Genomic DNA, 92786 nt, shown 5'->3' with positions numbered 1-92786 from the left:
CGAGGGCGTCGAGGCGTTGCTCGGCGAGTTGGCGGAGTTGGGTGCGGGGGTGATTGTGGAGGCCTGTGACGTGGGCGATGAGGCCGCTGTCGCGGGCCTGTTCGCCCGCCACGAGATTCGCGCCGTGGTCCACACGGCGGGGGTGCTCGATGACGGTGTGATCGGTTCCCTCACTCCCGAGCGTGTTGTGGCCGTGTTGCGTCCGAAGGCGGATGCGGCGTGGAACCTCCACCGGGCGGCCGAGAACGTCGAGGCGTTTGTTCTGTTCTCATCGGTCGCCGGTACGTTCGGCAGTGCGGGGCAGGCTGCCTACGCGGCGGGCAATGCCTACCTGGACGCGTTGGCGGTCCACCGTCGTTCGCTCGGTCTGGCCGCCGTCTCGCTCGCCTGGGGTCCCTGGTCCGGCGTGGCCGGAATGACCGGCACCCTCACCGACGCCGAACGCGAGCGGATGACCCGCGCCGGCGTGCCGCCGCTCGACCCGGAGCGCGGACTGGCGCTGTTCGACGCGGTCGCCACCGGCGCCGAGCCGGCCGTCCTGCCCGTCCGGCTCGACCTGCTCGCCCTGCGGGACCGGGGTGACGTCCCCGCCCTCCTGCGAGGCCTGGTCCGGACCCCGGCGCGCCGGGCGGCCACGGCCCCCGCCACGATCGACCTGACCCGGCGGCTGTCGGGCCTGGGGGGCGACGAGCGGCGTGCGGCCGTCCTGGACCTGGTGCGCGACCAGATCGCGCTCGTGCTCGGCCACGAGGGCCGGTCGACGGTGGACCCGTCGCGGGCGTTCCAGGACCTCGGCTTCGACTCGCTGACGGCGGTCGAACTGCGCAACCGGCTCAAGTCGGTGACCGGTCTCCAGCTACCGGCCACCCTCGTGTTCGACTACCCGACCGCCCAGGCGCTCGCCGGCTTCCTGCTGGAAGGCCTGTTCGGCGCCGCGGGGACCGTGGAACTCCCGGCGGCCCTGCCCGTCCCGTCCGACGATCCGATCGTGCTCGTCGGGATGGCCTGCCGCTATCCCGGCGGCGTGGCGTCACCGGAGGACCTGTGGCGCCTGGTGGCCGACGGCGTGGACGCGGTGTCGGAGTTCCCGGCCGACCGTGGCTGGGACGCCGAGACCCTCTACAACCCGGACCCGGACCACAGCGGCACGTCCTACACCCGGACGGGCGGATTCCTGCGGGAGGCAGCGGCGTTCGACGCGGCGTTCTTCGGGATGAGTCCGCGCGAGGCGCTGGCGACGGACGCGCAGCAGCGCCTGCTGCTGGAGACCTCGTGGGAGGCCTTCGAGCGCGCCGACATCGACCCGGTGACGCTGCGCGGCAGCCGGACGGGCGTCTTCGCGGGCGTGATGTACGCCGACTACGCGAGCCTGCTCGGCGGTGGTGAGTTCGAGGGCCACCAGGGCAGCGGCAGCGCGGGCAGCGTGGCCTCGGGCCGCGTCTCCTACGCCCTCGGCCTCGAAGGCCCGGCGGTCACGGTCGACACGGCCTGCTCCTCGTCCCTCGTCGCGATGCACCTGGCCGCGCAGGCCCTGCGCAGCGGCGAGTGCACGCTGGCCCTGGCCGGCGGCGTGACGGTGATGTCCACCCCGGCGACGTTCGTCGAGTTCTCCCGGCAGCGCGGCCTCGCCGCGGACGGCCGCAGCAAGGCCTTCGCCGAGGCGGCGGACGGCGTGGGCTGGGGCGAGGGCGTCGGCATGGTGGTGTTGGAACGGCTGTCGGACGCCCGTCGCAACGGGCACCGGGTGCTGGCGGTCCTGCGCGGCAGCGCGGTGAACCAGGACGGTGCGTCGAACGGTCTGACGGCGCCCAACGGCCCGTCCCAGCAGCGGGTGATCCGGCAGGCGCTGGCGAGTGCCGGGCTGTCGACCGCCGACGTCGACGCCGTTGAGGCCCACGGCACCGGGACGACGCTGGGCGACCCGATCGAGGCGCAGGCGCTGCTCGCGACGTACGGGCAGGACCGTGAACTGCCGTTGCTGCTGGGCTCGATCAAGTCGAACATCGGCCACTCCCAAGCGGCGGCCGGCGTGGCCGGCGTGATCAAGATGGTGCTGGCGATGCAGCACGGGCTGCTGCCGCGCACGCTGCACGTGGATGCGCCCTCGTCGCACGTCGACTGGACGGCCGGCGCGGTCGAGCTGCTCACCGAGCGCACCGACTGGCCGGTCACCGACCATCCGCGCCGTGCGGGCGTGTCGTCCTTCGGGATCAGCGGTACCAACGCCCACGTCATCCTTGAGCTGCCCGAGTCGGCGGTGCCGGAGAGCGAGGCCACACCCGGCCTGGTGCCGTGGGTTGTGTCCACCAAGTCCGAGGTGGCACTGGACGCGCAGCTCGCGCGGCTCGCGGATGCCGAGGAACTACCCTCCGCAGACGTGGCGTTCACCTTGGCCGGGCGGTCGGCGCTGCCGCACCGCACGGTGCTCGTGGACGGCGTGGAGGTGGCCCGAGGGGTCGCGGCCGACGGCAGGACGGCGTTCCTGTTCTCCGGTCAGGGCTCGCAACGCCTCGGCATGGGGCGGGAGTTGTACGGCCGCTTCCCGGTGTTCGCTCGGGCCTTCGACGAGGTGTGCGCCGTGCTGGAGCTGCCGGTTCGGGAGGTCGTGTGGGGCGCGGACGAGGAGCTGCTGAACCAGACCGGGTACGCCCAGGCAGGGTTGTTCGCCGTCGAGGTGGCCCTGTACCGGCTCGTCGAATCCCTCGGCGTGCGGCCGGAGTTCGTCGCGGGCCACTCGATCGGGGAGGTCGCGGCGGCGCACGTCGCCGGGGTGTTCAGCCTGGCCGACGCCTGCGCCCTGGTCGCTGCTCGCGGCCGCCTCATGCAGGCGCTGCCGTCCGGCGGCGCGATGCTGGCCGTGCAGGTGACGGAGGGCGAAGTCCTGCCGCTGCTGGGCGACTTCGTGTCGATCGCGGCCGTCAACGGTCCGACCTCCGTCGTCGTCTCGGGCGCGGAGGAGGCCGTCGCGGCGATCGAGGCGCACTTCGCCGACCGGCGGACCACGCGGCTGCGGGTCTCGCACGCGTTCCATTCGCCGCTGATGGATCCGATCCTGGAGGACTTCCGGGAGGTCCTCAACGGGCTGAGCTACAACGCCCCTTCGGTCCCGCTGGTCTCCAACCTCACCGGTGAACTCGGCGACGAGGACCTCTGCACCCCCGACTACTGGGTGCGCCACGTCCGCGAGGCCGTCCGCTTCGCCGACGGCGTCCGCACCCTCCACGAGGCCGGCGTCCGCCGCTTCCTCGAACTCGGCCCCGACGCCGTCCTCACCGCCCTCACCGCGAGCGCGCTGCCCGACGACGCCGACACCGTGGCCACTCCCGCGCTCCGTAAGGACCGCCCCGAGGAGGCGAGCCTCCTCCAAGCCCTCGCGAGCCTGCACGTCCACGGCGCGAAGGTCGAATGGCGGGCGCTGCTCGCCGGAGCGGGCCGGCACCGCGCCGAGCTCCCGACCTACCCGTTCGAGCACCGGGACTACTGGCCGACCGGCCTGCCCGCCGGCCGCGGCGCCGAGTCCGCCGGGCTCAGGAACGCCGAGCACCCGCTGCTCACCGGCTCGCTGGAGCTGGCCGACAGCGACGGCCTCCTGTTCACCGGCCGGATGTCGGCACGGTCCCACCCGTGGGCGGCGGACCACGTCGTCATGGGTTCGGTGCTGGTGCCGGGCACGGCGCTGGTCGAGCTGGCCGTGCGCGCGGGCGACGAGGTCGGCTGCGACATCGTCGAGGAGCTGACGCTCGCGGCGCCGCTGGTCCTTCCGGGGACGGACGCCGTGCAGCTCCAGGTGGCGGTCGGGGCGCCGGACGACGCGGGCCGCCGGCCCGTGACCGTGCACTCCCGGTCCACGGCCGGGGGCCCGCACCCGTGGACCCTGCACGCGAGCGGCGTGCTGGGCACGGGCGCGGCGCCGGCTGCGTTCGACGCCTCGGTGTGGCCGCCGGCCGACGCCGAGCGGGTCGACCTGACCGGTCTCTACGACGGCCTGGCGGAGGCCGGGTTCGGGTACGGCCCGGCGTTCCAGGGACTCCGAGCGGTCTGGCGCCGCGGGGAGGAGCTCTTCGCGGACGTCTGCCTGCCCGAGGGCGTCGAGGGCGGCGCCTACGGCCTCCACCCGGCCCTGTTCGACGCCTGCCTGCACACGCTCGCCGTGGGCGGCGGGCTCGGGGAGGGCGGCGCCGGGGTGCCGTTCGCGTGGGAGGACGTCGCGCTGCACGCCTCGGGGGCGTCCGCGCTACGGGTCCGGCTGGCGCCGTCGGCGTCCGGCGGGCTGGCGCTCGCCGCGGCCGATGCGCAGGGCCGGCCGGTGGCGTCGGTGGGCTCGCTCACCGTCCGGCCGGTCGTCGCCGAGCAGCTCGGGGCTTCCGCCCGCCCGGCCGGCCACGACGCGCTGTTCCGCCTCGGCTGGATCCCGGTGCAGGCGCCCGCCGACGCGGACGTGGCGTTCGTCGCCGTCGAGCCGAACGCGCAGGCGCTGGCCGAGCTCGCCGCACGGTCCGACGTGCCGCCGGTGGTCGTGGCCGAACTCCCCGCCGGCGGAGCCGAGTCGGTGCACGCCCGGGTGGCTTCCGTTCTGGACCTGGTCCAGATGTGGCTCTCGCACGAGGGGTTCGCCGCCTCGCGCCTGGTGTTCGTCACGCGGGGCGCGGTGTCCGGCGCCGACCTCGCCGGCGCCGCGGCCTGGGGCCTGGTGCGCTCGGCGGCGTCGGAGGAGCCGGGCCGGTTCGGCCTGCTCGACCTCGCCACCGCCGAGACCGGGCTGATGCCCGAGGCCCTGACCGTCGACGAGCCGCAACTGCTCATGCGCGACGGAGGGTTGTTCGCCGCCCGCCTCGCACGGGAGGAGCTCGTGATCGGGGCGCCGAGCTGGCCGGACGAGGGCGCGGTGCTGATCACCGGCGGCACCGGCGGCCTGGGCCGCCTGGTGGCCCGGCACCTCGCCGCCGAGCACGGCGTGCGGAGCCTGGTCCTGGTCAGCCGCAGCGGTGCCGCTGCCGACGGTGTGGCCCAGTTGGTCGCCGAACTCGCCGGGCTCGGCGCGGAGACGGCCGTCGAGGCCTGCGACGTGGCCGACGAGGCCGCCGTCACCGGGCTGTTCGCCCGCCACGACGTCCGCGCGGTGGTGCACACCGCGGGTGTCCTGGACGACGGGACGATCGGCTCGCTCACGCCCGAGCGGATCGGCGCCGTCCTGCGCCCGAAGGCGGACGCGGCGTGGAACCTCCACCGGGCCGCCGAAGGTCTCGACCTCACCGCTTTCGTCCTGTTCTCCTCGGCGGCCGGTACGCTCGGCAACCCCGGTCAGGGCAACTACGCCGCCGCCAACGCCTTCCTGGACGCACTCGCCCGCCACCGCCGCTCCCTCGGCCTGCCCGCCGTCTCGCTGGCGTGGGGCCCGTGGACCGGCACCGGCGGCATGACCGGCACCCTCACCGACGCCGAGGCCGAGCGCCTGGCCCGGGCCGGGACACCGCCGCTCACGCCGGAGCTGGGGCTCGCGCTGTTCGACGCGGCCACGGTCGGCGCGGAGCCCGCCGTCCTGCCGCTGCGGCTGGACTCGGCGGTCCTCCGGAAGCGTGGGGAGATCCCGCCGCTCCTGCGCGGCCTGGTGCGCGTGCCGGTGCGGCGCGGCTCGGTCGCGGGCGGTGGGGCGGGCGGCGGCGCCGAGTTCGTACGGCGGCTGTCCGAGCTGTCGGGGGCCGAGCGGCGAGAGGCGCTGCTGGAGGCGGTCCGCCGGCAGGTGGCCGCGGTCCTCGGCCACACCGAGGCGTCCGGGGTGGACCAGCAGCGGGCCTTCCAGGACCTCGGGCTGGACTCGCTGACGGCGGTCGAGCTGCGCAACCGCCTGGGTGGGCTGGTGGGCCTGCGCCTCCCGGCCACCCTGGTCTTCGACCACCCGACGGTGGCTGAGCTGGCGGACCACCTGTTCGAGCGGCTCGGTCTGGAGCCCGAGCCCACCGTGGGCGCGGCCGTGCTGCTGGCCGAACTCGACCGCTTGGAGCAGGCGTTCGGGACGACCGAGGTGGACGGATCGGACGAGCCGCTGTTCGACCAGGTGTCCGCCCGCCTGGAGGTGCTGCGCTCGAAGTGGCTGGCCGCCCGGAGCGCCGCTGCCGCCGACGGACTCTCGGGCACCGGGGCCTTCGACTTCGAGTCGGCCTCGGACGACGAGGTGTTCGACCTCCTGGACAACGAACTGGGCCTGTCCGACTGACGGCCCGACCCGCCACCCGCTTCGCCCCGACCCGCCCAGACCCGCTTCGCCCCGTCCCGCCCCTCCCCGGGTCGCGGGAGCCCGGACCCTGGGCTCCCGCGAGGCCCTGTCCGCGGTCCCGACCATCGGCGCCGGGGCGAGACCCACCCTTTCCGACACCAGTTCTGGACACTCTCCTAGCCTCCCCGGCCGCACAGTTGGCGGCATGGTGCGGCCGAGGGCGCCGCACCACGGGCCGGGAGGCGACGGATGAAGACGATGGTGCTCGGGGACCTGCTCGACGAGGCGGTGCTGATACTTCGGAGCACGGACGCGCGGCAGGAGGCGGAGGAACTTGCCGCCCGGGTGCTCGGAGTGGAGCCGACCGGGCTGGACCCGCGCAGGGACGTCGACGGCAGATCGGTACGGCGGCTGCGGGATCTGGTGGGCAGAAGGGCCGACGGCGTGCCGCTCGGTCACCTGACCGGGCGGGCCGTGTTCGCCGGCCTCGAACTCCTCGTCGGGCCTGGCGTGTTCGTGCCGCGGGTGCACAGCGAGCTGGTGCTGGCGGCCGGCCTGGAGGCCCTCGCGGGCACCGCCGGGCCGACGGTGGTCGACCTGTGCGCCGGCTCCGGCGCGATCGGGCTGGCCCTCGCGCACACCCGGCCGGACGCCCGGGTGCACGCGGTCGAGTTCGACCCGGTCGCCGCGGACTTCGCCCGCCGCAACGCGGCCCGTCGCGCCGCGCTCGGGGACACCGAGATCTCCGTCCACGAGGGCGTGGCGGGCCGGGCGGGCGCGCTGACCGGGCTGGCGGGCGAGGCGGACCTGGTGCTCGCGAACCCGCCGTTCATGCCGGACGCGGCCGACGTGCCGGACGAGTTCGGCCGCTACCAGCCCCGCCAGGCCGTGTTCGGCGGAGCCGACGGCCTGCGGGTCGTCCACCAGGTGGTGGAGGCGGCGGCGGGGCTGCTGCGGCCGGGCGGCACGCTGGTCGTCGAGCACGGCCACCTGCACGGCGCGACGGTTCCGGCGTTGCTACGGGAGTCCGGCTGTTTCACCGAGGTGTCCTGCCGGCCCGACCACGAGGGCTGGCCGCTGTACTCGACGGCCGTCCGTACCGGGGCCGGCGCCCCTTCCTCCTGACCGGCAGACGGCCGGGCCCCCTTCCGCGGATACGGAAGGGGGCCCGGCCGGTCGTGTTCAGCGGGGTGTCAAAGGCCGCCGGAAACCGGCCACCGCGAGCCACGCGCCGACCCCTGCCACCGCCGCGCCGAGCAGCAGCGCCGGAACGGCGGTGGCCGTTCCGGGCAGGCCGAGGGCGAGGGCGCGGGTGGAGTCGATGGCGTACGTGAGCGGGTTGACGTGGGCGACGGCGGCCAGCCAGTCCGGGAGGTCGGCGGTCGGGACGTAGGCGCTGGAGGCGAACATCAGGGGCAGCACGGCGATGATCGCGAGGTTCTGAATGGGCTCGGCGCGGCGCAGCCAGGCCGCCGCCGCGATGAACAGCCAGCCGAGTGCCCAGCTCATGAACAGCGTCAGCCCGATCGAGGCGGCGACCGCGCCGGCCCCGCCGCGCGGGTGGTAGCCGAGTGCGAGGGTGCCGAGCGCCAGGATGATCACGGCCTGGACGGCGGCGCGCACGAGTGTGGTGAGGCTGCGGGCGACGAGCAGGGAGCTCGGCGCGACGGGCAGGCATCGCAGGCGGGCGACGATGCCGTTCTGGAGGTCCTCGACGAGGCCCACCCCGGACTGGACGGCGGACTGCACCGCGTTGTCGACGAGGACGGCGGGCAGGACGAAGTCCAGGTACGTGACGTCCGGCGGGAAGTGCGGTGGGAGTCCCATCCGGCTGAACACCTGGGAGAGCACCACGAGCGTGATGACGGGCTGGAGCAGGCCGAAGAGCAGCACCGCCGGGTCGGTCACGAGCGCGCGCAGCGACCGGCCGGTGAGGATGCGGACCTGGGTGAGCCGCGAACTGCCGTGCCAGGTGGGCGCGGTGGCCACCGGGGTGCGGGGCGGTCGGCCGGCGTCGAGCGTGCTGGTCACCGAGCGGGTCCTTCCGGGCTGTCGGGGCGGTGGGCCAGGGCGAGGTAGACGTCGTCCAGGCCGGGTTCGCCGAACGTGAGCTCGGCGGCCTCTAGCCCGACCCCGTCGAGCGCGCGGACGACGACGGCGATGTCGCGGGTGGCCTCGATGGGGACGACGAGGGCGGCGCCCTCGCGGCCGGTGACCGGGGCGAGCCCGGCACGGCGCAGTGCCTCGGCGGCCCGCTCGGAGTCGTTCCCGGGGTCACTCCCGGCAGGCCCGTCGAGGACTACGGTGACGGTGCGCCGGCCGACCCGGGCCTTGAGCTCGGCGGGGGTGCCGTGGGCGACGACGGCGCCGTCGGAGAGCACGGTGATGGCGTCGGCGAGCCGATCGGCCTCGTCGAGGTACTGGGTGGTGAGCAGGACGGTGGTGCCCTCGGCGACGAGGCCTTCGACGATCTCCCAGAGACCGAGCCGGCTCACCGGGTCGAGCCCGGTGGTCGGCTCGTCGAGGAACACCACCTCGGGCCGGCCGACCAGACTCGCGGCGAGGTCGAGGCGGCGGCGCAGGCCGCCGGAGTAACCGCGGGCGGGCCGGTCGGCCACGTGACCGAGGCCGAACAGGTCGAGGAGGTCGTCGGCGCGGCTCCGGGCGGCGCGGCGCCCGGCGCCCAGCAGCCCGGCGAGCAGGAGGAGGTTGTCGCGCCCGCTGAGCCGCCCGTCGACGGTGGCGTACTGGCCGGTGAGGCCGATCCGGCGGCGGACCTCGGCGGGGCGGTGCCGGACGTCGAACCCGGCGACGCTGGCCCGGCCGGTGGTGGGCGCGAGGGCGGTGGTGAGGACGCCGACGAGGGTGGTCTTGCCGGCGCCGTTGTGGCCGAGCAGGGCGAGCACGGTGCCGCGGGGGACGGCGAGGCTGACCGAGTCGAGCGCGCGGACGGTGCCGAAGGTCATGCCGACGTCGACCGCCTCGATCACGAGGTCGTCGTCGGCCCCGGCGGGCGGGGGCGGGGGCGGGGCGGTGCGGGCAGGCATGGTCTGGTCTCCGTACGGGGGTTCGGCGAGCGTCGAAGGGGGGCGGCCGGTGTCAGTCGACGGCGTCCATCAGGCGGAACAGCTCCTCGTCGGTGGCCGTGTCGAGGTCGGGGCCGGGGCGGGCCGGGCCGGCGGTTGCGGCGCAGCGCCGGGCGAGGTCGCGCAGCCGGGTGGCGGTGGCCGGATCGAGGGCGGTGCCGGTGGCGAGCAGTGCGGCGAGCCGGTCGACCAGGTAGGCGGCGGTGGGCTCCGGCGCGGCCCCCCGGTCGAGGTGGGCGCCGAGGGCGAGGACGACGGCGGCCGGGGACGGGTGGTCGAAGACGAGGGTCGCGGGAAGGGGGGCGCCGCTGGCGGCGGCGATGCGTTCGCGCAGTTCGATCGCGTTGACGGAGTTGACGCCGAGGTCGGAGAACGCGTGGGCGGCGTCGAGGTCGTCGGCGCCGCGCCCGAGGACGGCGGCGGTCTCGGCGAGGACGAGCTGGAGGAGGAGGGCGTCGCGCTCCTCGGGGCTCGCCGCGGCGAACCGCTCGGCGCCGGGGGCCGGCGGTCCGTCGAGGGCCGGCATGACCCCGGGCGTGGAAGCGGCCGGCGCGAGCCAGTACGTCTGCCGCTGGAACGGGTACGTCGGGAGCGGCACGGGCCGGGCGCCGGGCAGGACGGCGTCCCAGTCCACGGGTGCGCCGTGCAGGTGGAGGCGCCCGGCGGCGGCGAGCAGCGCCCGCGTCTCGTCCGCCTGGTCCGCCGAGCCGGTCGCGATGACGGCGGCCGACGGTCCGGCCTCCCCGGCGGCCAGGCACTCGCCGAGCACGGGCGCGAGCGCGGCGGCGGGTCCGAGTTCGAGGTAGGCGTCGACGCGCTCCCCGCGCAGCTGCTCGACGGCGTCCCGGAACCGGACCGGTTCCCGGGCCTGGCGCACCCAGTGGCCGGGGTCGCGGGCCTCGGCGGCGGTCAGCGGGCGGCCGGTGACGCCGGAGACCAGCGGCACGGCGGGCGCGGCGAACGACAGGCCGTCGAGGACTCCGCGGAACTCCGCCAGCATCGGCTCTAGCAGCGGTGAGTGGAACGCGTGCGACACGCGTAGCCTCGTCGTCCGCCGGTCTGCGAAGTGCGCCTCGATCGCCGCGACGGCGTCCTCGGTGCCCGAGACGACGACGGACGACGGCCCGTTCACCGCCGCGAGCGAGACGAACTCGCCCAGCAAAGGCCGCACTTCGTCCTCCTCCGCCCGGACGGCGAGCATCGCGCCCCCGGCCGGGAGGGACTGCATGAGCCGTCCCCGGGCGGCGACCAGCGCGCACGCGTCCGTCAGCGACAGGACCCCGGCCACGTGCGCGGCGGCGATCTCGCCGACCGAGTGCCCGGCCAGCAGGTCGGGCCGTACGCCCCAGGACTCCAGCAGTCGGTGGAGGGCGACCTCGTGGGCGAAGAGCGCGGGCTGCGCGAACTCCGTCCGGTCGAGGAGCGGTTCGGGATGCCCGTGCCCGTCGTCGTCCCACAGGACGGAGCGCAGCGGCCGTGCCAGCAGCGGGTCGAGACCGGCCCACATCTCGTCCAGCGCAGCCGCGAACTCCGGGAAGGCATCGGCGAGTTCACGACCCATCCCGGGCCGCTGGCTGCCCTGCCCGGCGAACACGAAGGCGAGCCGCCCGCCGCGGTCGCGCCGGCCCGCCGCCGGAACAACCGGTGAGGGCTTCCCGGCGGCGAACTGCCGTAGTGCGCTGACGAGTTCGCCCCGCTCGGCGCCGACCAGCAGCGCCCGGTGGCGGTGGACGGCCCTGGTGGTGGCGAGCGCATGGGCGAGATCGGACAGGGCGTACGAGGACCGGGTGGCGACGTGCTCGGCCAGCCGCCCGGCCTGGGCCCGCAGAGCGGGCTCGCTGTGGGCCGAGAGCACCAGCGGCACCGGCCCGCCGGAGGAACCGCCGACAGCCGTGGGCACCGCCGGTGCCTCCTCCAGCACGACGTGCGCGTTGGTCCCGCTGATCCCGAACGACGACACGCCGGCCCGCCGCGCCCGCCCGTCCTCCCGGGGCCACGGCTGCGCCTCGGTCAGCAGCCGGGCTGCGCCGGAGGACCAGTCCACCCGGGTGGTCGGCCCGGTGACGTGCAGGGTCCTCGGCAGGAGGCCGTGCCGCAGCGCCTGCACCGTCTTGATCACCCCGGCCACGCCGGCCGCCGCCTGGGCGTGCCCGATGTTCGACTTGACGGACCCCAGCCACAGCGGCCGGTCCGCCGGGCGCGCGCCGCCGTGGACGGCGAGCAGCGCCAGCGCCTCGATCGGGTCGCCGAGAGGGGTTCCGGTGCCGTGCGCCTCGACGGCGTCGACGTCGCCGGGGGCGAGCCCCGCGTCGGCGAGCGCGCGCCGGATCACCCGCTGCTGCGCGGGGCCGTTGGGCGCGGTGATGCCGTTCGAGGCGCCGTCCTGGTTGACCGCCGAGCCGCGTACGACGGCGAGCACCGGGTGCCCGTTGCGCCGTGCGTCGCTCAGCCGTTCCAGGACGAGCAGGCCCGCGCCCTCGGCCCAGGCGGCGCCGTCGGCGTCGTCCGAGAAGGCCTTGCAGCGGCCGTCGGGGGCGAGGCCGCGCAGCCGGGAGAACTCGACGAACGACCCCGGCGTGGCCATCACCGCGACGCCGCCGGCCAGGGCGAGCGAGGACTCGCCCGAGCGCAGCGAGCGGCAGGCGAGGTGGAGGGCGACGAGCGAGGAGGAACACGCGGTGTCGACGGTGAGCGCCGGGCCCTCCAGCCCGAAGGTGTACGAGATCCGCCCGGCCAGGGCGCTGCCGGCCGTGCCGATCCCGAGCAGTCCCTCCAGCTCGGCCGGGGCGGTGGTGCCGTAGTCGTGGTACATCGCGCCGGTGAAGACGCCGGTGCGGCTGCCGCGCAGCCCGGTCGGGTCGATGCCGGCGTGCTCCAGCGCCTCCCAGGCGGTCTCCAGGAGCAGCCGCTGCTGCGGGTCGGCGGCCAGGGCCTCGCGCGGGGAGAAACCGAAGAAGGCGGCGTCGAACTGCCCTGCGCCGTCCAGGAATCCGCCCCGGCGGACGTAGGACGTCCCGGGGTGCTCGGGGTCGTCGTGGAAGAGGCCTTCGAGGTCCCACCCGCGGTCGGCGGGGAACGCGGAGGCGGCGTGGACGCCGTCGGCGACGAGTGTCCAGAGGTCGTCGGGGGAGGAGACCCCGCCCGGCAGGCGGCAGGCCATCCCGACGATCGCGACCGGCTCGTCGGAGGCGTCGTCCGGGCCCTCGTCCGGTCGGTCCGGCGCCGCGCCCGACAGCAGGGACGCGACGGCGGCCGGGGTGGGGTGGTCGAAGCCGAGGCTCACCGGCAGCGGACGGCCGGTCGCCTCCGCCAGCAGGTTGCGCAGCCGGATGGTGCGCACCGAGTCCAGCCCGTACGCGCGGAACGCCGTGTCGGCGCCGATCGGTTCGTCGTCCGGACCGCGGTCCATGACCTCGGCCGCGCACGAGCGCACGAGGTCCAGCGCGTCGCCGTGGTCGAGTGCGGACGGACCGGGGACGAACGCCTCCTGGGCCACCAGCTCCTCCAGCGACCGCCGGTGCAGCTTCCCGGCCGGGGTGCGCGGGAGGTCGTCGACGGTCACCAGCTCCAGCGGCATCTTGTACTCGGCGACCTCGCGCTCCCGCAGGAAGCCGGTCACGGCCCGCAGACCGATCGCCGGGTCCGCCGCGCGGGTGAGCACCAGGCACGGGATCTCGCCGAGGCGCGCGTCCGCCCGTCCGACCACCGCGAGCGGGCCGATGCCCGGCATCGCCGCCAGGAGCTCCTGGACCTCTGTCGCGTCGAACTTCCGCCCGCCCACGTTGATCAGCTCCGCCGCGCGCCCGTGGAAGCGCAGCAGCCCGTCCTCCCCGAGGCTCGCCCGGTCGCCCGTGCGCAGCCAGCCGTCCGGCGTGATCGCCGCGCGGGTCAGCTCGGGATCCCGGTAGTAGCCGCGGAACATGCTCGGGCTGCGGTACTGGAGGTCGCCGGGCGCGCCCGGGAGCAGCTCGCGCCCGTCCTCGCCGACGATCCGCACCCGCGCCCCACTGGTCGGCCGGCCCACGCTGCGCACCGCGGCCCCGTCCGGGTCGGCCGGTGAGGTGCGGGTGCCGGTGCCCAGTTCGGACATGCCCCACACCACCACCAGCTCGCCGCCGAGCGCCGCCCGCACGTCCGCGGCGAGCGCGGCGGGGATCGCCGCCCCGGCGGTGCGCACCTGGTGCGGCCGGAATCCGGCGGGCCGTCCGTTGCGGGCCAGCGCACCGACGATGTCGTGCAGCTGCGCCGGGACGGCGAAGACCGCGCTGGGTGCGGTGCGCCGGGCCAGCGCGAGGAAGCGCTCGGGATCCCAGCCGCGCAGCAGGACCTGTCGGCAGGCCCGGAACAGCGCGGTGTGCAAGGACTGCAGGCCGAACAGGTGGGTGAGCGGGCAGGCCGTCAGGATCGCGTCGGCGAAGGCCGCGCCGCCTTCCTCGGCGACGGGGGCGGTGTTGGAGAGCAGCCCGTCGTGGCTGTGCAGGCAGATCTTGGGCCGCGCCGAGGTGGTGCCGGAGGAGGGGAGCAGGACCAGCGGCTGGTCCGGTACGACCTCGACCGGGTGCGGCTCCCGGCCCGCGTGGTCGGCCATCGTCCGGGCCAGGGAGCGGACCCCGCGCGGCAGCCCGTCCGGATCCCCCGCGACCAGGACCGCCCGCAGGGACGGTACGGCCGCCGACAGCTCGCGGGCGGTGGCCACCGCCTCGGGCGCGAACACGGCCGCCACCGGGTCCACCCGGCCCAGCAGCGCCCGCACGTCGGCGGCGCCGTACCCGGCGTGCACCGGCAGCATGACCGCGCCGACGGCGGCGACGGCCAGGTGAGCGGTCGGGTACTCCCAGCGGTTCGGCAGCTGGACCGCGACCACCTCACCCGGGCCCACGCCCAGCTCCTGGAGCGCCCGGGCCAGCGACGCCACTTCCGCCCGCCACTGACGCCAGGTCAGCTCGCGATCGCCGTCGACCAGCGCGACGGCGTCGGGGGCGCGCCGTACGGCCGCCGCGAACACCCCGGGCAGGGTGTGACCGCCCAGCGCTCCGGGGGCCCCGGAGGCCGGTTCGATCGTGTAGTCATCGCTGTGGACGGACACCTTCACTCCCGGGGTCGGTGCGGGCTGCGGCTGTCATCCTCGGCCGCAGACCGCCGGGAAAGCCCTAGTGCCTGCCCGGCGGATCTTGCCCTGGAGGCTCTCTGGAGTCGACGCGAGGCGGCGAGGGGAACGGCCGGGCTCTGCTCGGGGAACGCGGTGTCCAGCAGCGCCAGCAGCGGGCGGGCCTTCACCACCGTCTCGTCGAACTCGGCCTCGGGGTCGGAGAGGGCGATGATCGCGCCGCCCACCCCGTAGCGCAGCCGCCCCTCGCTCACCACGGCAGTGCGGATGACGATGTTCAGATCGGCGGCGCCGGTCAGCGAGAGGTAGCCGATCGCGCCCGAGTAGATGCCGCGTGGGCCGCTCTCCAGGCGGTCGATGATCTGCATGGTGCGGATCTTGGGCGTGCCCGTCATCGAGCCGCCGGGGAAGGCCGACCGGATGCCGTCGACCGCGCTGTACCCGGGGTGCAGCCGCGCCCGTACGGTGCTGACCAGCTGGTGGACGGTGGTGTACGTCTCGACGTCGAAGAGCGGGTCGGCGACGACGGATCCGGTCTCGGCGCACCGCCCGAGATCGTGCCGGACGAGGTCGACGACCATGAGGTTCTCGGCCCGGTCCTTCTCGCTGGTCGCCAGGTCGGCGATGAGCAGGGTGTCCTCCTGCGGGGTGGCGCCGCGCGGGCGGGTGCCCTTGATGGGCTTGGACTCCATCGCACCGTCCGGCCCGATCCGCAGGAAGCGCTCGGGGGAGGAGCTGAGCACGGACAGCCCGCCGAAGCCGAGGAAGGCGGCGAACGGTGCCGGGCTGATCCGCCGCAGGGCTCGGTAGGCCTGCCAGGGGTCGAACGCGGCCGGGGCGTCGATCATGTTGGTGAGGCAGACCTCGTAGGTCTCGCCGGCCCCGATCTCGTCCTGGCAGGCGTCGATGAGCTTGAGGTAGGCCTCACGGGGGTGGCGCAGCCGCAGGCCGGCCGACAGGCCGGGCGGGTTGTGGGCCGGCGGGTCGGTGCGCGGTGCCGGGCCGGTGAGCCGGGCGGCGGTGTCCCGCAGCCAGGCCCTGGCGGGCCCCACCCGGCCGTCCTCGGCCAGGGCGAGCAGGTGGGCGGCGCCGGTGCGGTGGTCGAGGACGACCGCCCGGTCTGCGAACACCATGACGGCGTCCGGGTCGGGCGAACGGTGGGCACGGTCGCCGCCGCACTCGGCCTTGAGCTCGTAGCCGAGGCAGCCGACCCAGCCGAGCGCGAAATCGAACGGCAGCTCGGGCACCTCCACGTGCAGCGAGCGGAGGTCCGCGTCGAGCCAGTGCAGGAACTCGTCCTCCAGCACCCGCGTGCCGCCCCCGGCCGTTATCGTGACGGTCCCCCGGGAGACGTCCGCGCTCGCCACCCGGGCGAGCGGGCCGGAGGCGTTGCCCATCGCGGAGACCTGGCCGAGCCGCCCGCCCGGGAGGCTGCTGTCCAGCCAGAACGGATGGCTGCCGATGCGGAAGAGCCGGTCGAAGACGGTTTCGGCGTCCCACCGGGTGTCGATCTTCCGGGTCAGCACGGTCAGTTGCCGGGGGGCCGGGAGCGGGGTGTGGTCGGGCCGGGTGCGGGGCCGCGGTACGCCGGGGGTGCGTCTGCGGCCGTGGCGGTGCGCGTGGTTGAAGCGCTCGGCGAGGTCCCGGAAGTTCGCGAGCAGCTGGTGCCCGGCCTCGGTGCCGATCGACTCGGGGTGGAACTGCACACCCCACAGCGGGAGTTCGCGGTGGCACAGGGCCATCACCACGCCGTCGTCGGTGGCCCAGGCGATCGGTTCCAGTGCGGGGGAGAGGCTGGTGACGGCGAGCGAGTGGTAGCGGACGACCTCCAGCGGATTGGGCAGGTGGCGGAAGAGCCCGGTGCCGGTGTGCCGCACGTCCGAGGTGCGCCCGTGCCGGGGTTCGGGCGCCCGGCCGACGGCGGCGCCGTGGGCGAGGGCGAGACCCTGGTGACCGAGGCAGACGCCGAGGACGGGCAGCCGGCCCTCGCGGGCGATCCCGGCGCAGTGGCCGAAGTCGGAGGGGTTGTGCGGCGTACCGGGGCCGGGGGAGAGGACGACGGTGTCGAAGTCGTCGAGCAGCTCCGGCCGGAAGGACGGGTCGTCGTTGCGGACGACCTCCGGCTCACGCCCGTTGACCTCGGCGAGGTAGTGGAACAGGTTGTAGGTGAACGAGTCGTAGTTGTCGACCAGGAGAGTGCGCATCAGTGGTCCTTGTCCTGCCGGTGCCGCCGGGCGGGGCCGGGAGTCTGCCGGCGGTTGTCAGCGGAGCACGGCGAGTTCGGAGGTGATCTCCCGCAGGACCGCCGCCTGCTGCTCGGCCAGGAAGAAGTGGCCCCCGGGGAGGACCTGCAGCCGGAAGGCGCCGGTGGTGTGGTTCCGCCAGGCCCGGGCCTCGGCGATGGTGGTCCGCGGGTCGGCGTCTCCGGTGAGCGTGGTGACCGGGCAGCCGAGGACGCGCTCCGGCCCGCAGGTGTAGCGCTCGATGGCGCGGTAGTCGGCGCGGATCGCGGGCATCGCCATGCGCAGGATCTCATCGTCACCGAGCAGTCGGGCGCTGGTGCCGTTGAGCAGCTTGAGCTCGGCGATGACCGCCTCGTCGTCCTGGCGGTGCACGTTCTCGGTCCGGGTGGTGGATGGCGCCCGCCGGCCGGAGGCGATGACGGCCCGGGGCGCGTGGGTGCCCTTCTGCTCCAGACGCCAGGCGGTCTCGAAGGCGAGGACGGCGCCCATGCTGTGGCCGAAGAAGACGGTGGGACGGTCGTCCAGGGTGAGCAGCTCGTCGGTGATCCGGTCGGCGAGGGTGTCGAGGTCCTCGATGCAGGGCTCCAGGCGGCGGTCCTGTCGGCCGGGGTACTGCAGGGCGATCAGCTCGGTGTCGTCGGCGAGGGCCGCGGAGACGGGGTGGTAGAAGCTGGCGGAGCCGCCGGCGTGCGGGAAGCACACCAGGCGCACGGGTTGGTCGGCTCCCGGGTGGAAGCGGCGCAGCCAGAGCGTGCTCGACGTGCCGGGACTGGTCATGGGTTCGGTCCTCTTTCGGTGGGGGATTCAGTCCCTCCGGTGGGGGATTCAGTCCCGGTGAACGGTGATGGCGCTCGGTGCGGGCCGGGTCGAAGGCCTGCGGGCAGGCGGAGGCCCGCTCGTCGTGGTCGGCCGCGGCCACCAGCGGGATGATGTCCTCGCCGGCCCGGATCGGTTGGCCGGCGATCTCGACGTCCTCGGTCGTGACCCGCAGGGAGACCAGGTCGGCAACCGAGTGGAAGCGCAGCGTCTCCTCGACGACCCGGTCGTCCCCGATCCACCCTTCAGGGCGTGCCGTAGAACGCGCGGACCCGCGCGATCACGCGGTCCTGGTCGGCGGTCGTCAGGGTGGTGTAGCTGGGGAGGTAGAGGCCGTCGGCGGCGAAACGGGCCGCGTTGAGGCTCGGCCACGTCGGATCGAGGTAGCCGGGCTGGCGGCTCATCGGCTGGAAGAACAGCCGGGTCTCGATGCCCTCGCCGGTCAGGAACTCTCGGAGCTCGGAGCGACGTTCGGCCCGCAGGTCGTACATCCACAGCACGTCCCGGGGCGGCATCAGGGTGATCCCCGGGACGTCCCTGAGGCCCTGGTCGTAGCGCCGCTCGATCTCCTTGCGGGCCGCGAGGAACTCGTCCAGGCGCTCGGTCTGGGCGGCGGCGACGGCGGCCTGCATGGCCGTCATGCGGAAGTTGTAGGCGAGCTTCTTGTGGAGGAAGCTGTGGTCGGCGGTGAAGGCCATGGCCCGTAAGTGGGCCAGCTGGCCGGCCAGGCGGGGGTCGTCGGTGAGGCAGATGCCGCCTTCACCGGCTGTGATGATCTTGTTGGCGAACAGCGAGAAGCAGGCGATGTCGCCGACCGGCCGGATGCCGTGGGCCTCGGAGGAGTCCTCCACGACCCGCAGGTTGTACTGATGGGCGATCTCCATGATCGTCGTCATGTCACACCGGCGGCCGTAGACGTGCACCGGCATGATCGCCTTGGTGCGCGGGGTGATCCGCTCCTCGATCCGGGTGACGTCGATGTTCAGGTCGTCGGCGCAGTCGACGAACACCGGGGTGGCGCCCGTGTAGGTCACCGCCCAGGCGCAGGCGATCATGGTGAACTCCGGCACGATGACCTCGTCGCCGGGGCCCACACCGAGCGCGCGCAGGGCCAGCGTGAGGGCCGCCGTGCCGGAGGAGCAGGCGACACCGTGGGCGGAGCCGTTGTACTCGGCGAAGGCCTCCTCGAAGTGCCGCACGAACGGCCCCTGGGACGAGATCCAGCCGTCGCCGATCGTGCGGTTGACGTACTCCAGCTCCCGCCCGTCGAGGCTCGGCCGGGACACGGGGATGGTGAAGGGCATGGGGTCCTCACTTCGGGACGGCCCGTCGCGCGACGGGCCGCCGTACTTCGGGACGGGCCGCCGCACGGCGGGTCGGCTCGTGGAGGGTCGGCTCGTGGAGGGTCGGGGAAGGGATCAGGTCAGGTCAGGGCCGGCAGCCCGAGCAGCAGGTCGGCCGCCGTCGACCGGCCACCGGCGGAGCGCTGCGCCGCGCCGACGCGCGCGGCCCGCTCGCGGAAGGAACGGTCGCCGAGTACGCGGGTGAGCTTGTCCACGACGTCGTCCGGGTCGAGGTCCTGCGGCCGGTCCAGCGTCAGGCTGATCCCGAAGTCCCGTCCGCGCACGGCCTGGTCGTAGCAGTCCACCCACAACGGCCGGACCACCAGCGGCTTCCCGAAGTACACGCCCTCGTGGAAGCCGTTGCCGCCGCCGTGGGTGAAGAACACCTGGACCTTGGGATGGGCCAGCACGTCCAACTGGGACGGCAGCCAGCTCTCGATCCGCAAGTTGTCCGGCAGTCGGTCGCGCGGCGGCAGGAGGTGCTGCTGCTCGGCCGGCAGCCGCCACAGCACCTGGTGCCGGCCGTCCAGACGTCGCGCGACCTCCACCAGGTCGCCCACCTGCGGCCGGGTGAGCCGGGTGATCGTGCCGAATCCCATGTAGACCACGGAGGACTGCACGTCCAGCCAGTCCATGACGCCGGTCGGGTCGTCGGTCGGCGAGGCCTCCGGCAGCGGCGGCACCATGGCCCCGACGAGCTTCACCTTCCCGGGAATGTCGAACGGATAGTCGAGCTCCCGCACGGAATTGCAGAGCACCATTTCCGCGCGGTCGATCCGCGTCATGGGGCTGGGCTTCGGCAGGCCCAGCTCCTTGCGCAGCCGGGCGTCCTCGGAAAGCACCTTCCCCATCGTGGGGTGGAAGAACAGCGCGAGCGTGCGGAGCTTGAAGAGGCGGTTGCGCAGCCTCTGACCGAAACCCATCGGGTAGGGCAGGCCGGAATGCGGGGCGGGGAAATCACCCGGGGTGTAAGAGGACCCGAAGGGGCTGTGCGAGGTGAGGACGTTGCTCGGCAGGAACGGGACGCTCAGGACGAACGGAATGCCCCGGGTCAGCGCCAGGTCGACGGCGAAGGCACTGAGGCAGTCGATGACCATCAGGGCCGGATCGCACGTGTCCACGACCGCCGTGAGCCGGCGGTACTTCTCGGCCTGGAGGTCGGGCCGGTAGGACTGGTGGATCACCGCCCGGTGCGCCTTGAAGCGCGAGGGCTGGGTCACCCGGCGGTACACCTCGTCGCTCCAGCTGACCGCGGACAGCTCGGAGAAGACGTCGCCGAGGGAGGCGAACTCCACCGCCGACCGGTCCGCGAGGCCCAGGACGTCGGCGCGCCGGGGCTCGTCGGTGGCGAACCAGAGGTCGGGCACGCCCCGTCGGGCCAGCTCGCCGGCTAGCACCAGCAGGGGGTTGAGCAGGCCGCTCTCCGGAAGGCTGACAAACAGGATCGGCCGTTGCACGGCGCTCATCGGGCTCCCTCGGGGCGGGGTCGGCGATCGGACTGCACCCCACCTTGATCTCACGCCCGGTGTCGGGAATTCCTTAGTCCTTGGCCCGGCCGGACGGTCGCCCGGCCCGCTCATCCGGGTGTGTCCCGGTTTGATCGGAAGTGGCCGGTGAAGGGGAGTCGAAGGCCCCTCCAAGGATTCCCCGGACGCCCCCGGCCCGTCGGGTGGCCGGACGTCGATCGGCGGCCCCGGTCCTGGTCCTCAGGCGGATGCTTCGGATGCGGTCCGCTTCTTGACGAGTCCCATATACGCCGGTCGGGGGCGCTTGGGTACGCTGAATCCCCGTCAGCCGAAATTGCGGGTCGTTCCAGGCGTGGCTCCCGGAATATCGGAATCGTCATCGAATCACTCATCCGTACATCCGTGGTTTCGGCCGGAAGTACTTCGGCCGCCTGCAACCGCTGTCTCCACCGGCGCCGGAGTTCCGTGCTGAGTTCACGGCGGTTCAAGCCGACGGAGAATGCGCCGGATCGTTCCGGGGAGATCCAACCGCACCACCCGTGCTTTGAAGGGATCCGATTCTCCGTGGTGATGTCATACGCAGCCCAGGCCGGTGCAACCCGGACCGTCGAACCCGATCCCGTCCCGGCCGCCGGCGCGGGACCGCAGCACCCCCCGCTGGCCGGACAGCCCGGCCTGACCATGGCTCAGCTCGACCGGGCCCTCACCATCCGGCAGGCGAACGAGGCCTTCTTCTGGCAGTTCGGACGCTCCTCGGCGGACCTCTGCGGCCGTACCTTCAGCGACCTTGTGCACCCGAGCGTCCAACAACCCCTGCTGCGTCAGTTCTCCGGACTGATCGAAGGGCGGCGCGACCGCTTCGCCACCGACGTCATAGCAGTCGGTCCGCACGACGAGACGTTCACCGTCCCGCTCACCGCCGTCATGGTGCGCGGCGATCTGCCGGACGAGTCGTCGATCCTGGTGATGATGCCCGACGGGCGTCCGGACTCGGGTGGGTCCGAGGTCGTGGCCGGCCAGAAGAAGTTGCTGAGCGAGATCGACGCGAAGATCCTCGAGGGCATCGCGGCCGGCGTCTCGACCGTGCCGCTCGCCGCCCGGCTGTACCTGAGCCGTCAGGGCGTGGAGTACCACGTGACCTGCCTGCTGCGGAAGTTGCGGGTCCCCAACCGCGCCGCACTGGTCTCCCGGGCCTACTCGATGGGGGCCCTCAAGGTCGGGGTCTGGCCGCCGAAGGTCGTGGAGAGCTTCGTCAAGTAGCGGTGTTCCCCGCCCGGCGACGCCGGTCCGGCCGGCGGGAGCGGCGTCACAGCCCGATGTTCGACTTCGGCCCCATGTACGTGCCGGCACCTGGCCAGTCGGCCCTGGCCAGCTTTACGAACCGTTCGGAGAAGCCGCGGCCGGCAAGGTCGTCAAGCTTCACCCTCTCCACACCCCGGATCGGCCGGGTGTCCGTGCCGTGGGCGATGCCGCCGATCCGGGCACCGGTCACCGCGACCTCGAAGGTGATGTGCACGACGCCGGCGGTCGGAACGTCGCAGACGTACAACAGGGAGCCGACCTCGACGTCGAGTCCGGTCTCCTCGAGCATCTCCCGGCGCAGCGCCCCGGCCAGGGTCTCGCCGTCCTCGACCTTTCCGCCGGGTAGGGACCACGTCCGTGGCCCCTCGGTGTCCTGGTTCAGCAGGAGCATCCGGCCGCCCCGCATGGCGATGCCCGTCACACGTGTATGCATTCGCGCACCGTGCTGCTTCCCAACACCACCAGGAGGACTTCCTGTTGAAGGGTTCCGCCCCCCTCGGCGCTGTCGTCGCCGGTGGGTCGGGCACCCGTGTGCCCGAATGGTAGCGATGCCCCCCGACGAGGTTCGCCCGGTCGGGGGACGGCCCGGTCCGGTCGAGACAGCCGGCGCCACCCGGCGATGGTCGGTCTGCCGTAAATTGAATTACTCCTGAGGGTACTTGGGCAGGTGCGAGCGAACAGGCGCTTGTTGCCGATCTTCTGCGGCACCAGCGACGGCTCGCGGACCGAACGGCCGTTGTCCCCGTGCTCATGCGGCTCAGAGAACGACCTTCGCGAACCGGGTTGTGCTGCCAGCAAACGCACCACCGCGAATATTCGGGTGCCCGTGCCGCATCCGCCGGGCACAATCGTCACCGATGCCTCGACTGACTGCCGACCGGCTGCTCGCCGCCGTCGAACCACTGCCCCACCCGCTCCGACTGCGCGAGGTGGCCCGCACCGCTGCCGCCCTCGCCCCCTCCGACCTGTCGGCCCTGCTCGCCGAGCTGGACGGCCGCGGCCTGTACGAACGTCGGCTCGCCGCGCTGGCCGCCCTCGCCGGACGACAGGCACGCCATCTGATCGACCGGATCGACGACCCCGACCCGGTGGTGCGTCGCTACGCGCACCGAGCGGTCGGCGAGCTGCCCTTTCCTGGCGGCGACCTCGAATCCACGATGCTCACCGCCTCGAAGGCGGTCCGCGACGAGTTGGCCCGTGCGGTCCTGCGCGCCGGGCGTACGGCGGTGGCCGGGCGGCTGGTGCCCGTCGTCCGTCGGCGGTGGGGCGCCGCCGAGGCGGCCCGGCTGCTGCCGGTCTGCTCGGCCGAGGTCGTCGCCGCCGAACTGCCGGTGCTGGCGCACGCGATCACCTTCTCCACCTCGCTCGGACGCCGCCACCCGGGCGCCGTACTGGACGATGCCGAGCGTCAACTCGCCGATCTCCCGCACGGGTTGCGGCAGGCCTTCTGGGAACGGCACGCCCTCGGCCTGGCCGCTGCCGCCACCCGCGAACCGGCCCGGGTGCTGGAGCTGTTGGAGCGCCACCCCGTGCGCGCCCTCCCTGGTCCGCTGCGCGACCGGCTCGCCGACCTCGCCGCCGTCTCCGCCGGGCGGACCGTCCGCCTGCTGCTCGCGATCGACCGGCACCGCCACGAGCCGCCGCTGCGTGTCAACGTGGCCCGTCGCTTGGCCGCGGCCCGGCCGGACGGTCTCGCCGCGCTCGCGCACCGCCACCACAAGAGCCACCTGGCGCTGCTGCGGCAGATGCCCCCGGCCCGGCGGGCCGCCTTCTACGACGAGGTGGCGGCGTTGCCCGGCCCGTACCGCTCCTGGTACTCCGTCGATGTCCTCGCCGTGCTGCCCGCGAAGGAGCGGCACGTGCGGGCGCGGGCCCAGCTGGCGGCGGACAGCCGGGACGTCGTCCCACTCGTCCTGCTGCCGGTCGCCGAGGCACGGCCGAGGCTACTGGCCGAAACCCGCGTGGCCGACGCCTGGGACCGGGGCTGGGCCTGGGCACAGCTGGTCCAGCACGCCGTGCTCTCCGGGGAGCCGGACGCCCTGCCCGAGGCGCTCGAACTGCTCACGCGACTGCGTAGCGAGCAGGACCCGGTCCGCCACGAGGCGCTGGACGCGGTCGCGGCGGTGCCGCCGAGGCTCTTCGGCGAGGCCACCGCCGGGCTGCTGGAGCGGCTGACCGACGACGCCCTGACGGCCCGGGACTGTTCGGCAGGCACTCGCGCCGCGCTCGTCCGCCTCGCCGGGCGCGTCCTCGGCGAGCACGCGGGCGGCCCGGCCCGCGAACTGCTCGCCTGGGCCGTCCGCACCGTCGAACGGACCGGCGGCGTCGGCCTCACCATCCCTGCGCGGCGCGAACGCGCGGCGGTTCACGAGCTGCGGGCCGCCCTGGAACGCTCGGCACGATCCCGAGACGCCGCACTGCTGCTCGCACTGGCCGAGACGCTCGGCGCTCGGTCACGACGCGCCCCCGCCCTCGCCGAACTCCTGGAGCAGGTCCTGCACTCGGGCGGCGACGGCGCCGTCGAACGGGCCGTCGCACAGCTGCTGCGCGACCGCGCCACCGGCTCCGAACGCGTGGCCCGGCTGCTCGCCTCGAGGCCGTCGGCCATCACCCTGGCCCCGGTGCGGGCCGTACTGACCCGGGTCCGCACCGACCTGCTCGGCCCCCTGCTCACCACTCCTCTGACCGCGGCCGACCTCGTCAAGGCCGACCGCTGGCTTCCCGCGCAACAGCACGCGGCCGTCGAACAACTCGCCCGCACGGTCGGCGACCCTGCACGGGCCCCGGGCGAGCGCGCCGCCGCCCTGCGCGCCGCCGTCTCGGTCCCCGTCCACGGCGAGGCACTGCTGCGCCGGTACGCGGACTCCGCCGAGATCGTCCTCGCCGAGGCCGCGCTCGCGGCACTGCCATGGACCGAGCGCCCCGCCGAGGCGCTGCCCGAACTGCTCTCCCACGCGGCCGACGACCGGGCCCGGGTCGCCCTGTACGCGGCGGGCCGCGCCGCCCGGTTCACGCGGAGCACCGAACTCGGCCCGGAACTGCGCCGGATCGCGCTCGAACCGGGGGCGAAGGTGACCAGCCGCAAGCAGGCCGTCCGGCTCGCCGCCAAACACCTGGTCCTCGCCGACGCGGCCGCCCTGCTGCGTGAGGCGTTCACCGTGCCCGAGCAGCACCAGGACGTCCGCGCCACCGTGCTGGCGACGATCAGCGACCGGATCGCCGACCTGCCGCTGTGGGACGTGCTCACCGACACGGCCGACGGACCGTCGGAGCTGCGGTCGATGGTCGTCCGACACCTTCGCGCGCACGAGGTACCCGTCGAACACCGCCCCGCGTTCGCCGGCCTGATGGCCCGGTTCTCGCTCGACGACGAATACCTCGTCGCTGCACCCGCGCGAGGACAACTCGTCTCCTGGGGCCGGTACGCGCCGGAGGCCGTGCGGGCCCTCACCCCTCTGGTCACCGACCTCGCCGAGCGGGAGCGCTGGGAGGGAGCAGCCCGGGTCGTGACCGGGGTGGCGCTGTCGGACGCCCCGCACCCACTCGGCGGCTGCGCGCCGGGCAGCGTCCTGGCGGACACCCTGACCACACTGATCGAGATCGTGCACGCCGGGGAACCGGCTCTCCCCGGCCGCGACCAGCCGGCCCGGCGGCGGATCGCCGCGCTCACCGGCTCGTTCTGGAGCTCGAGTGTCCCGGCAGAAACCTTCCGAGCCACCCAGCGCGCGGTTGCCTCACTCCTGCTGACCGAACCCGCCCTGCTTCCCGAGGCCACCAGCCGACTGGTCGCGGCGCTCGACCAGGACGCGCCCGACCTGGGCGATCGCCTCGCCGAGCTGGCCGTCCTGGTCGCCGACCGTCCGGCGCTGGCGGTGGCCACCGCCGGGTCGCTGCGCCCGTACGGCGGCGGACGACGGGAGGCTCCCGAGCACGCTCTGGAGGCCGCCCGCCGACTGGCCGCCGACGACGGACTCGCTCCCGGCCTGTTCGCCGTCAGCCTGACGACGACCGGGGCGCAGCTCGACTGGCCCACCGCCTGGCGGGACGTGCTGCACACGCTGCGCCGCCATCCGCAGCCGGACGTCCGTGACGCCGCACTGGCGGTATTCACCGATTCAGCGTGAGCGGACCTTGTGGGGCTTACGGCTCGATTCGGACGTGCTCGGGGTCACGCGCGGACTTCGTAGCGTGCACCCGGCCGAGGCCAGCTGGGGTCGATGAAGTCGGGGCGGTCGACCCGGTGGAAGCAGCGCACCAGGAACTCGGTGAACGTTCCGGCGGTCTCGAACCACTCGCCCTCGTCACTGCTGATGATGATCCGCCACTCGGCGGGATCCTCCTCGACGGCGCGGAAGAAGTACCGGCTGCCGTGCTCGTCACTTCCCCATAGCAGTAGAACGCCTGATCGGGCGTCGGACTCGTCGACCTCCCAGTAGCCCTCGGCGATCTCGCCGTACCAGGCTGGACGCTCGGGTGGCGGGCCCCAGTAGCGGTCCAGCTCGGCCGGTGTGGTGTCCATCGGCCGGTCGATCGTCAGGTAACCGTCCACCGAGCCAGGGCCGTACAGATCGAGGAACGCCTTGAAGTCGGCCGGCAGCCGGAAGCCGAGGTACTGCTCGCTGGCCTCCCAGATCGCGAGCCTGGCCCAACCCCAGGACTCGGGCTCCCCGAGCCGCGCGCGGAGCTGCTCCAACGCGGTCTGGCCCTCCGAGTGGGGGCGGAAGGCTGCTCCGGTCAGCACTGCCACAGGAACACGGCTTGTGCGTGGGGCTCGCACGCGAAGGCGTATGCCTCGCCGCGACCGCCGAAGTTCATCGCTGTGGCGTGGTCCCGTCCTTCCTTGAGTTGGACGACGAGCCTCCTTTCCCGCGCGCAGGTCGGGCAGGCAGGGGTTTCGTCGTTCTGCAGCCGGGCGGGCTGCCCGCCGAGTTGGCCGAGGTCGTCCAGGAGCACCTGGGCCAGGAACCGCATCGGCCCGTCGCAGGTGGCGCACTGCGGCCAGCTGGCCCCGGCCGGGGCCAGCGGCACGCCGTCGGTGCGGGTGGTCGGCGCGTCGGGCTCTGCGGTTCCCGCGTACGTCATCAAGGTCGTTGTCACAAGTGGCGACTGTACGACAAGCCGCTGACACCGTCTCGGCGTCCCGTCATGACAGCGGCAGCTGCTGCACGCCGGGGTCAGCGCCACCGGGACCAGCCGGATCGCGGTGACGCACCTCCACGGCGACCACTGCCTCGGCCTCGCCCGGGCGGCTGCCTGCCGACCACCGGCGGCGGCACGCACGAACTCGGCTTCCGCGACGGCCTGGCAGCCGCGGTCACCGCTTACGCCCGAGAGCAACAACTGCTCACCCCGTCCGGCCCCGACTTCACCCTCACCGGCTGGGGTGGAAGGCGGGTTGGTGCAGGCGGCGCTCACCCCTGTGCCGGGCGTGGCGCACGGTGACCAGGTTGTCGCCGATCACGTCCCGCGCGCGTTCGAACAGCACTCCTCCTTTGTCGAAGACACGGTCGTCGAGCAGTACCTGGCGGGTCAGGTCGGCATCACGGACCAGGACCATGCTGATCGGCCCGAGCCCGATCGAGACGAGTCCGCTGTCCGCGGGGAGGGACATCAGGAATCCCAAGGGGTCTCTCAGGAAGCGGTGCGCGTGGCCGATCACCGGCAGTGCGCCGGGGGCCAGGGGAACGGATGGCAGGGGACGAACATCCTTCACGATCTCCAGCACCTCTTCTTCAGTTGTCGCGACCCCGACCCCGACCGCGCCCGCGCCCGGGCGCACGCTCGGCAGGTGACCCCCTACCCCGGCGGTCGGCCGTTCGACCGCCGGCCCGCGCCCATGTCCGGGCCGGGCCCCTCAGTAGGGTGCGTCCAGGCCATCGCGATCCGGCCGAGGCCGGGAATCCCGTACCGCTACCGCCGCCTCGGCCGAGGGAGCCTTCCAGTCTTGTCGCGAGCATTTCAAGACGTTCCCGGCCTGTGGGGACCGGAGTCGTTTCGGTCCCGGCGGCAGGGGCAGCCTGACCCCCACCCGGAAGACTGATCCAGCGTCAACCGGTGTGGTGTCGCAGGACGCACGCCTCGTACAGGCGTCACGCGGATCACGCACCACCGCTTCGAACCTCCGCCCGCCGACACGCTCCCAGTGGTCACCCGCGGTGGAGCGTTCCGTGTCGTCGTCAGCCCGAACGTCCGAGGAGCGCCACATGCTGGAAGAGCCTCGCACCGACCATGTGATCGTGGTCGGTGCCGGGATCGCGGGGACGGCCGCCGCGTTTCGACTGCGCCAGACGGGCCGGAGAGTGACGCTGCTCGAAAGGGAGGACCACGTCGGGGGACGGATGTCCGCCCGCGAGGTGCGAGCCGGAGGCGCTCTCTACCGGGTCGACCGTGGCGCGAGTTGGCTCTCACACAACTACGCCTCAATGGTCGAACTGTTGGAGGACGCCGGGCTCACCGGGCGGATGCTGCCCTGCTCGGACGAGCTGGGTGTGTTGCGCGACGGCCGCGTCCACCGCCTGTCCCTGGTCCGGAGCTCGGGCCTGCTGCGGACCGGACTGCTCGGGTGGCGCGCCAAGCTCAGGGCCGTCAACCTGCTGCGCGACCTCGCGGCGGCCCGCCGCCGACTGCGCTGGGAGGACATGTCCCGAGCCGCGGAGCTGGACCGGGAGAACGCCCGGGAGTACGCGCTGCGCCGACTCGACCGCGAGCTCCTGGACTACCTGGTGGAGCCGTTGTGCGGCAGCCAGTTCCTCGCGCCGGCCGAGGAGGTCGCCGCCGTCGGGGCCTTCTGCATCATGTGGGGCACGTTCGGAGCGGCGAGCTTCACCTTCCACGGTGGCACGGGCCGCCTCCCCGAATACCTCCTCGACACCCCCGTCATGAGCGCCCCCGGTACCCGGGTCGAACTGGGCGCGCAGGTCACCGAGGTCCGGCGGGAGGACGACGAGGCCGTGGTGGTGTGGGAGCGGGACGGCGAGGTCCGCACGGAACGGGCCCGCGCCTGCGTCGTGGCCGTCCCCGCCCCGGTCGCGGCACGGATCGTCACCGGCCTCGACCAGGACCAGCGCCGCCACCTGGCCGGGGTGCGTTACACCAGCGATGTGCAGGTGACCTTCGGGCTGCGCCGACCGCCCGTCGAGACGGCCCTGGGCGTCGCGGTTCCCGGCCGGGAACACCCCGACCTCTGCATCGTGCTGCACGAACACAACCTGGGGCCCGGGCGGGCCCCGGCCGGCCGGGGCCTGGTCACCCTGATCTTCCGGCACCACTGGAACGCCACCAGGATGACCGCCGACGACGACACCGTGATCGCCGACGCGCGTGCGGCGCTCGGCGAGGTGATGCCGGACCTCGCCGCGCACATCGACGAACACCGCGAGATGGCCGTCGTCCAGCGCTGGGAGAACGCGGTGATCGCCCGCCCCGCCGGCGGCTACCGGGACCTCGCCGCCTTCACCGCGAGCCTGGACGGGAACTCCCCGGTCCAACTGGCCGGCGACTACTTCTCCTACAGCACCACCAACGCCGCCCTCGCCACGGGGGAACAGGCCGCACGCCGCATTCTCGGTCTCCCGCTCACCACCGCCGCAGGAGGCGTGGGGCTTTGAACCGGAGGGGAAGGAACGCATGGCGAACGATCCCTCGGTAGCGCACGACCCCCCGCCGTACGGGGCAGAGGTGTTCGCGTTCTCCCACCCCGCGCAGACCGAACGCCTCGACTCCTTGGGCGATCTGTGCGACCCGGCGACGACGGCCGATCTGGCCCGGTGGGACCTTCCTGCCGGGGCGCGCTGTCTGGAGATCGGGGCCGGGACCGGGAGCCTGGCCCTGTGGCTGGCGGACCGGTGTCCGGACGGCGAGGTGACGGCCACCGACACCGACCTCCGGTTCCTGAGCCGCCTGCGGCACCCGGCCCTGCGGGTGCTCCGGCACGACGTGCGGACGCAGGGGTTCCCGCCCGGTTCCTTCGACCTGATCGTCGCTCGCAGCGTGCTGTGCCACGTTCCCGCCCGGACCGAACTTCCGGCGCGCATGGTGTCCTGGCTCAGACCGGGCGGCCGCCTCTACATCGAGGACCCCTCCTTCTTCCCCGCCGCCTCCTCCCCTGACCCCGTCGTGCGACGCCTCGGCGATGCCGTCACCACCACCCTCGCCGCGTCACTCGGCAGCGACGTGGCGGCTTGGGCGCGCTCGTTCCCCGCCCCGCTGGGCGGCTTGGGCCTGGCCGAGCTCGGCATGCGGGTGCACTGCCCGACGCTGACCGCGACGAACGCGGCCGGACGGGCCTGGGCCCTGTCCGTCGCCGATCTGCTGCCGGCCATGACGCGAGCAGGTGCGCTCTCCGAGGCCGGGGGCACCCGGGCGCTCGCCCACATCAGTCGTCCCGGCTTCGTCGACATCGCGCACGCGATGATCGCGATGTGGGGAGTCCGGCCACTGACCCGGCACACGGAACCGAGGTACGCAGGATGATCGAAGCATTAGCGGGCTCGGCCGTCTGGGCGGTTCCCGCACGGTGCGGACCGCACGCCGAGACTGCCGACGCGGCGGCGCTGACGTGGGTCGAGGCCACCGGGCTCTGCGAGACGACCGAGGAGTCCCTGGGCCTCGCCCGGATCCGTCCCGGCCTGCTGGCCTCCTGGTGCCACCCCCGGGCCGACGCCGCGGACTGCGCCCTGGTGGCGAGGTGGATGGCCTGGCTGTTCCTCCTCGACGACCGGATCGACGAGAGCGACCTGGGACGGGACGCGGACCGCCTCGACCACTACCTGACCGACCCGCTCGGAGTCGCCGTCGGTGGCCGCACGGCCTCCTCACCCGTGGGCCGGGCCCTGGCCGAGATCATCGACCGGGCCTCCCAGGGCATGTCCGACTCCTGGCAGCTGAGGTTCCGCCGCCACATCGCCGACTACCTCTCGGCGTGCGTGTGGCAGGCCGCCCACCGGCAGGCCAACCAGACACCGAGCCCGGACACGTTCCCGGTCCGACGCCGCGAGTTCGGGGCGATCATCCCCTCGTTCGACCTGGTGGAGCGAACGGAGTCCGGCTGCCTGCCCCCGTCCTTGTACCACTCCCGCCCGTACCAGGACGTGCTGATCGCGGCGGCGAACCTGGTGTGCTGGACCAACGACCTCATGACGGTGGAGAAGGAAGCCGCTCAAGGCGATCCCCACAACCTGGTCCTCGTCACCGCCCACCACCGCGGCCTCGACCGGAACACCGCTGCCCGCATCGTGGCAGAGGCGTGCGAGGACAGCCTGCTCACGCATGAGCGGGCCCGCCACGACCTCGCCTCGCTCACCCGGACACGCGACGCCCCACCCCGCCTCCGACAACATGCCGACCACTGCGCCGACGCCCTCATCGAATGGGCCCGCGGCCACCTGGAATGGGGCCTGCGCACGCCTCGATACGACAACCCGTCCGTCCCGTCGCCAGCGGAGGCGTCATGACGACGCCGGCCGCGCCGGCCGGCGGTCGCCCCGCCCGGGCCCCCGGCGGCCTGCCACTCCTCGGGCACGCCCTCCAGCTCGTACGGGCCCCACTGGCCTTCCTCGACACCCAGCGGGGCCACGGAGACGTGGTCGAGTTCCGCATCGGCCACCGACCCGTCTACCTCCTCAACCACCCCGACCTCGTCATGGCCCTGCTCACCGGCCCCGGGGGACGTTTCGACCGCGGCGAGATCTTCACCAAAGCGCGACCCCTGTTCGGCACGGGCGTCGCCGTGGCCGACGGCACCCACCACCGAAACCGCCGCCGTGTCGTCCAACCCCTGTTGAGCGCGGCCCGACTCCCCGGATACCTCGACACCATGGCCGAACTCGCCGAGGCCCTGACCGGTGCCGTGGTACCACGGCCAACGCATCGACCTCAACACCGAGACGGCCGCGCTGGCCCTCGACGTCGTGGCCGCGACCCTCTTCGGCCGCCCCCTCCCGGACGGATTCGCGAGCACCGTCCACCACGCCCTGCCCACCGTGGTGACCGGACTGGGCCTCAGGGCCTACGGGCCCGCCGCCGCCCTCCTCGACCGGTGGCCCGGCCGCGAACGACGGCGCTACCGGTCCGCCCTCGCCGACATCCACGCGGTCGTGGACTCCCTCATCGAAGCGGATCCGAACACCCCCGCCCTCACCCGCCTCTCCACCGACGCCGACCACGCACAACTCCACGACGACGTGACCTCCCTGCTCATCGGCGGCTCCCACACCAGCGGCGCCGCCGCGGCCTGGACGTTCATCCTGCTCGCCCGCCACCCCTCCATCCGCCGCCGGGTCCACGACGAGGTCGACCGGACCATCGGCGACCGCCCGGTGAAGGCCACCGACCTCCCCGCCCTCGACCTCACCGGCCGAGTGGTTCGCGAGACGCTCCGGCTCTACCCGCCGATCTGGCTCTTCCCCCGGCACACCGCCGAGGAGACCGAACTCGGCGGCCACCGGATCCCACCGGGCGCCCAGATCTTCTACAGCCCCTACGCCCTGCATCGAGACCCCCGGTGGTACCACGCGCCCGACACGTTCGACCCCGACCGGTGGAACCCCGAACAGCATCCCGCGCCCCCACGCGGCGCCTACCTCCCCTTCGCCGCCGGCGTGCACGGCTGCCCCGGCGGAGACTTCGCCCTGGCCGAACTGACCCTCCTCACCGCGGCGGTCGCCCGCCGGTGGCACCTCGACCCGGTACCGGGCAGCAGGCCCCGCCCCGTGGCGGCGGCCACCCTCGGCCCCACACCCGTCACCATGACCATCACCGAGCGCCCCAACGCCTGAGGTGATCCGGACGGTGCCGGGCTCCACCGTGGCGGCCTACCGGGACCGGCTGCGCGAACGGGACGCCTGATCCGGGCGGAGGGGCCGTTCGCCGCCCACTCCGCGCGCTTCCTGATCGAGGCGCGCAAACCGTAGGACGGTCCAGGCGCGGCCGCGCCCCGCCGGGGAGACCGGCGGGGCACGGCGGCGCTGGCAGGTGGCGGTGTCACACGGCGGTGTCACACGGCGGCGTCAGGCGGCGCCGCTCACGCCAGGGCGACCAGCTCCAGGTAGGAGTCGTGCCACAGGTCCTCGTCGCCGTCCGGGAGGAGCAGGACGCGGTCGGGCCGGAGGGCCTCGATGGCGCCCGGGTCGTGGGTGACCATCACGATCGCGCCCGGGTAGGTGCCGACCGCCGCCAGCACCTCCGCCCGGGAGGCCGGGTCGAGGTTGTTGGTGGGCTCGTCGAGCAGCAGGACGTTGGCGCCGGAGTGAACCAGGCCGGCCAGCGCCAGCCGGGTCTTCTCACCGCCCGAGAGGACCCCGGCCGACTTGTCGGCGTCGTCGCCGCGGAACAGGAACGCGCCGAGGACGTGCCGCAGTTCGCCGTCGCTCAGGTGCGGCGCGGCCTGGGCGAGGTTGTCGCGGACGCTGCGCGCCGGGTCGAGGGTGTCGTGCTCCTGCGCGAAGTAGCCGAGCCGCAGGCCCGGGCCGGGCACCACCCGACCGGTGTCGGGTCTCTCGTGGCCGGCCAGGATGCGCAGCAGGGTGGTCTTGCCGGCGCCGTTCAGGCCCAGCACGACCAGCCGGCTGCCCCGGTCGACGGCCAGGTCGAGGCCGGTGAGCACCGGGCGGCCGGCGTAGGCCTTGGCGAGGCTGATCGCGCCGAGCGGCATCCGGCCGCAGGGGGCGGGTTCGGGCAGCCGGATCCGGGCCGTCCGTTCGGCCTGCCGGGCGGGTTCGAGGTCGGCGAGCATCCGGTCGGCTCGGCGGGCCATGCTGCGGGCGCTGGTGGCGGTGGCGACGTTGGCCCGCATCCGGTCGGCCTGGGCGTGCAGGGAGGCGGCCTTGCGTTCGGCGTTGGCCCGCTCCCGGGTGCGGCGGCGCTCGTCGTCGGCGCGCTGGTCGAGGTAGGTCCGCCAGCCGGTGTTGTGGACGTCGATCGCGGCGCGCTGCGGGTCGAGGTGGAAGACCCGGTTGACGGTGTCGGCGAGCAGGCCGAGGTCGTGGCTGATCAGGACCAGTCCGCCCTGGTGGGCCGCGAGGAAGCCGCGCAGCCAGGCGACGGAGTCGGCGTCGAGGTGGTTGGTGGGTTCGTCGAGCAGCAGGGTGCCGTGGTCGGCGAAGAGGATCCGGGCCAGCTCGACCCGGCGGCGCTGGCCGCCGGAGAGGGTGCCGACCGGGGCGTCCATGACCCGGGCGGGCAGCCCGAGCCCGGCCGCGACCCGGGCGGCCTCGGCCTCGGCCGCGTAGCCGCCCCGGGACTGGAACTCGGCCTCGGCGCGGGCGTAGGCGTCCATCGCCCGGCGCTGGCCGTTCGGGCCGTCGGCCTGCGCCATCGCCTCCTCGGCGGCGCGCAGCGCGCGGACGGCGGTGTCCAGGCCGCGGGCGGACAGGATGCGGTCGGTGACGGTGGCGGCCGGGTCGGCGGCCCGGGAGTCCTGCGGGAGGTAGCCGACGGGGCCGGTGCGGGTGACCGTCCCGGCGGCGGGCGGCAGCTGTCCGGCGAGGGTGGCGAGCAGGGTGGTCTTGCCGGCGCCGTTGCGGCCGACCAGGCCGATCCGGTCGCCGGGGGCGATGTGCAGGGTGATGTCGGACAGCAGGAGGCGGGCGCCGACGCGCAGGTCGACACCACGGGTGGTGATCATGGGATAACGCTCCGAAACAGCGAACGGACACACGGGTGGCGTGGAGGCGGGTCCGTCAGCTAGGAGATTCGGGGCGTAGACATGTAGGCCAGGGTACCGGGGCGGGCGGAGCGTCCGCATCCGCATGACCGGCGGGTGCGCACCACGGCCGCGCGGGTTTCGGCCAGTGGGGCGGGTGTTGGCGCGTGGGGCCCTCTTGCCGGGGTGCGGGCCCCGCGCTTCCATGGGCCGCATGGGTCGACGTGAGCTCGTTCTCTTGACTGATCACAGTTCGACCGAAGGAAGCCGGGACATCCTCGCCGCCGCCGCCAGGGCCCTCACCGGCCGGGCGCCCGTGCTGCTCGACGCCCGGCACTTCATGACCGGAGGGGGCGGCCGGATCCGCCCCGACGACGCGGGCGGGCTGCGGCTGGAGGCGGACGGCCACGGGGTGGCGGCCGGCGCCGTCGTGGTCTACGAGATCCCGCCGCACCGGCGGCGCGACTTCGCGGCCTGTCAGCGGCTGCTGGGTGCGCACGGCGCCCGCTCGCTCGGCACCGACGTGCAGGCCTGGCGGTCGGCCACCGAGAAGGACCTCACGGTGGCCCGCTTCACCCGCGACGGCGTCGCGCACATGCCGACCGTCTCGCTGTCCCGGCCGAGCCCGCGGGCCGCCGCCGAGGCCTTCGACCGGCTCGGCGGCGACGTCTGGGCCCGGCCCTGTGTCGGGATGGGCGGCGACGACGTCTTCCACGTCACCACCCACGCCCAACTCGCCTCCGCCGCAAGGCGCTACGCGCAGGACGGGGCGGACTGGCTGATCGCCCAGGACGCCCGCAACTTCACTCCGGACGGCCGCCGCCACCAGTACCGGGTGGTGGTGCTCGACGGCCGGGTGGTCCGGGTCGTCGAACACCTGCAGGCGGACCCGGACGCCCCCTGCAACGAGAGCCGCGGCGCCGTCTCCGTCCCGCTCGCCGCGGCCGACCTGCCCTCGGGGCTCGCGGACCTGGCGATCCGCGCGGTCGCCTGCCTCGGCCTGCCGCTGGCCGGTGTCGACCTCGCCGCCGAGAGCGGCGGCGTGGTCTTCGAGGTCAACGTCCACCCGGCGTTCGGGCGCGGCGCCCTGGAGCAGGTCGCCGTACCGTACGTGGCCGCGCACCTGGGGCGTGGCTGACGGTTCCCGCCGGGCGCTCGGCGTCCGGGCGCGCCCCTGGCCGGCAGCCTGTGCGGAGCAGGCCGGCTCTCCGCATCCGAGGGCGCCCCCGGCCGGTCAGCTCCGCAGGATGGCGGCGAGGAGCGACGGGCGAAACAGCAGGGTGGGCGGGGCGACCAGCGACATCACCTCGTGGAACGCGGCGGTGACCGCCGGGTCGTGGGCGGCGCCGGCCAGCACCTTGTCGAGGAAGCGGTGCTGGAACGCGAGCAGGGCGCCGGAGGGGCCGCCGGTGGTGGCGGCGAAACGGACGTCCTCGGTGCAGGACATCACCCACGGGTTCTTGGAGGCGGCCGCGATCTCGCGCCGGGCGTCCCGGGCCGTGGCGTGGCCGATGCCGCCGTGGCGCAGGGCGGTGCGGCGCAGCGCCTGGGCGCAGAACAGGGCGACGGTGACGCCCTGCCCGTACACCGGGTTGAAGGTGCTCGCGGCGTCGCCGACCACCACCAGGCCGTCCGGGGCGCTGCGCTCGTAGTGCCGCCGGATGCCGGGGCCGGGGGCGAAGCCGCGCACCTCGCCGGCCGGCTCGGCCTGCTGGAGCGCCTCGCGGATGCTCGGGTCGCGCAGCAGGGCCAGCTGCTTGGTGAACCCGGCCTCGCCGGGCTCGGGTTCGGCGCCGCGCATGCCGGCGACGCTGACGATCCAGCGGTCGCCCTCGACCGGCAGCAGGACGCCCAGGCGGGGCGCGTCGGGGGCCTTGGTCTGCAGGTATATCGCCTTGTAGCCGATGTCGACGCCGGCCGGGCGGTGGAACAGCCGGGAGGAGTACGCGACGCCCGCGTCCACCCGCTCCTCGGGCACCGGGGGGTGGCCCAGCTCCGCCAGCCAGTCCGGCATCGCGGTCGCGCGGCCGGCCGCGTCCACCACCAACTCGGCTGGGATCTCCCGGACTTCGCCGCGCTCGGGCCCGCGGTCGCGGACCTTCACGCCGGTCACCGTGCGGGCCGACCCGAGCAGGCCGACCACGTCGACGCCCTCCAGGAACTCGATCGAGGGCTCGGCGCGGACCCGGTCCAGCACCGCCTTGTCCAGCACCGGCCGGGTGCAGGAGAGGAAGGCGAGCTGCGCCGGGTACTGCGCCATCCACCCCGCCGAGCTGAGCCACTTCAGATCGCCCGAGACGGCGACCCTGGTCGCGCCCGCCTCCGCGAGTTCCTGCTTGATGCCGGGCATCATCTCCTCCAGTGCCCGGTGCCCGGCCTCCAGCACCAGGTGCGCGTGCCGGCCCTGCGGCACTCCGGCCCGGAACGTGGGCTCCGCCGGGTAGCGGTCCCGCTCCACCACCACGATCCGTTCGGCGGACCCGCGCAGGGCCCAGGCCGCCACCGTGCCGGCCAGTCCGCCGCCGATCACCACCGCCGTGCCCCGTCCGGGGACCGTCTCCGAAGAAGTCATGACACGTAGCGTAGTCGGGCGGTGGCGTCCCCGTAGTCGCATCGACGGGACCAACGGGCCGGGCACGGGCGGCCGTTGGCGCCCGGACGCGCCGGGCGCACGACCGGCCCGGAGGCCGTCGCGCGGGGCGCCGGGGGCGGGCGGTGGGGGGCATGCGGGAGCGGGTACTAGACTCGGCGGGAGTTGTGCAGGCGCTTCTTCCGGTGCGCGGGCGCGCGGAGCCGAGGAGGTGAGAGCCGTGGAGTGCAGTAGTCCGGGTCGAAGTCGGCCCCGCCCCCGGTTGTCCCGCAGCATTCGCGGCCCCCGGCGTTCCTCCTCCCGTACGGCTCCCGCGCGGCGCTGACCTCGTCCTCGACGAGGTGCCGCCGGTCGCGCCGTGCGGGTGGTGGCCGGCCGGGCGCCTCCGGCCCGCCGTTCCCGGACGGCGGCCGGGCACCCACCGTGGAGGTACCCCGCCATGTCCGACTGGCGTGTGCGCGCCGTGCGCGCGAGCAAGCGTCCGTTCTCCCGCCCCGCCGGGGGCCCCGGCTCCGCCGACGCGCAGCCGGCGCCCGAGCACTCGATGGATCCGCGGCCCGACCAGCCCGTCGAGCCGGTCGCGCTGGAGCGCTCCGTGGTGGACGCGGCGGTCTACCGGGACGGGCGGCGGATCGACGCACCGGCCAACCTCGCCGACATCTACCGCGAACTGCCCGACCGGCCCGGCGCGATGGCCTGGATCGGCCTGTACCGCCCCGCCGAGGCGCAGCTGCTGGAGGCGGCGGACCGGTTCAACCTGCACGAACTGGCCGTCGAGGACGCCATCGTCGCCCACCAGCGGCCGAAGCTGGAGCGCTACGGCGACACGCTGTTCGTGGTGCTGCGCGCCGCGCGCTACCTGGACGAGGCGGAGGAGGTCGACTTCGGCGAGATCCACCTCTTCGTCGGCCCCGACTTCGTGCTCACCGTCCGCCACTCCCAGGCGCCGGACCTGTCCGCGGTGCGCCGCCGCCTGGAGACGGACCCGGAGCTGCTCGCGCTCGGCCCGGAGGCGGTGCTGTACGCGGTGCTGGACGCCGTGGTGGACGGCTACGCGCCGGTGATCGCCGGGCTCCAGCACGACATCGACGAGATCGAGACCGAGGTGTTCGGCGGCGACCCGCAGGTATCCCGGCGCATCTACGAGCTGTCCCGCGAGGTGATCGAGCTCCAGCGGGCCACCCGGCCGCTGCTGGAGATCATGAAGAGTCTGGAGGCGGGCTTCGGCAAGTACGGCACCGACGACGAGTTGCAGCGCTACCTGCGCGACGTCGCCGACCACGCCACCTACGCCGCCGAGCGGGTGGACGGCTTCCGGCAGATGCTGCAGAACATCCTGACGGTGAACGCGACGCTGGTCTCGCAGCGGCAGAACGAGGAGATGAAGCAGCTCGCCGAGGCCGGGCACGTGCAGAACGACGAGATCAAGAAGATCTCCTCCTGGGCGGCGATCCTCTTCGCGCCGACGCTGATCGGCACCGTCTACGGGATGAACTTCGAGATCATGCCGGAGCTCAAGTGGGCGTTCGGCTACCCGTTCGCGATCGGGCTGATGGCGTTGGTCTGCACCGGGCTGTACGTGGTCTTCAAGCGTCGCAACTGGCTCTGACGGTGGGCCGCGCCCGGCTCGGGCGCGGCGCTCGCGAGCGGCTCAGCCGTGCCGCCGCAAGCCGGCACGGGCCGGCCCGTGCCGGCGCAACCGGCGCCGACCGTACGGCTGTTCGGCCGGCGTCAGGGATTCGTCAGGGCGGCGGCGCGGCGCTTGCCCCGGTCCGCGCCCGCCGGTTGGATGAGGAGCATGAACCGCCCGGCACGACATCACGACCGCCCGCCGCATCCGCGGCCGCCGGTCCACGTCGCCGTGGCCGCCATCGCCGTGCGCTGATCCGCGCCTCCCCGCCGGAGGGCACGGCACGTGCCGCGCCCCGCCCCGTCGCCCGATCGGCGCGGGGTGCGGGCGGGCGCACGAATTCCGCATCTCGTCAGGTCATTTGAGCCCGCACCCCGGCCCGGGCAGGGCCGGTGGTGCCCCGCACCCTGGGAACGGTCATGTCCGAATCCGTCCTGTCCGCTCGTACCGCCCTCGTCACCGGCGCCTCCTCCGGCATCGGCTGGGAGACCGCCCGGCTGCTCGCCGAGCTGGGCGCCACCGTGCTGGTGCACGCCCGGACCACCGGGGAGGCCGAGGCGGCCGTCGCCCGGCTGGTCGACGCCGGCGCCCGCCGGGACCAACTCGTCGAGCTGGCAGCCGACTTCACCCACCTCTCGGAGGTCGCGGTGCTGGCCGGCACGGTCGTCAAGCACTACCCGGCGCTGGACCTGCTGGTCAACAACGCCGCCGCGCTGGCGCCCGAGCGCTGCACGCTGACCGACGACGGCAACGAGGTCTCGCTGCAGGTCAACTTCCTGGCCGCGCACCTGCTGGCCAGGCTGCTGCGGGCGTCGCTCTCGGCCTCCGGCGACGCCCGGATCGTCAACGTCTCGTCCTCGCTGCACCGGACGGCGTCGATGAACTGGTCGGACCCGCACCGGGTGAAGAAGTACTCGCGGGTGGCCGCGTACGCGCAGTCGCAGCTCGCGCTCACCATGGCGACCGCCGACATGGCCCCGGTGGGTTCCGGCATCACCGCCGTCAGCCTCAACCCGGGCCTGTGCGACACGGCGCTGCTGCCGCTGTATGGGCGGGCCGGCGCGCCGGCGGCGGAGGGTGCGGCGGCCGTCGTCCGGCTCTGCCTGCCGGACGCCGCGGTCGCCAACGGCGCCTACTACGACGGCGGTTCGGTGGCGCCGGTGGCGCAGGCCGCCCAGGAGGAGCGCTCGTTGAAGCGCCTGGTCAAGCTGGCGGACCAGTTGGTCGGCCAGGCCGCTTGAAGTCCTTCCCCGGAATCGGAGAGCACGCGATGTCCAAGCGCGCCCGCAAGAAGAGGGCCCGGCGGAAGAACACGGCGAACCGCGGCCGCCGGGCCGGGCAGGGCTGATCCGCCCGCCGCCGCTCACTGCCGCCCACCACCACCGCTGTCCGCCGCCGACCGCCGCGAACCGGCGGACACCGCCGGGCGCCGGGGACGGACGCTAAGGATGCGTCAAGAACGGCGCCCGGCGGTGTCAAGGAGCCGTCAGGAGACGGCTTCCCGCAGGTGGCGCGGCACTAGCGTCGCCCGGCGGAGAGAAACGGTTCTGCTCCGGTTTCAGCAGGAAACCCCGGCGGACCGTGCAACGGGGGAGAGGAACGTGCGGCCATGACCACCTCGGCAGCGGGCACGAAGGCCACCACGGGGGAGACGGCCCGGGAAGCGGAACCCGATACGGCGGGGGAACCGGCCCCAGCCCGGGCCCCGGCGCCGACCACGGCCGCCCCGAGCGCCCTGGCCCGGTTCGGGCAGGGCGTGCGGACGGTCGGCGGCCGTGCCTACTGGACCACCCCGCGCCTGGTCCGCGGCCTCACCGCGCTCAGCCTGGCCGCCCTGATCGGCCTCGGCGCGGCCGCCACCACCGTCCTCGGCGGGGCCCGCGACGGCACCGACACCATCGGCCACCAGGCCGCCCCGCAGGCCACCCGCGCCGCCGACCTCTACTTCGCGCTCAGCGACATGGACGCCCAGGCCGCCAACCTGCTGCTGGTCGGCGCCGACCCCGACTACACGACGCTGCGCAAGCAGACCCTCGACACCTACGAGCAGCGCCGCGCCCAGGCCGACGGCGACCTCCAACAGGCCGCCCAGGCCGCGGCCGCCGACCCGGCCGGCCAGCGCGCCGTCCAGCAGGTGCTCGGCCGGCTCGGCAGCTACGAGGCCCTGGTGGCCCGCGCCCAGCTGCTGGAGGAGCAGGCCAAGGCCCCGGCCGGCCAGCCCTCGCCCGCCGCCCTGGACGCCTACCGCCAGGCCACCGACCTGCTGCGCCAGCAGCTGCTGCCCGCCGCCGACCAGGTCACCGCCGCCAACGAGGCCACCGTCGAACAGGTCTACACCGAGCGCCGCGACGCCCTCGGCAGCGGCTGGTGGTGGCTGCTCGCGGTCGGCCTGCTCACGCTCGCCGCGCTGCTCGGGCTCCAGCGCGTCCTGGCGGTGCGCTACCACCGCGTCGTCAACCCGGCGCTGGCCGGCGTCACGCTGCTCACCGGCGTCGTGCTGGCGATCGGCCTGCACCTGGTGAGCCGCGCCGACGACCACCTGGTGACCGCCAAGAGCAACGCCTACGACTCGGTGATCGCGCTCGGCCGCGCCCGCGCCGTCGCCTTCGACATGAACGCCGACGAGAGCCGCTACCTCACCGACCCGTCCCGCGCGGCCGCCTACGAGCAGAGCTTCCTCGACAAGACCCAGGCGATCGCCCGCCTGGACGGCGCCACCCTCGCCGGCTACAACGCCCAGTTGGCGGCCGCCGCCGCCCGGCACCGCGCCGACCACGCGGCCGTCCCCTTCGGCGGCTACCTCGGCACCGAACTGCACAACATCACCTTCCCCGGCGAGCAGGACGCCGCCGAGCGGGTGCTGGCCGCCTTCCAGCAGTACCAGCAGGACGACCGGAAGATCCGCGGGCTGCGCGACGAGGGCCGGCTCAAGGAGGCGGTGACGCTCAACACCGGCCTGTCCCAGGGGCAGTCCAACTACGACTTCGACCAGCTGAGCACGGCCATCGGGGACACCATCGCGGTCAACGCCACGGCGATGGACGCGGCGGTCGCGGCGACCGACGGCGACCTCGACGCCACCACGGCGGCCCTGGCGGCGGGGGCGCTGGCGGCGGCGCTCGCGCTCACCGCGCTGGGCGTCCGGCCGCGTCTGCGCGAGTACCGGTAGCCGACGGCGCCGACGGCGGCGGGGCCCGGTGGCGGTGTGCGTCGCCACCGGGCCCCGCCGCGGGTCGGACGGCGAGGTCCGGGATCACCCGGATGGCGGGGGCCTGTTGGCGGGCGTCGGCGCTCCGGGCCCCGATCGGAGACGAGCAGGTCGCCCTCGGCGTCCTGGTCCAGCTGGCGCCGGTACTCGGCGTGCGGCCGGACGGCGCCGTCCGGGCCGGCCCACGGGCCCACGGTCCGGCGCGCCGGTGTGCCGGTTTGACAAACGCCCTTGCCGTCCCGGCGAATGGCAGGCATGGCCGACGAAGACTTCGAGAACGTCCTCACCACGGTGGGTCCCCGGCTGCGCGCCCTGCGACGCGAGCGCGGCACCACCCTCGCCAAACTGGCCGCCGCCACCGGGATCTCGCTCAGTACGCTGTCCCGGCTGGAGTCCGGGCAGCGCAAGCCGACCCTGGAACTGCTGCTGCCGCTGGCCCGGGAGTACCGGGTGCCGCTGGACGAACTGGTCGGCGCCCCGGCCACCGGTGACCCCCGGGTCCACCCCCGCCCGGTGACCAGGAACGGCCAGACCATCATCCCGCTCACCCGCCACCTCGGCGGTCTGCACGCCTTCAAGCAGATCATGCCGCCCGGCCGGGGCACCGAGCCCGAGTTGGAGCTGAAGGTGCACGAGGGCTACGAGTGGCTGTACGTCCTGTCCGGCCGGCTGCGGCTGGTGCTCGGGTCGCACGATCTGGTGCTGACGGCCGGTGAGGCCGCCGAGTTCGACACCCGCACCCCGCACGCCTTCGGCAACGCCGGGCCGCAGCCGGTGGAGTTCCTCAGCCTGTTCGGCCCGCAGGGTGAGCGGATCCATGTCAGGGCGCGCCCGGGAACCTCCGTTCGGTAGGTTCGTTCCCTGACAGCGGGGGTTTTCCGTTCGGGTCTCCCGCCAGGCCGTCGGGAGGGGCCGAGAAGATGAGTGTCCAGCAGAGCACGGAGTCCGGCGAGAGCGGTGGAACCGGGGAACGCGGCGCGGTGGGTGCGGCCGAAGTCCCGGGCGCGGAGGGGGCCTTCGGGGCCTCCGGCGGTGGCGCCGGCCGGGCCGGCGGTGGTTCCGGCGGCGGGAGCGGCGGCAGCGGCCCGACCGGTGGGGCCGACGGCCCCGGCGGCGCGGAGCCGGACGCCAAGAGCGGGCGGAAGAAGCGCCCGTTCTGGCAGGAGCTTCCGATTCTGCTGGTGATCGCCCTGCTGCTCTCGCTCGGCATCAAGACCTTCTTCGTCCAGGCCTTCTCGATCCCCTCGGGTTCGATGGAGCAGACCCTGGCGATCGGCGACCGGGTGCTGGTCGACAAGTTGACGCCGTGGTTCGGTGCCGAGCCCGAGCGCGGCGAGGTGGTGGTCTTCCGCGATCCGGGCGGCTGGCTGGAGAGCGTTCCGACGCACGCGGACGGCTCGGTGATGAGCTCGGTCCAGAAGGTGCTGAGCACCGTCGGCCTGATGCCCTCGGCGGACGAGAAGGACCTGATCAAGCGGGTGATCGCGGTCGGCGGGGACACCGTCGAGTGCAAGGCGGGCAGCCCGCTGAAGGTGAACGGCGTCGCACTGGACGAGCCGTACCTGTTCCCCGGTTCGGCGCCCTGCGACCAGGATCCGGTGGGCACCGTCACCGTCCCCAAGGGAAAGCTCTGGGTGATGGGCGACCACCGCAACAACTCGCGGGACTCCCGCCCGCACCACAACGAGACCGGTGACGGCTTCGTGCCGGTGGGGAACGTGATCGGCCGGGCCTTCGTCGTCGCGTGGCCGCTCACGGACTGGTCCACCCTGCCCGTCCCGGACACCTTCGACAAGGTGCCGGCGGGCGCGGCCGCGCCGGTGGAGGCGCCGTCGGCGCCGGACGCGCTCGGGTTGGCCGCCGTCGTGCCGGTCGCCCTGTGGCGCCGCCGCCGTGGCGTGCGCCGGGGTCGCCGCTCAGACGGGTGAGGGCTTCGGCGGAACTCCTCCCGCCCTTCTCTACACGCCTGTAGAGTTTCCGGGGTGAGCTGCACGCCTGGTCGCGAGGCCGCCCGACCGGGGAGGCCGCGCGCCGGAGCCGGGTCGGGAGGCGGAACCGTGGTGGAGAGTCGGCGCAGTCCTGAATCCGTCGGGGAACCGGCAGGCCCGGACGTCCAGTGGGTGTACCAGCCGGTCGAGGTGGATCTCGGCGACGGCACCTGGGCGTCCGGGCGGATCAGCGGCTGGTGGCAGGACTCCGCCGGGCAGCGGTGGTGCCGGTTGCGGGTGAGCCGCAGCGGGCGGCCGGCCGGCTGGGAGCGGTTCGACCCGGCGCGGGTCCTGCTGCTGCCGGTCGCCGGGCTCTGAGGAGGCGTCGGCCGGGACCGGGTCGGCCCGGCCCGGCTTGATGGGAGCCGGCTTGATCGGAGCCGGCCTGGTCGGAACTGGCCTGATGGGAGCCGGCTTGATCGGAACCGGGCCGGTGGATCCGGACGTCCCTCGGGACGGCGATCACGAAACGTTGTCCACACGAGATTCACAAAATATGACGGCATGTGCGATTCTGTGCAGCGCCCCGTGACCCGCCCCATCCGTGTCGGCACTTTGGGGGGCCGGGGACCGCCGACATGCCACTTCAGCGACCGGGGACGACGTGAGTTCCGAGATCTACTTCAGCAGCAACTACCGCGACCTGTGCGAGCAGCACGGCACCGGCGCGGGCTTCCAGTTCGAGTTCTCCTGCTACCGCTGCTCCGACACCTGGCGCTCGTCGTTCGAGGCGTTCACCACCGGCCAGGTGGCGGGCTGGATCGGCAAGGGCGTCAGTGCCGCCTGGAACCTGATCGGCGGCAACGCCAACACCATCAGCAACGCCGCCGACGGCCTGGCCGGCCACACCTGGGGCAACGCCCGCGACGCCGCCTTCCAGCGCGCGATCACCAACGCCCAGGTGCACTTCAACCGCTGCGCCCGCTGCACCCACTACGTCTGCGGCCGCTGCTTCGACCCGGGCCAGGGCCTGTGCCACAACTGCGCCCCGGACACCGCGGCCGAGGCGATGGCGGCGCAGCGGCGCGGCCTCAACGACATGGTGTCCGACCGCTCCTACCAGCAGGGCCAGCAGTCCGGCGCCGAGTTCGACGTGCGGACGCCGCGCCAGCTCGTCTGCCCGCAGTGCTCGGCGGAGACGCACGGCACGCCGTTCTGCCCGGGCTGCGGCCACCGGCTCGCCCAGCCGGCCCAGTGCGGCCAGTGCCACCAGGACATCCCGGAGGGCTCGGCGTTCTGCCCGTCCTGCGGCACCAGGCGCTGAGCCCGTAGACCCCGCGCGGATCACGCGCACCTCGCGACGGCGGGGCGCCCCCGGACCAGGATCCGGAGGCGCCCCGCCGTCGTCGCACGTCCCGTCCGGGTCAGCCGTACGAGACGTTGGCGCACGGGTCGTCGTCGGCCGACCGGGCGGCGTTGGCGACGCTGCTGGGCACCGGCGCCGGGGCGGCCGGGGCCCCGCCGGGCGACCCGGAGGCGGCCGGGCCGGCGGCACCGGCCGGGTTGGCGGCGGCGAAGTCGTGGCCGAGCACCACGCTGACGCCCTTGCCGCCGGCCTGGACGGTGGCGCCGGGGAAGAGCTTCGCGACCGCGTCGGCGGCGGCGCGCTCGCCCGCGCCGTACTCGACGACCGTGGTGGCGCGCGGCTTGCCGGCCGCGTTGCCCACGCTGGTCACGGTGTAGCCGGCGCCCTTGACGGCCTCCGCGGCCTTGCCGCCGAGCCCGGTCGCGCCGGTGCCGTTGAGCACGGCGACCTTCACGTCGGCGGGCTTGGCCTCGCCGCCCTTGGCGTCCGGCACGGGGGCGGTGGTGGTGGTCTCCGCGGCGGGGGTGCCCGGTGCGGCGGAGTCCGTGGCGGTCGGAGCGGTGGCGCTCGCGTCCTGGCCGTCCAGGGTGCGGTCGGCCTTGAGCGCGGCCCAGAGCTGGTCCGCGTCGGGGTGGACCAGGGCGACCCGCGGGCCCTCGTAACGCCACGGCGCCGTCACGAACTTGACGTCGTGCAGGTCGACGTCCTTGAGCGACATGGCGAAGGAGAGCAGCTTGGCCGCCGAGCCGAGGTCGGGGTCGACGGTGAGCGACTTGGTCGCGGCGTCGGCGAGCGGCAGGAGGGTGGTCGGGTCCATGCCGCGGGACTTGACCTCCTTGATGAGCGAGGAGAGGAAGGCCTGCTGACGCTTGGTGCGGCCGATGTCGGAGCCGTCGCCGATGCCGTGCCGCACCCGGACGAAGTCGAGCGCGGACTGCCCCTCCACCTTCTGCTTGCCCTTGGGGAAGACCAGCTTGCCCTTCCTGCCCAGGTTCGGGTTGAGATCGCCCTCGTGGATGTCGTTGGGCAGGCAGACCTCGACGCCGCCGACCGCCTTGGTCATCGAGGCGAAACCGTTGAAGTCCACCACGATGGTGTGGTCGACCCGCAGGTTGGTGAGCTTCTCGACGGCGTTCTGGGTGCAGGCCGGGTTTCCCTGGTCGGTGTCGCCGACCGAGAAGGCGCTGTTGAACATCGCATTGGTCTGCTCCTTGGTCCACTTGCCGTTCGGGAGCTTGCACGACGGGATGGTGACCAGGGAGTCGCGGGGGATGGAGATGCCGACGGCGTGCTTGTGGTCGGCGTAGACGTGCAGCAGGATCGCGGTGTCCGAGCGGGCGCCGCCGTCCCCGCCGCCGCCCAGGTCGCTGTTGCCGTTGCCACGGCTGTCCGAGCCGATCAGCAGGACGTTGACCGGGGTGCGGCCCTGGCCGTCGGGCGCCGCGGCGGCCGGGCGGTCCTTGCTGAGGGCGTCGCCGTCGAAGGTGGTGAGGTTGCTGTTCAGGCGGTAGTAGACGGCGCAGCCGCCGAGGACGAGGAGGGCGGTGCAGCCGGCCGTCGCCCAGAGCACCTTCTCCTTGGTGCTGCGCTTGGCCTTCGGTTTGGCCCGGCTCGCGCGGCTCGCTCGACCGGCCTGGCCGCCGTCCGCCGCGCGGCCCTCCGCGGTGCGCTCCGCGGTGCGCTCCTCGGATATGCGCTCCTCGGATATGCGGCCCTCGGGTATGCGGCCCTCCGACGAGCCGCCGGCTGCCCGGCGCGGCGATTTTCCGGCTCCGGGGGAACCCCTGCGACCAGACACGTCGTCATCCTCCACAGTTGCCACGAATCCCCCGTCGGACCGGCGGGCGTGCGTGACCGGGGCCGGCGCCGATCCGGGCAGGCCCGTCGCTAAACTTTTACACCGCTGTAAAAACTCAGTGGAGCATACTAGGCGCAGATGAGAAAACCACCTGGTCAGACCAACGGATCCGGTCGGTCAGGCTCCTCCGCGCTGCTCAGAACCCGTACGAGGAGCACGATGACTCACCGGATCGCACGTTCGATAGCCGGTGCCCTGGTGGCACTGTTGGCCGCCGTCGGCCTCACCGCCGCGGCGTCGAGCGCGACGGCGATGGCCGCACCCCGGCCCGTCGCGGCCGCCGCCACCACCGTCTCGGTCACCGGCTCCGGCCCGGCCGCCCCGGCGGCGGGCCCGGCCGTCTCCGCCGGCACCCGGAGCGATCAGACCGCACCGGCCGCCCACCTCGCGGCCAAGGACCAGAAGAAGAAGTCGGGCTTCTTCGCCAAGCTCGGCAAGTTCCTGATCGTCGTGATCATCCTGATCATCCTGTTCTTCGTGCTGCTGATCGTCGGCATTGTCTACGCGGCGAAGCGGATCTTCGGCCGCCGCAAGTGAGCCGTGGTGGCCCGCCCCGGCGCCGCAGCCGCGCCGGGGCGGGCCACCCGGGCGCGATTGGCCCTGGGCACGGCGAACGGCCGGACCGAGGATGGGCCGCATGAGCGACTACCCCGGCCACCGGACTCCCGACGGCCACCGGACTCCCGACGGTCACCAGGCCTCTGACGGTCACCCCGTCCCCGACGGCCGCCGGGCCCGTGACGGCCACCGGAGCCGCGACGACGGCCACCGGGCCCCCGACGCGCTGCGCCCCGAGAGCCGGATCGTCCACCCGCCCCTCGCGGACACCACCGGCAGCCGTCCGATGGGCGTGCCGCTGCACCAGAGCCACCTCTTCGCCTTCGACACCAGCGACGCGCTCACCCAGGCCTTCAGCGGCCCGGGCGGGGCCTTCTTCTACAACCGCTACGGCAACCCGACCGTCCGCTCGCTGGAGACGGCGGTGGCCGACCTCGAAGGCGGCGCCGGCGCGATCGCCACCGCCTCCGGCATGGGCGCGATCAACACCGTCCTGCTCGCCCTGCTGCGCTCCGGCGACCACGTGATCGCCCAACGGAGCCTGTACGGCGGGACCTTCGCCATGCTCGCCGACCTCGCCGAGCGCTGGGACGTGGAGGTCACCCACGTCGGGGGCGACGACCCGGCCGAGGTCGAGGCGGCCCTGCGGCCCAACACCCGGCTGCTGCACCTGGAGACCATCTCCAACCCCACCACCAGGGTCACCGACCTGCCCGGGCTGATCGGCGTCGCCAAGCGGGCCGGGGTGGTCAGCGTCGTCGACAACACCTTCGCGACGCCCCTGCTCTGCCGGCCGATCGAGTACGGCGCGGACGTCGTCGTCCACTCGGCCACCAAGTACCTCGGCGGGCACTCGGACGTCCTGGCCGGCGTCGCCGTCCTCGCGGACGCCGAACTGCACCGCGAGGTCTGGCACTACGCCGTCGAACTCGGCGCCGCCGCCGACCCGTTCGCCGCCTGGCTGACCCTGCGCGGCCTCCAGACCCTCGCCCTGCGGGTCCGCCGGCACTGCGAGACCGCCCTCGACCTGGCCGGCCGCCTCGCCGCCCACCCCGCGGTCGGCGCCGTCCACTACCCGGGCCTGCCCGGTCACCCCGACCACGACCTCGCCCGCCGACTCCTTCCCGACGGCCACGGCGGCGTCCTGGCCTTCGACCTCGTCGGCGGCCGCGAGGCGGCCCGCACCTTCACCGAGTCCGTCCGCCTGGCCGCTCTCGCCCCCTCCCTCGGCGGCGTCCACACCCTCGTGCTCCACCCGGCCAGCACCTCCCACCGCCAGCTCGACGACGCCGAGCTGGCCGCCGCCGGGATCGGCCCGGGGACAGTGCGGGTGTCGGTGGGCATCGAGCACCCCGAGGACCTGTGGGCGGACGTGGAGGGTGCTCTGGCGAAGGTGTGACAGCCGCCCGCCCGGCCCCGCAGGCCCCTGGTGTCGGTCGGCGGCGCCTGGTCAGCGGGGTTTGGGGCGGGCGGCGAGGAGGGCGATGTCGTCCTCGGCGGTGGTGCCGTGGGGCGGGGGGCCGGACGCGGCGAGGGCGTGCAGGACGGCGTCGAGGAGGTCGTCGAGGTCGCCGGTGGCGGGCAGGCGGAGGGCGGCGAGGCGGGCGAGGGAGGCGTCGATGTCCTCGCCGCGGCGCTCGACCAGGCCGTCGGTGTAGAGCAGCAGGGTCTGGCCGGGGAGCAGGGGGCGGGTGGTCTGCTCGTAGCTGCCGAGGCCGGTGCCGAGGGGCGGGCCGGTGGGGACGTGCAGGAGTTCGGTGGGGCGGTCGGGGGTGATGAGGGCGGGGGTGGCAGGTGGCCCGCGCTGGAGAGCGTCCAGCGGCCGCGGCCGGGGTCGGCGAGGACCAGCAGGCAGGTGGCGGGCCGGGCGGTGTCGTCGGCGGAGATGACGTTGTCGAGCTGGCGCAGGATCCGGTGGGGAGGCAGGTCCATGCTGGCGACGTCGCGCAGGATCGCGCGGTAGTGGCTCATGTCGACGGCGGCCTCGACACCGTGCCCCATGACGTCGCCCATCGCGAGCAGGGTGCGGCCGAACGGCAGCCGGACCGTCTCGTACCAGTCGCCGCCGACCACCGAGCTGCTGCGTGAGGGCGGCGCGGCACGCCCACGAGTGGGCGAAAGCTTGACCGTCCGGAGGCCGGGTCGTAGCCCGTGCCGGACTGTATTTGCGTGCGCGTACACGCAAATGTATGGTGCGTGCACACGCACACACCTTCCCTGGGGGACGCCCGGGGAGACCCGAGGAGAGACTTCCATGGACACCCACGCGGGCACCGGCATGGACACCGGCGCCACCCCGATCGTCCTCATCACCGGCACCTCCTCCGGGATCGGCCTCGCCGCCGCCGTGGCCGCCGCCCGCGCCGGGTACGGCGTCGTCGCCACCATGCGCGACACCGGACGGGCCGAGGCCCTGCGGCGCGCCGCCGCCGAGGCGGGCGTCGACGGGCGGATCGAGGTCGAGCGGCTGGACGTCACCGACCCGGCCTCCGTCGCCGCCTGCCTGGAGACCGTCCTCGCCCGGCACGGCCGGCTCGACGCGGTGGTCAACAACGCGGGCGCCGGACACGTCGGCACGATCGAGCAGGACGGGACGGCGCCGGTGCGGGCCGCCATGGAGGTGAACTTCTTCGGCGTGGTCGAGGTCACCCGGGCCGCGCTGCCGCACCTGCGGGCCACCGGCGGCCGGGTCGTCACCGTGACCAGTGTCGGCGGCGTGGTCGGACAGCCCTTCAACGAGGCGTACTGCGCCGCCAAGTTCGCCGTCGAGGGCTTCATGGAGTCGCTGGCGCCGGTCGCCGCCACCGTCGGCGTGCACGTCACCGTCGTCGAACCGGGCGCCGTCGCCAGCGAGTTCATCGGCAACCAGGACCTCGACCTGGCCGCGTTGACCGCCGCGGCCGGTCCGTACGCCCCCGCCCTCCAGGCCTACGTCGACCGCACGCTGAAGGCCTTCGGCCAGGCCCAGACCCCGGAGCAGACGGCCGCCCCGATCGTCGCGGCCCTCACCGCCGAGCGCCCGCCGCTGCGGGTGCAGACCTCCGAGGCGGCCCGGGCCTTCGTCGGCACCAAGCTGGCCGATCTGGACGGCTCGGCGGTGCGGCGGATGACGGGCGGCTGGGTGGCCTGACGGGCCGACGGTCGCGCTCGGGGCGACACGGGGCCGGCCGCCGTGGTGGGAACGGAATGATCACCGGTCATACTTGGGCGGCGGTGCCCGACACCGGACGCCGCGGGCCGTGCCGGCACCGCCCGGCGCAGCCCGCCCCGCCAGTCGCCCCGTCAACCGTCCCGTCAACCGCCCCGCCAGCCGCCCCGCCCAGACCGGAGGAACCGATGAGCAGCCACCTGCCGACCCACCGCCCGGCGGCCGGGGCCCCGGCAGTGCCGTGGAACCGGCAGCGGCTGCGCAGCAACAACGAATGGCTGCTGCTCGAACTGCTGCGCACCGGCGGCGGCTCCTCGCGCGCCCAACTCGCCCGGGACACCGGCCTGTCCAAGCCCACCGTCTCCGCCGCCCTGGCCGCGCTGGAGCAGGCCGGGCTGGTCCGCGAGGCCGGCCGGCTGGCCCCCGAACGCGGCCGCACCGCCGTGCTGTACGAGGTCGACCCGGTCGCCGGGCACGTGCTCGGCGTGGACATCGGCCGGGCCAGGCTGCGGGTCGCCGTCGCGGACCTCGCCGGGACGGTCGTCGCCCGCCGGGACGTGGCCAACCGGGGCCGCTCGGCGAACGCCGTCGCCGACGCCGTGGTCGCCGCCGCCCACGAGGCCACCGCCGAAGCGGGCCTGGCCGCCGCCGACATCGTGCACGCGGTGATCGGCACGCCGGGCGTGTGGGACGACCAGCGGCGCGGCGTCCGCTACGCCACCAGCCTGCCCGGCTGGGGCCGGCCCGGCCTGTTCGACCGGATCGGGGAGGGGCTGGGGACGGCCGTCACCGTCGCCAACGACGCCAACCTGGCCGCGCTCGGCGAGTACACGCTCGGCGCCGGCCGGGGCAGCCGGATGTTCGCCTACCTCCTGGTCGGCACCGGCCTGGGCGTCGGCGTGGTCAAGGACGGCGAACTGCTGCTCGGCGCGCACGGCGCGTTGGGCGAGATCGGCCTGGTGCCGCTGCCCGCCCGCCCCGGCGAGCCTCCGGCGACCATCGAGCAGGAGGCCGCTGCGGACGCCGTGGTGCGCACCGCCCAGGACCTCGGGCTGGGCGGCGCGCCCACGGCCAAGCAGGTCTTCGAACGGGCCCGGGCCGGTGATCCGGCGGCGGTGCGGGCCGTCGACCGCGAGGCCGGGCAACTCGCCTATGCCGTCGCCGTGTTGTCCGCCGTGCTGGACCCCGACCTGGTGGTCCTCGGCGGCGGCATCGGCAACAGCGCGGACCTGCTCCTGGAGCCGCTGGAGCAGGCCCTGCACCGGATTGCCCCGATGCGGCCGACGCTCGCGCCGAGCCTGCTGGGGGAGGAGGCGGTCCTCCTCGGCGCGGTCGCCACCGCCCTGGAGACCGCGCGCCCCGAGGTGTTCGAACGCCGGACGGCGGGGCTGCCCTAAGGGCCGCCCGCGGATCGGCTGGTGGATCGGCTGGTGGATCGGCCGGTGGCTCGGTCGGGCTCAGCGAGTGGTTCAGCGGCCCCGGCTCTGCGGGTGGCTCAGCCGGTGGCCAGGGTGAGGCCGTAGGCGCTCAGGATCGGGTTGACGGGCTGGAAGTAGGTCTCGCCGCCCGAGGTGCAGTCGCCGGAGCCGCCGGAGGTGACGCCCTGGGCCTGGTCGCCGGAGATGAACGACCCGCCGGAGTCACCGGGTTCGGCGCACACGCTGGTGCGGGTGACGCCGTAGACGCTGCCCTCCTGATAGGTGACGGTGGCGTTGACCTCCTCGACGGTGCCGCAGTGCCAGCCGGTCGTGGAGCCGGAGCGGCAGACCGAGGACCCGACGGGCTGCTCGGTCGATCCGGCGACCGTCACCGCGCCGCCCGCGTAGTCGTTCACCTGCGGCTGCGCCGTCCAGCCCGGGCCGGCCTGCACCCAGGAGTAGTCGTTGCCGGGGAAGATCGAGCCCTGGAAGGTGCCGATCGAACTGCCGTCGGAGGCCGTCGCGTTGGAGCCGGGCTGCCCGCAGTGGCCGGCGCTGACGAAGCCGGGCCGGCCGTTCTGGGTGACGGGGAAGCCGATCGAACAGCGGGCGGCGTTGTCGATGTAGTACGCGTTGCCGCCGTGCAGGTCGGCGAGCGGCCGGGGCGTGACGGTGGCCCGCTCGACCCGGACCAGCGCGCGGTCCACCCCGGAGCGGCGCAGGAAGTCCTCGGTCCGGGCGGTGTCGGAGGACCGGACCACGACGGCGTTGGTGCGGACGTCCACGGACCAGAGCGGCGTGGCGGCGGGCGTGGCGGTCCGGGCCGCCCGGTCGAGTGCGGCCTTCGCCCGGTCGAGGTCGGCCAGGGCGTTGCGGACGACGGTGGCCCGGCCGCCGTGCGCGGTGATGGTCCGGGCGGCGGAGGCGTCCGTGGTGGCGACCACCAGGGTGGCGTCCGGCCCCTCGACCCAGGCCCCGGCCCAGCGGGCGCCCAGCACGCCGGCGAGCGCGGTCCGGACCTGGGCGGCCCTGCTCTCCCCGGCCAGCCGGTCGGCGGCGGCCTGCGGGGAGAGGCCGAGGTCGCGCCGGAGCGCGGGGAGCAGCGCGGCCGGGACCGGGGCGGTGCGGGCCGTGGGGGCGGCGAGGGCGGCGGCTATGGACGGGTTGTCAGCGGGCGCGCCGACGGCGGGGGCGGCGGTCAGGGCGACGCCCGCGAGCGCGGTGGCGACCGCGAGCACACGGATGCGGAGCATGGGGGGTCTCCTCGTTCGGCGTGGGGGTTGCCGGAACGGTAGCGATCCGCGTGCAATGCCAGGAACATGCCGGATTCCCCTGCACTCCGGCGCTATACCCCTGTTGGGGCGGTCGGCGGTTCGGCGCGGCGCCAGCGCCGCGCCGACGAGCAGGCCGAGCGCGAGCGCGCCCAGCGGTCCCGCACCGGAGCAGACATCGACCTGACGTGGTCCGCGGGGGGTGTCGGCCGCTGGAGCGTCACCGGTGCCGGCCACGACCGCCGCCTGGACGTCACCCTCAACACCACCGACTTCGCGGCCGACATGTACGAGATCCGGGAGAACGGCTACTACATCTCCCGCCACCCCTACGAGCACCAGGTCGACGACGCCGTCCGGCAGCTGCTCGCCGACGGCGTCGAGATCGGAGAGAGGACACCAGAGCCCACCCCCGCCTCGCCCACCCAGCCGGCCGTCGACAGCCCCGCCGGCCGATGGCGCCAGGGCCCACCCCCTCCCACCCGAACGGAAGGACGTGACCATGCTCGAACAGGGGGAATCCGCCCCTTCTCTGTGTCACATGATCGGGCGAAGCATGGAGTCATAGCGGGGCGAGTCTGGGTAGGGCTGCATCGTGCCCATCCAGGTGTAGCCCCATCGTTCGTAGAGTGCTCGGACCTTCGGGTGGTCCTCCTCGACCAAGAGGTGGGAGCGATCCTCCGGCCTGTGCGACAGCAGTTCCTCGTGCAAGGTGCGTGCAACGCCCGTGCCACGCCACTCCTTACGGACCATCACCTCGCACAAGGCAAAGGTCCTGTTATCGGTCTCCTCCAGCAGGTCGGCTGGCACCGGAGTGATCAGTCCGCCCCACCGGTACGCCGCCGTGCGTCCAAAACCGTAGGCGTACCCGACCACCGAGCCATCGACCTCTCCTAGCGCGCAGCCCCAGCGCGGCCCGGCAGCATGGCGGTGAAGGCGTTCGGTGAAGCGTTCGACACGGAAGAACGGATCAGAGGCTGCCTCCTCCGCGTACACCTCGGCGTACACCTCGATCAGTTGTCCCTCGATGACGGGCAAGTCGTCGGCGGTGTAGTAGCTGACGGTCAGGGTGGCGGCCACGCGGGTGCTCCTCACAAGGTGATCAGGACGTCGTAGCGTTCCACGAAGGACTTCGTCGTCGGTAGACCGAGGTCGGCCACCTTTCCTCGGAACTTGCCGAGACGCGTGGCCCAACGGGGGCAGTTCACTGAGGGATAGAGGGCGAGGGCCCCATCCGCCATGTCGATCGCCCGCTCCGGTTCGTCAGCGGCAAGGTAGCACTCGGCAAGGTGCACGCTCTTCGCGAACCTGTTACGCCTGAAGGCAGGGTCCAACAACCGCATGCCCTGCTCCTCCTGGTCGGCCGCCTTGTCGGCCTGACCCAGGTCCATGTGTGCCATGGCCGCAGCGCCAAGTAGCTCACCCGGGCCGACAAAGGCCAGCCACGCTGGCGGCGTTGTGCCGGTGGCCCTGTCCAGCGAAGTCTCGGCCCGTGCGAGAGCGCCTGCGCACCGGGTGCTCTCTCCGGAAGCCGCGTAACCGAGGGCGAGCCGGCCATGCAGCAGGGCGCTGAGGCGGTGGTCGCGGCTGTTACGCGTGGCATCCAGGGCCGCTCGGGCGATGGTGATGGTCTCCGTCGCCCGGCCAAGCTCCCAGCTCTGGCGGGACATATAGGCCCAGATGCGGGCCTGGAGCATGCGGTCGCCGGCCAACAGGGAGGCGCGCAACCCAGAGTCAAAATTCTGGCCCGCGCGGCTCTGGTCGCCGGTGTCGAAGGCGAACCATCCCGCGCTGGCATGTAGCTCGCCGATCACCTGGTAGAGCGCTGCTTCCACTCGGGGCCCGTAGACGCACCGGCCCATGGCGTCCTCGATCTGCTTGACGGCCTCTTCGGCGATGTCGGCGAGCTGCTCACCCCCGTAGGCGTCGTCCACGGCATGGAGTTCGTCGATGCTCCCCCGGATGCGCTCGACATCGGCCATCCCTATGCGCCCCGAGGTCGGCAGAGGTGCGAATGCAAAACCGATGAGGTTCCCAGTGGCGGCGATCATGAACTGACGACGGAGCACGTGATTCTCCTGAGGCTCGGCGGGCGTCTCTCCCAGCAGCGTAGATCGGGGCTGGACGGCCGCAAGCTGGCGGGCCCTCGCACCCGAAAGAGTGAACCCGAGCTGATCCGCAGGCAGGTCGAAAACATCCGTGAGTGCCACAAGGTAGTGCATCTGCGGTAGTCCCGTCTCGCCAGAGAGCCACCGCCGCACGTGTCGGTCCGTCGCACTCCCCGGCTGACCGAAACGCCGCTCCTCAGCGGCGTTAACGGCTCGCGCCAGGTCACTCGCGGACAACGTGTTCGTGAGCATGAGACCCCGAAGGACTTGGTTCGGGCGGGCGGCTGCCATAGGGGCTCCTCGGTCCGGTGAGGCGACGCTACCCCCCGGCACCCCGCCGTCAACCCTCAGAAATGTCCGGGGGCCGTGAAGACGACCACGCTGGAACGTCCTATCCGAAGTTGTGTGACCGACGGTTGACTGAATGTCAGCAGCCGACAGGCGAAGTGAGGACATTGGGGCCTCATGAACCCTGCGGCAGCTCGATCACACACCGACGCTGCCGGTCTTCGGCAGCTACTCAGAAGGGACGCCTTGATGAGCGACGGCAACAACAACCACGGTGACGACAGCGGCAACCAGCACGGGAACGACAACGAGAACGGCGGCGACGAGTAGCACGCCATCACCGTCTAGCCCTCGGGTAGCTCCTGGCCGGCACTCGCGTACCGGCCAGGAGGAAGCCCGATGCGGTCTCCGTGCACGCAGGCCGGGACTCCCTCCCGGTTGTACCGGAAGCCGTCGGCAGGGTTGAACGGGTAATCCCCGCTGGGGCGTTCGAGCACGTCGAACGCCCCAGCGGGGAGCCGAAGGCTTGGACAGATCCAGCAGGCGTCGTGGTCGTCGTCGTTGATGAACGGCTCGGCGGGCATGACCGCAAAGTAACCCCCCACCGCCACGGCGAAGGAGGACAGACCGATGGCGAGACGCAACCCCAAGCGTGAGTACCGCGAGGTCGACGTGGGTCGGAGCAAGAGTGAGTCGAACCGACTTCCCCCCCCCCGGCTGGAGCCCGCTGGACGACTACAGGACGGCCAACGCCGCCAGCTGCCCCCTGTCCGGGGCTGGCGAGCTTCAGATCGCCGCCGTGCGGTCCTGGTGCACCTGCCCCGCCTGCGTCGCCCGCAGGAACGCCGCATGAGCACCGACGGAGAGGCGCAACTGTGAAAGTCAGTGTGATCCAGGGCGACCCGGTCCGGCACCGCACGGACGGTTGGACGGGCACCGTCGCGGAGACCCCGAGCAGGCTCGCCAACCACGCCTGGGTGAACCGGGACAGCTCCGACGACCCGTACCCGGAATTCGTCCTCCTGAGCAACTTGGAGGCCGCGGATTGAGCACCCCGCTGCCCGCCCGGCTCACGGGCGGGGGGATCGTCACAGATCGGCCCGACGGCTACCGCGAGGGGGCCTGCTGGGTCTGCCGCCGGGAGGCGCTGGTCTGCGCGGGCACCTCGCTCCAGGCCCCCGGTGACCCCCATAGCACCTGCCGCCTGATCTGTAGCGACTGCATCACCCGAGCCCGGACGCCCCACCGCCGTGCCGCACTGCGGGCCGCGCTCGACAAGCGCCCGGCGTAGAGCCTCGTGGACGACCAGGACGACTATCGCGAGGCCGCCGAGAAGGCAGCGCGCGGCGTCCCCACCCCCGTACCGGTCGCCGTCGCCTACACACTCTCGCTGCTCGCACTCATAACGCTGGCAACGGCGTTGATCGCCTCTGGCCGCTTCTAGCCGCTCGGGGCCCACATTCTCCCGGCCTGCCGAAGGTGCCTTGTCAGGCCGGGCGGCACCACCCGCACCACTGCTCGCCCGCACTCGGGCAAGCAGAGCCAACCCGATTGGAGAGGCACATGAACCACCTCAACCCCGGTGACCCCCAGGTCACCAACCTGACCCGCCGCCTGGACCACAAGGTCCCGGACGGCGACTTCGCGCCCGTGGGCACCGAGGTCTGACCGCAGTTCCACACTGATGCCGGTTAGTTGACGGCATGGGCGGGTCGGCCCGGATAGCCGTCCGAGCCGACCCGCCACTCCGCGTCGCACACCCCCTGATCAAGGAGAGCCCGCATTGAAGACCGCCATCGCTGACCGTGTCCCCACCGGCTCCTTCTTCGACCTCGACCGCAAGGACCCGGACCTGCTCCACCTGCGCGAAGGCGGAGCGGACCGGGCCCTCCCGTTCGCCCTGATGGAGTGCCTGGTGAAGTCCAGCGTCCCCTTCGCGGAGCACGCCCGCTCCCTGCGCAGTGAGACCGTGGCCGTGGCCGGTGCGTCGTTCGACTGGTTCGACGCCGAGCTGCCGAGCGAGATCGCCAACGAGATCAATCTGGAGGATTACGAGATCGCCGAGCACACCGACGAGCGCCGTGTGTCGCTGACCGGTGCCCTGGACCGCCTGTCGCTGGTCCACCCCGAGGGGTTCGCCCGCGTGCGCGAGTTCGTCCGGGGGCTCCTGTGGGTCGGGCTCAAGCCCGGGGTCCGTACCTCCTCGCTGACCAGCTCCAGTGACCCGGCGCTTCCGTACGTCATCGTGTTCTCCGACAAGGCGTCGCGCCACATTCCGCCGAACACCGTCAGTGAGCGGCCCTCCGGTCTCTTCCTGGCGGAGAACATCCTCCACGAGGGCACGCACCAGTCGATCAGCTTCCACGTCCTCCAGCACCAGGTCTTCGCCGACGGATACTCCTCCCAGACCTCCCCCAAGATCGAGATCAAGTGGCGGGCGGGACAGGACGAGGACCGCAACCAGTACTGGGAGATCGACAGGGCCTTCCACGCGACCTGCGTCTACAACCAGCTGCTCCGGTTCCGCCAGACCGAACTGCGCCGCGTCGACCTCACGCCCAACGAGCGCGCCTGCTTCCAGAGCGCCTACGACGAGGGGCTGCCGGCCGTCCGCTACCTCATGCGCGAACTCGAAATCCTGCGCGAGCACTTCACCCCCCACGGCGTGGAGCTGCTGGCCGACCTGCGCAACCAGACCGACCAGCTGTAATGCCACGCTGAGCAGAACCGAACGACGGAGGGTCAAGTGCTCGGGCACCTCATCACACACGACGACAACCTTCGGATGGTCCCCACCGACCGCCTTGAGCTGACCACCGCAGTCGGCCAACTCCACAAGGAACTGCGGGCGCTGCCCGACGGGGCCGACCTCGCCCGTGCCCGGGTCCTGACCCGCTGGATCGGCATCGGCCAGTTGAGCCTGGGGAACTACGACGACGCACGCACCTTCCTGCGGCAGTCGCTCGACCTGGCCGCGACTCTCAGCAACACCCACGCCGTCGTCGCCACTGGGCTCAACCTCGGCGACGCGCACCGCTACGCCGGGGACCTACGGGACGCGGACGCCCTTTACCGCAGCGCGCTGGGCACCGCGCGCCAGCAGCACCCGGAACTCGTGGACTACGCGCTCCAGCACACCGGCAAGGCCCTGATGGAACGAGGCGACCTTGCAGGTGCCCAGGCCCACCTGCAAGAGGCGCTGCGCCTGCGGATTGCCAAGGGCGACACCGAACTAGTCGAGTCCACGCAGGCCGCGCTCGATCGGATGGAGCTGCTGCTCGCCAAGGCCGCCGCATCCCCAGCCCCGGGCCTGACACCGCGCGACTGGAGCAGCCGGTGGACCTCCTGGCTCCAGTCCCGCACCACGACACGGACGCCGGCCCGCTGGGCGGAGGACTTCCCCGCCCTGCGGGACGCCACGCGGGCACTCACCGCACACCAGCGAGTGCACCCGCGCCACCTGCGCCACCAGCGTGATCAGTCGCTCCCCGCCGCCCTGATCGCCGCCATGGCGGAGGAGGCCGAGAAGGCCGTTGCCGCTGACGGATACCTCCACAACGGCAAGTGGAACGCGGCCGTCGGCGACGCTGCGAACAGCTTCGCCGAACAGGTCGACCTCGCCTCCGTCGTGGCGCGTTCCACCGGCATGGTCGTGGAGCAGCCCCACAGCGCCGTCTACATCGCGTACACGGAGGCAGGGCAGTTCCTCGACTTCCACGTGGATGAGCTGGGCTTCGGCGAGGCGAACCTGATCCTTTGCCTGCGGCACGAGCGCCCCAGCGGGGCGCCCCAGGTCAGTGCCACCGTCTTCATCAACGCCGACCGCTATCTCACATGCGCGCTTGCGCCGGGTGACTGCGTCGTCTTCGACGGAGCCCTCACGCCGCACGGCCGCACGCCTCTCAGCGCTGGAGAGAGTGTCACCCTCATCAGCTTCGGCTTCCGTGCGCGAGATGAAGCGCTCCGCGCACCCACGAACCTCCCCTCGGCCCCTCAGTAGACCGGAGCACCCCATGGAACGCGTTGCCCTCGTCCTTGCCCTGCTCGTCTACGCCGTGACCGGCGTCCGGTACTACCGCACGCCCCGGGACGAGGCCGACCTCGGCACGCTCCGGTACGCCCGCGTCGGCGACCGGCGAACGGTGGAGGTCTGGCAGAAGGGTCTGGGGTTCAAGGCCCAGGTCTTCGACACGTACTGACCATCTCGCACCCCCGCCGCCCTCAACCCCCAGCGGCGGGCCCGCCTCCGCCCTGCGGCTGCCCCCGCTGCCGCAGGGCGGAGGACTCTCCACCCTCCTCAGGAGTAGCTATGTGGGCCACCACCGAACAAGACCGGCAGGCCATGCTCAAGGCGCTCGTGATCGCCGCGCTGCCGGCCATCGCCCTCCGGTACGCCTCCGGCGTCGGCGTCAGAAGGCTCGCGACGGTTTACGGGTGCGACTCCAAGTGGCTCCAGGCCCAGATGATCAAAGCCGGGTACCGCGTCCGGCCGCTTGAGGAAGCAACCGGCCTGCGCCCCGCACCCTGGCCGTGGATGCCTATCAGCATGCCAGGGCGGAAGACGATGCCCTGAGTGGGCGCCCCGCTTAAACCGGAGCCTCCAAGCTCACGCGACGAGCGCGTAGCTGGTGAGCTGTACGTGTTTCCGCAGGCCAGGGGTTAAGTCTACGTCTGTGTACTTACTCCAGGCCGCGAAGTTGGCGACCAGGGCGACGGCCGCGGCAGCGGGCCCGCCGTTCAGCGCGAGCCAGGCGAGGTGGGCCGGGTAGGCCTGGCAGTCGGGCAGCGGCGGCCGGGCGGAGAGTTCGTCCGGGCCGAGGCCGCAGGCGGCGGCGAGGCCGGGCAGCGTGCGCAGCGCGGCGCTCTCGCCCTCGGCGAGGGTGGCGAACCAGGCGCTCAGCGGCCGGTCGGCGCTGCGGGTGGCGAGCAGCAGGAGGCTGCGTCGGTCGGAGGAGATGATCCGGTGCTGCTGGGCGGCGAGTTCGGCCAGGGCCGTGCGGGGCGCGGTGCCTTCGGCGAGCGCCGTGACGAGTGCCGGGGCGGCGTCGCCGGGTGCCAACTCGGCGCGCAGGTCGCGGATCTGGTCGAGGATCGGGTGGTTCACCGGTGCCTCCGTGGTGCGGTTCGGTCCCGGTGCCATTCCTACCGCCTGGCGGGGACCGGGTGGTGGCGACAGGCCGGGGCGGGCCCCGGGTCGCTCCCGGCCCCGCGGGTGCGGGGCCGGGAGCGGTCGGCGCGGTCGGTGGATCAGGACCCGGCGCAGGCGCTGGTCACGTCGCCGGCGGCGTCGGTGATCGCCCCGATGTTGGGCATCTTGCCCTTGGAGACGTTGTCCTGGGCGCTGGAGACGGCCTTGTTCAGTTTGTCGGTGGCCTTGTCGAGCTTGTCGCCGCTGTTGTGGTCGCGGAGCTTCTTGATGTCGTCGCCGACCTTCTTCAGGGCGTCGGTGGTGTGTTTGCGGCGCTCCTGGTCGGTGAGCTGGCCGACGTTGATGGCCGATGAGGCGAGGTCCTGGATGTCGCCGGTGATGCTGACGGCCTGTTTGCCGCAGTCGAGTGCCTGGTCGACGTCCTTGCACGCGCTGAGCAGTGGGGCGGTGGCGAGCAGCGCGAGTGCGGCGGCGGCCAATCGGTACGGTTTCTTTGTCATGTCTGTATCCCTCCCGCCGGCATCAACGCCTGATCGCCCACCCGTGGTTCCGCCCGATCGGGTGAATCATGGGTGAACCTTTACTGTCGGCCAGGAACGGGAGTTGATGGAACATCAGATTCCGCACTCGACTTCGCCGACTTCACGTCACGGGCGCTGCCCGTGACGTGAAGTTGTCCGGGACTGCTGCCGGTTGGCCGGTCCGGACAGGTCGCGCACCAGCCGGGCGAGGGTCGGTGTGTCGACCCCGTGTGCGGCGGCGGCCCGCAGGACGGCGCCGCCGACGGCATCCAGCTCGATCGGGCGGCCGGCCTCCACGTCGCGCTGCATCGAGGACTTCATCGACCCGGGCACCCGGTCGAAGGCGGCGAGCAGGGCCTGCGCGTCCGCCGGGGCGCCGGCCGCGCCGGAGACGGCCGCGATCTCGTCCAGGACGGTGAGCAGTTCGGGCCGGTGCTGGGTGCGCACGACGCCGACCTCGCTGCGGTGGCGGGTGGTGAGCAGCGCGAACGGGGCGAGGAAGGAGAGCTTGCTCCAGAGCATCGCGGTCTCGTCCTCGCACAGCGTGACGTCGAGGCCGGTGAGCCGCAGTTGCTCGGCCAGGTCCTCCACCGGTCCGGCCAGTTCGAGCACGGCGAAGGGGCTGGTGTGCTCGATCCGCCCGGGGGCGGTCCGGGTGGCCTCGACCCGGATCGTGCCGGCCGCGACCTGCCCGGCCGGGTACCGCTCGCGCAGCGCCGCGACGTGGTCGATTCCGTTGAGCAGCGGCACCACGACGGCGGAGCCGAGGGCCTGCGGCGGCATCCGGTCGAGCGCGGCGGTGAGCGCCGTCTCCTTGACGGTCACGAACGCGGCGTCGACCGGCTCGCGCAGTTCGGTGGCGGCCTCGACCCGGGCGGTGAACTCGCCGAACTGCCCGCTGTGGACGTGCAGTCCGTCCCGGTCGAGGACGGCGGCGGTCTCCTCGCCGGCCAGGCAGATCACCCGGTGCCCGGCGCGTGCGAGCAGTCCGCCGATCAGGCCGCCGACGCCGCCCGGTCCGAGGACGGCGATGGTCGAGGGGGTGGCCGTCATGTCGACTCCTGGGCGTGGGACGGGGGATGGGATGTGGCTGAGGACCTCGATGGTGGGGTCGGGCGGCCCCGGGGGCCGAGGAGCGCGCGGGGCGCGCCGCTCGGCCGGTCCAGGGTAGTGCGTCACCTGCTGTGCTGCCTGCCGGTCGTCATGACCGGTCGAGCCTCACAGCCGGTCGGCCCTCACGGCCGGTCGGGGTAGCGGTCGATCAGCTTCGTCAGGGCGTCGAGCCTGGTGAGGGTCCGGTCCTCGGGAAGCTCCTCGAGAAAGAGGGTCAGCCGTTCGACGCCGGCTTCCACGTAGGCGTCGATGAGGCGCTCGTCGCCCGGGACGTTGTAGACCGACAACGGTACGCCGTCGGCGGCGGCCAGTTGCTTCGGGACGTCGGCGGGGTCGGCGACGGCCGTGGGCATCCACACGTCGCCGTACGTCCGCACCCTGGCCAGCACGCGAGGTCCCTCGCCGCCGTGGTAGATCGGGGGCGTGCGCAGGGGCTTGGGCCAGGAGTGGATCGGGGCGAAGTCGATGTGCTCGCCGTGGAACTCGGCCTCGTCCTTGGTCCAGATCTCCTTGAGCGCGGCCAGCTGCTCGGTCAGGCGCGCGCCGCGGGTGCGGGGGTCGACGCCGTGGTCGCGCATCTCGTCGGTGTGCCAGCCCGCGCCGACGCCGAACAGGAACCGGCCGCCGGACAGGCGGTCGAGGCTGGCCACCTCCTTCGCCGTCTGGAATACGTCCCGCTGCGGAAGGATGGCGATGCCGGTGCCCAGCAGCAGCCTGCCGGTGACCGCCGCGGCCATCGACAGGGCGACGAACGGGTCGTAGGTGCGCAGGAGCGACCGGGGCGGCGGGCCGCCCTGCGGATACTCGGCCTCCGAGTGCACCGGGATGTGCGTGTGCTCGGGGGCGAACACCGCGTCGAACCCGCGTTCCTCCAAGGCCTTGGCCAGCCGGTCCGGGCGGATGCCCTCGTCGGTCATCAGACTGTGCACACCGAACTTCATCTCAGACCGCCGCCACGATCGCGGCGCGGTGGCGTGCCAGCCAGCCGTCCAGGGGTTCGAGGCTCGGGTTGAGCCGGCGCACCAGGTCCAGGTCGCGAGCGCCGGTGAAGTAGGCGGACGCCTCCGAGTAGAACTCGAACATGTTCGCCACCTCCACCGCGATCGGGTGTCCGGCGGCGCGCGCCTGTTCGTAGGTCTGCGGCCGGTAGGTCACCTGCTCGCCGAGGAGCTTGGTGAACTTGGCCGCCAACTCGTCGCCCGTGGCGTGCTCACCGGCGATGCTCACGGTGCGGCCGACGAACTCCACGCCGCGTCGCAGGACGCCCAGCGCGGTGCGGCCGATGTCATCGGCGGCGATCATGGCCAGCGGGTTGGCCGCCATGGGGGTGGTGAGGACGAGTTGTCCGTCGGCGTCGCGGTGCGGGCCCTGCCCCTGGGCGAACGCCTCGTAGTAGAAGGTGCTCTGCAGGAAGGTCGTCGGGACGCCGAGGCCGGTGAAGGCGGTGTTGGCCTCCGCCTTGGCGTCGAAGTGCGGCACCGCGTACGCGCCGAGCGGCGTCGGCACCGTACGGCCCAGGTGGGCGAAGTACGGCCGGGTGTCCTCCAGGGTGGACCACACCACGTGCCGCAGGCCGTTCGCCTTCGCGGCGCGGGCGGCGGCGTGGGCCTGGTCGATCTCCATCTGGGCCCGGTTCCTGGCCGCCTCCTGCGCCGGTGTCAGTGGTGCCCAGAAGTTGGTCACCACGTAGGCGCCGTAAGCGCCCGCGAACGCGCGGTGCACGCTGGCCTCGTCGTCCAGGTCGGCCCGGACCACCTCCGCACCGCGCTCGGCGAGCGCACGCGCCTGCGGGGAGCCGTCGTCCCGCGTGAGGACACGGACCGTGAAACCGCTGTCGGGGGTGTCGAGGACCGCGCGCACCAGGCCGCCGCCCTGCGCACCGGTCGCGCCCACCACTGCAATGATCTTCTGTTCGGTCATGCCTCCACCCTGGCACCGGTTCCGCCCTCGCGCGTGCCCCGGCGCTGGGTACCCACGGCAGGGGGTGGCAGCGCGTCGGCCTGCGGCATGACAATGGCCCCATGGCTGAGGACTTGGGCGAATTCCTACGGGCCCGCCGCGCCGCGCTGACCCCCGAGGACAGCGGCGTGCCGACGTACGGGACGCCACGCCGTGTGCCGGGACTGCGCCGCGACGAGGTGGCCCGCCTCGCCGGCATCAGCGTGAACTACTACACGCGCCTTGAACAGGGCGAAAGCCACCAGATGTCGGACTCCGTGCTTCAGACACTGGGCAGCGCCCTCCGGTTGACCGTGGACGAGCAGGCCCACCTGCTCCGCCTCGCCCGGCCCGCCCAGGCCCGGCAGACCCGCCACCCCTACGGCCCGGAGCAACTGCGCCCGTCCGTGCTCGCGCTGGTGGAGAGCACCATCGACCAGGCGGCGATCGTCGTGGGCCGCTACTTCGACCTGCTCGGCGCCAACCGGCTCGGCTACGCGCTCTACGGCCTCACCCCCGGCCGGCCCGCCAACCTGGCCAAGTTGATGTTCCTGAGCCCGGCCATGGCCGACCTGCTGCCGAACTGGCGCACCGAGGCGGTCCACACCGCGGCCTACCTGCGGATGGCCACCGGCGACATGCCGGACGACCCCGCCCTCGCCGACCTCGTCGGCGAACTGAGCATAAAGAGCCCCGAGTTCGCCCGCATCTGGGCCGCGCAGCCCGTCGCCGAGTGCGGACACTCGACGCGCCACTACCGCCACCCCCTGGTCGGCCCCCTCGAACTGCGCGAGGAGAGCCTGCGCGTGTCCGGCGACCCCGGCCAGCGCATCGTCTTCCAGGGCGCTGCGCCCGGAACCGACTCGGCGGACCGCCTCCGCATGCTCGACACGATCAGTTCGTCCTACCCCACGTAGTCGACTCGTAGCCGGCCACATCGCCGGCCACATCGCCGGCCCACCGGCGAGGGCCACCCCGAGCAGAGGGCCCGTCCCTGGTGTCGTGCGCCGCAGACCGGGCAGGTTCGAGGGCACGCCCTGCGCGAGCTGCGGGGTTCGGTTTTCCGAACCCCGCATTCGGGGGCCAGCCCGATCGGACGTGCGGCCGTTCGTGCCCAGGATGGAGGGCATGAACGGGATGACGACAGCCGCCGCGGCGGCGGCGAGTGGCGAGGCGGCGGGCGCGGCCCTGACCGGGGACGGGCTGCACCGGGAGTACGGGCGGGGCGCGGCCGCCGTCCGGGCGTTGCGGGGGGTGTCCGTGGCCTTCGCACCGGGGACGTTCACGGCGGTGATGGGGCCCTCGGGCTCCGGCAAGACGACGCTGCTGCACTGCCTCGCCGGGATGGACCGCCCCACCCGGGGCACCGTCCGGTGGGGCGGGACGGAGGTGTCCCGGCTGCCCGAGCGGCGGCTCGCGCAGCTGCGCCGCACCCGGGTGGGGTTCGTGTTCCAGGCGTTCAACCTGATGCCCGCGATGACCGTCGCGCAGAACGTCGAGCTTCCCGGACGGCTCGCGGGGGCGCGCCCGGAGCTGGCGCAGGTGCGGGAGGCGCTCGCCCGGGTCGGTCTGTCCGGGCGGGAGCGGCACCGGCCCGGGCAGTTGTCCGGCGGCCAGCAGCAGCGGGTGGCGATCGCCCGGGCGCTGGTCGCGCGGCCGGCCGTGCTGTTCGCGGACGAGCCGACCGGCGCGCTCGACCGGGCGACCGGGCACGACGTCCTCGACCTGCTGCGCTCCGGTGTGGACCTGGACGGGCGGACGTGTGTGATGGTCACCCACGATCCGGTGGCCGCCGGCTACGCGGACCGGGTGCTGCTGCTGGCCGACGGGCTGCTGGTGGACGAGCTCGACCGGCCGACCGCCGCACAGGTCGGCGAGCGGCTGAGCCGGTTGGGCGGGTGCGTGCGATGAGCCCCGTCCTCGCCCTGGCGGCCGGCCAGATCCGGCGCCGACCGGCCGCCTTCGCCGGGTTGGCGGTGGCGCTGTTCCTGGCGGTGGCGACGGTGACGCTGTTCGGTTCGCTGGTCGCGGCCCAGGTCACGGCCCCCGGCGCGGTGGCCCGCCGGCTGGTGGCCGGGCCGGGCCTGTTGCTGATCGCGGGGGCGTTCGGCGAGATCGCCGTCCTGGTCGCGCTGTTCGTCGTGGTCAACGCGCTCGGCTTCACCCTCCGCCAGCAGCACCGCGACCTCGCCCTGCTGCGGACGGTCGCCGCGACACCCCGTCAGGTGCGGCGGCTGGTGCGGGCCCAGGTCGCGGCGACCGTCCTGCTGACAGCCGTGCCCGGCGGCACGGCGGGCACCCTCGCCGCCCGGGGCTTCCTCGCCGCGCTCCAACGGCGCGGGCTGGCCGCGCCCGGTCTGCGCATTCCCGGAACGCCGGTGCCGGTGCTGGTCGCGCTGGCGGTGGCGCTGCTGGTCGGCCTGGCCGCCACCGCCCTCGCCGCCCGGCGGATCACCCGGCTCACCCCGGCGGTCGCGCTGACCGCCGACACCTCCGGCCAGCGGCGGACGGGCGTGCTGCGGGTGCTGGCCGGGCTGGCCGTCCTGGCGGGCGGGGCGCTGCTGCTGCGGCTCGCCGCGACCAGAGGGGCCGGTGAACTGGACAAGGCGGGGCAGGCGACGATGCTCGGCTCGCTGGTGCTGCTGGTCGCCCTCGCCCTGCTCGGGCCGCTCGCCGCGCGGGCCGTGGCCGCCGTGCTCGGCGCGCCGGTGCGGGTGCTGGCCCCCGGGGCCGGCTGGCTCGCCGACGCCAACCTGCGCGGCTACGCGGCCCGGCTCGCCTCGGCCGTGGTGCCGGTCGCGCTCCTGGTCGGGCTGTCGGGCACCATGCTGATCATGACGAGCACCGCCGAGCACGTGGTCCGTACGACCGGCGCCACGACCAGCGTCACCAAGGCGACGGACGTCTGGCTGCGCGAGGCGGAACTGGGGATGCTGGTCTGCTTCGCCGCCGTCTCCACCGTCAACACCCTGGTCGCCCTGACGGCCGACCGGCGGCGCGAGTTCGCGCTGCTGCGGCTGGTCGGCGCGACCAGGCGGCAACTGCTGCGGATGCTGTCCGTCGAGGCGGCCCTCACCACGGCGGTCGGCGTGCTGCTGGGTGCGGCGGTGGCGGCCGTCGCCTCGGGGGCGTTCGCCCGGGCGGTGACCGGGTCGGTGCTGCCGGTGGTGCCCGGCGCGGCGTGCGGCTGGGTGGTGGCGGGCGCGGCGGCGCTGACGGTACCGGGGATCCTGGGCACCGGCCTGCGGGCGATCCGAGGGCGCGCGGTCGAGGCGGTCGGAGGTGAGCGGGGTGAGCGGGGGTGAGCGGGGGTGACCGGGCCCTTCGCCGGGTCCGGTGGGGTCGGGCCGAAGCCGCATGGGTGGGCCGTCGGGGCGGTGAGCACGGTGAGGGCGGCGAGTGCGGTGAGGGCGGCGAGTGCGGTGAGCGGGAGTGGTGAGGCGGACGGTGGCTGAGCGGCGGCGGTATCTGTCGGTGCGCGGTGGCGAGTTGGCCTTCGCGCTGCTCGGGCTGCCGCTCGGCGTGCTCGGCGGGGTCTACGCCGTGGCCGTCCTCTATGCCGGGGCGTTGCTCTCGCTCACCGTGCTCGGGCTGCCGTTCGTGGTGGCCGCCCTGGCCGGGGCGCGCGGGTTGGGCGGGCTGCACCGGAGACTGGTCGGGCGGCTGCTCGGTGAGCCGGTGCCTGGGCCGGGGGCGCTGCCCCGGCCGTCCGGGGCGATCGCCCGGGGCCGGGCGGTGCTGACCGATCCGGTGGCCTGGCGGGCGCTGCTCTACCTGCTGCTGCGGCTGCCACTCGGGGTGCTCGGCTTCCTGGTCGCCGTCGGGCTGCCGCTCAGCTGTGTCTGGCTGGTCGGCTTCCCGCTGTGGGTGCGCCTGCTGGAGCCCGGGCCGCGACCGGTCGGCTGGCTGGACGTGGCCGGGGCCCCGGCCGGGCTCGCCGTACTGGCGGCGGTGCCGGCGGCCCTGCGGGCGGTGAGCGCGGCCAACCGGGGCCTCGCCCGGCTGCTGCTCGGACCGGTGCGGTCGCAGCAGCGGGTGCGCGAGCTGGAGACCGCCCGGGCCACCCTGCTCGCCGAGAACACCGACCGGCTGCGCCGCCTCGAACGCGATCTGCACGACGGGACGCAGGCACAGCTGGTCGCGCTCGCCATCACCCTCTCGCTGGCCGACGACGCCCTCGGCGAGGCCGCCGGTGAGGCCGCCGGTGATGCCGTCAGCGGGGCCGTCAGCGAGGCCCAGCCCGAGCGGGCCGCCCAGCCCGGCCCGAGCGGCGCTCCGGACGCCGAGCGCCTGCGCACCCTGGTCGACCGGGCCCGCCGACAGACCGACGACACCATCGCGGAACTGCGCCGGCTCACCCGGGGCATCCACCCGGTGGCGCTGGACGGCGGCCTCGCCCAGGCGCTGCCCGGGCTCACCGCCACCGCGCCGGTGCCGGTCACGGTACGGCTGGACCTGCGGGAGCGGCCGGACGAGGCGATCGAGCAGGCCGTCTACTTCTGCGCGGCCGAGTTGCTGACCAACGTCGCCAAGCACAGTGGCGCGGCGGCGGCGGAGCTGACGGCGAGCGCAGCCGACGGCCGGGTGCGGTTGACGGTGCGCGACGACGGCCGCGGGGGCGCCGCGCCGGGCGGGGGCTCCGGTTCGGGCTCTGCTCCGGGTGCCGGTTCGGGCTCGGGCTCCGGCGCGGGCTCCGGCTCGGGCCTGGCGGGCCTGGCCGAGCGGCTCGCGGCGGTGGACGGGGTACTGCGGGTGGACAGCCCACCGGGCGGGCCGACGACGGTCACCGCCGAACTGCCGAGCAGCCTGTGACGGGTGGCCGCGGCGCGGCCGCTCACGGCACCCGCTGCTCCCGGCTCAGGTGCCGTTCTCGGCGAGGTAGGTGAGGACGGCCTTCACCCGCCGGTTGTCGGCGTCGGTCGCCGGCAGGTCGAACTTGGTGAAGACGGCGGCGACGTGCTTCTCCACCGCCCGCTCCGAGACCACGAGCAGCCCGGCGATCGAGCGGTTGGAGTGGCCCTGCGCCATCAGTTCCAGCACCTCCCGTTCGCGTGGGGTGAGCGCGTCGACCCGGCTGCGCCGCCCGCCGTGCATCAGGCTGTTGACGATCTCCGGGTCGAGCACCGTGCCGCCGCCGGCGACCCGGTGCAGGGCGTCGACGAACTCCGAGGTGCGGGCGACGCGTTCCTTCAGCAGGTAGCCGATTCCGGCGGCGCCACCGGCGAGCAGCCGGGCCGCCCAGGCGGTCTCGACGTGCTGGGAGAAGACCAGGATGCCGACCCCGGGCGCGGTGGAACGGAGCTCGACGGCGGCGCGGATGCCCTCGTCGGTGTGGCTGGGCGGCATCCGGATGTCGACCACGGCCACATCGGGCCGGTGCTCGGCTACGGCGGCGACCAGTTCGGGGGCCGTCCCGGCGGTGGCGACCACGGCGCAGCCGCGCGCGGTGAGGAGTTCGACCATGCCGTCCCGGAGGATCACCGAGTCCTCGGCGAGGACGACACGGAGCTGCTTGTCGATCATGTTGCCATTATCGGGGGCGGCCGGGCCGCCGCCATCGCCGGACGGTCATGCTGCCGCTCTGACCGACCGCGCCGCCCTGTTGCTGTTCCTCCCGCCCGCCCTGCCCGGCCGCTCGCCGCGCCGGGCGTCGGACCGTTCACCGCAAGGATTCTGACGATTCATCAGTGCTGGGTTCCCTGCCGCCCGCGCCAGGCGTGGACGCCGGGTGCGACCTCGACGACCTCGGGCGGGTAGGCGTCCCGGACGAGTTCGAGCAGGGCGCGCTGCTCGTCCAGCCAGCCGGGTGCGGGGGACAGGACGACCCGGAGGGTGACGCCGGAGTCCTCGGCGTCGGAGACGGTCACCCGGAGCCCGCCGGGCCGCCCGGGCTCGATCCGTAGTTCGGGGCCGTGCTCCTCGTCCAGCCAGCGCACCGCCTCGCGCCGCGCCAGTCGCTCCAGGGCGGCTTCCCACTGCTGCAATTGACGTTCCGTCACCAGCGTGACGAACTGCCCGCGGGCCGAGTCGGCGGTGACGGTGATCTCGCAGTCCAGCCAGTCGTGGCCGAGCAGGGAGCCCGGTGCGTGCCGCCCCAGCACCCGTACCCGTACGCTCCGGCCGCCGGTGCGCCCCTCGTGGCCGGTGGCGTCATCGGTGCCGGGGCGGTCCGTCAGTCTGATCAACTCGTTCTGATGCGAAGCGACTTCACGCACGGTGCACTCCTGGTCACTGCGAATCCAAGGGGTGACATCCTCGCGCAGGTGTTCGCCTGGTGCCAGTCCGTGGGAGGGGTTCGTCCTCGACGTGCCGACGGCCCGGCCGACCGGGGAGGTCGGACGGGCCGGGCGGGGTGGCGAGCGGCCACCGGTCAAAGCTGGTCAGGGCTGGGGTCGGCGCTGGTCAGGGCCGGTGCGAACCGGCGGGGGCCCGCCGGTGCCGGTCAGCGACGGTCAGCGTCGGTCAGCGCTGGTCGGCGTAACCGGTGAGGACGGTGGTGAAGATCGGCTCGCCGTTCTGGTGGCCGGTGACGGTGGTGGTGAGGGCGTCCGGGTCGTCACCGGGGGTGTGCCGGGCGGTGATCGTGGTGGGGGCGTCGTGCTCGGCGTACCGGTGGTAGGTGGTCGCGGCGGAGGCCGGGAGGACGGTGGCCGGTGAGGTGAGCGCGTTGGTGGCCTGGCGGGCGGCCTCCAGCAGGACCATGCCGGGGATGTGGTCGTTGGCGTGGTCGAAGAGGATCGGGTGCCAGGGGTCGGGGGTGAGGTGCCAGGTCCCGGGCGCGTCGGCCGGGGACAGGACGACGTCGCAGGGGCGGATCCGGCCCACTCGGCCCGGAGTCAGCGGCTCGCCGGAGACGGCGGGTGCCGGGTCGGCCTCGCGGCGTGCCCCGCGCAGCCGCCGGTAGGTGGAGTCCGGCACGGTGGTGAACCGGGCGTGGCCGGTGGCGGCGAGGTGGGCGCCGCGCCGGACGACGGTGCTGAGGGTGAAGTCGACGGTGGTGCCGGTCCGGCGCGGTTGTGGGACGAGTCTGGCTTCGATGGTGAGGTCGGTGGGTGCCGCGCCGATGAGCAGCTGGCGGGGGCGGGTGGTGTAGTCGAGGTTCCACATCATGAACTTGTGGTCGAGTGGGACGCCGAACTGGGTGTGCGCGAGGTAGAGCCCGGCTTGGCGGATCGTTTCAGCGGCCTGGATCGGGTCGTGCCGGGTGCCGTCGGGAGTGGTGAAGAACGTGTGGGCGCGCGGCCACTGTGCGGTGACGGCGAAGGTCGTCTCGTTCAGCTGCTCGCTGCCGGTGAGGAAGACCTCGGCGTGGCAGGCCCGGTGGACGTACTCCTTGGCAACGGTGCTGGTCAGGCGCAGTGCCGGGCCGGTCGGCACGGCCGGTCCGGCACTGCGGCCGGGGGTGGTGCCGTGGTCCGCGCCGGCGGCGCGGGAGATGGCGGGGGCGCGGTAGGCAAGCAGGGTCATGGGAGCGCTCCGGAAGGCCGTGACGGGCGGGGTGGGCTGCTCAGGGCTCGTAAGATACGTACCTTCCGGTTTGGTTTTCAAGGAGCCCGAACGAAGGTTCGTTGGCGGTCGAGCGTGGCCTCCTGGTCGCTCCGGGTGCCGTGCGACGGTCGGCCGGGTGGGCCGAGCCTGGGGTGGATGCCGCCTGGCCTGCAAAGGAATCCCCAAGAGCGGGGTGACAGGTGCATTATCATGGCGGGTCGGTTCCGGTGGGGTGCGGCCGGAAGTGAGGGGATGGATTCCGGCTCTGTCGGTCGGAGGAGGGGCGGTGGTCGCTTTCCCGACCCGTACCGTCTACGCGGTTTTCCTTCACTCGAAGGCGGGTGCAGGTGACCTGGGGGCGAGGGATCGCCGGTTGACCGGCGGGTAAGATACGGGGTGTTTGGTTTTGTTTGCCGAGCGGTTCGGGCGGGGTGGTTGCGGTGGTGCGGCAGGAACGGGCGATCCGGACGCGGCGGCTGATCCTGGAGGCGGCGGCCTCGGTCTTCGACGAGTACGGGTACGAGGGGGCGACGATCGGCGAGGTGGTCGCCCGCGCGGGTGTGACCCGGGGCGCGGTGTACTTCCACTTCGCATCGAAGCGGGAACTCGCGCAGGGCGTCGTGGAGGAGCAGTTCGGCCAGGACGAGATCCCCGAACGGCAGTGCAAGCTCCAGGAGTTCGTCGACCTGGGGATGGTCGTCGCGCATCTCATGCCGCGTGACCCGCTGTTGAGCGCGGGCGCGCGGCTCTCCCTCGGCCAGGACGTGTTCGGCGACCTCAGCGGCGGTGCCACGCCCGGGTGGATCGCCCGGCTGGAGGCGGTGCTGACGGCGGCCGGCGAGCGGGGCGAGCTGCTGCCGCACGTGTTGCCGGCCGAGACGGCGTGGCTGGTGACCGGGGCTTGGACGGGCGTGCAGATCCAGTCCCAGAAGATGTCCGGCCGGGCGGATCTGGAGCGTCGGGTGGCCGTGCTGTACCGGCACGTGATGCCGAGCATCGCGGTGCCCGGGGTGCTGGCCACGCTGGATCTGGGGGCGGACCGTGGTGAGCGGGTGGTGGCCGAACTGGCGGCGGCCCGTGCTGGTGGCGCCTGACGGCTTGCGCCCGGGGCTGACGCGGCGGCACTCGCGGCGGCGGTCCGTTCGGTTGGTCACCGCAGTCCGGAGCTCGGTGGTCCGTTCAAAAACAAACAGCTCGTTCGGTTTTGTATTGACAAACCGTCCGTCCTGTTTTTGGATGAGCACCTGGTGCTCGGCTGTGCGGTAGCCGCGGCACCGGCCGGCCGGTGGCCGTCGGGGTCGCCGATCCGTCTGGATTGGGGTGGACGTCATGGAGATCCGGGTGTTGGGGGCCTTGGGGGTCCAGGTGTGCGGGGTGTCGGTGGTGCCTTCGGCGCCGAAACCACGGCAAGTGCTCGCCCTGCTGGCCCTGCGTGCCGACCAGGTCATCTCGGCGGGCGTCCTCGCGGAGGAACTGTGGTCCGGCCATCCGCCACGCAGCGCGCGCACCACCGTCCAGACCTACGTCCTCCAACTGCGCGACCTCATCGACCGGGCGCTCGCCCACCGCGATGACGCCGGAGGAGCGTGCGGAGCCAAGGACGTCCTGGTGACCTCGCCCGGCGGCTACCGGCTCGACAGCGGCGGCGGACTGGTCGACCTCCAGGAGTTCGACCGCCTCGCGGGCCTCGGCTACCGGGCCATGGACGGCGGCGACTTCCCGCTCGCCGCCCGCCAGTTGGGTGAGGCGCTCGGCCTGTGGCGCGGTCCGGCGTTCGCCGACGTCCCGCTCGGCGGTCAACTCGCCGTCGAGGCCAAGCGGTTGGAGGAGACCCGGCTCTGCGCGCTGGATCAGCGGATCGAGGCCGACCTGCGGCTGGGCCGCCACCGCGTCCTGCTCGCCGAACTCACCGTCCTGGTCGACCGCTACCGCACCCACGAGAGCCTGCACGGCCAGTACATGATCGCCCTGCACCGCTCCGGCCGACGGGGCGAAGCCCTGGAGGCCTACCAGCGCCTGCGCAACACCCTGGTACGGGAGTTGGGCATGGAACCCTCGGCCGGGCTGCGACGGCTACAGCGCTCCATCCTGCTCGCGAGCCCCGAGCGCCCCGAGCCCGACCGCGCCGCCACCCCCGCCACCCCCGTCGCCCCCACCGATCCGACCCCGTCCCGGACCACCCGGCTCACCCGCGTCGGCTGAGCCGTCGAGCCGTCGAGCCGTCGAGCCGTTGGAGCCGTTGGAGTCGGACTGGAGCAGGACTGGAGTAGGAAAAGTCTCAACTGTGCTTTCGGGGATACGCTTGAGGGTCATGAGTCAGGACCTGCGAGACCTCGTCCCTTCGGCATGTGCACTGCTGGCGCTCGGTGAACCCACCCACCGGGAACCGGCCTTCGCGCGGATCCGCAACGAGCTGTTCGCCCAACTGGCCGACCGTGGCTTCCGGTCGATCGCCCTCGAAACCGACCGGGTGGCCGCGCTCGCCGTGAACGACTTCGTCCTGGAGGGGGTGGGCACCCTCGACTCGGTGATGGGCGAGGGCTTCTCCCACGGCTTCGGAGAGCTGGACGCCAACCGGCGGCTGGTCGCCTGGATGCGCGAGTACAACCGGAGCCGGCCGCCGGCGGACCGCCTGGCCTTCCACGGCTTCGACGTGCAGACGGAGAGCACCAGCGCACCCAGCCCGCGACGCTACCTCGAACACGCCCGCGACTACCTCGGGCTCGACCTCGACCTCGCCGGCCTGGTCGGCGACGACCAGCGCTGGAGCCGCCCCGAGGCGGTCCTGGACCCGGAGATGTCGCCCGGCGCCTCCGCCGAGGCGGAGAAGCTGCGGACGGTCGCCGACGACCTGCTCACCCTGCTGTACGCGCGGGCCCCGGAACTGGTCGCGGCGACCTCGCGCGCCGAGTGGCTCAGGGCCAGGACGCACCTCACCGCCGGCCTCGGTCTGCTTCGCTACCACCGGCAGTCGGCCGAGCGCCTGGAGCCGGGCGCCCGGCTGTCCGGCCTCCTCGGCACCCGGGACGTGCTCATGGCCCAGAACCTCCTCGACATCCGCGGCGGCGAGGCCCGCCGAGGGGGGACCCTCGTCTTCGCCCACAACCTCCACCTGCAACGGCAGCCGAGCACCATGCGGCTGGCGGACCTGACGCTCACCTGGAGCGGCGTCGGCGCCATCCTGAACTCCCTGGACGAGCCGTACACCTTCGTCCCCGGCAGCCTGGGCCGCAGCGCGGCCGTCGGGCTCCAGGAGCCCGAGCCGGACACCCACGAGGGCGCGCTCCAGCGCGGGGCCGCCACCTGGGGACTGGTCGAGCCCGGTGCGGCCGCCGATGGCCGGACGCGCACCGACACCACGCCGGAGCAGGGCTACTTCCCGCTCGACCGGGTGGTCCTCGACGGGGCCGACGCGGTCCTGCACATCGGCGACGGCACCGCCGCCGCCGCGCTCTGACGGCGGCCTGCGGAGGACGGACCCCCGGCAGCGTCAGGTGCGGGCCCCCGGGCCCGGATAGGACGTCCGCAAGTGGCCCAGGAGCGCGGCCGTGGGCGGCGCGGTGGGGCGGCCGGTCGGCCAGGCCAGCGCGATCCGCACCAGCGGGACGGGGTCGGTGAGCGGCCGGATCCGCAGCCCGGCGGCGGGCGGCGGATCCGGCAGCACGGCCACGCCCAGCCCGTGCGCGGCGAGTTCGGCCAGCTGCGGTGGGGCGGCCGCCTCGACCGCGACCGTGGGGCGTGCCCCGGCCGCGGCCAGGGCCTGCTCCAGTGCCGTCCGCAGGCCGGTGCCGCGCGGGGTGCTCACCAGGGCGTGCCCGGCCAGTGCGGCGACCGGCAGGGGGCCGTCCGGTCCGCCGGCCAGCGGGTGGTGCCCGGTGAAGGCGGCGACCAGCGGGGCTTCCAGCACGGTGTGCAGGGCGAGCCCGGCCAGCGTCCGCCAGCCGTCGTCGTCGTCCCGTCCGCTCGCGGTGGTGGGCAGGCCGATCACGGCGAGGTCCAACCGCCCCTCGCGCAGGGCGCTGAGCATCCGCGCGGTACCGTCCTCGGCCAGCGAGAGGTCGATGCCCGGGTGGTCGCGGCGGAACGCGGCGAGCGTGGTGGCGAGTCCGGGGAGGTCGTCCGCCCCGGCTGGCGGGACAGGACCCAGGGCTGCCCCGGAGACCAGCCCGAGCCGGACGTGCCCGCGCCGCAGTCCGCCGAAGTCCTGCGCCGTCTGCCGCGCCGCCGCGGCGGAGGCGAGCGCCGCCCGCGCGTGTGGGAGCACCGCCTCGCCGACCGGGGTGAGCCGGACGCCGCGCCCGCCGCGGTCCAGCAGCCGGTGGCCCAACTCCTTCTCCAGCTGCCGGATCTGGGCGCTGACCCCGGGCTGGGTGAGGTGCAGCAGCTCGGCGGCGCGGGTGAAGCTGCCCTGCTGGGCCACGGTGACGAAGTACTGGAGCTGCCGGAGTTCCATAACTTCTGATGATAGGTGGAAGAACTCCCCGGTCTTGGACGTCCGGAGGGTCCCGGCCGCAGGCTGGAGGCATGGGAACCGTGCAGCACGACCAGGCCGTCGACTGGGTCCGCGAGCAGATCGCGGCCGAACGCCGGGAACTCGCCGAGGTGTTCACCACCTTCTCCCGGGACCAGTGGAACTCCCCTTCGCTGTGCGCAGGTTGGCGCGTTCGCGAGGTCGCCGCCCACATGAGCACCGGCTTCCGCCACTCCACCGCCCGCAGTCTTGCGGACCTCATGCGGGCCGGCGGCTCCCTCCACCGGATGACCGACCGGGTGGCGCGCCGCGACGCCGCCGCCCTCACCGACCGCCAACTCGCCGCTGCTCTCGCCGACCACGCCGAACACCCCTGGCGCCCCCCGGTCGGCGGCCGGATCGCCGCCCTCGCCCACGACGTCGTGCACGGCCTCGACATCACCACCGCGCTCGGCCTGCCCTCGCGCCTACCGCTGCCTCGGGTCACCGCCCTGCTCGCCACCGTCTCCCGCCGCAGCCTGCGCTTCTTCGGTGCCCGACTCGACGGCGTCCACCTGCGGGCCGCCGACACCGCCTGGGCGTACGGCGAGGGCCCGGCCGTGGTGGAGGGCCGGGCCGAACACCTCCTGCTGCTCACCTACGGGCGCCGGCTGCCGCCCGGCCTCCTCACCGGCCCGGGCGCGGGGCGGTTCACCCTGGACGGGTAGCGGGCGCGTCCGCTCTCGTGTGCCCGGCCGTCGGCGGGAGCGCCGTGCGGGTGCCGGAGCAGATCACCGGGCTGACCCACGGCCCCGGCCACGGCCCCGCCCCGGCCCCGGCCACGGCCCCGGTGGCCGAGGGGCGCCACCGCGCGGTTCGCTCCCCGCGGCGCAGTCGGGCGCAGTCGGGCGCAGTCGGGCACAGTCGGGCGCAGTCGGGCGCGCGCGGGGGCGGGCCGGGGTGGCTAGGATCGGAATCACCCATTCCGGATAGATGGCGAGCCGGGAAGCAAGGTCTCCGATGGCCCCGAGGTCCGCGCAGTGGCCGCCGTACGTGCGGTGCGCGCCGTGGTTGCTGATCGTCGGCGGGCTCGTCTGGAACTCCCTGGATCCGACCGACTACTGGGGTGACCCGCTCCTCGCGGCGGCCGCCGTCCTGACCGGCGCGCTGCTGACGCTGCGGGACACCCTCGCGGTGGGCGCCGCCAATGTGACCGGCATCCTCGTGCTGGCCGTGCGGGACGGCTCGATCGGCACCCAGGACGGCTATCTGGAGCTGGTGAACACGGCCTTCGCCGCACTGCTCGGGGTCTGGGTCAACCAGGTCGTCGCCCGGCACGGGAAGCAGCTGGCGCAGGTGCGGTCGGTGGCCGAGGCCGCCCAGCGGGCGGTGCTGCCCGAGCCGCCCGCGCGGGCGGGCCGGCTGTCGGTCGCCGCCTGCTACCGGGCGGCGCAGACCGAGGCGCTGATCGGCGGCGACGCGTACGCGCTGCAGGCGACCCCGTACGGCGTGCGGGTGCTGATCGCGGACGTGCGGGGCAAGGGGCTGCAGGCGGTCGGCGCGGTGTCGCTGCTGCTCGGCGCGTTCCGCGAGGACGCCCACCGCGCGCCCGACCTCGCGGCGCTGGCCGACGGGCTGGAGCGGGCGCTCGCCCGGGAGAGCACGCTGCTGGCCGAGGAGGTGCGGCTGGAGGGGTTCATCACGGCGCTGCTGGTCGAGTTCCCGCCGGGCGAGGACGTCGTGCGCACGCTCGACTGCGGACACCCGGGGCCGTACCTGCTGGGCGGCCCGGACGCGGTGCGCCGGCTGGACGCCGCCGACCCGGGGCTGCCGCTCGGGATGGGCATGCTGGGCGTGGCCCGGCCGGTGCCGGAGACCCGGCCGTTCCCGCCGGGGTGCACGCTGCTGCTGGTGACCGACGGGGTGACGGAGGCCCGGAACGCGGCCGGGGAGTTCTACGATCCGCTGCTCGCCCTGGGCCCGCTCGGTCCGTTCGACGGCCCGCAGGAGGTCGTCGACGCGCTGGTGGCGGACGTGGAGCGGTGGACGGGCGGGCCGCGGGACGACGACATGGCGGTCCTGGCGGTGACCTACCGGGCGGCGGACTGAGCGGCGGGGCCCGGGCCGGTCCGTTTGCGGCGGTGGGTGCTTCTTTCCACGGCGGCCCGCGGCGCGGCTGATATCACGATCAGGTGACGGGCAGTCAGTGTTTCGCATGATCCGGCCAAGTTGAGTGACAGCGTCCGGTGGCCGGAATGCGAATGCCCGCATAGCGGACGGCGAATTGGACGTGCGGAGCCTGCCGCGCCCCGGGTGGCCGTGTGAGCGGTCCGTCCCTGGTCGGCGGGCTGCGCGGGCGTCCCGGCGGGAGCGTGCTCGGCCGTATGGGAGCCGTAAGGGCAGGTCGCGGGAGTGGCGCGAACCGGCCGACCCGTGGTTCGTCCGGAAACGGACGCGATGCTTGCCGGGTAGCGATTTGGTGACCGAAAGTCGCACTGATGAACGAGACGCCAAGCCCCCGCCGCAACCGCCTGCTCGGCCACCGCGACTTCCGACTCCTGCTCACCGGAGCCGCGACGGCCCAGACGGGCAGTCAGGTGACCCTGGTCGCACTGCCGTTGGTGGCGGTGGTGGTGCTCGATGCCACGCCCTTCGAGGTCGGTCTGCTGACCGCCGCCGAGACCGCCGCGTTCCTGCTGGTCGGCCTGCCGGCCGGCGCCTGGCTGGACCGGATGCGCAAGCTCCCGGTGCTGATCCGCGCCGACGTGGTGCGCTGCCTCGCCGTCGGGTCGATCCCGCCGGCCGCCGCGCTCGGCGTGCTGACCATGGCCCAGCTCTACCTGGTGGCGCTGGTCACCGGGGTGGCGACGGTCTTCTTCGACGTCGCCCACCAGTCCTTCCTGCCGTCCGTCCTGCCGCGCGAGCAACTGGTCGGGGGCAACGGCGCGATCGAGACGGTCCGCTCCTCGGCGCAGATCGTCGGGCCCGGGCTCGGCGGCGGCCTGGTCCAGTTGCTCGGCGCGTCACTCGCCATCGTGGCGGACGCCTGCGGCTACCTGGCCTCCGCGCTGCTGCTCGCCCGGATCCGGGTCGAGGAGCCCCAACCGGAGCCCGCGCCCGGGCGCTCGCTGCGCGCCGAGGTCGCCGAGGGCGTGCGCTTCGTGCTCGGGCACCGGCTGCTGCGGGCGATCGCCGCCGCCACCGCCGTGTCCAACCTGTTCGCCGCCGTGTTGGCGGCCGTGCAGACGGTGTTCTGGGTGCGGGTGCTCGACCTCGCGCCGGGTGCCATCGGCCTGCTGCTGTCGGCCTCCGCCGTCGGCGGCCTGGCCGGGGCGCTGTGCGCGGGGAAGCTGGCGGCGTGGCTCGGCCAGGCCCGGCTGATCTGGCTCGCCACCGTGGTGACGGCGCCGTTCGCGCTGCTCTGGCCGCTGTCGGGCCGGGGCGCGGGCGTGGTGCTGTTCGGGATCGCCTCGGCGGTGGTGCTGTTCGGCGCGGTGGCCTACAACGTCGCCCAGGTGAGCTTCCGGCAGAGCCTGTGCCCGCCGGAGCTGCTCGGCCGGATGAACGCCACCATGCGCTTCCTGGTCTGGGGCACGCTGCCGATCGGTGCGCTGGTCGGCGGCACCGTCGCCGACGCGGCCGGGCCGCGCGCCGCGCTGTGGCTGTGCGCGGCGGGCTTCCTGCTCGTCCCGGTGCCGCTGCTGCTGTCGCCGCTGCGCCGGCTGCGGGACCTCCCGGCCGGCACCGCCGCCATGGCCGGGGAGGAGCCCGCCGCGAGCCCCGCCGCCTGACGAATCCGGCCACCCGACGAGCCACGCTGTCTGACGAACCCCGTCGCCCGACGAGCCCCGCCGCCTGACGAATCCGGCCACCCAACGAGCCCGGCCACCCAACGATCCCGGCCACCCAACGAGCCCTGCCGCCCGACGAGCCCCGTCGCCTGACGTCCGAACAGAACCGAACCGAGACCGGAAACCGGAGACCGTTCCGTGCACGCCAGCATCACCGCCGCCTACCTCGCCCGGTACCGTTCCGCCGCCGCCGACTCCCCGGTGGACCTGCTCCCGCTCACCGGCGCCCAACGGCGCTTCCTGATCACCCGCAGGCTCGCGCCGCAGGGCCGCCCCGACGTCGTCCCGCTGTTCTTCGCCTACCCGCGCGGCACCCTCGACCTGCCCCGGCTGGTCCGCGCCGCCGCCGCGACGGCCGCCCGGCACCCTGCGCTGTGCGGCGGCTTCGGGACCGTGCGCGGCACGCCCGTCCTGCGGGTCGGCGCCCCCTCGGCCGAAGCCGCGCGGATCGCCGTCGCCCCCGACAGCACCGCCCGCTCCGCCCTGCGCGAGGCGCTGCTGGACTGGCCCGCCGACGGGCCCGCGCTGCGCCTGCTGGTGGCCCGGGAGCCGGACGGCGAGGAGGAACTGCTCGCCGTCGCGGTGGACCACGCCGCCTGCGACGAGCAGTCGCTCGGCATCCTGACCACCGACCTCACCGACGCCTACGCCCGGGACGACCGTGCCCAGGAAGCCGTCGCCCCCGACCAGGCCGCCCTGACGGTCTACCGGGAGGCCGTCGAACGGCAACTGGCCGCCGAGGACGCCGCCGCAGGCCCCGTCGCTGACGCCTACTGGGGCCGCCGGCTCGGCGGCGTCACCGGGACGGGCGGGGGAGCGGCCGGGTCCACCGGCATGCTCAGCCACCGCCTGCCCGCCGCCGAAGGGGCCGCCCGCACCGCCTTCTTCCCCGCCCTGCTGGACGCCACCGCGGCCGCCGCGCACCGGCTGCACCCGACCGACGGGCAGCTCGCCCTCGGCTACCCGTGGGGCGGCCGCCCGACCGGTACGCCCGCCGCGCTCGGCTGCTTCCTCAACACCCTGGTGCACCCCGCCGCACCAGGCGCGGACACCGCCCTGGACGACCTCGCCGACGCCTGGTGGGACGACCTCGACCACGCCGACACCCCGTTCGACGAGGTGGTCCGGGCCGCCCGGACGGCGGGCGCCCCGTGGACGGGCGCCCTGGACGGCATGCTCACCCTGGAGGACCTGCACCGCCGCCCGCCGCTGGTGTTCGGCGGCGTGCCCGGCCGGGAGACCCACCTGGCCGGGCGGCCACTCGCCGCGCCGCTCGCGGTCGCCGCCTCGCACGGCGACGACCTGCTGGTGCGCCTCGCCTGGGACCGCGAACGGTTCCCCGAGGACGCCGCCCATGCCGCCTTCGACGACCTGCTCGCCACGTTGCGCCGCCACCTGCGGCCGGCCTGACCCGCTCCGGACGCCAGATTCGGACGCCTGATCCGGACGCCTGATTCGAACGTCGGATCCGGACCCGATCCGACCCGAAGCCGTCCCGGACCTGCACCGGACGTCCGATCCGGACGCCTGACCCGCCCCGGAGCGAAGCCGCCACCGAGCCCCCATACCCGACCGCCGGGTCGCGCCACCATCCCGGCGCGCCCGGAACCAGGGGCCGGGCCATCCATGCCCGCCCCGCCACCGCAGTGCCAACACGCCCACCACACAAGGGAGTCACCGATGTTTGCGCTCTCCTCCTCGCAGGAGATCGTCTGGCTGCACGAGCAGATGCTGCCCGGCAGTCGTGCGTACAACTTCACCGCCGTGCTCGACCTCTGGGGCACCCTCGACGAGGACGCGCTGCACGCCGGACTGGCCGCCGTCCTCGCGCACCACCCGGGCCTGCGCCTGGAGCTGGTCGCCCGCCCGGAGGGCCTGCCCGGCCAGCGGGTCGCCGAGCACTGCGAACCGACGCTGCGCCGCAGCGACTTCGCCGCCGAGGCCGACCCGGAGGCCGCCTTCCGCGAGCTGCTGGCCGCCGAGGCCGAGGAGCCGGTGGACACCGAGAAGGCGCCGGTGCTGCGCTGGCACCTGGTGCGCCTCGGCACGGACCACCACCGGCTGATCCACGTCGAGCACCACCTCGTCCACGACGGCCACTCCTTCGCGATCCTGCTGCGCGACCTGTTCACCGTCTACCGCGCCCACGTCCTCGGCGAGCCCTACCAGCTGCCCGAGGCCCCCTCGTACGAGCAGCACGCCCGCACGGCCGTCGACCCGGACGCCCGCGAGCGCGCGCTCGCCTTCTGGCTGCGGGAGCTGACCGACGCCCCGCGCGAGGTCACCCTGCCCGGGCTGGCCAACCCCGGCGCGGTGCGCCGCCACCGCGGCGGCCAGATGCGCCAGGCGATCGGCGCCGACCTGGCCGAGCGGCTGCGCGCCCGCAGCAAGGAGGACGGGCACACCCCGTTCAGCACCCTGCTCGCGCTCTTCGCCGAACTGCTGCGCCGGCACTCCGGCCACCGCGAACTCGTCGTCGGCACCGCCGTCGGCAACCGCCCGGCGGGCTTCGAGGGCACCGTCGGCATGTTCGTGAACACCGTGCCGCTGCACCTGCGGCTGGACCCGGCCGCCCCCGGCACCGAGGCCGTCGACGAGGTGACCGACGTCCTGCTGCGCGCCCTGCCGTACCAGGACCTGCCGGTCCAGGAGCTGACCCGCCGGCTCGGCCTGCACACCGGCGGCGCCGACAACCCGCTGTTCAACGTGATGTTCAGCGCGCACGACGCGGCGCTGCCGGACGTCCAGGCGCCCGGTCTCGAAGTCTCGCTGTACGAGGGCTTCAACACCGGCACCACCCGCTTCGACCTCGACCTGGTGCTGCTGCCCGACGACCGCCGGGTGGTCGGCGAGAAGCACGGCACCGCCGGGATGACCCTGGTCTGGGACTACGACGCCGACCTCTTCGGCGAGGCCGAGGCCACCCTGCTGGCCGAGCGCCTGCTCCAGCTGCTGCGCTGCTACCTCGACCGGCCCGAGGCCGCGCTCGCCGCGCTCGACCCCGCCCCGGCCGCCGAACCCGCCACCGCCGTCACCCGGGCCGGCCTCGACCCGGCCGCCGCCCACGACCCCACGGCCATCGCGATGATCGCCGGCACCGAGCGCATCAGCTACGGCGAGCTCGACCGCCGCGTCACCCAGCTGGCCGAACGCCTGCGCGCCGCCGGCGTCACCCCCGGCCAGCCGGTCGCCGCCGTGCTGCCGCGCGGCGTGGACAGCGTCGTCGCCCTGCTCGCCTGCCTGCGGTACGGCGCCGTGTACGCGCCGCTGTCCGCCGAGGACCCGGCCGCCCGGCTCGGCCTGCTGCTGGACCGGCTGGCCCCGGCCCTGGTGCTGGCCACCCGGCAGAGCGCGCTCGCCCTGCCCGCCGAGGGCGTCACCCCGGCGCTGCTGGACGGCCCGGCCTTCCCCAAGGCCGAGCCCGCCGCCGTGCTGGACGGCGCCGCCTACCTGATCCACACCTCCGGTTCCACCGGCGTCCCCAAGCCCGTCCTGGTCGGCCGCGACGCGCTCGCCGGGTACGTCGCCGCGATCGCCGCCCGCTACGAACTGACCCCCGCCGACCGGGTGCTGCTGTTCGCCCGCCCGTCCTTCGACGTGGCGCTGGAGGAGGTGCTGCCCGCGCTGGCCGCCGGCGCCGCCCTGGTCGTGCCGCAGCGCGAAGTGCCCACCGGGCCCGAACTCGTCGCCGTGCTCGCCGCCCGCGGCGTCACCGTCGCGAACCTGCCGACCAGCTACCTCCTCGCCGTCCGCGAGGACCTGCACGAGGCGCTGCGCGACGGCCGCTGGGCGCCCCGGCTGCTCGTCCTCGGCGGCGAGCGCCTGCCCGCCCGCGCGCTGGCCGACCTGACCGAGGCCACCACCGTGCTGAACGCCTACGGCGTCACGGAGGCCACCGTCACCTCCACCGTGTACGAGGTCACCGCCGACGACGTGGCCGAGGACGGCGAGATCCCGCTCGGCGCCGAACTGGACGGCGTGCGCCTGCACGTCCTGGACGAGGCGCTGCGCCCGCTCCCGGCCGGCTGCGTCGGCGAACTCGCCGTCAGCGGAGCCCTGTTGGCCGACGGCTACCTCGGCCTGCCGGAGCCGACCGCGGCCCGCTTCGTCACCGTGCCCGCCCTCGGCGGCGAGCGCGTCTACCGCACCGGCGACCGCGGCTACCGCGACCTGCGCGGCCGGCTGCGCTTCCTCGGCCGCGCCGACAACCAGGTCAAGCTGCGCGGCCACCGGATCGAACTGGAGGAGATCGAGGCCGCCGCCTCCGCCGAACTCGGCGGCCGCTCCTGCGCGGTGGTCCTGCACGCCGACCCGCAGGCCGGCCCGCGCCTGGTCGGCTTCCTGGAAGGCGCCGACCGCCCCGACCAGGCCGCCCTGCACGCGGCCCTCGCCCAGCGGCTGCCCGGCGGGCTCGTCCCCGCCACCTGGACGGCCGTCGAGACGATGCCCACCCTGCCCGGCGGCAAGCCCGACCGCGTCGCCCTCGCCCGGCTCGCCGACCAGGCCCCCGCCGAGGAGGCCGCCCCGGCCGCGGAGAGCACCTTCGCCGACCCCGGCCAGGAACTGATCGCCGCCGCCTGGCGCGAGGTGCTCGGCCACGACCGCTTCACCGCCGAGTCCCACTTCTTCGAGGTCGGCGGCCACTCGCTGCTCGCCGCCCAGCTCGCCGCCTGGCTGGAGCCGCACCTCGGCAGCCGCCCGCCGCTGCGCACCCTGTTCCGCCACGCCGTCCTGGCCGACCAGGCCAGCGCTCTCACCGGCCAGCACCCCGGAAAGGCAGACCGCGCATGACCGCCCCCTCCGCCGTCCTCGAAGACGGCCACCGCGAACTCGTCGAGGCCTTCGAGAGTTTCGTCCGCCGCGAGCTCGTCCCGCTGGCCGCCGAACTGCCCGAGACCGCCGACGAGGTGCCGGCCGAACTGCGCGCCTACGTCCGCAAGCGCTCCGCCGCGCTCGGCTTCTACGCCGGTGACTACCCCGAGGAACTCGGCGGCGCCGACATGCCGTTCACCGCCGTCGTCCTGCTGCACCACGCCGCCGGGCGCAGCGGCTGCACGCTCGCGCCGTACGCCCTGGCCGGCTCCGACGGCCCCAGCCCGCTGCTGCGGCACGGCACCCCCGAGCAGATCGAGCGCCACCTCGTGCCGCTGGTGCGCGGCGAGCAGACCCGCTGCCTCGCCCTCACCGAGCCGCACGCCGGCTCCGACGCGTTCCGCCTCACCACCACCGCCGTGCGCACCGCCGACGGCTGGGTGCTGAACGGCCGCAAGACCTTCGTCAGCAACGCCGACCGGGCCGGCCTGGTGCTCGTCGTCACCGCCACCGACCTCGGCGAGGGCGCCGGGCCCACCGCCGGCGCCACCGCCTTCGTCCTCCCGATCGACCAGCCGGGCCTGCGGATCGGCCAGCGCTACGAGGGCATGTCCGGCGAGCCGCTGTTCGAGCTGCTGCTCGACGAGGTCACCGTCTCCGACGATGCCGTGATCGGCGGCGAGGAGGGCGTCGGCGCGGCCACCGCCCTCGCCATGGACAGCCTCTCCCGGGGGCGCCTGGTCGTCGCCGCGATGTGCAACGGCATCGCCGAGTACGCGCTGCGCATCGGCGTCGAGTACGCCCGCGAGCGGCGCGCCTTCGGCAAGGTGATCGGCGAGTACCAGCACGTCCAGGAGCACCTGGTGGCCACCCGGGCCGAGGTGGAGTCCTCCAAGCTGCTCACCCTCGCCTGCGCCCGGCTGGTCGACGACGGCACCGAGGCGCCGGAGAACGCGGCGCTCGCCAAGCTCACCGCCTCCGAGACCGCCGTGCGCGCGGTGGACCGCTCGCTCCAGGTGCACGGCGCCACCGGCTGGGTGCGCGGCCACCCGCTGGAGTTCCTGTACCGCTACGTGCGGATGACCACGATCATCGAGGGGACCTCCGAGGTCCAGAAGGTGATCATCGCCCGCTCCATGGGCCTGAACTGACGGTCCGTCAACGGCCTGTCAACGGCCTGAACCACCTGGAGACGATGATGGAAACCCTAAGCATCGAATACGGTCGCCCGCACCAGGACGGCGCGGTCCTCGACCTGTTCGCCACCTGGGTGCACCGGACCCCGGACGCGCCCGCCCTGATCGACGGCGCCCGCACCTACAGCTACGCCCAACTCGACCGCCTCGCCGACACGGTGGCCGCGGCGCTGCGCGACCGGGTCCGCCCCGGCGACCTGGTCGGCGTCTGCCTCGGCCACTCCGCCGCCCTGGCCGCCGTCACCCTCGCCACCGCCAAGCTCGGGGCCGTCCACCTGCCGCTCGGCCCGCGCCCCGGCGAGCGCCGGCTCCAGGCCGTCGCCGAGCAGCTGCGGCCCGCCTGCCTGGTCGGCGACCCGGCCGGGCTGCCTTTCGGCGGCGAGCAGCTGGCGCTCGACCTGGACCCGACCGCCGACGTGGTCGCCGCGTTCGTCCCCGGCGAGCAGGTCCGGGTGCCCGCCGGCACCCACTACGCGGTGCTCACCTCCGGCTCGACCGGCACCCCCAAGGCCGTCGCCGTCGGCGAACCCGCCCTCGGCGCGCTGCTCCAGTGGTACCGCGAGCTGACCGGCCTCGGTCCCGGCGAGCGGCACAGCCTGCTGATCGGCGTGTCCTTCGACCCGCACGTCATGGAACTGTGGGCCACCCTCACCTCCGGCGCCGCGCTCGCCATCGCCCCCGAGGCCGTCCGCTGGGACCCGGGCGCGCTCACCGACTGGTGGCGCGAGGCCGGCGTCACCGTCAGCATCCTGCCCACCCCGCTCGCCGAACCGATCCTGGCGCGCCCCTGGCCGGCCGGGCTGGGGCTGCGCCACCTCACCATCGGCGGCGACCGGCTGCGCCGCGCCCCCGGCCCGGACGTCACCGCGGCCGTCCACAACGCCTACGGTCCCGCCGAGGCCACCGTCACCACCACCGTGCACACCATGGCGCCCGGCCTCGACCACGGCGCCGGCGCACCGCCGATCGGGCTGCCCGTCCCGGGCGCGGTCGTCCTGGTCACCGACGAGGACGGCCGGCCGGTGCCGCGCGGCCAGGCCGGCGAACTGCGCATCGGTGGCCGGGGACTGGCCGCCGGCTACCTCGACCCCGAGCTGACCGCCCGCCGCTTCGTCGGCGTGCCGCCCGGCGTGGACGGCATCGACCGGGTCTACCGCAGCGGCGACCGGGTCGTGATGCGCGCCGACGGCGTGCTGGAGTTCCACGGCCGGCTCGACGACCAGGTCAAGGTCAGCGGCGTCCGGGTCGAACCCGCCGAGGTCGAGGCCGCGTTCGAGCGCGACCCGCGGGTGCGCCGGGCCGTGGTGGCCGCCGCCCCGGCGCCGACCGGCGGCGTCCGGCTGCTCGCCTTCGTCCAGACCGTCGCGGGGCCCTCGGCGGGTGGCGCCGACGACCTGCTGGCGGCGGTCCGGCCGTGGCTGCCCGAGCAGGCCGTCCCGTCGGCCGTCCGGCTGGTCGACACCTTCCCGCTGGACGCCAACGGCAAGGTCGACCGCGCCGCCCTGCTCCTCGCCCCGACGGCGGACGAGCCGGTCGCGGCGGAGGAGGGCGCCACGCCCACCGAGCGCACCGTGCTGCGCCTGTGCCGCGACCTGCTCGGCCGCGCCGACATCGGGCCCGCCGACAACTTCCTCGCCGCGGGCGGCAACTCGCTCGCCGCCGCACGGCTGCTGGAGGCCCTGGAGGAGGAGTGCGGGGTGCGGCTGCGCGCGCCCCTGGTGCTGCGCCAGCCCGACCTGCGGGCCGTCGCCCGGCTGGTGGCGGAGCGGCAGCCGACCGCCGCCGCCGCCGTCTGACCGCCCGCCCGCCCGTACGACCTGCGCAGGGCGCCCCGGCCGTTCGTGGCCGGGGCGCCCGGAAGGGAACCACCATGCCCACCGCGACCCTCCCGGACCTGATCGCCCGGCACGCCCAGGAGCGCCCCGACGCCCTCGCCGTGACCGACGGCTCCACCGTCCTGACGTACCGTCAACTCCTCGACGCCTCGGCCCGACTGGCCGCCATCCTGACCGATCGGGGGATCGGCCCCGGCAGCGCCGTCGGCCTGCTCTGCGTCCGCTCCACCCGCCTGGTCGTCGCCCAGCTCGCGATCTGGCGGACCGGCGCCCACGTCGTCCCGCTCGACCCGGCCTACCCGCGCCAGCGCATCGTCGAGATGACCGGGGACGCCGGAGTCCGGCTCGTCCTCGGCGACAAGACGCTGCTCGCCGACGCCGGACTCGCCGAGGAGCAGATCCTCGCGCTGACCTCGACCCTCGTCCTGGCCGAGCCCCTTGCCCCGGGCGAGCACGGCGCCCACGCCGCCGAACCGGCCGCGCCCGCCCTGCTCTTCTACACCTCGGGCTCCACCGGCCGGCCCAAGGGCGTCATCGTCCCGCACAGCGCCGTCGCGGACCTGGTCACCGCCCCCGACGCGTTCACGCTCGGCCCCCGCGACCGAGTGCTCTTCCACTCCACGGTCAGCTTCGACGCCTCCACCTTCGAGCTGTGGGGCCCGCTGGCCCGCGGCGCCGCCGTCGCCGTCTCGCCGTCCGACCGGCCCACCGCCGAGGAGCTCGTCCGCGACGTCGAGCGGTTCGGCGTCACCACCGTGTTCATCACCACCGCCCTCTTCCACCACCTGGCCGCCCGGCAGTCCCGGATCTTCGGCGTGCTGCGCACCCTGGCCGTCGGCGGCGAGGCCCTGTCGCCCGAGTACGCCGGGGCGGTGCTGCGCGCCTTCCCCTGGCTCGAACTCTTCAACGTCTACGGGCCGACCGAGGCCACCACCTTCACCACCCTGCACCGGATCACCCCGGCCGACTGCACCACCGGCCCGGTCCCGATCGGCCGGCCCTTCGGCGGCGCCCGCACCCTCGTCCTCGACCAGGAGCTCATGCCGGTGCCGCCCGGCACCGTCGGCGAACTGTGGATCTCCGGCGGCCGGCTCGCCCAGGGCTACCTGAACCGGCCGGAGCTGACCACCGAGCGCTTCCGCGACCTGCCCGGCGCCGGGCGCGCCTACCGCAGCGGCGACCTCGTCCGCCAACGCCCCGACGGCGCACTGGAGTTCCACGGCCGCACCGACGACCAGGTGAAGGTCCGCGGCTTCCGGATCGAACCCGGCGAGGTCGAGCACGCGCTGCTGCAGTTCCCCGAGGTCGCGGAGGCGGCCGTCGTGGTCCGCCGGCCCGGCCACACCGACGCCGCGCTGACCGCCTGCCTGGTCCTCGCCGACGGCAGCCGACCGGCCGTCGAGACCCTCCGCACCCGGCTCGCCGACCGGCTGCCCGCCCACCTGGTGCCCACCGCCTGGACCGTACTCGACGCCCTGCCGCTGACCGGCACCGGCAAGATCGACCGCCGCGCCCTCGCCGCCACCAGCGACCCGGCCGCCGACGGGCCCGGCACCGCCGCCGCCCTCACCCCGATCCAGCAAGCCGTCGCCGGGGCCTGGACCCGCGCCCTGGAACGCCCGATCACCGACCCGGCCGCCGACTTCCTCGCCGAGGGCGGCCACTCGCTGCTCGCCATGTGGGTCGTCGACGACCTCCGCGAGGACCTCGGCGTCGAACTCTCGCTCGCCGACTTCCTCGGCCACCCCACCGTCGCCGGCCAGGCCGACCTGCTCGAACGAGCCCTGCGCGCCGCACACGACGACACCCCGCAAGGAGCCACCCGATGACCGCCGAGCACCCGGCCGTCGACCAGACCGCCGACCAGGCCGACCTGCTGCGCCGCGCCCGCCGCAACCGCCCCGCCGCGGGCGGGCGCCCGGCGGGCCCGCAGAGCGCGCCAGCCGGCCAGGGCGACGGCCCGGTCGGCCCCGCCCCGCTCTCGCACGCCCAGCAGCGGATGTGGCTGATGGACCACCTCGGCCAGGGCGGCGCGCTCTACAACGTCCCGCTCGCCACCCGCCTGCGCGGACCGCTCGACCCCGCCGCCCTCGCCACCGCCCTCACCGGCCTCACCGAGCGCCACGCCGTCCTGCGCACCCGCTACGGCCGCCAGGGCGACCAGCCCCACCAGCAGATCGACCCGGTCACCCCGGTGTCGCTGCGCACGGTGGACGCCACCTGGGAGAACGGCGCCGGGAACAACGCCCCCGCCCTGCTCGCCGCCGAGGCCGCCCGCCCCTTCGACCTCGCCACCGGTCCGGTCCTGCGCGCCCTGCTGCTCCGGCACGGCCCGCAGGACCACACCCTGCTCCTGAACATCCACCACATCGCCGTCGACGGCGGCTCCCTGCCCGTCCTCGCCGCCGACCTGGCCGCCCTCTACGCCGCCGCCCGTGACGGCGTGGCGCCCCAACTCCCGCCGCCCGGACCGTCGTACGCCGAGTACGCCCGCCAGGAGCGCGCCCGCGACGCCGAACTCACCAGCGCCGCCGACACCCGCGCCCGGCACCTGGCCGGCGCCCGCCCGCTGCCGCTGCTGCGGCCCACCCCGCCCGGGGCGCGCGAGCGCCGGGCCGCCCTGAACACCGCCCCGCTCGCCCCCGCCACCGTGGAGGGCCTGCGCCGACTCGGCGCCCGGCACGGCGCCACCCTGTTCGCCGTCGTCCTGGCCGCCGCCTTCGCCACCCTGCGCACCGCCGCCGACCAGGCCGACCTCACCCTCGGCTGCGCCAGCGGCCAGCGCCTGCGGCCCGAACTGCGCCGCACCGTCGGCCTCGGCGTCAACACCCTCGCGGTGCGCGCCGACCTGGCCGGCGACCCGTCCTTCACCGAGGTGCTCGGACACGTCCGGGCCGCGCTGCTCGACGCGCAGCAGCACCACGAGATCCCCTTCGACCTGATCGTCGAACAGCTCGGCGCGGCGGCCCGCGGCGCCGACGGCACCCCGCTGCTGTCCGTCAGCTGCGACCTCGTCCACCCCGCCGAGCCGCTCACGCTGCCCGGCCTCACCGCCGAGAACGTCGAACTCGACCTGGGACTGGCCAAGTTCGGCCTCGCCCTGCTGGTCGAGGACGGCCCGCAGCCGCGCTGCCTGGTCCAGCACGACCGGGACGCCCTCGACGAGACCACCGCCGAGCAACTGCTCACCGCCTTCGCGGACCTGCTCGCCGCCGTCGCCACCGACCCTGACCGGCCCCTCTCCGCACTCCCCGGCACCCACCTGGCCACCGCCCGGCACCCGGCCCTCGCCGCGCTGTCGGCCGACCCCCGGGTGGTCGAGGCGGCCGTCGTCGAGACCGCTGACGGCCCGCCGCTCGCCTACGCCGTGGTGCGCGGCCCGGTCGCCCCGACCGGCGTCGAACTGCGCGCAGCACTGCGCCGCCACCTCGCCCCCGCCCACCTGCCCGCCGCCGTCACCCTGCTGGACCGGCTGCCCCGCCACGCCGACGGCACCCCGGACCGCGGCCGGCTGCCCGGCGCCACCCCGACCGCCCCCGAGCGGTCCGGCCCGCTCGACACCGTCCGGACGGTGTTCGGCGAGCTGCTCGGCACCACTCCGCCCGCCGACGGCGACTTCTTCGCCCTCGGCGGCCACTCCCTGGTCGCCGTCCAACTCGCCGAACGCCTGCGCACCAGTACCGGCCTGCCGCTCACCGGCCTGGACGTGCTGGAACAGCGCACCCCGCGCGCCCTCGCCGCCCTGCTCGCCACCCGCGAGGACGAGCGCCGCGCGGCCCCCGCCCGCACCGGCTCCCGCCCGAGCAGCCGCACCCGCGCGGGCACCGTGCTGCTCACCGGTGCCACCGGCGGTGTCGGCGCGGCCGTCCTGCAGGAACTGATGGCGCAGGGCCGCCCGGTCCGGGCCCTGGTCCGGCCCGAGTCCGCCCACCTGCCCGCCCTGCACGGCGCCGAGCTGGCCGAGGGCGACCTCGCCGACCTCGACAGCCTGCGCCGCGCGGTCGAGGGTGTCGACGCCGTCATCCACGCCGCCTGCACCTTCACCGAGCACGCCGTCGACCTCGCCGCGATGCGCGCCCTGGTCGAGGGCTGGCGCGGCGGCCCGTTCGTCTTCGTCAGCAGCATCGACGCCTACGGCCGCCCGTCCGGCACCGACATCCCCGAAGGCGGCCCGACCGGCGCACCGGTCAGCCCCTACGGACAGTCCAAGCTGGACTGCGAGCGCATCCTGTTCGACGCCGCCGCCACCGGCCGGGGCCCGGCCACCGTGGTCCGCGCCCCGATCGTCTGGGGCCCGCACCAGCGCCTGCGCGACCAGCTCCGCTGGGGCTCCACCGGCGCCCTCTACCAGGCCGCCCTGGCGGGCGACCCGATCGCCCTGCCCGCCCCTGCCCCGGGCGACCGCCCCACCTGGTACGGCGCCGCCTGGGTGCACTCCGCCGCTCTGGCCCGCGCGCTCGCCGCCTGCGTCGCCGACGGCAACCCGGCGGCCGGCCGGATCGTCAACGCCGTCAACGGGCACGTTTCCTGGGCGGACTTCACCGGCGAGCTCGTACGCCTGCTCGACTCCGGCAGCCCGCTGGACCTGCGCCCCGACGCCGATCCCGAACTCCGCCGCCCCTGGCACTACCGCGCCGAGACCCTCGCCGCCCCGCTGAACCCCGAGCCGGGCGAGGACTGGCGCACCGTCCTGGCGGCGATGGTCGGCTGACCTGCACCGCTCCGCGTCGTGGGGGGCGGCCCCCGGCCCGCCCCCCCCGCCCGCGGGGGGGCGCCCCGGCGAAATGATGACGCGGCCCCGCACACGGCCCGGGGGCGCACCCGACCACCCCTGGCCCGGCCGGG

71 protein-coding genes and 5 pseudogenes are annotated in these 92786 nt (G+C 74.2%); 46 read left to right on the top strand and 30 right to left on the bottom strand.

Annotated features, from left to right (window positions below):
- Positions 1 to 6214: SDR family NAD(P)-dependent oxidoreductase (locus ACIPLC_RS27360; protein WP_400475667.1), on the top strand; the 6214-nt coding region annotated here is incomplete at its 5' end.
- 249 nt (positions 6215 to 6463) lie between these two features.
- Positions 6464 to 7339: a N5-glutamine methyltransferase family protein gene (locus ACIPLC_RS27355; RefSeq protein ID WP_400475666.1), complete on the top strand. Its 876-nt coding sequence runs from the start codon at positions 6464 to 6466 to the stop codon at positions 7337 to 7339.
- Positions 7340 to 7396: 57 nt separating this feature from the next.
- Here the strand turns inward: ACIPLC_RS27355 and ACIPLC_RS27350 are convergent, their stop codons facing one another.
- From ACIPLC_RS27350 to ACIPLC_RS27315, 8 genes and pseudogenes are all read right to left on the bottom strand, one after another.
- Positions 7397 to 8245, bottom strand: coding sequence for an ABC transporter permease (locus tag ACIPLC_RS27350; RefSeq protein WP_400475665.1), 849 nt, complete (start codon positions 8243 to 8245; stop codon positions 7397 to 7399).
- Positions 8242 to 9261 carry an ATP-binding cassette domain-containing protein gene (locus ACIPLC_RS27345; protein WP_400475664.1) on the bottom strand — a complete coding sequence of 340 codons (1020 nt, stop codon included), beginning with the start codon at positions 9259 to 9261 and terminating at the stop codon, positions 8242 to 8244. Before ACIPLC_RS27345 ends, ACIPLC_RS27350 begins: the two co-directional genes overlap by 4 nt.
- A 52-nt stretch (positions 9262 to 9313) precedes the next feature.
- Positions 9314 to 14386, bottom strand: coding sequence for a beta-ketoacyl synthase N-terminal-like domain-containing protein (locus tag ACIPLC_RS27340; protein WP_400475663.1), 5073 nt, complete (start codon positions 14384 to 14386; stop codon positions 9314 to 9316).
- A 2-nt stretch (positions 14387 to 14388) separates the two neighbouring features.
- The gene (gene pabB / locus ACIPLC_RS27335; RefSeq protein ID WP_400475662.1) at positions 14389 to 16611 is read right to left on the bottom strand and encodes an aminodeoxychorismate synthase component I; all 2223 of its coding nucleotides are present in this window, start codon (positions 16609 to 16611) and stop codon (positions 14389 to 14391) included.
- Between the two features lie 57 nt (positions 16612 to 16668).
- Positions 16669 to 17427: a thioesterase II family protein gene (locus tag ACIPLC_RS27330; RefSeq protein WP_400475661.1), complete on the bottom strand. Its 759-nt coding sequence runs from the start codon at positions 17425 to 17427 to the stop codon at positions 16669 to 16671.
- A gap of 91 nt (positions 17428 to 17518) precedes the next feature.
- A pseudogene (locus tag ACIPLC_RS27325) lies at positions 17519 to 17704 on the bottom strand (cytochrome P450); the annotation flags it as partial.
- A 7-nt stretch (positions 17705 to 17711) separates the two neighbouring features.
- Complete coding sequence (locus tag ACIPLC_RS27320) at positions 17712 to 18770, bottom strand: DegT/DnrJ/EryC1/StrS family aminotransferase (protein ID WP_400475660.1); 1059 nt, start codon at positions 18768 to 18770, stop codon at positions 17712 to 17714.
- Between the two features lie 119 nt (positions 18771 to 18889).
- On the bottom strand, positions 18890 to 20275 hold the full coding sequence (locus tag ACIPLC_RS27315) for a glycosyltransferase (protein WP_400475659.1): 1386 nt from the start codon (positions 20273 to 20275) through the stop codon (positions 18890 to 18892).
- A 570-nt stretch (positions 20276 to 20845) separates the two neighbouring features.
- Here ACIPLC_RS27315 and ACIPLC_RS27310 point away from each other — a divergent pair.
- Positions 20846 to 21535 (top strand): LuxR C-terminal-related transcriptional regulator, encoded by a 690-nt coding sequence (locus ACIPLC_RS27310; protein WP_400475658.1) that lies wholly within the window; start codon positions 20846 to 20848, stop codon positions 21533 to 21535.
- A 46-nt stretch (positions 21536 to 21581) separates the two neighbouring features.
- Here the strand turns inward: ACIPLC_RS27310 and ACIPLC_RS27305 are convergent, their stop codons facing one another.
- Positions 21582 to 21968 carry an NUDIX domain-containing protein gene (locus ACIPLC_RS27305; protein ID WP_400475657.1) on the bottom strand — a complete coding sequence of 129 codons (387 nt, stop codon included), beginning with the start codon at positions 21966 to 21968 and terminating at the stop codon, positions 21582 to 21584.
- Positions 21969 to 22434: 466 nt separating this feature from the next.
- Here ACIPLC_RS27305 and ACIPLC_RS27300 point away from each other — a divergent pair, with 466 nt between their 5' ends.
- Entirely contained in the window at positions 22435 to 25701 is a 3267-nt protein-coding gene (locus ACIPLC_RS27300; RefSeq protein WP_400475656.1) for a hypothetical protein, read from the top strand.
- Between the two features lie 44 nt (positions 25702 to 25745).
- Here ACIPLC_RS27300 and ACIPLC_RS27295 read toward each other — a convergent pair whose 3' ends face one another.
- Entirely contained in the window at positions 25746 to 26318 is a 573-nt protein-coding gene (locus tag ACIPLC_RS27295) for an SMI1/KNR4 family protein (protein ID WP_400475655.1), read from the bottom strand.
- Positions 26312 to 26659: a hypothetical protein gene (locus tag ACIPLC_RS27290; protein ID WP_400475654.1), complete on the bottom strand. Its 348-nt coding sequence runs from the start codon at positions 26657 to 26659 to the stop codon at positions 26312 to 26314. Before ACIPLC_RS27290 ends, ACIPLC_RS27295 begins: the two co-directional genes overlap by 7 nt.
- A 67-nt stretch (positions 26660 to 26726) precedes the next feature.
- Between ACIPLC_RS27290 and ACIPLC_RS27285 the strand changes: the two are divergent.
- Positions 26727 to 26819: pseudogene (locus tag ACIPLC_RS27285) on the top strand (ribonuclease Z); the annotation flags it as partial.
- Positions 26820 to 26948: 129 nt separating this feature from the next.
- On the opposite strand, the gene ACIPLC_RS27280 reads toward ACIPLC_RS27285, so the two are convergent.
- Positions 26949 to 27302 (bottom strand): hypothetical protein, encoded by a 354-nt coding sequence (locus ACIPLC_RS27280; RefSeq protein WP_400475653.1) that lies wholly within the window; start codon positions 27300 to 27302, stop codon positions 26949 to 26951.
- A 478-nt stretch (positions 27303 to 27780) separates the two neighbouring features.
- On the opposite strand from ACIPLC_RS27280, the gene ACIPLC_RS27275 reads away from it, so the two are divergent.
- From ACIPLC_RS27275 to ACIPLC_RS27250, 6 genes and pseudogenes are all read left to right on the top strand, one after another.
- The gene (locus ACIPLC_RS27275; RefSeq protein ID WP_400475652.1) at positions 27781 to 29184 is read left to right on the top strand and encodes a protoporphyrinogen/coproporphyrinogen oxidase; all 1404 of its coding nucleotides are present in this window, start codon (positions 27781 to 27783) and stop codon (positions 29182 to 29184) included.
- Between the two features lie 19 nt (positions 29185 to 29203).
- Complete coding sequence (locus tag ACIPLC_RS27270; protein ID WP_400475651.1) at positions 29204 to 30049, top strand: class I SAM-dependent methyltransferase; 846 nt, start codon at positions 29204 to 29206, stop codon at positions 30047 to 30049.
- Entirely contained in the window at positions 30046 to 31029 is a 984-nt protein-coding gene (locus ACIPLC_RS27265) for a terpene synthase family protein (protein WP_400475650.1), read from the top strand. Before ACIPLC_RS27270 ends, ACIPLC_RS27265 begins: the two co-directional genes overlap by 4 nt.
- A pseudogene (locus ACIPLC_RS27260) lies at positions 30945 to 31355 on the top strand (cytochrome P450); the annotation flags it as partial. The gene ACIPLC_RS27265 and the pseudogene ACIPLC_RS27260, both read left to right, overlap by 85 nt.
- A 64-nt stretch (positions 31356 to 31419) precedes the next feature.
- A complete protein-coding gene (locus tag ACIPLC_RS27255) occupies positions 31420 to 32352 on the top strand; it encodes a cytochrome P450 (protein ID WP_400475649.1) in 933 nt (310 codons plus the stop codon).
- Positions 32351 to 32487 (top strand): annotated as a pseudogene (locus ACIPLC_RS27250) (SAM-dependent methyltransferase); the annotation flags it as partial. The gene ACIPLC_RS27255 and the pseudogene ACIPLC_RS27250, both read left to right, overlap by 2 nt.
- A 110-nt stretch (positions 32488 to 32597) precedes the next feature.
- On the opposite strand, the gene ACIPLC_RS27245 reads toward ACIPLC_RS27250, so the two are convergent.
- A complete protein-coding gene (locus tag ACIPLC_RS27245; protein WP_400475648.1) occupies positions 32598 to 34199 on the bottom strand; it encodes an ABC-F family ATP-binding cassette domain-containing protein in 1602 nt (533 codons plus the stop codon).
- Positions 34200 to 34455: 256 nt separating this feature from the next.
- Here ACIPLC_RS27245 and ACIPLC_RS27240 point away from each other — a divergent pair, with 256 nt between their 5' ends.
- Entirely contained in the window at positions 34456 to 35355 is a 900-nt protein-coding gene (locus ACIPLC_RS27240; protein ID WP_400475647.1) for a RimK family alpha-L-glutamate ligase, read from the top strand.
- A gap of 96 nt (positions 35356 to 35451) precedes the next feature.
- Here the strand turns inward: ACIPLC_RS27240 and ACIPLC_RS27235 are convergent, their stop codons facing one another.
- Positions 35452 to 36789 (bottom strand): FAD-dependent oxidoreductase, encoded by a 1338-nt coding sequence (locus ACIPLC_RS27235; protein ID WP_400475646.1) that lies wholly within the window; start codon positions 36787 to 36789, stop codon positions 35452 to 35454.
- 457 nt (positions 36790 to 37246) lie between these two features.
- Between ACIPLC_RS27235 and ACIPLC_RS27230 the strand changes: the two genes are divergently transcribed.
- From ACIPLC_RS27230 to ACIPLC_RS27200, 7 genes are all read left to right on the top strand, one after another.
- Positions 37247 to 38416, top strand: coding sequence for a magnesium and cobalt transport protein CorA (locus ACIPLC_RS27230; protein ID WP_400475645.1), 1170 nt, complete (start codon positions 37247 to 37249; stop codon positions 38414 to 38416).
- Between the two features lie 440 nt (positions 38417 to 38856).
- Positions 38857 to 39678 (top strand): SDR family NAD(P)-dependent oxidoreductase, encoded by an 822-nt coding sequence (locus ACIPLC_RS27225; RefSeq protein WP_400475644.1) that lies wholly within the window; start codon positions 38857 to 38859, stop codon positions 39676 to 39678.
- Positions 39679 to 40046: 368 nt separating this feature from the next.
- Complete coding sequence (locus tag ACIPLC_RS27220) at positions 40047 to 41606, top strand: hypothetical protein (RefSeq protein WP_400475643.1); 1560 nt, start codon at positions 40047 to 40049, stop codon at positions 41604 to 41606.
- A gap of 294 nt (positions 41607 to 41900) precedes the next feature.
- The gene (locus tag ACIPLC_RS27215) at positions 41901 to 42497 is read left to right on the top strand and encodes a helix-turn-helix domain-containing protein (RefSeq protein ID WP_400475642.1); all 597 of its coding nucleotides are present in this window, start codon (positions 41901 to 41903) and stop codon (positions 42495 to 42497) included.
- A 68-nt stretch (positions 42498 to 42565) separates the two neighbouring features.
- On the top strand, positions 42566 to 43573 hold the full coding sequence (gene lepB, locus ACIPLC_RS27210) for a signal peptidase I (RefSeq protein WP_400475641.1): 1008 nt from the start codon (positions 42566 to 42568) through the stop codon (positions 43571 to 43573).
- A 129-nt stretch (positions 43574 to 43702) separates the two neighbouring features.
- On the top strand, positions 43703 to 43951 hold the full coding sequence (locus tag ACIPLC_RS27205) for a hypothetical protein (protein ID WP_400475640.1): 249 nt from the start codon (positions 43703 to 43705) through the stop codon (positions 43949 to 43951).
- 286 nt (positions 43952 to 44237) lie between these two features.
- Complete coding sequence (locus ACIPLC_RS27200) at positions 44238 to 44897, top strand: zinc ribbon domain-containing protein (protein WP_400475639.1); 660 nt, start codon at positions 44238 to 44240, stop codon at positions 44895 to 44897.
- A gap of 100 nt (positions 44898 to 44997) precedes the next feature.
- On the opposite strand, the gene ACIPLC_RS27195 is transcribed toward ACIPLC_RS27200, so the two are convergent.
- Entirely contained in the window at positions 44998 to 46737 is a 1740-nt protein-coding gene (locus ACIPLC_RS27195; protein WP_400475638.1) for an LCP family protein, read from the bottom strand.
- A 219-nt stretch (positions 46738 to 46956) separates the two neighbouring features.
- On the opposite strand from ACIPLC_RS27195, the gene ACIPLC_RS27190 reads away from it, so the two are divergent.
- Together ACIPLC_RS27190 and ACIPLC_RS27185 are read left to right on the top strand one after the other, a co-directional pair.
- Entirely contained in the window at positions 46957 to 47334 is a 378-nt protein-coding gene (locus tag ACIPLC_RS27190; protein ID WP_400475637.1) for a hypothetical protein, read from the top strand.
- A gap of 100 nt (positions 47335 to 47434) precedes the next feature.
- Positions 47435 to 48754: a trans-sulfuration enzyme family protein gene (locus ACIPLC_RS27185; RefSeq protein WP_400475636.1), complete on the top strand. Its 1320-nt coding sequence runs from the start codon at positions 47435 to 47437 to the stop codon at positions 48752 to 48754.
- Positions 48755 to 48805: 51 nt separating this feature from the next.
- Here the strand turns inward: ACIPLC_RS27185 and ACIPLC_RS27180 are convergent, their stop codons facing one another.
- Together ACIPLC_RS27180 and ACIPLC_RS27175 are read right to left on the bottom strand one after the other, a co-directional pair.
- A complete protein-coding gene (locus tag ACIPLC_RS27180) occupies positions 48806 to 49105 on the bottom strand; it encodes a SpoIIE family protein phosphatase (protein WP_400475670.1) in 300 nt (99 codons plus the stop codon).
- 98 nt (positions 49106 to 49203) lie between these two features.
- Positions 49204 to 49326 (bottom strand): annotated as a pseudogene (locus ACIPLC_RS27175) (protein phosphatase); the annotation flags it as partial.
- Positions 49327 to 49633: 307 nt separating this feature from the next.
- Between ACIPLC_RS27175 and ACIPLC_RS27170 the strand changes: the two are divergent.
- Complete coding sequence (locus tag ACIPLC_RS27170; RefSeq protein WP_400475669.1) at positions 49634 to 50485, top strand: SDR family NAD(P)-dependent oxidoreductase; 852 nt, start codon at positions 49634 to 49636, stop codon at positions 50483 to 50485.
- Between the two features lie 206 nt (positions 50486 to 50691).
- A complete protein-coding gene (locus ACIPLC_RS27165) occupies positions 50692 to 51900 on the top strand; it encodes an ROK family protein (protein ID WP_400475635.1) in 1209 nt (402 codons plus the stop codon).
- A 98-nt stretch (positions 51901 to 51998) separates the two neighbouring features.
- Here the strand turns inward: ACIPLC_RS27165 and ACIPLC_RS27160 are convergent, their stop codons facing one another.
- The 4 genes from ACIPLC_RS27160 to ACIPLC_RS27145 form a co-directional block, all read right to left on the bottom strand.
- Positions 51999 to 53174 (bottom strand): S1 family peptidase, encoded by a 1176-nt coding sequence (locus tag ACIPLC_RS27160; RefSeq protein WP_400475634.1) that lies wholly within the window; start codon positions 53172 to 53174, stop codon positions 51999 to 52001.
- Between the two features lie 555 nt (positions 53175 to 53729).
- Positions 53730 to 54272 (bottom strand): GNAT family N-acetyltransferase, encoded by a 543-nt coding sequence (locus ACIPLC_RS27155; RefSeq protein ID WP_363631306.1) that lies wholly within the window; start codon positions 54270 to 54272, stop codon positions 53730 to 53732.
- Between the two features lie 11 nt (positions 54273 to 54283).
- A complete protein-coding gene (locus ACIPLC_RS27150) occupies positions 54284 to 55414 on the bottom strand; it encodes a hypothetical protein (protein WP_400475633.1) in 1131 nt (376 codons plus the stop codon).
- Positions 55415 to 55932: 518 nt separating this feature from the next.
- The gene (locus ACIPLC_RS27145; protein WP_400475632.1) at positions 55933 to 56172 is read right to left on the bottom strand and encodes a hypothetical protein; all 240 of its coding nucleotides are present in this window, start codon (positions 56170 to 56172) and stop codon (positions 55933 to 55935) included.
- 291 nt (positions 56173 to 56463) lie between these two features.
- Here ACIPLC_RS27145 and ACIPLC_RS27140 point away from each other — a divergent pair, with 291 nt between their 5' ends.
- From ACIPLC_RS27140 to ACIPLC_RS27110, 7 genes are all read left to right on the top strand, one after another.
- On the top strand, positions 56464 to 56637 hold the full coding sequence (locus ACIPLC_RS27140; RefSeq protein WP_400475631.1) for a hypothetical protein: 174 nt from the start codon (positions 56464 to 56466) through the stop codon (positions 56635 to 56637).
- Entirely contained in the window at positions 56634 to 56879 is a 246-nt protein-coding gene (locus ACIPLC_RS27135; RefSeq protein ID WP_400475630.1) for a hypothetical protein, read from the top strand. Before ACIPLC_RS27140 ends, ACIPLC_RS27135 begins: the two co-directional genes overlap by 4 nt.
- A 6-nt stretch (positions 56880 to 56885) precedes the next feature.
- Positions 56886 to 57032, top strand: coding sequence for a hypothetical protein (locus ACIPLC_RS27130; protein ID WP_400475629.1), 147 nt, complete (start codon positions 56886 to 56888; stop codon positions 57030 to 57032).
- A 339-nt stretch (positions 57033 to 57371) separates the two neighbouring features.
- The gene (locus ACIPLC_RS27125; RefSeq protein WP_400475628.1) at positions 57372 to 58298 is read left to right on the top strand and encodes a hypothetical protein; all 927 of its coding nucleotides are present in this window, start codon (positions 57372 to 57374) and stop codon (positions 58296 to 58298) included.
- Between the two features lie 75 nt (positions 58299 to 58373).
- On the top strand, positions 58374 to 59588 hold the full coding sequence (locus tag ACIPLC_RS27120) for a tetratricopeptide repeat protein (RefSeq protein WP_400475627.1): 1215 nt from the start codon (positions 58374 to 58376) through the stop codon (positions 59586 to 59588).
- A gap of 13 nt (positions 59589 to 59601) precedes the next feature.
- The gene (locus ACIPLC_RS27115) at positions 59602 to 59787 is read left to right on the top strand and encodes a hypothetical protein (protein WP_400475626.1); all 186 of its coding nucleotides are present in this window, start codon (positions 59602 to 59604) and stop codon (positions 59785 to 59787) included.
- A 110-nt stretch (positions 59788 to 59897) separates the two neighbouring features.
- Positions 59898 to 60161, top strand: a complete 264-nt coding sequence (locus ACIPLC_RS27110) for a hypothetical protein (protein WP_400475625.1) — start codon at positions 59898 to 59900, stop codon at positions 60159 to 60161.
- 33 nt (positions 60162 to 60194) lie between these two features.
- On the opposite strand, the gene ACIPLC_RS27105 is transcribed toward ACIPLC_RS27110, so the two are convergent.
- From ACIPLC_RS27105 to ACIPLC_RS27085, 5 genes are all read right to left on the bottom strand, one after another.
- Positions 60195 to 60692: a transcriptional regulator gene (locus ACIPLC_RS27105; protein WP_400475624.1), complete on the bottom strand. Its 498-nt coding sequence runs from the start codon at positions 60690 to 60692 to the stop codon at positions 60195 to 60197.
- 143 nt (positions 60693 to 60835) lie between these two features.
- Entirely contained in the window at positions 60836 to 61237 is a 402-nt protein-coding gene (locus tag ACIPLC_RS27100) for a hypothetical protein (protein WP_400475623.1), read from the bottom strand.
- A 147-nt stretch (positions 61238 to 61384) separates the two neighbouring features.
- Positions 61385 to 62311, bottom strand: coding sequence for a ketopantoate reductase family protein (locus ACIPLC_RS27095; protein WP_400475622.1), 927 nt, complete (start codon positions 62309 to 62311; stop codon positions 61385 to 61387).
- A 182-nt stretch (positions 62312 to 62493) separates the two neighbouring features.
- The gene (locus tag ACIPLC_RS27090) at positions 62494 to 63300 is read right to left on the bottom strand and encodes an LLM class F420-dependent oxidoreductase (protein ID WP_400475621.1); all 807 of its coding nucleotides are present in this window, start codon (positions 63298 to 63300) and stop codon (positions 62494 to 62496) included.
- Between the two features lie 13 nt (positions 63301 to 63313).
- A complete protein-coding gene (locus ACIPLC_RS27085; RefSeq protein WP_400475620.1) occupies positions 63314 to 64291 on the bottom strand; it encodes an NmrA/HSCARG family protein in 978 nt (325 codons plus the stop codon).
- A gap of 101 nt (positions 64292 to 64392) precedes the next feature.
- Here ACIPLC_RS27085 and ACIPLC_RS27080 point away from each other — a divergent pair, with 101 nt between their 5' ends.
- The 4 genes from ACIPLC_RS27080 to ACIPLC_RS27065 all read left to right on the top strand — a co-directional run bounded on the left by ACIPLC_RS27080 (position 64393) and on the right by ACIPLC_RS27065 (position 69121).
- Positions 64393 to 65226, top strand: coding sequence for a helix-turn-helix domain-containing protein (locus ACIPLC_RS27080; RefSeq protein ID WP_400475619.1), 834 nt, complete (start codon positions 64393 to 64395; stop codon positions 65224 to 65226).
- A gap of 220 nt (positions 65227 to 65446) precedes the next feature.
- Positions 65447 to 66220, top strand: a complete 774-nt coding sequence (locus tag ACIPLC_RS27075; RefSeq protein WP_400475668.1) for an ABC transporter ATP-binding protein — start codon at positions 65447 to 65449, stop codon at positions 66218 to 66220.
- The gene (locus ACIPLC_RS27070) at positions 66217 to 67614 is read left to right on the top strand and encodes an FtsX-like permease family protein (protein WP_400475618.1); all 1398 of its coding nucleotides are present in this window, start codon (positions 66217 to 66219) and stop codon (positions 67612 to 67614) included. The genes ACIPLC_RS27075 and ACIPLC_RS27070 overlap by 4 nt, the downstream gene beginning before the upstream one ends.
- Before the next feature lie 142 nt (positions 67615 to 67756).
- On the top strand, positions 67757 to 69121 hold the full coding sequence (locus tag ACIPLC_RS27065) for a sensor histidine kinase (RefSeq protein WP_400475617.1): 1365 nt from the start codon (positions 67757 to 67759) through the stop codon (positions 69119 to 69121).
- 45 nt (positions 69122 to 69166) lie between these two features.
- Here the strand turns inward: ACIPLC_RS27065 and ACIPLC_RS27060 are convergent, their stop codons facing one another.
- The 3 genes from ACIPLC_RS27060 to ACIPLC_RS27050 all read right to left on the bottom strand — a co-directional run bounded on the left by ACIPLC_RS27060 (position 69167) and on the right by ACIPLC_RS27050 (position 71776).
- On the bottom strand, positions 69167 to 69832 hold the full coding sequence (locus ACIPLC_RS27060) for a response regulator transcription factor (RefSeq protein WP_400475616.1): 666 nt from the start codon (positions 69830 to 69832) through the stop codon (positions 69167 to 69169).
- Positions 69833 to 69993: 161 nt separating this feature from the next.
- Complete coding sequence (locus tag ACIPLC_RS27055; protein ID WP_400475615.1) at positions 69994 to 70524, bottom strand: DUF5959 family protein; 531 nt, start codon at positions 70522 to 70524, stop codon at positions 69994 to 69996.
- Between the two features lie 247 nt (positions 70525 to 70771).
- Positions 70772 to 71776, bottom strand: a complete 1005-nt coding sequence (locus tag ACIPLC_RS27050; RefSeq protein ID WP_400475614.1) for a ScbA/BarX family gamma-butyrolactone biosynthesis protein — start codon at positions 71774 to 71776, stop codon at positions 70772 to 70774.
- Between the two features lie 461 nt (positions 71777 to 72237).
- Here ACIPLC_RS27050 and ACIPLC_RS27045 point away from each other — a divergent pair, with 461 nt between their 5' ends.
- From ACIPLC_RS27045 to ACIPLC_RS27035, 3 genes are all read left to right on the top strand, one after another.
- The gene (locus ACIPLC_RS27045; RefSeq protein ID WP_400475613.1) at positions 72238 to 72891 is read left to right on the top strand and encodes a ScbR family autoregulator-binding transcription factor; all 654 of its coding nucleotides are present in this window, start codon (positions 72238 to 72240) and stop codon (positions 72889 to 72891) included.
- 235 nt (positions 72892 to 73126) lie between these two features.
- Positions 73127 to 73999 carry a BTAD domain-containing putative transcriptional regulator gene (locus ACIPLC_RS27040; protein WP_400475612.1) on the top strand — a complete coding sequence of 291 codons (873 nt, stop codon included), beginning with the start codon at positions 73127 to 73129 and terminating at the stop codon, positions 73997 to 73999.
- 109 nt (positions 74000 to 74108) lie between these two features.
- A complete protein-coding gene (locus tag ACIPLC_RS27035) occupies positions 74109 to 75254 on the top strand; it encodes an erythromycin esterase family protein (protein ID WP_400475611.1) in 1146 nt (381 codons plus the stop codon).
- A gap of 33 nt (positions 75255 to 75287) precedes the next feature.
- Here the strand turns inward: ACIPLC_RS27035 and ACIPLC_RS27030 are convergent, their stop codons facing one another.
- Positions 75288 to 76250, bottom strand: coding sequence for a LysR family transcriptional regulator (locus ACIPLC_RS27030; RefSeq protein WP_400475610.1), 963 nt, complete (start codon positions 76248 to 76250; stop codon positions 75288 to 75290).
- Positions 76251 to 76321: 71 nt separating this feature from the next.
- Between ACIPLC_RS27030 and ACIPLC_RS27025 the strand changes: the two genes are divergently transcribed.
- The 9 genes from ACIPLC_RS27025 (at position 76322) to ACIPLC_RS26985 (ending at position 92652) form a co-directional block, all read left to right on the top strand.
- Positions 76322 to 76975 carry a maleylpyruvate isomerase family mycothiol-dependent enzyme gene (locus ACIPLC_RS27025; RefSeq protein WP_400475609.1) on the top strand — a complete coding sequence of 218 codons (654 nt, stop codon included), beginning with the start codon at positions 76322 to 76324 and terminating at the stop codon, positions 76973 to 76975.
- A 292-nt stretch (positions 76976 to 77267) separates the two neighbouring features.
- Positions 77268 to 78356, top strand: a complete 1089-nt coding sequence (locus ACIPLC_RS27020; RefSeq protein ID WP_400475608.1) for a PP2C family protein-serine/threonine phosphatase — start codon at positions 77268 to 77270, stop codon at positions 78354 to 78356.
- 389 nt (positions 78357 to 78745) lie between these two features.
- Positions 78746 to 80038 (top strand): MFS transporter, encoded by a 1293-nt coding sequence (locus ACIPLC_RS27015; RefSeq protein ID WP_400475607.1) that lies wholly within the window; start codon positions 78746 to 78748, stop codon positions 80036 to 80038.
- Positions 80039 to 80236: 198 nt separating this feature from the next.
- Positions 80237 to 81508 (top strand): non-ribosomal peptide synthetase, encoded by a 1272-nt coding sequence (locus ACIPLC_RS27010; RefSeq protein WP_400475606.1) that lies wholly within the window; start codon positions 80237 to 80239, stop codon positions 81506 to 81508.
- A gap of 270 nt (positions 81509 to 81778) precedes the next feature.
- Entirely contained in the window at positions 81779 to 84889 is a 3111-nt protein-coding gene (locus ACIPLC_RS27005; protein ID WP_400475605.1) for an amino acid adenylation domain-containing protein, read from the top strand.
- Entirely contained in the window at positions 84886 to 86061 is a 1176-nt protein-coding gene (locus ACIPLC_RS27000; RefSeq protein ID WP_400475604.1) for an acyl-CoA dehydrogenase family protein, read from the top strand. The genes ACIPLC_RS27005 and ACIPLC_RS27000 overlap by 4 nt, the downstream gene beginning before the upstream one ends.
- A 44-nt stretch (positions 86062 to 86105) precedes the next feature.
- On the top strand, positions 86106 to 87902 hold the full coding sequence (locus ACIPLC_RS26995; protein ID WP_400475603.1) for an AMP-binding protein: 1797 nt from the start codon (positions 86106 to 86108) through the stop codon (positions 87900 to 87902).
- A 74-nt stretch (positions 87903 to 87976) separates the two neighbouring features.
- Positions 87977 to 89770 carry an amino acid adenylation domain-containing protein gene (locus tag ACIPLC_RS26990; RefSeq protein WP_400475602.1) on the top strand — a complete coding sequence of 598 codons (1794 nt, stop codon included), beginning with the start codon at positions 87977 to 87979 and terminating at the stop codon, positions 89768 to 89770.
- Complete coding sequence (locus tag ACIPLC_RS26985) at positions 89767 to 92652, top strand: condensation domain-containing protein (RefSeq protein ID WP_400475601.1); 2886 nt, start codon at positions 89767 to 89769, stop codon at positions 92650 to 92652. The genes ACIPLC_RS26990 and ACIPLC_RS26985 overlap by 4 nt, the downstream gene beginning before the upstream one ends.
- Positions 92653 to 92786 lie beyond the last annotated feature (134 nt).

Origin of the sequence: Kitasatospora sp. NPDC086801 (genome assembly GCF_044745805.1) — a bacterium.
Lineage (GTDB): Bacteria > Actinomycetota > Actinomycetes > Streptomycetales > Streptomycetaceae > Kitasatospora.
This window is presented reverse-complemented; position numbering and strand designations above follow the sequence as displayed.

Coding starts and splice junctions, on each gene's coding strand:
- ACIPLC_RS27355 (WP_400475666.1), top strand. CDS start 6,464: ATGAAGACGATGGTGCTCGGGGACCTGCTCGACGAGGCGGTGCTGATA.
- ACIPLC_RS27345 (WP_400475664.1), bottom strand. CDS start 9,261: ATGCCTGCCCGCACCGCCCCGCCCCCGCCCCCGCCCGCCGGGGCCGAC.
- pabB (WP_400475662.1), bottom strand. CDS start 16,611: ATGCGCACTCTCCTGGTCGACAACTACGACTCGTTCACCTACAACCTG.
- ACIPLC_RS27330 (WP_400475661.1), bottom strand. CDS start 17,427: ATGACCAGTCCCGGCACGTCGAGCACGCTCTGGCTGCGCCGCTTCCAC.
- ACIPLC_RS27320 (WP_400475660.1), bottom strand. CDS start 18,770: ATGCCCTTCACCATCCCCGTGTCCCGGCCGAGCCTCGACGGGCGGGAG.
- ACIPLC_RS27315 (WP_400475659.1), bottom strand. CDS start 20,275: ATGAGCGCCGTGCAACGGCCGATCCTGTTTGTCAGCCTTCCGGAGAGC.
- ACIPLC_RS27310 (WP_400475658.1), top strand. CDS start 20,846: ATGTCATACGCAGCCCAGGCCGGTGCAACCCGGACCGTCGAACCCGAT.
- ACIPLC_RS27305 (WP_400475657.1), bottom strand. CDS start 21,968: ATGCTCCTGCTGAACCAGGACACCGAGGGGCCACGGACGTGGTCCCTA.
- ACIPLC_RS27300 (WP_400475656.1), top strand. CDS start 22,435: ATGCCTCGACTGACTGCCGACCGGCTGCTCGCCGCCGTCGAACCACTG.
- ACIPLC_RS27290 (WP_400475654.1), bottom strand. CDS start 26,659: ATGACGTACGCGGGAACCGCAGAGCCCGACGCGCCGACCACCCGCACC.
- ACIPLC_RS27275 (WP_400475652.1), top strand. CDS start 27,781: ATGCTGGAAGAGCCTCGCACCGACCATGTGATCGTGGTCGGTGCCGGG.
- ACIPLC_RS27270 (WP_400475651.1), top strand. CDS start 29,204: ATGGCGAACGATCCCTCGGTAGCGCACGACCCCCCGCCGTACGGGGCA.
- ACIPLC_RS27265 (WP_400475650.1), top strand. CDS start 30,046: ATGATCGAAGCATTAGCGGGCTCGGCCGTCTGGGCGGTTCCCGCACGG.
- ACIPLC_RS27245 (WP_400475648.1), bottom strand. CDS start 34,199: ATGATCACCACCCGTGGTGTCGACCTGCGCGTCGGCGCCCGCCTCCTG.
- ACIPLC_RS27235 (WP_400475646.1), bottom strand. CDS start 36,789: ATGACTTCTTCGGAGACGGTCCCCGGACGGGGCACGGCGGTGGTGATC.
- ACIPLC_RS27230 (WP_400475645.1), top strand. CDS start 37,247: ATGTCCGACTGGCGTGTGCGCGCCGTGCGCGCGAGCAAGCGTCCGTTC.
- ACIPLC_RS27225 (WP_400475644.1), top strand. CDS start 38,857: ATGTCCGAATCCGTCCTGTCCGCTCGTACCGCCCTCGTCACCGGCGCC.
- ACIPLC_RS27220 (WP_400475643.1), top strand. CDS start 40,047: ATGACCACCTCGGCAGCGGGCACGAAGGCCACCACGGGGGAGACGGCC.
- ACIPLC_RS27215 (WP_400475642.1), top strand. CDS start 41,901: ATGGCCGACGAAGACTTCGAGAACGTCCTCACCACGGTGGGTCCCCGG.
- lepB (WP_400475641.1), top strand. CDS start 42,566: ATGAGTGTCCAGCAGAGCACGGAGTCCGGCGAGAGCGGTGGAACCGGG.
- ACIPLC_RS27190 (WP_400475637.1), top strand. CDS start 46,957: ATGACTCACCGGATCGCACGTTCGATAGCCGGTGCCCTGGTGGCACTG.
- ACIPLC_RS27185 (WP_400475636.1), top strand. CDS start 47,435: ATGAGCGACTACCCCGGCCACCGGACTCCCGACGGCCACCGGACTCCC.
- ACIPLC_RS27170 (WP_400475669.1), top strand. CDS start 49,634: ATGGACACCGGCGCCACCCCGATCGTCCTCATCACCGGCACCTCCTCC.
- ACIPLC_RS27165 (WP_400475635.1), top strand. CDS start 50,692: ATGAGCAGCCACCTGCCGACCCACCGCCCGGCGGCCGGGGCCCCGGCA.
- ACIPLC_RS27160 (WP_400475634.1), bottom strand. CDS start 53,174: ATGCTCCGCATCCGTGTGCTCGCGGTCGCCACCGCGCTCGCGGGCGTC.
- ACIPLC_RS27150 (WP_400475633.1), bottom strand. CDS start 55,414: ATGCACTACCTTGTGGCACTCACGGATGTTTTCGACCTGCCTGCGGAT.
- ACIPLC_RS27145 (WP_400475632.1), bottom strand. CDS start 56,172: ATGCCCGCCGAGCCGTTCATCAACGACGACGACCACGACGCCTGCTGG.
- ACIPLC_RS27120 (WP_400475627.1), top strand. CDS start 58,374: ATGGTCCCCACCGACCGCCTTGAGCTGACCACCGCAGTCGGCCAACTC.
- ACIPLC_RS27115 (WP_400475626.1), top strand. CDS start 59,602: ATGGAACGCGTTGCCCTCGTCCTTGCCCTGCTCGTCTACGCCGTGACC.
- ACIPLC_RS27110 (WP_400475625.1), top strand. CDS start 59,898: ATGTGGGCCACCACCGAACAAGACCGGCAGGCCATGCTCAAGGCGCTC.
- ACIPLC_RS27100 (WP_400475623.1), bottom strand. CDS start 61,237: ATGACAAAGAAACCGTACCGATTGGCCGCCGCCGCACTCGCGCTGCTC.
- ACIPLC_RS27095 (WP_400475622.1), bottom strand. CDS start 62,311: ATGACGGCCACCCCCTCGACCATCGCCGTCCTCGGACCGGGCGGCGTC.
- ACIPLC_RS27085 (WP_400475620.1), bottom strand. CDS start 64,291: ATGACCGAACAGAAGATCATTGCAGTGGTGGGCGCGACCGGTGCGCAG.
- ACIPLC_RS27080 (WP_400475619.1), top strand. CDS start 64,393: ATGGCTGAGGACTTGGGCGAATTCCTACGGGCCCGCCGCGCCGCGCTG.
- ACIPLC_RS27075 (WP_400475668.1), top strand. CDS start 65,447: ATGACGACAGCCGCCGCGGCGGCGGCGAGTGGCGAGGCGGCGGGCGCG.
- ACIPLC_RS27070 (WP_400475618.1), top strand. CDS start 66,217: ATGAGCCCCGTCCTCGCCCTGGCGGCCGGCCAGATCCGGCGCCGACCG.
- ACIPLC_RS27060 (WP_400475616.1), bottom strand. CDS start 69,832: ATGATCGACAAGCAGCTCCGTGTCGTCCTCGCCGAGGACTCGGTGATC.
- ACIPLC_RS27050 (WP_400475614.1), bottom strand. CDS start 71,776: ATGACCCTGCTTGCCTACCGCGCCCCCGCCATCTCCCGCGCCGCCGGC.
- ACIPLC_RS27040 (WP_400475612.1), top strand. CDS start 73,127: ATGGAGATCCGGGTGTTGGGGGCCTTGGGGGTCCAGGTGTGCGGGGTG.
- ACIPLC_RS27035 (WP_400475611.1), top strand. CDS start 74,109: ATGAGTCAGGACCTGCGAGACCTCGTCCCTTCGGCATGTGCACTGCTG.
- ACIPLC_RS27030 (WP_400475610.1), bottom strand. CDS start 76,250: ATGGAACTCCGGCAGCTCCAGTACTTCGTCACCGTGGCCCAGCAGGGC.
- ACIPLC_RS27025 (WP_400475609.1), top strand. CDS start 76,322: ATGGGAACCGTGCAGCACGACCAGGCCGTCGACTGGGTCCGCGAGCAG.
- ACIPLC_RS27020 (WP_400475608.1), top strand. CDS start 77,268: ATGGCCCCGAGGTCCGCGCAGTGGCCGCCGTACGTGCGGTGCGCGCCG.
- ACIPLC_RS27015 (WP_400475607.1), top strand. CDS start 78,746: ATGAACGAGACGCCAAGCCCCCGCCGCAACCGCCTGCTCGGCCACCGC.
- ACIPLC_RS27005 (WP_400475605.1), top strand. CDS start 81,779: ATGTTTGCGCTCTCCTCCTCGCAGGAGATCGTCTGGCTGCACGAGCAG.
- ACIPLC_RS27000 (WP_400475604.1), top strand. CDS start 84,886: ATGACCGCCCCCTCCGCCGTCCTCGAAGACGGCCACCGCGAACTCGTC.
- ACIPLC_RS26995 (WP_400475603.1), top strand. CDS start 86,106: ATGATGGAAACCCTAAGCATCGAATACGGTCGCCCGCACCAGGACGGC.
- ACIPLC_RS26990 (WP_400475602.1), top strand. CDS start 87,977: ATGCCCACCGCGACCCTCCCGGACCTGATCGCCCGGCACGCCCAGGAG.
- ACIPLC_RS26985 (WP_400475601.1), top strand. CDS start 89,767: ATGACCGCCGAGCACCCGGCCGTCGACCAGACCGCCGACCAGGCCGAC.